Annotated in this window: 110 protein-coding genes; 59 read left to right on the top strand and 51 right to left on the bottom strand. The window is 71.7% G+C overall.

The genetic code is table 11. From position 1 onward, the window contains the following. Positions 1-58 precede the first annotated feature (58 nt). From ACFWV3_RS21985 to ACFWV3_RS21975, 3 genes are read right to left on the bottom strand one after another with little or no spacing between them, the layout of a single operon-like run. The gene (locus ACFWV3_RS21985) at positions 59-322 is read right to left on the bottom strand and encodes a hypothetical protein (RefSeq protein ID WP_330855763.1); all 264 of its coding nucleotides are present in this window, start codon (positions 320-322) and stop codon (positions 59-61) included. Positions 323-379: 57 nt separating this feature from the next. Further along, positions 380-832, bottom strand: a complete 453-nt coding sequence (locus ACFWV3_RS21980; protein WP_382413274.1) for a DUF6640 family protein — start codon at positions 830-832, stop codon at positions 380-382. A 32-nt stretch (positions 833-864) separates the two neighbouring features. Further along, positions 865-1110: a hypothetical protein gene (locus ACFWV3_RS21975; RefSeq protein WP_382413273.1), complete on the bottom strand. Its 246-nt coding sequence runs from the start codon at positions 1108-1110 to the stop codon at positions 865-867. Between the two features lie 152 nt (positions 1111-1262). On the opposite strand from ACFWV3_RS21975, the gene ACFWV3_RS21970 reads away from it, so the two are divergent. The 5 genes from ACFWV3_RS21970 to ACFWV3_RS21950 all read left to right on the top strand — a co-directional run bounded on the left by ACFWV3_RS21970 (position 1263) and on the right by ACFWV3_RS21950 (position 5005). Then, on the top strand, positions 1263-1829 hold the full coding sequence (locus tag ACFWV3_RS21970) for a TetR family transcriptional regulator (RefSeq protein ID WP_382413272.1): 567 nt from the start codon (positions 1263-1265) through the stop codon (positions 1827-1829). A 90-nt stretch (positions 1830-1919) separates the two neighbouring features. Further along, the gene (locus ACFWV3_RS21965) at positions 1920-2210 is read left to right on the top strand and encodes a DUF3040 domain-containing protein (protein WP_382413271.1); all 291 of its coding nucleotides are present in this window, start codon (positions 1920-1922) and stop codon (positions 2208-2210) included. A gap of 177 nt (positions 2211-2387) precedes the next feature. Further along, positions 2388-3182: an ABC transporter permease gene (locus tag ACFWV3_RS21960; RefSeq protein WP_382413270.1), complete on the top strand. Its 795-nt coding sequence runs from the start codon at positions 2388-2390 to the stop codon at positions 3180-3182. 16 nt (positions 3183-3198) lie between these two features. After that, positions 3199-4218 (top strand): glycine betaine ABC transporter substrate-binding protein, encoded by a 1020-nt coding sequence (locus ACFWV3_RS21955; RefSeq protein WP_382413269.1) that lies wholly within the window; start codon positions 3199-3201, stop codon positions 4216-4218. After that, positions 4211-5005: an ABC transporter ATP-binding protein gene (locus ACFWV3_RS21950; protein WP_382413268.1), complete on the top strand. Its 795-nt coding sequence runs from the start codon at positions 4211-4213 to the stop codon at positions 5003-5005. Before ACFWV3_RS21955 ends, ACFWV3_RS21950 begins: the two co-directional genes overlap by 8 nt. A gap of 25 nt (positions 5006-5030) precedes the next feature. On the opposite strand, the gene ACFWV3_RS21945 is transcribed toward ACFWV3_RS21950, so the two are convergent. Together ACFWV3_RS21945 and ACFWV3_RS21940 are read right to left on the bottom strand one after the other, a co-directional pair. After that, positions 5031-6383 (bottom strand): FAD-binding oxidoreductase, encoded by a 1353-nt coding sequence (locus ACFWV3_RS21945; protein ID WP_382413267.1) that lies wholly within the window; start codon positions 6381-6383, stop codon positions 5031-5033. After that, positions 6383-7066: an alpha/beta hydrolase gene (locus ACFWV3_RS21940; protein ID WP_382413266.1), complete on the bottom strand. Its 684-nt coding sequence runs from the start codon at positions 7064-7066 to the stop codon at positions 6383-6385. The genes ACFWV3_RS21945 and ACFWV3_RS21940 overlap by 1 nt, the downstream gene beginning before the upstream one ends. A 156-nt stretch (positions 7067-7222) precedes the next feature. On the opposite strand from ACFWV3_RS21940, the gene ACFWV3_RS21935 reads away from it, so the two are divergent. The 3 genes from ACFWV3_RS21935 to ACFWV3_RS21925 all read left to right on the top strand — a co-directional run bounded on the left by ACFWV3_RS21935 (position 7223) and on the right by ACFWV3_RS21925 (position 10552). Beyond that, complete coding sequence (locus tag ACFWV3_RS21935) at positions 7223-8095, top strand: LysR family transcriptional regulator (RefSeq protein WP_382413265.1); 873 nt, start codon at positions 7223-7225, stop codon at positions 8093-8095. A gap of 79 nt (positions 8096-8174) precedes the next feature. Further along, positions 8175-9395 (top strand): LLM class flavin-dependent oxidoreductase, encoded by a 1221-nt coding sequence (locus tag ACFWV3_RS21930; protein ID WP_382413264.1) that lies wholly within the window; start codon positions 8175-8177, stop codon positions 9393-9395. Continuing rightward, on the top strand, positions 9392-10552 hold the full coding sequence (locus ACFWV3_RS21925; RefSeq protein ID WP_382413263.1) for an acyl-CoA dehydrogenase family protein: 1161 nt from the start codon (positions 9392-9394) through the stop codon (positions 10550-10552). The genes ACFWV3_RS21930 and ACFWV3_RS21925 overlap by 4 nt, the downstream gene beginning before the upstream one ends. On the opposite strand, the gene ACFWV3_RS21920 is transcribed toward ACFWV3_RS21925, so the two are convergent. Beyond that, on the bottom strand, positions 10528-12756 hold the full coding sequence (locus tag ACFWV3_RS21920) for a molybdopterin-dependent oxidoreductase (protein ID WP_382413262.1): 2229 nt from the start codon (positions 12754-12756) through the stop codon (positions 10528-10530). The two genes, ACFWV3_RS21925 and ACFWV3_RS21920, sit on opposite strands and share 25 nt — an antisense overlap. A 110-nt stretch (positions 12757-12866) precedes the next feature. Here ACFWV3_RS21920 and ACFWV3_RS21915 point away from each other — a divergent pair, with 110 nt between their 5' ends. The 5 genes from ACFWV3_RS21915 to ACFWV3_RS21895 are packed head-to-tail and all read left to right on the top strand — an operon-like array spanning position 12867 to position 18889. Then, positions 12867-14492, top strand: a complete 1626-nt coding sequence (locus ACFWV3_RS21915) for an ABC transporter substrate-binding protein (protein WP_382413261.1) — start codon at positions 12867-12869, stop codon at positions 14490-14492. Then, entirely contained in the window at positions 14489-15451 is a 963-nt protein-coding gene (locus ACFWV3_RS21910) for an ABC transporter permease (RefSeq protein ID WP_382413260.1), read from the top strand. The genes ACFWV3_RS21915 and ACFWV3_RS21910 overlap by 4 nt, the downstream gene beginning before the upstream one ends. Beyond that, on the top strand, positions 15448-16263 hold the full coding sequence (locus tag ACFWV3_RS21905) for an ABC transporter permease (protein ID WP_382413259.1): 816 nt from the start codon (positions 15448-15450) through the stop codon (positions 16261-16263). Before ACFWV3_RS21910 ends, ACFWV3_RS21905 begins: the two co-directional genes overlap by 4 nt. Further along, positions 16242-17843 (top strand): dipeptide ABC transporter ATP-binding protein, encoded by a 1602-nt coding sequence (locus ACFWV3_RS21900; RefSeq protein WP_382413258.1) that lies wholly within the window; start codon positions 16242-16244, stop codon positions 17841-17843. Before ACFWV3_RS21905 ends, ACFWV3_RS21900 begins: the two co-directional genes overlap by 22 nt. Beyond that, complete coding sequence (locus tag ACFWV3_RS21895; protein ID WP_382413257.1) at positions 17840-18889, top strand: LLM class flavin-dependent oxidoreductase; 1050 nt, start codon at positions 17840-17842, stop codon at positions 18887-18889. The genes ACFWV3_RS21900 and ACFWV3_RS21895 overlap by 4 nt, the downstream gene beginning before the upstream one ends. Before the next feature lie 3 nt (positions 18890-18892). Here ACFWV3_RS21895 and ACFWV3_RS21890 read toward each other — a convergent pair whose 3' ends face one another. Both ACFWV3_RS21890 and ACFWV3_RS21885 read right to left on the bottom strand, forming a co-directional pair. Next, complete coding sequence (locus ACFWV3_RS21890; protein WP_382413256.1) at positions 18893-20683, bottom strand: rhodanese-like domain-containing protein; 1791 nt, start codon at positions 20681-20683, stop codon at positions 18893-18895. Between the two features lie 93 nt (positions 20684-20776). Beyond that, entirely contained in the window at positions 20777-21727 is a 951-nt protein-coding gene (locus ACFWV3_RS21885) for an NADP-dependent oxidoreductase (RefSeq protein WP_382413255.1), read from the bottom strand. 121 nt (positions 21728-21848) lie between these two features. Between ACFWV3_RS21885 and ACFWV3_RS21880 the strand changes: the two genes are divergently transcribed. Further along, a complete protein-coding gene (locus tag ACFWV3_RS21880; protein ID WP_382413254.1) occupies positions 21849-22454 on the top strand; it encodes a TetR/AcrR family transcriptional regulator in 606 nt (201 codons plus the stop codon). Positions 22455-22515: 61 nt separating this feature from the next. Here the strand turns inward: ACFWV3_RS21880 and ACFWV3_RS21875 are convergent, their stop codons facing one another. After that, the gene (locus tag ACFWV3_RS21875) at positions 22516-23211 is read right to left on the bottom strand and encodes an ankyrin repeat domain-containing protein (RefSeq protein ID WP_382413253.1); all 696 of its coding nucleotides are present in this window, start codon (positions 23209-23211) and stop codon (positions 22516-22518) included. Positions 23212-23331: 120 nt separating this feature from the next. Here ACFWV3_RS21875 and ACFWV3_RS21870 point away from each other — a divergent pair, with 120 nt between their 5' ends. The 8 genes from ACFWV3_RS21870 (at position 23332) to ACFWV3_RS21835 (ending at position 31693) form a co-directional block, all read left to right on the top strand. Further along, on the top strand, positions 23332-23850 hold the full coding sequence (locus ACFWV3_RS21870; protein ID WP_382413252.1) for an RICIN domain-containing protein: 519 nt from the start codon (positions 23332-23334) through the stop codon (positions 23848-23850). A 224-nt stretch (positions 23851-24074) separates the two neighbouring features. Then, a complete protein-coding gene (locus ACFWV3_RS21865; RefSeq protein ID WP_382413251.1) occupies positions 24075-24215 on the top strand; it encodes a hypothetical protein in 141 nt (46 codons plus the stop codon). Continuing rightward, positions 24212-24313 carry a K(+)-transporting ATPase subunit F gene (gene kdpF / locus ACFWV3_RS21860; RefSeq protein WP_382413250.1) on the top strand — a complete coding sequence of 34 codons (102 nt, stop codon included), beginning with the start codon at positions 24212-24214 and terminating at the stop codon, positions 24311-24313. Before ACFWV3_RS21865 ends, kdpF begins: the two co-directional genes overlap by 4 nt. Beyond that, complete coding sequence (gene kdpA, locus ACFWV3_RS21855) at positions 24313-25950, top strand: potassium-transporting ATPase subunit KdpA (RefSeq protein WP_382413249.1); 1638 nt, start codon at positions 24313-24315, stop codon at positions 25948-25950. Before kdpF ends, kdpA begins: the two co-directional genes overlap by 1 nt. After that, positions 25947-27938 (top strand): potassium-transporting ATPase subunit KdpB, encoded by a 1992-nt coding sequence (gene kdpB, locus ACFWV3_RS21850; protein ID WP_382413248.1) that lies wholly within the window; start codon positions 25947-25949, stop codon positions 27936-27938. The genes kdpA and kdpB overlap by 4 nt, the downstream gene beginning before the upstream one ends. Further along, positions 27938-28462 carry a potassium-transporting ATPase subunit C gene (locus ACFWV3_RS21845; RefSeq protein ID WP_382413247.1) on the top strand — a complete coding sequence of 175 codons (525 nt, stop codon included), beginning with the start codon at positions 27938-27940 and terminating at the stop codon, positions 28460-28462. Before kdpB ends, ACFWV3_RS21845 begins: the two co-directional genes overlap by 1 nt. Further along, complete coding sequence (locus tag ACFWV3_RS21840) at positions 28443-31013, top strand: DUF4118 domain-containing protein (RefSeq protein WP_382413246.1); 2571 nt, start codon at positions 28443-28445, stop codon at positions 31011-31013. The genes ACFWV3_RS21845 and ACFWV3_RS21840 overlap by 20 nt, the downstream gene beginning before the upstream one ends. Beyond that, entirely contained in the window at positions 31010-31693 is a 684-nt protein-coding gene (locus tag ACFWV3_RS21835) for a response regulator (RefSeq protein ID WP_382413245.1), read from the top strand. The genes ACFWV3_RS21840 and ACFWV3_RS21835 overlap by 4 nt, the downstream gene beginning before the upstream one ends. Positions 31694-31743: 50 nt before the next feature. Here ACFWV3_RS21835 and ACFWV3_RS21830 read toward each other — a convergent pair whose 3' ends face one another. From ACFWV3_RS21830 to ACFWV3_RS21815, 4 genes are all read right to left on the bottom strand, one after another. After that, positions 31744-31947, bottom strand: coding sequence for a cold-shock protein (locus ACFWV3_RS21830; protein WP_382413244.1), 204 nt, complete (start codon positions 31945-31947; stop codon positions 31744-31746). Beyond that, positions 31944-32231: a hypothetical protein gene (locus tag ACFWV3_RS21825; protein WP_382413243.1), complete on the bottom strand. Its 288-nt coding sequence runs from the start codon at positions 32229-32231 to the stop codon at positions 31944-31946. The genes ACFWV3_RS21830 and ACFWV3_RS21825 overlap by 4 nt, the downstream gene beginning before the upstream one ends. 218 nt (positions 32232-32449) lie before the next feature. After that, positions 32450-32626: a hypothetical protein gene (locus tag ACFWV3_RS21820; RefSeq protein WP_382413242.1), complete on the bottom strand. Its 177-nt coding sequence runs from the start codon at positions 32624-32626 to the stop codon at positions 32450-32452. Between the two features lie 113 nt (positions 32627-32739). Next, the gene (locus tag ACFWV3_RS21815; protein WP_382413241.1) at positions 32740-32967 is read right to left on the bottom strand and encodes a hypothetical protein; all 228 of its coding nucleotides are present in this window, start codon (positions 32965-32967) and stop codon (positions 32740-32742) included. A 208-nt stretch (positions 32968-33175) separates the two neighbouring features. Between ACFWV3_RS21815 and ACFWV3_RS21810 the strand changes: the two genes are divergently transcribed. After that, entirely contained in the window at positions 33176-34042 is an 867-nt protein-coding gene (locus ACFWV3_RS21810; RefSeq protein WP_382413240.1) for a transglutaminase family protein, read from the top strand. 25 nt (positions 34043-34067) lie between these two features. Here ACFWV3_RS21810 and ACFWV3_RS21805 read toward each other — a convergent pair whose 3' ends face one another. Further along, positions 34068-35105 carry a fatty acid desaturase family protein gene (locus ACFWV3_RS21805; protein ID WP_382413239.1) on the bottom strand — a complete coding sequence of 346 codons (1038 nt, stop codon included), beginning with the start codon at positions 35103-35105 and terminating at the stop codon, positions 34068-34070. Between the two features lie 296 nt (positions 35106-35401). Between ACFWV3_RS21805 and ACFWV3_RS21800 the strand changes: the two genes are divergently transcribed. Next, on the top strand, positions 35402-39892 hold the full coding sequence (locus ACFWV3_RS21800; RefSeq protein ID WP_382413238.1) for a DUF1524 domain-containing protein: 4491 nt from the start codon (positions 35402-35404) through the stop codon (positions 39890-39892). 45 nt (positions 39893-39937) lie between these two features. Here the strand turns inward: ACFWV3_RS21800 and ACFWV3_RS21795 are convergent, their stop codons facing one another. Further along, positions 39938-41650 carry a BTAD domain-containing putative transcriptional regulator gene (locus ACFWV3_RS21795; protein WP_382413237.1) on the bottom strand — a complete coding sequence of 571 codons (1713 nt, stop codon included), beginning with the start codon at positions 41648-41650 and terminating at the stop codon, positions 39938-39940. Between the two features lie 148 nt (positions 41651-41798). Here ACFWV3_RS21795 and ACFWV3_RS21790 point away from each other — a divergent pair, with 148 nt between their 5' ends. Together ACFWV3_RS21790 and ACFWV3_RS21785 are read left to right on the top strand one after the other, a co-directional pair. Then, positions 41799-42758: an ArsR/SmtB family transcription factor gene (locus tag ACFWV3_RS21790; RefSeq protein WP_382413236.1), complete on the top strand. Its 960-nt coding sequence runs from the start codon at positions 41799-41801 to the stop codon at positions 42756-42758. Positions 42759-42929: 171 nt separating this feature from the next. Continuing rightward, on the top strand, positions 42930-43409 hold the full coding sequence (locus ACFWV3_RS21785) for a hypothetical protein (RefSeq protein ID WP_382413235.1): 480 nt from the start codon (positions 42930-42932) through the stop codon (positions 43407-43409). 40 nt (positions 43410-43449) lie between these two features. Here the strand turns inward: ACFWV3_RS21785 and ACFWV3_RS21780 are convergent, their stop codons facing one another. From ACFWV3_RS21780 to ACFWV3_RS21740, 9 genes are all read right to left on the bottom strand, one after another. Continuing rightward, on the bottom strand, positions 43450-43623 hold the full coding sequence (locus tag ACFWV3_RS21780) for a hypothetical protein (RefSeq protein WP_382413234.1): 174 nt from the start codon (positions 43621-43623) through the stop codon (positions 43450-43452). Between the two features lie 30 nt (positions 43624-43653). Next, complete coding sequence (locus ACFWV3_RS21775) at positions 43654-45870, bottom strand: heavy metal translocating P-type ATPase (protein ID WP_382413233.1); 2217 nt, start codon at positions 45868-45870, stop codon at positions 43654-43656. 7 nt (positions 45871-45877) lie between these two features. Then, positions 45878-47764 carry a cytochrome c oxidase assembly protein gene (locus ACFWV3_RS21770; protein WP_382413232.1) on the bottom strand — a complete coding sequence of 629 codons (1887 nt, stop codon included), beginning with the start codon at positions 47762-47764 and terminating at the stop codon, positions 45878-45880. A gap of 82 nt (positions 47765-47846) precedes the next feature. After that, positions 47847-48887 (bottom strand): nuclear transport factor 2 family protein, encoded by a 1041-nt coding sequence (locus ACFWV3_RS21765; protein ID WP_382413231.1) that lies wholly within the window; start codon positions 48885-48887, stop codon positions 47847-47849. A 23-nt stretch (positions 48888-48910) separates the two neighbouring features. After that, positions 48911-49183 carry a hypothetical protein gene (locus ACFWV3_RS21760; RefSeq protein ID WP_382413230.1) on the bottom strand — a complete coding sequence of 91 codons (273 nt, stop codon included), beginning with the start codon at positions 49181-49183 and terminating at the stop codon, positions 48911-48913. Between the two features lie 104 nt (positions 49184-49287). After that, on the bottom strand, positions 49288-49956 hold the full coding sequence (locus ACFWV3_RS21755) for a DUF3159 domain-containing protein (RefSeq protein ID WP_382413229.1): 669 nt from the start codon (positions 49954-49956) through the stop codon (positions 49288-49290). Between the two features lie 61 nt (positions 49957-50017). Further along, the gene (locus tag ACFWV3_RS21750) at positions 50018-51358 is read right to left on the bottom strand and encodes a sensor histidine kinase (protein ID WP_382413228.1); all 1341 of its coding nucleotides are present in this window, start codon (positions 51356-51358) and stop codon (positions 50018-50020) included. 47 nt (positions 51359-51405) lie between these two features. Further along, positions 51406-52134, bottom strand: a complete 729-nt coding sequence (locus ACFWV3_RS21745) for a response regulator transcription factor (RefSeq protein WP_382413227.1) — start codon at positions 52132-52134, stop codon at positions 51406-51408. A gap of 77 nt (positions 52135-52211) precedes the next feature. Then, positions 52212-53435 carry an alpha/beta hydrolase family protein gene (locus ACFWV3_RS21740; RefSeq protein ID WP_382413226.1) on the bottom strand — a complete coding sequence of 408 codons (1224 nt, stop codon included), beginning with the start codon at positions 53433-53435 and terminating at the stop codon, positions 52212-52214. Positions 53436-53528: 93 nt separating this feature from the next. On the opposite strand from ACFWV3_RS21740, the gene ACFWV3_RS21735 reads away from it, so the two are divergent. The 4 genes from ACFWV3_RS21735 to ACFWV3_RS21720 all read left to right on the top strand — a co-directional run bounded on the left by ACFWV3_RS21735 (position 53529) and on the right by ACFWV3_RS21720 (position 57341). After that, positions 53529-54113, top strand: a complete 585-nt coding sequence (locus tag ACFWV3_RS21735) for a TetR/AcrR family transcriptional regulator (RefSeq protein WP_382413225.1) — start codon at positions 53529-53531, stop codon at positions 54111-54113. 131 nt (positions 54114-54244) lie between these two features. Next, a complete protein-coding gene (locus tag ACFWV3_RS21730) occupies positions 54245-55537 on the top strand; it encodes an alpha/beta fold hydrolase (RefSeq protein WP_382413224.1) in 1293 nt (430 codons plus the stop codon). A gap of 25 nt (positions 55538-55562) precedes the next feature. Beyond that, entirely contained in the window at positions 55563-56564 is a 1002-nt protein-coding gene (locus tag ACFWV3_RS21725) for a helix-turn-helix domain-containing protein (RefSeq protein WP_382413223.1), read from the top strand. 159 nt (positions 56565-56723) lie between these two features. Continuing rightward, positions 56724-57341, top strand: coding sequence for a TetR/AcrR family transcriptional regulator (locus tag ACFWV3_RS21720; RefSeq protein ID WP_382413222.1), 618 nt, complete (start codon positions 56724-56726; stop codon positions 57339-57341). Positions 57342-57351: 10 nt separating this feature from the next. Here ACFWV3_RS21720 and ACFWV3_RS21715 read toward each other — a convergent pair whose 3' ends face one another. Continuing rightward, positions 57352-59403: an ANTAR domain-containing protein gene (locus tag ACFWV3_RS21715; protein WP_382413221.1), complete on the bottom strand. Its 2052-nt coding sequence runs from the start codon at positions 59401-59403 to the stop codon at positions 57352-57354. A gap of 92 nt (positions 59404-59495) precedes the next feature. Continuing rightward, a complete protein-coding gene (locus ACFWV3_RS21710; protein ID WP_382413220.1) occupies positions 59496-61466 on the bottom strand; it encodes an ATP-binding protein in 1971 nt (656 codons plus the stop codon). A gap of 128 nt (positions 61467-61594) precedes the next feature. Between ACFWV3_RS21710 and ACFWV3_RS21705 the strand changes: the two genes are divergently transcribed. Continuing rightward, positions 61595-62476, top strand: coding sequence for a cyclase family protein (locus tag ACFWV3_RS21705; RefSeq protein WP_382413219.1), 882 nt, complete (start codon positions 61595-61597; stop codon positions 62474-62476). On the opposite strand, the gene ACFWV3_RS21700 is transcribed toward ACFWV3_RS21705, so the two are convergent. Further along, complete coding sequence (locus ACFWV3_RS21700) at positions 62395-63324, bottom strand: helix-turn-helix domain-containing protein (protein WP_382413218.1); 930 nt, start codon at positions 63322-63324, stop codon at positions 62395-62397. The genes ACFWV3_RS21705 and ACFWV3_RS21700 overlap by 82 nt on opposite strands. Before the next feature lie 181 nt (positions 63325-63505). On the opposite strand from ACFWV3_RS21700, the gene ACFWV3_RS21695 reads away from it, so the two are divergent. Further along, on the top strand, positions 63506-64468 hold the full coding sequence (locus ACFWV3_RS21695; protein ID WP_382413217.1) for an SMP-30/gluconolactonase/LRE family protein: 963 nt from the start codon (positions 63506-63508) through the stop codon (positions 64466-64468). Here ACFWV3_RS21695 and ACFWV3_RS21690 read toward each other — a convergent pair. Beyond that, entirely contained in the window at positions 64443-65129 is a 687-nt protein-coding gene (locus ACFWV3_RS21690; RefSeq protein ID WP_382413216.1) for a TetR family transcriptional regulator, read from the bottom strand. The genes ACFWV3_RS21695 and ACFWV3_RS21690 overlap by 26 nt on opposite strands. An 80-nt stretch (positions 65130-65209) precedes the next feature. On the opposite strand from ACFWV3_RS21690, the gene ACFWV3_RS21685 reads away from it, so the two are divergent. The 4 genes from ACFWV3_RS21685 to ACFWV3_RS21670 all read left to right on the top strand — a co-directional run bounded on the left by ACFWV3_RS21685 (position 65210) and on the right by ACFWV3_RS21670 (position 68991). Further along, positions 65210-65686 carry an SRPBCC domain-containing protein gene (locus ACFWV3_RS21685; RefSeq protein ID WP_382413215.1) on the top strand — a complete coding sequence of 159 codons (477 nt, stop codon included), beginning with the start codon at positions 65210-65212 and terminating at the stop codon, positions 65684-65686. A gap of 155 nt (positions 65687-65841) precedes the next feature. Beyond that, complete coding sequence (locus ACFWV3_RS21680; protein ID WP_382413214.1) at positions 65842-67935, top strand: putative bifunctional diguanylate cyclase/phosphodiesterase; 2094 nt, start codon at positions 65842-65844, stop codon at positions 67933-67935. 32 nt (positions 67936-67967) lie between these two features. Beyond that, a complete protein-coding gene (locus tag ACFWV3_RS21675) occupies positions 67968-68429 on the top strand; it encodes a hypothetical protein (protein WP_382413213.1) in 462 nt (153 codons plus the stop codon). Between the two features lie 130 nt (positions 68430-68559). Beyond that, positions 68560-68991: an SRPBCC family protein gene (locus ACFWV3_RS21670; RefSeq protein ID WP_382413212.1), complete on the top strand. Its 432-nt coding sequence runs from the start codon at positions 68560-68562 to the stop codon at positions 68989-68991. A 50-nt stretch (positions 68992-69041) separates the two neighbouring features. Here ACFWV3_RS21670 and ACFWV3_RS21665 read toward each other — a convergent pair whose 3' ends face one another. Beyond that, positions 69042-69821: an isocitrate lyase/phosphoenolpyruvate mutase family protein gene (locus tag ACFWV3_RS21665; protein WP_382413211.1), complete on the bottom strand. Its 780-nt coding sequence runs from the start codon at positions 69819-69821 to the stop codon at positions 69042-69044. A gap of 166 nt (positions 69822-69987) precedes the next feature. Between ACFWV3_RS21665 and ACFWV3_RS21660 the strand changes: the two genes are divergently transcribed. Continuing rightward, on the top strand, positions 69988-71307 hold the full coding sequence (locus ACFWV3_RS21660) for a sodium:proton exchanger (protein WP_382413210.1): 1320 nt from the start codon (positions 69988-69990) through the stop codon (positions 71305-71307). Between the two features lie 9 nt (positions 71308-71316). Here the strand turns inward: ACFWV3_RS21660 and ACFWV3_RS21655 are convergent, their stop codons facing one another. Beyond that, on the bottom strand, positions 71317-72498 hold the full coding sequence (locus ACFWV3_RS21655) for a fumarylacetoacetate hydrolase family protein (RefSeq protein WP_382413209.1): 1182 nt from the start codon (positions 72496-72498) through the stop codon (positions 71317-71319). Between the two features lie 136 nt (positions 72499-72634). Between ACFWV3_RS21655 and ACFWV3_RS21650 the strand changes: the two genes are divergently transcribed. The 4 genes from ACFWV3_RS21650 to ACFWV3_RS21635 all read left to right on the top strand — a co-directional run bounded on the left by ACFWV3_RS21650 (position 72635) and on the right by ACFWV3_RS21635 (position 77852). Further along, complete coding sequence (locus ACFWV3_RS21650; RefSeq protein WP_382413208.1) at positions 72635-72991, top strand: YciI family protein; 357 nt, start codon at positions 72635-72637, stop codon at positions 72989-72991. After that, on the top strand, positions 72988-74229 hold the full coding sequence (locus ACFWV3_RS21645) for an RNA polymerase sigma factor (protein WP_382413207.1): 1242 nt from the start codon (positions 72988-72990) through the stop codon (positions 74227-74229). The genes ACFWV3_RS21650 and ACFWV3_RS21645 overlap by 4 nt, the downstream gene beginning before the upstream one ends. A gap of 84 nt (positions 74230-74313) precedes the next feature. Then, positions 74314-76578 carry a glycoside hydrolase domain-containing protein gene (locus ACFWV3_RS21640; protein ID WP_382413206.1) on the top strand — a complete coding sequence of 755 codons (2265 nt, stop codon included), beginning with the start codon at positions 74314-74316 and terminating at the stop codon, positions 76576-76578. After that, entirely contained in the window at positions 76575-77852 is a 1278-nt protein-coding gene (locus ACFWV3_RS21635; protein ID WP_382413205.1) for a glycosyltransferase, read from the top strand. The genes ACFWV3_RS21640 and ACFWV3_RS21635 overlap by 4 nt, the downstream gene beginning before the upstream one ends. Before the next feature lie 63 nt (positions 77853-77915). Here ACFWV3_RS21635 and ACFWV3_RS21630 read toward each other — a convergent pair whose 3' ends face one another. The 5 genes from ACFWV3_RS21630 to ACFWV3_RS21610 form a co-directional block, all read right to left on the bottom strand. Beyond that, the gene (locus tag ACFWV3_RS21630) at positions 77916-78230 is read right to left on the bottom strand and encodes a winged helix-turn-helix domain-containing protein (protein WP_382413204.1); all 315 of its coding nucleotides are present in this window, start codon (positions 78228-78230) and stop codon (positions 77916-77918) included. Next, complete coding sequence (locus ACFWV3_RS21625) at positions 78217-78732, bottom strand: hypothetical protein (RefSeq protein WP_382413203.1); 516 nt, start codon at positions 78730-78732, stop codon at positions 78217-78219. The genes ACFWV3_RS21630 and ACFWV3_RS21625 overlap by 14 nt, the downstream gene beginning before the upstream one ends. After that, the gene (locus ACFWV3_RS21620) at positions 78729-79184 is read right to left on the bottom strand and encodes a hypothetical protein (protein WP_382413202.1); all 456 of its coding nucleotides are present in this window, start codon (positions 79182-79184) and stop codon (positions 78729-78731) included. Before ACFWV3_RS21620 ends, ACFWV3_RS21625 begins: the two co-directional genes overlap by 4 nt. An 86-nt stretch (positions 79185-79270) precedes the next feature. After that, positions 79271-80020: a glycoside hydrolase gene (locus tag ACFWV3_RS21615; RefSeq protein ID WP_382413201.1), complete on the bottom strand. Its 750-nt coding sequence runs from the start codon at positions 80018-80020 to the stop codon at positions 79271-79273. Between the two features lie 137 nt (positions 80021-80157). Next, positions 80158-80838, bottom strand: coding sequence for an alpha/beta fold hydrolase (locus ACFWV3_RS21610; RefSeq protein WP_382413200.1), 681 nt, complete (start codon positions 80836-80838; stop codon positions 80158-80160). 111 nt (positions 80839-80949) lie between these two features. On the opposite strand from ACFWV3_RS21610, the gene ACFWV3_RS21605 reads away from it, so the two are divergent. Genes ACFWV3_RS21605 through ACFWV3_RS21595 form a run of 3 tightly spaced genes read left to right on the top strand, consistent with a single transcriptional unit; the run spans position 80950 to position 83213 of the window. Next, the gene (locus tag ACFWV3_RS21605; protein WP_382413199.1) at positions 80950-81903 is read left to right on the top strand and encodes a helix-turn-helix transcriptional regulator; all 954 of its coding nucleotides are present in this window, start codon (positions 80950-80952) and stop codon (positions 81901-81903) included. A 12-nt stretch (positions 81904-81915) separates the two neighbouring features. Further along, entirely contained in the window at positions 81916-82401 is a 486-nt protein-coding gene (locus tag ACFWV3_RS21600) for a DUF6301 family protein (protein ID WP_382413198.1), read from the top strand. Further along, entirely contained in the window at positions 82398-83213 is an 816-nt protein-coding gene (locus tag ACFWV3_RS21595) for a hypothetical protein (protein WP_382413197.1), read from the top strand. The genes ACFWV3_RS21600 and ACFWV3_RS21595 overlap by 4 nt, the downstream gene beginning before the upstream one ends. A gap of 16 nt (positions 83214-83229) precedes the next feature. Here ACFWV3_RS21595 and ACFWV3_RS21590 read toward each other — a convergent pair whose 3' ends face one another. Then, on the bottom strand, positions 83230-83838 hold the full coding sequence (locus ACFWV3_RS21590) for a TetR/AcrR family transcriptional regulator (RefSeq protein ID WP_382413196.1): 609 nt from the start codon (positions 83836-83838) through the stop codon (positions 83230-83232). 109 nt (positions 83839-83947) lie between these two features. On the opposite strand from ACFWV3_RS21590, the gene ACFWV3_RS21585 reads away from it, so the two are divergent. Both ACFWV3_RS21585 and ACFWV3_RS21580 read left to right on the top strand, forming a co-directional pair. Then, on the top strand, positions 83948-84364 hold the full coding sequence (locus tag ACFWV3_RS21585; protein ID WP_382413195.1) for an ester cyclase: 417 nt from the start codon (positions 83948-83950) through the stop codon (positions 84362-84364). After that, the gene (locus tag ACFWV3_RS21580) at positions 84361-85047 is read left to right on the top strand and encodes an SDR family NAD(P)-dependent oxidoreductase (protein WP_382413194.1); all 687 of its coding nucleotides are present in this window, start codon (positions 84361-84363) and stop codon (positions 85045-85047) included. Before ACFWV3_RS21585 ends, ACFWV3_RS21580 begins: the two co-directional genes overlap by 4 nt. A gap of 40 nt (positions 85048-85087) precedes the next feature. On the opposite strand, the gene ACFWV3_RS21575 is transcribed toward ACFWV3_RS21580, so the two are convergent. After that, positions 85088-85498, bottom strand: a complete 411-nt coding sequence (locus tag ACFWV3_RS21575) for a Dabb family protein (RefSeq protein WP_382413193.1) — start codon at positions 85496-85498, stop codon at positions 85088-85090. Between the two features lie 133 nt (positions 85499-85631). On the opposite strand from ACFWV3_RS21575, the gene ACFWV3_RS21570 reads away from it, so the two are divergent. Beyond that, a complete protein-coding gene (locus tag ACFWV3_RS21570) occupies positions 85632-86414 on the top strand; it encodes a ThuA domain-containing protein (RefSeq protein WP_382413192.1) in 783 nt (260 codons plus the stop codon). Further along, positions 86384-87490: a Gfo/Idh/MocA family protein gene (locus ACFWV3_RS21565; protein WP_382413191.1), complete on the top strand. Its 1107-nt coding sequence runs from the start codon at positions 86384-86386 to the stop codon at positions 87488-87490. Before ACFWV3_RS21570 ends, ACFWV3_RS21565 begins: the two co-directional genes overlap by 31 nt. On the opposite strand, the gene ACFWV3_RS21560 is transcribed toward ACFWV3_RS21565, so the two are convergent. The 3 genes from ACFWV3_RS21560 to ACFWV3_RS21550 are packed head-to-tail and all read right to left on the bottom strand — an operon-like array spanning position 87480 to position 89808. Next, on the bottom strand, positions 87480-89036 hold the full coding sequence (locus tag ACFWV3_RS21560) for a hypothetical protein (protein WP_382413190.1): 1557 nt from the start codon (positions 89034-89036) through the stop codon (positions 87480-87482). The two genes, ACFWV3_RS21565 and ACFWV3_RS21560, sit on opposite strands and share 11 nt — an antisense overlap. After that, entirely contained in the window at positions 89033-89653 is a 621-nt protein-coding gene (locus ACFWV3_RS21555) for an RNA polymerase sigma factor (RefSeq protein ID WP_382413189.1), read from the bottom strand. Before ACFWV3_RS21555 ends, ACFWV3_RS21560 begins: the two co-directional genes overlap by 4 nt. Next, complete coding sequence (locus ACFWV3_RS21550; RefSeq protein ID WP_382413188.1) at positions 89650-89808, bottom strand: hypothetical protein; 159 nt, start codon at positions 89806-89808, stop codon at positions 89650-89652. The genes ACFWV3_RS21555 and ACFWV3_RS21550 overlap by 4 nt, the downstream gene beginning before the upstream one ends. A 370-nt stretch (positions 89809-90178) precedes the next feature. Here ACFWV3_RS21550 and ACFWV3_RS21545 point away from each other — a divergent pair, with 370 nt between their 5' ends. From ACFWV3_RS21545 to ACFWV3_RS21535, 3 genes are all read left to right on the top strand, one after another. Next, a complete protein-coding gene (locus ACFWV3_RS21545; protein WP_382413187.1) occupies positions 90179-92341 on the top strand; it encodes an ATP-binding protein in 2163 nt (720 codons plus the stop codon). Positions 92342-92544: 203 nt separating this feature from the next. Next, the gene (locus tag ACFWV3_RS21540) at positions 92545-93768 is read left to right on the top strand and encodes an FAD-dependent monooxygenase (protein WP_382413186.1); all 1224 of its coding nucleotides are present in this window, start codon (positions 92545-92547) and stop codon (positions 93766-93768) included. A gap of 11 nt (positions 93769-93779) precedes the next feature. Then, positions 93780-94175 carry an ester cyclase gene (locus ACFWV3_RS21535; protein WP_382413185.1) on the top strand — a complete coding sequence of 132 codons (396 nt, stop codon included), beginning with the start codon at positions 93780-93782 and terminating at the stop codon, positions 94173-94175. Positions 94176-94215: 40 nt separating this feature from the next. Here ACFWV3_RS21535 and ACFWV3_RS21530 read toward each other — a convergent pair whose 3' ends face one another. From ACFWV3_RS21530 to ACFWV3_RS21515, 4 genes are read right to left on the bottom strand one after another with little or no spacing between them, the layout of a single operon-like run. Beyond that, positions 94216-94533, bottom strand: a complete 318-nt coding sequence (locus tag ACFWV3_RS21530) for a DUF4387 domain-containing protein (protein ID WP_382413184.1) — start codon at positions 94531-94533, stop codon at positions 94216-94218. After that, positions 94526-95929, bottom strand: a complete 1404-nt coding sequence (locus tag ACFWV3_RS21525; protein WP_382413183.1) for an acyclic terpene utilization AtuA family protein — start codon at positions 95927-95929, stop codon at positions 94526-94528. Before ACFWV3_RS21525 ends, ACFWV3_RS21530 begins: the two co-directional genes overlap by 8 nt. Further along, positions 95929-96906 carry a phosphoglycerate dehydrogenase gene (locus ACFWV3_RS21520; protein ID WP_382413182.1) on the bottom strand — a complete coding sequence of 326 codons (978 nt, stop codon included), beginning with the start codon at positions 96904-96906 and terminating at the stop codon, positions 95929-95931. Before ACFWV3_RS21520 ends, ACFWV3_RS21525 begins: the two co-directional genes overlap by 1 nt. Beyond that, positions 96903-98192: an MFS transporter gene (locus tag ACFWV3_RS21515; RefSeq protein WP_382413181.1), complete on the bottom strand. Its 1290-nt coding sequence runs from the start codon at positions 98190-98192 to the stop codon at positions 96903-96905. The genes ACFWV3_RS21520 and ACFWV3_RS21515 overlap by 4 nt, the downstream gene beginning before the upstream one ends. 242 nt (positions 98193-98434) lie before the next feature. Between ACFWV3_RS21515 and ACFWV3_RS21510 the strand changes: the two genes are divergently transcribed. Next, positions 98435-99346 (top strand): LysR family transcriptional regulator, encoded by a 912-nt coding sequence (locus ACFWV3_RS21510; RefSeq protein ID WP_382413180.1) that lies wholly within the window; start codon positions 98435-98437, stop codon positions 99344-99346. Between the two features lie 12 nt (positions 99347-99358). Here the strand turns inward: ACFWV3_RS21510 and ACFWV3_RS21505 are convergent, their stop codons facing one another. Next, positions 99359-100660, bottom strand: coding sequence for an NADH:flavin oxidoreductase/NADH oxidase family protein (locus ACFWV3_RS21505; RefSeq protein WP_382413179.1), 1302 nt, complete (start codon positions 100658-100660; stop codon positions 99359-99361). A gap of 78 nt (positions 100661-100738) precedes the next feature. On the opposite strand from ACFWV3_RS21505, the gene ACFWV3_RS21500 reads away from it, so the two are divergent. After that, on the top strand, positions 100739-101308 hold the full coding sequence (locus ACFWV3_RS21500) for a TetR/AcrR family transcriptional regulator (RefSeq protein WP_382413178.1): 570 nt from the start codon (positions 100739-100741) through the stop codon (positions 101306-101308). Between the two features lie 6 nt (positions 101309-101314). Here the strand turns inward: ACFWV3_RS21500 and ACFWV3_RS21495 are convergent, their stop codons facing one another. Genes ACFWV3_RS21495 through ACFWV3_RS21480 form a run of 4 tightly spaced genes read right to left on the bottom strand, consistent with a single transcriptional unit; the run spans position 101315 to position 104529 of the window. Further along, positions 101315-101956: a LysE family translocator gene (locus ACFWV3_RS21495; RefSeq protein WP_382413177.1), complete on the bottom strand. Its 642-nt coding sequence runs from the start codon at positions 101954-101956 to the stop codon at positions 101315-101317. Positions 101957-101966: 10 nt separating this feature from the next. Then, the gene (locus tag ACFWV3_RS21490; protein ID WP_382413176.1) at positions 101967-103061 is read right to left on the bottom strand and encodes a tartrate dehydrogenase; all 1095 of its coding nucleotides are present in this window, start codon (positions 103059-103061) and stop codon (positions 101967-101969) included. A 57-nt stretch (positions 103062-103118) separates the two neighbouring features. Beyond that, positions 103119-104000, bottom strand: a complete 882-nt coding sequence (locus ACFWV3_RS21485; RefSeq protein WP_382413175.1) for a LysR family transcriptional regulator — start codon at positions 103998-104000, stop codon at positions 103119-103121. 4 nt (positions 104001-104004) lie between these two features. After that, a complete protein-coding gene (locus ACFWV3_RS21480; RefSeq protein ID WP_382413174.1) occupies positions 104005-104529 on the bottom strand; it encodes a MarR family winged helix-turn-helix transcriptional regulator in 525 nt (174 codons plus the stop codon). Positions 104530-104605: 76 nt separating this feature from the next. Between ACFWV3_RS21480 and ACFWV3_RS21475 the strand changes: the two genes are divergently transcribed. Beyond that, the gene (locus ACFWV3_RS21475) at positions 104606-105676 is read left to right on the top strand and encodes an amidohydrolase family protein (RefSeq protein WP_382413173.1); all 1071 of its coding nucleotides are present in this window, start codon (positions 104606-104608) and stop codon (positions 105674-105676) included. A 68-nt stretch (positions 105677-105744) separates the two neighbouring features. Further along, a complete protein-coding gene (locus ACFWV3_RS21470; protein ID WP_382413172.1) occupies positions 105745-106605 on the top strand; it encodes a hypothetical protein in 861 nt (286 codons plus the stop codon). A 4-nt stretch (positions 106606-106609) separates the two neighbouring features. Here ACFWV3_RS21470 and ACFWV3_RS21465 read toward each other — a convergent pair whose 3' ends face one another. After that, entirely contained in the window at positions 106610-107968 is a 1359-nt protein-coding gene (locus ACFWV3_RS21465) for a hypothetical protein (RefSeq protein ID WP_382413171.1), read from the bottom strand. Positions 107969-108141: 173 nt separating this feature from the next. Here ACFWV3_RS21465 and ACFWV3_RS21460 point away from each other — a divergent pair, with 173 nt between their 5' ends. From ACFWV3_RS21460 to ACFWV3_RS21450, 3 genes are read left to right on the top strand one after another with little or no spacing between them, the layout of a single operon-like run. Next, positions 108142-109143, top strand: coding sequence for a polyprenyl synthetase family protein (locus ACFWV3_RS21460; RefSeq protein ID WP_382413170.1), 1002 nt, complete (start codon positions 108142-108144; stop codon positions 109141-109143). A 39-nt stretch (positions 109144-109182) separates the two neighbouring features. Continuing rightward, entirely contained in the window at positions 109183-110529 is a 1347-nt protein-coding gene (locus ACFWV3_RS21455) for a cytochrome P450 (protein ID WP_382413169.1), read from the top strand. Then, positions 110526-111527, top strand: a complete 1002-nt coding sequence (locus tag ACFWV3_RS21450) for a terpene synthase family protein (RefSeq protein ID WP_382413168.1) — start codon at positions 110526-110528, stop codon at positions 111525-111527. Before ACFWV3_RS21455 ends, ACFWV3_RS21450 begins: the two co-directional genes overlap by 4 nt. On the opposite strand, the gene ACFWV3_RS21445 is transcribed toward ACFWV3_RS21450, so the two are convergent. Continuing rightward, positions 111500-111949 (bottom strand): MarR family winged helix-turn-helix transcriptional regulator, encoded by a 450-nt coding sequence (locus tag ACFWV3_RS21445; RefSeq protein ID WP_382413167.1) that lies wholly within the window; start codon positions 111947-111949, stop codon positions 111500-111502. The genes ACFWV3_RS21450 and ACFWV3_RS21445 overlap by 28 nt on opposite strands. A 139-nt stretch (positions 111950-112088) precedes the next feature. On the opposite strand from ACFWV3_RS21445, the gene ACFWV3_RS21440 reads away from it, so the two are divergent. After that, positions 112089-113066, top strand: a complete 978-nt coding sequence (locus ACFWV3_RS21440) for an amidohydrolase family protein (RefSeq protein ID WP_382413166.1) — start codon at positions 112089-112091, stop codon at positions 113064-113066. Positions 113067-113315 lie beyond the last annotated feature (249 nt).

Genomic DNA, 113315 nt, shown 5'->3' with positions numbered 1-113315 from the left:
GCGAACGAACGGGCCCGGCCACCTGTGCGGTGGCCGGGCCCGTTCGTTCGGTTCGTGGTTACCGCACGCTGGTGCGGTTGCGGCCGGCGATGGCCTCCGCCGTGCCGATGAGCAGCACGGAGGCGATCACGGCGATGATGAAGCCCAGCACGTTGAGCTCGAAGATGTCTCCGGTGCCGAGCAGGTTCGCGATGGTGCCGCCGATGACGGAGCCGACCAGCCCCAGCAGCAGCGTCGCCACGATGCCGAGGTTCTGCTTGCCGGGCTTGATCAGTCGGGCGAGCGCGCCGATGATCAGTCCGGCGACGATGAACCCGATCACGTCAGCCTCCTGATGTCGTGTGTCTTCCTCCGGCTGACTACCCGACCGGTTCACGGTTCAACCATTCCGCTCCCGTATCGCCGGAGCTGGTCCCGCGGCCGCCAGCCGGCGGCGTTCGAGCAGGTACCCGATCAGGACGGCGGCGAGGCTCGGCAGGGTGAACCAGAGCTGCAGCCAGCTGTCCTCCCGGGGCGGGTCGGCGCTCGCGGTTCCCGGGTAGAGCCCGGCGGAGAGCTGGGTGATCCCGTACAGGGCGGCGGTGACCGCCCCGACGGCCAGCGTCGCGTGCGACCGTTCCGGTCTCCACAGGTAGAAGAGCGAGACCAGGCCCAGGGCGACGCCCATGCTCATGGTCTGCGCGTTGTGGAACTTCGCGTGCGGGGGCCACGCCGGGTTGAAGATGTGCGTGGCGTTCCAGTCCGCGACGTACGAGCCGATCAGGGTTCCGAGCGCGGGGATCGAGATGAGCGCCCGGCCCACGGGAAAACTCTCCACACTGGTTCTCGGCATTTCTGCTCTCCGTTGCGAGATGGGCCCAGGGCCTAGTTCTCGGGCGCGGTCGGGTAGACGTCGGCGTCGAAGAAGCGGGCGAAGGGCAGCGTCCCCAACGTCGCGAGGACCTGCTCCTCGTCGGTGGCGATCACCTCGACGAACGTCGTCCTCCTGGCGGGGGAGACGTAGTGCGCGCCGACCTTCCCCGCCGACTGCAGGGCTTCGAGCTGCTGCCGTTCCGCGCCTCGCAGGGCGGCGAACTCGGTGAGGTCCACGTCGTCGCGGAGGGTTCCCACGACGATGAAGGTCGAGGACGGAGTGGCTTCGGAACCAACTGACATGGCACGTCCGATCTGAGTGATGTCATCGAGTGACATCAACGTACCACGCGATGTCACTCGATGACATCAATGTGGGGATCCGCTCGGAGCGGCACTAAGCTCGGGGCATGGGACGATGGGAGCCTGGGGCGAGCGGGCGACTGCGCGAGGCCGCCTTGGCCCTGTACCTCGAACGCGGCTTCGAGCAGACCATGGTGGCCGACATCGCCGAGCGGGCGGGTGTCACCGCCCGCACCTTCTTCCGCCACTTCGCCGACAAGCGCGAGGTGCTGTTCGAAGCCTCGGCCGACCTGGAGAAGAGCGCACTGGCCGCGCTCGCGGACGCACCGGCCCCGGCGTCGGCGATGGACCTCGTCTCCGCCGCGCTCGACGCCGCGGCCGAGGTCGTCGGCACCGACCGCGAGCTCGCCAGGAAGCGGCACGCGGTGATCATGGCCAACACCGACCTCCGCGAGCGCGAGCTGATCAAGCTCGCCCACCTGTCCGCGGCGCTCGCCGACGGGCTGCGGCTGCGGGGGATCGACGACACCGAGGCGAGCCTGGCCGCCGAGACGGGCATCGCGGTCTACCGGGTCGCGTTCGAGCGGTGGGCGGACGACACCGGCGGCCTCGACCTGAGCGAGGCGATCCGCATGTCGCTCGCCACGCTGCGCACGCTGACCGCGTCCGCCTGAGACGCCGGTCGCCGGAATTGGGTGTTCCTCTCCACTGACCGCACGGGGCATCCGGGGTGATACTGGAGCCGAGACGGTGAGAGGGCGGAGATGGAACTGCCGGACCGCGAACAGCGGGAGCTCGAGGAGATAGAGCGGCATCTCGCGGAGGACGACCCGAAGCTGGCCGCGCGGCTCAACCGCGCCGCGCCGCGGGTCCTCCTGCCGCGACGGATCCTGGTCGTGCTCGGGATGGTCGCCCTGCACGTGGTCGGCCTGGTCGCGGTGGTGGCCGGGGTGACGGTGTCCTCGCTGGTGCTCGTGGTGCTCGGCATGCTCGTGATCGCGGGCGTGTTCGCGTGGTTCACGCTCCGGGCCTGGCGCGCACGCCACCGGGAGTGAGCCCCGCGGGCGCGGCCCGCGAGAGTTGAGTCCACTGTGGACTATCGGCGCCGCGTGGATCCCCGTCGTGGAGCCCTTTAGCGGTTCGCCGCGCCTTCGCGCAAGGGGCATCGTCGCCGCGGACCACGATGCGGAACGCTCCTGACCGCAGGCGGACGCGCCAGTACATTCACCGGCGTGCCCAAGATCGCGGCTTCCCGGTGGCTGGTGGTGCGGCTGAGCGCCGTCGGCGTGCTGTTCCTGGTGTGGCAGCTGGTCGCGCTGGCCGGGATCTGGCCGGCCGCCGTGCTGCCGAGCCCCGGTCAGGTCTGGCAGCAGCTGCTGTCCACTTCGGACTTCACGAACGGCCAGGGCGGCTACGCCGGTTCGACGCTGGCCGAACGGCTCGGCGTCAGCCTGCGGCGGGTCGGCTACGGGTGCTTCTACGGCGTGCTGCTGGGCCTGGTGCTCGGTCTGGCGATGGGACTGGTCCCGGTGGTCAGGGCGGTCACCGAACCCGCCGTGGCGTTCCTGCGCGCCCTGCCGCCGCTGGCCTACCTGAGCCTGCTCGTGATCTGGTTCGGCATCGACGAGGAACCCAAGGTCTACCTGCTGATGATCGCCGCGTTCCCGCCGGTGGCGGTGGCCGCCGCGGCCGCGGTGACCGGGGTCAACCGGCAGTACGTCGAAGCGGCGCAGGCGTTGGGGGCGACCGCGTTCGACGTGATCCGCGCGGTCGTCCTCCCCGCGTCCGGGCCGGAGATCCTCACCGGGATCCGGCTCGCCGTCGGCATCGCCTACAGCTCCGTCGTGGCCGCGGAGACCGTGAACGGCGCGGACGGGATCGGCGGCATGGTGCTGAACGCCCAGCGCTTCAACCAGACCGCCGTGGTCGTCCTCGGCCTGTTCGTCATCGGCATCACCGGCCTGGTCATCGACTCGCTGATCGTGGCCGCCCAACGCGCGTTGTCCCCGTGGCGCGGACGCGCCTGAGACCGAGGAGTCCCCGATGCCGATCTCACGCAGGAGCGTGCTCGCCCTGCTCGCCGCCGCACCCGTGCTCGCGTCGTGCGGTGTGGGCGGCTCGTCGCCCTCCGGCGGGAAGAAGGTGCGGGTCGCGTTCCAGAACTTCGCGGACAGCACGCTGCTGGTGAAGGACCGGAAGACGCTGGAGAAGGCGTTGCCGGACCACGAGATCACCTGGACCGCGTTCGACTCCGGTGCGAGCATCAACACCGCGTTCCTGGGCGGCGCGATCGACCTCGCGGTCATCGGCAGCAGCCCGGCCGCCGCCGGTCTGTGCCCGCCGCTGAACATCCCGTACCAGGTGATCGAGCTGCTGAACGTCATCGGCGACAGCGAGGCGCTCGTCGTGCGCAAGGCCAGCGGGATCACGAAGATCTCGGAGCTGGCCGGCCGCAAGGTCGCCGCGCCGTTCAGCTCGACGGCCCACTTCAGCCTGCTCGCCGCGCTGGAGCTGGCCGGTGTCGACGCGGCCTCGGTCACGATCGTCGACCTCGAACCGCAGAACATCCAGGCAGCCTGGCAGCGCGGCGACATCGACGGCGCCTACGTCTGGACGCCGGTGCTGAGCGTTCTGCAACAGGACGGGGTGACCCTCACCGACAGCGCGAAGCTCGCCGCCGCCGGCAAGCCGACCCTCACGTTCACCGTGGCGCGCAAGGAGTTCGTCGAAGCCAACCCGGACGTGGTCGACCAGTGGCTGGCCGCGACGAACGAGGCGATCAAGCTCATCAAGACCGACCCGGCGGCGGTCGCGGCCGCGGTCAGCAGGCAGATCGGCATCGGCGAGGCCGACGCGGTGTCCCAGCTGAAGCAGAACATCTACCTCGACCACGACGAGCAGCGCGGTCCCGACTACTTCGGCTCCGCGCAGACGCCGGGGCAGCTCGCGAACCGCCTGCGCGACACGGCGGAGTTCCTGCGCGCGCAGAAGAAGGTCGACCAGGTACCGGACCTGGCGACCTTCCAGGCGGCGCTGCGGGCACCGGGGGCCGGTCGTGGCTGACGTCGCCGAGCTCCGCGGTGTCGCCCACGCCTACCCGGCGAAGACGGGGCCGGTGCCGGCGCTCGGCCCGCTGGACCTGGTGATCGCACCGGGCGAGTTCCTGGTCGTCGTCGGCCCGTCCGGATCGGGCAAGAGCACGCTGCTGCGCATGCTCGCCGGGTTCGAACGTCCGTCCACGGGGGACGTGACGCTGCTCGGCCACCCGCCGGTGCCCGGCCGCGAGGTCGGGGTGGTGTTCCAGCAACCCCGGCTGTTCCCGTGGAGCACCGTCGGCGGCAACATCGCCACGGCGCTGAAGTGGGCGAAGGTGCCGAAACCCGAGCGACCGGCGCGGGCGGCGGAGCTGCTGTCGCTGGTCGGCCTCGACGGGCTCGGCCCGAGACGCACCTGGGAGATCTCCGGCGGCCAGCAGCAACGCGTCGCCATCGCCCGCGCACTGGCCGCGCGTCCCCGGCTGTTGCTGATGGACGAGCCGTTCGCCGCGCTGGACGCCCTGACCAGGGAACGGTTGCAGGAGGACGTGCGGTCGCTCGCCGCGGACGGCAGGTCGGTCGTGTTCGTGACGCACAGCGTCGACGAGGCGGTCTTCCTCGGCAGCCGCGTCATCGTGCTCACCGACCGGCCAGGCCGGATCGCCCTGAGCCTCGCCGTCGACCTGCCCCGGCACGGGGTGTCGGCCGACGAGCTGCGCGGCTCGCCGCGGTTCGCGGCCCTGCGCGGCGAGGTGGGCGCCGCGGTGCGGGCGACCCTGACCTCCCGGCCGGACGAGCTCGCGGAGAGGTCGTGACGCCCGGCACACGCCGGTGGGACGGTCAGAACCCCTTGCCGGGGTTGAGGATTCCGCGCGGGTCCAGCGCGGACTTGAGCGTGGCGTGGACGTCCAGCACGTCCGCGCCGACCTCGCGGGCCAGCCAGTCCCGCTTGAACAGGCCGACGCCGTGCTCGCCGGTGACCGTGCCGCCGAGGTCGAGTGCGAGGGCGAAGATGTCGTCGCCCGCCTCGCGCACAGCATCCGGCAGCCGCTGAGCGGACCTGTCGTAAGCGATGATCGGGTGCAGGTTGCCGTCGCCGGCGTGGGCGAACGAGTAGATGTCCACCCCACGCGTCCGCGCGATGCGTTCGACGCCCTGGAAGGCCTCGGCCAGCCGGGAGCGGGGGACGCAGATGTCCTCGATCAGGGCGCGGCTGAACCGTTCGATCGACGGCAGCGCCATGCGCCGGGCGAAGAGCAACTGCTCGGAGGTCGCGGCGTCGGAGGCGGTCGAGGTCCAGGTCGCTTCCTTGCCGAGGACGTCGGCGATCGCGGCGATCTCCGCTTCGGCGGCGGCCCCGTCGGCCTGGGCGATCACGAGCGCCTTGCCGCGCGCGGCGTAGTCCGTGCCCTGGGCGCGGTCGATCACGTTCACCGTGGCGCTGTCGAGGAGTTCCAGCACGCTCGGCTCGCGCCGCGTTCGTGCGAGCGCGCTGCACGCGGCTGCCGCGTCGAGAACGCTCTCGTACGCGGCCACGGCGGTGAAGGTCTGCGCGGGCAACGGACGCAGGCGGACGGTCGCGCCCACCACGACCCCGAGGGTTCCTTCCGACCCGACGAACAGGGCGGTCAGGTCGAGGCCCGCCACGCCCTTGACGGTCCGGCGGCCCGTGCTGATCAGCCTGCCGTCCGCGAGCACGACGTCGAGACCCAGCACGGCTTCCCCGGTGACGCCGTACTTCACGCAGCGCATCCCGCCCGCGTTCGTCGCGATGTTGCCGCCGATGGTGGAGATCGCCGCGCTGGCGGGGTCCGGGGCGTAGCGCAGCCCGTGCTCCGCGGCGGCGCGGTCCAGGTCGGCGGTGAGCACACCGGGCTCGACGACCGCGATCTCGTCGACCGGGTCGATCCCGGTGATCCGGTCGAGCCCGCCGAGGTCCAGCACGACGGTGCCGCTCCCGGCCACGGCGCCACCGGCCAGCCCGGTGCCCGCTCCCCGCGGCACGACCGGGACGCGGTGTTCGTGCGCCAGCCGCAACGTCCGCCGCACGTCGTCCACAGTGGACGCACGCACGACCGCGGATGGCAGCCCCCGCGGCGTGGTGCCCGACCGGTCGGTGGCCACTGCGGCGACGTCGCCAGGTGCGGTCGAGACCCCGGCGACGGAGGCGGCGAGCTCGTCGAGGAACGCCATCACACCACGATGTCCGGCAGGTCGCCGCCGAGCTTCAGGCTCTCCAGGAACAGCACGACGGTCGCGGCGACCGACCGGTGCGACACGTCGTTGAGCACGTCGTGGTGCCCGCCGACCACGGTCCGCAGGCGTGCCGAGGAGAACGGCGCGAACGCGGCGGCCGGCGGGGTGACGGCGTCGTGGTCGCCGTGCAGGACCAGCGTCGGCACCGGCGGCTGCTCGACGACCCAGCCCGCGGGGACGGGCTCGGCGAGCGCGCCGCGGGTGAAGTCCTCGTCCTCGGCCAGCACGCGCTGGTGCGTGGGGCAGGCGGACCGCGCGTCCAGCTCGTCCTGCCACTGCGCGACCGGCGCGCTGTCCGGCAGCGCGAGCCCGGCCAGCACGACGCCGTCCGCGAGCGAGCCGAGCCTGGCGGCGACCGTCGCACCGGTGTCGGACCCCGCCAGCACCCTCGGGGCGGGCAGGTCGGCGTCGCCGAGCAGGGCCTCGACCTGCTTGCGGGTGGTCACGAGGTCGCCGGGGTCGGTCTCGACGACGCGCACCCGGTAGGCGTCGGCGGCGAGCCTGCGCCCGAAGCGCTGGTAGGTGCGCGCGGTCTCGCCGCGGCCGGTGAGCAGGATGACGGTGCCGCGCGCCGCGAGACCGGGAGGCTCGTCCCAAGCGCCGATGCTGGTGGTGGTCACCGGACCACCATGGCCGGGCGCCGGGCGGCGGGTCCAAGAGCGTTTCTCGATGACTACCCATGCGGACTCGTGATGAATTTGCAAGCCCCGAGCCGGTAACTTCTCACATGCCGGTCGGGGATCTCGGTTCGCGCCCGAGTCGGCTCTAATCGACCCATGACGAATTCGCTCGACCTCGAACACCTGCGGACGCTGATCGCGATCGCCGAGTGCGGCGGGTTCAGCAAGGCCGCCGCGGTCAGGCACATCAGCCAGCCCGCGCTGAGCCAGCACGTCAGGCAGCTCGAACGCGGCCTCAAGCGCAAGCTGTTCGAGCGCGACGGCCGGAACATGCGCTTCACCCACGAGGGAGAACGCGTGCTGGCCGAGGCCCGCGCGATCATCGAGGTCCACGACGCGTCGCTGCGCAGGCTGGAGGCCGAACGCGACAGGACGATCGTGGTCGGCTCGACCGAGCACAGCGCGGAGCAGATCCTGCCGGAGATGATCAGGGCGTTGCAGGCCGCGTTCCCCGGCTGTGCCACGAGGTTCGAGATCGGCAGGTCCACCCAGCTCACCGACGCGGTGACCAAGGGCACGGTCGACTTCGCGTTCGTGCTCGACCCCAGCGGCCAGGGCGCCGGTCACCTCGTCGGCACGCTACCGCTGGTCTGGTACGCGCCACGGGGCTGGACGCCGGAACCGTCGTGCCGGCTCGTCGCCTTCGAGGAGCCGTGCGGCCTGCGGGAACGCGCGCTGTCGGTGCTCGCCGCGGAAGGCCACCGGGTCGAGGTCGTCGGCCAGTCCACGACGCTGGAGGGCGTGCTCGCGGGCGTGCGGGCGGGCCTGGGCGTCGCCTTGCTGCCCAGCGCCGGCGGCCGCCCGTCCGGCCTGACCGTCCACACCGGACTCCCCGACGCGGGGACCACCCACCTGCGCATGGTCGCCCGGCGCGGCCTGTCCGCCGACGTGGAGCGGACCGCGTTGACGGCGGGCACGGACTTCTTCGCCCAGCGCCCGCACCTGCAGCTCGTGCCGAAGGGGGCGTGAGCCGATAAGGCACGGCTATCGGTTCCGTTCGCGGACTTGTCTTGGACACCCCGTCCGACCGGCCCATACGGTCGAGAACGTGACCAGTGCCCCCGTCTTCGACGCGAAGATCCCCCCGACGGCCTCGCCGAAGGTCGAGTTCATCAGCCTGTCGCACCTCAACCCGTCGACCGAGCTGAACCCGATCCCGGCGCGCGGCATCGACCTGGAGTACTTCCGCACGTACGTCCGCTCGCTCGAGGAGGGCGGGTACGACTACACGTTGCTGCCCTACGGCGCCGCGAGCGCGGACTCGTTCGTGGTGGCGTCGGCGGTCGGCCAGCTCACCGAGCGGATCAGGCCGATCGTCGCGCTGCGGCCCAACACGACGTTCCCGCTGGTGGGCGCGCAGAAGCTCGCCACCCTGGACCAGCTGACCGAGGGCCGCGCGGTCGTCCACCTGATCTCCGGCGGCAGCGACGCGGAACAGGCCCGCCAAGGCGACTACCTGCCCAAGGACCGCCGCTACGCGCGCACCTCGGAGTACATCGACCTGCTGCGCAGGGCCTGGACCGAGCCCGCGCCGTTCAGCCACGACGGCGAGTTCTACAAGTTCGACGACTTCGGTCCCGGCTTCGCCCCGTACGACTCGCCGATCCCGATCTCCATCGGCGGCCAGTCCGACGAAGCCTTCCAGGTGGGCGGCGAGAAGGCCGACATCTTCAGCTTCTGGGGCGAGCCGCTCGACGACCTGCGCGCCGAGATCGAGCGGGTGCACGCGATCGCCCGAGCCGCCGGCCGCACCACGGTGCCGCGCATCTGGGTGACGTTCCGGCCGATCATCGCCAAGACCGACGAGCTGGCGTGGAAGAAGGCCCACGAGTACGTCGGCAGGATCGCCGACACGTTCGGCAAGGCCGCCTACGGCAAGCAGCGCTTCATCACGGCGGGCTCACCGCAGAACGTCGGCTCGCAGCGGGCGTTGTCGTTCGCGGAGAAGAGCGAGCTCTACGACCGTGCACTGTGGACTCGCACGGCCGCCGTCACGAACGCGGCCGGTGCGTCGACGGCACTGGTCGGCTCCCCGGAGACCGTCGCCGCCGCGATCCTGGACTACGTCGACCGGGGCGCGGACCTGGTGAGCATCCGGGGTTACGACACGCTCGCCGACGCCGTCGACTACGGCAAGCACGTGCTTCCCCTGGTGCGGCAGGAGCTCGCGCACCGCGAGGCCACCGGCACCCGCGGCACGCTGCAGGCCGAGCACCTCGGCGGGTACGGCGAGGAGTACCGCCGGCACGCGGTGGCGGGCCGGGCATGACGAGCACCGCCTACGACCTCCCCGCGCCCACGACGGACCTGGCCGCCGTCACCGCCGAGCTGGCCGAGACGGCGGCGGAGTACGACCGGAGCGGCGCGATCCCGGTGCGGGGCCTGGAGGTCGCGCACCGGGCCGGCCTGCTCACGGCCACGGTCGGCACGCGGTTCGGCGGGCAGGGAGCGGGTCCCCGCGAGACCGCGCGCATCCTCACCGCGCTGGGCGAGGGCGACCCGTCGGTGGCGTTGATCGTGGCGAACACGCTGATGGCGCACGCGGCCCAGGCAACGCACTCCCACTGGCCGCAGGCCTTCTACGACGACGTCCTGCGGCGCTCCGTCACGGGTCCCGCGCCCGTCAACGCCATCAGGGCCGAACCCGAGCTCGGTGCCCCGGCCCGCGGCGGCCTGCCCAGGACCACCATCAGCCGGTCCGGCGAGGGCTGGGTGCTGAACGGCCACAAGGCCTACGCCACGGGCGCCTCCGCGCTGGCCTACCACCAGGTCTGGGTCGTCACCGACGATCCGGAGCCGCGCGTCGGGCACGTGCTCGTCCCCGGCGACCTGCCCGGCATCACGTGGGTCGACACCTGGGACCACCTGGGCCTGCGCGCCTCCAACACCCACGACGTGATCTACGACGGGGTCGAGCTGCCGCTGGACGCGTTCGTCGAGATCCCGCGCGGTGCCGACGGCGTCTACCGCGACCCGGCGGCGGTCGCCGGGCCCGGCAGCTTCGGCCACCCCGCCCTGTACATCGGTGTGGCACGGGCGGCGCGGACCGCGTTCACCGAGTTCACCCGGTCCCGCGTGCCGGCCGCGCTGGGCAGGCCGATCGCGACCACCGAACGGATCCAGGCCGTGGCGGGGGAGATCGACCTGCAGATCGCGCAGGCGGAAACGCTGCTGCACGGCGCTTTGCTGCGGATCGAGGCGGGCGACGAGACGGTGCACCCGCAGCTGTCCGTGCTCAAGGTCGCCATCGCTCGGTCCGTGGTCGCGGCCGTGCAGACGGCGGTGGCGGCGCTGGGCAACCCGGCGTTGTCCCGGCGCAACTCCCTTGAACGGCACCTGCGCGACGTCCTGTGCGTGCGGGTCCACCCGCCGCAGGAGGACGCCGCGCTCATCGCGGCCGGTCAGCGCGTGCTCGGCGGGTCGTAGGCCCGCACCGGCGGCACCGGGCCGTCGTATCGCGTGACGGCGACCAGCACGTGCGCGCCGCTGGTCGCCTGGGTGAGCGGTGAGGTGGCGACGTCCCTGGTGAGCACGTTGACGTTGCCGTTGACGCAGTCCGCGATCTCCGGGGCGCTGGGGTCGAACCAGGCCCCGGTGTGCATCTGCGCGACGCCGGGCAGCAGGGCGTCGGTCACGAGCACGCCCGCCAGCACAGTCCCTTGCGCACTGCGGACGAGCGCGACGTCCCCGGTGGACAGCCCGCGGGCCGCCGCGTCGGCCGGGTGCAGCCGCACGGGCTCCCGTCCGGCGATCTTGGTCGACTGGCTCGCGTCGCCCATGTCCAGCTGGCTGTGCAGCCGGTGCGTGGGCTGGTTGCACAGCAGGTGCAGGTCGAACTCGGCGGCCTGGGGCGATCCCCACCACTGCGTGGGCTCGACCCACCGGGCGTGCCCGGCCACCGCGGAGTCGAGCTCGATCCGGCCGCTGGGGGTGCCAAGGGGGAAGGTCTCCGGTGCGGCGCGGAAGGCGGTGAACACCGGGTCGTCGTAGGGCTCCTGGGCCAGGTCGACGCCGCCATCGCGCCAGAACTCGGCGAACGGCGGCGCGGGCGGTGATCCCGGGCTGCTCCGCCACTCCTCGTAGATCCGCTCCAGCCACTGCCGGGAGTCGAGCCCCTCGGCGAAGTCCGCGCCCAGCCGCTTCGCGAGCTCGGTGTAGATCGCGAGCTCCTCCCGCGCCTCTCCGTGCGGCGCCACGACCCGCGGCATCGCCCTGAGCCTGCTGTCCCCCGCGCCGGCGGCGACGTCCTCGCGTTCCAGGGTGGTCGCCACGGGCAGGACGACGTCGGCGTGCCGGGCGGTCGCCGTCCAGTGGGTCTCGTGCACGACGAACGTGTCCAACCGGGACAGTGCGGTGCGCAGTCGCTTCAGGTCCTGGTGGTGGTGGAACGGGTTGCCGCCCGCCCAGTAGGCCAGCTTCACCTCGGGGAACCGCAGCCGTCCACCGTCGTAGGGGATCTCCTGCCCCGGCCGCAGCAACAGGTCGCTGATCCGGGCGCACGGGATGAAGTCCGGCACGGGGTTCACCAGCTGCGGGAACGTCGGCAGCCGCGGCCCGGCGACCCCGACGCCGTAGTCGCCCATCGACCCGAAGCCGTGCGCGAAACCCCCGCCGGGCAGGCCGATCTGCCCGAGGAACGCCGCCAGCGCGAGCGCCGCGGACACCGGCTGTTCGCCGTTCTCCCCGCGTTGCACCGCGTAGACGACGTTGATCAGCGTGCGGCCGGCGGCCATCCGGTGGGCGAGCGCGCGAATGGTCGCCGCCGGTGTCCTGCTGATCTCCGCGGCCCACTCGGGAGTCTTCGCCACGCCGTCGGCATCACCGAGGACGTACCGGCGCACCCGGTCGGCCCCGGTGGTGTAGCGGGCCAGGAACTCGTCGTCCGCGAGCCCGTCGACGACCAGCACGTGGATCAGCGCGAGCAGGACCGCGGTGTCCGTCGCGGGCATCACCGGAACCCACTCGGCACCGTCGAACGCGTCGTCCCGTTGCGCGGACAGCGAGACGACCTCCGTGGTGCGGCCGACCGCCCGCAGACTCGCGGAACCGCTGTGCCGCGCGTGCCCGCCCGGCACGACCCACGTGTTCGACCGGCGCACCCCGCCGAAGGTGACCAGCAGGTCGGTGTGCTCGGCGATGTCGGCCCACGACAGGGGCCGGTACCGCAGCTCCAGGGCGGCCTGCGCGCCGACGAGGTGGGGGAGCAGCACCGCGCTCGCACCCCGGCTGTAGTCGTTGACCGAGCGCGTGTAGCCGCCGGTGGTGTTGAGGAACCGGTGCAGCTGGCTCTGCGCGTGGTGCAGCCTCCCCGCGCTGCCCCAGCCGTACGAGCCGCCGAAGATCGCCTGGTTGCCGAACCGCGACCGCACCCGGTCGAGCTCACCGGACACCAGGTCGAGCGCGTGGTCCCAGCCGACCTCGACGAACTCGCCGTCCCGCGGCCCGGGACCGGGGCCGTTCTCCAGCCAGCCCCGCCGCACGCTCGGCCGCGCGACTCGCGAGGGGTGCCGGTTCCCGCCCACGACGTTGCCGATGGCCGGTGCGGCGTCGGGCTCCTCGGGCGTCGCGGACACGACCTCGCCACCGGCCACCTCGACGCGATACGTTCCCCAGTGCGCGCTCGTCTCCACACCGACGACGGTAACCGCAATCGAGCGGTGTCAGAGATAAGTCTCCGTGATGGGAAACGATCCCCTTTTCGTCTTGGACCCGTTGACGTGCGCGCTTTTACCTTTTTCGCATGAAACCCACCCGCGCGTTCCGGACCACCGTCGGCCTTGTCACAGTGCTGGCCCTCACCGCGTGTGGTGCCGGTGCCACCGCGGGAGGTGGTGCGGCGAAACAGGGTGGCGGCATCACGTTCCTGATCGACTCGCTCGGCGACACGTGGATCCCCAACAACAGCGCCATCTCCAGCTTCCAGGGCCACATCTGGGGGCACGTCACCGACAAGCTCGTCTACGTCGACGAGAACGGCAAGGTCAGCCCGTGGATCGCGGAGAAGTGGGAGCAGAACCCCACCGCGACCGAGTTCACCCTGCACCTCAGGACCGGTGTGACGTTCTCCGACAAGACCCCGCTCGACGCCGCCGCCGTCGTGGCGAACCTCGACATCTGGTCCAAGGGCGACCCGGCCCGCGGCATCAACCCGATCGGCCTGTTCCCCAAGACCTACGACCACGCCGAGGCCGTGGACGCGCAGACCGTGAAGGTGTTCTTCAAGGCGCCGACGCTCGGGTTCATCCCCACCCTGGGCTACCACGGCTCGATCCTGATCTCCCCGAAGACCATCGCGCTGCCCGCCGCGCAGCAGGCCGACCTGTCGAACGACATCGGCAGCGGCCCGTTCGTCGTGCAGTCGTGGAAGGAGGGCGACAACGTCGTACTGAAGAAGCGCGATGACTACAACTGGGCGCCCGCCGCGCTGGGCAAGCAGGGACCGGCGACGCTCGACACGATCACCTACAAGCTGGTGGCGGAACCGTCCGTGCGCACCTCCGCCGTCCAGTCCGGGCAGGCCGACGTCGCCTACAACCCGTCGCCGCAGGAGCTGAAGTCCTTCAAGGACCAGGGTTTCACCACCGCGACGCCGCGCTACCTCGGCTTCGTCAACGGCTACGCGGTCAACACCAAGGTCGCCCCGTTCGACGACGTCAGGGTGCGCCAGGCGTTCCAGCACGGCATCGACCGCGCCGAGATCATCTCCACCGTCTACACCGAGGACTGGCTGCCCGCGAAGTCGTTGTTCCAGAGCAACGTCCCGGGAGCGACGGACCGCAGCGCGGACTTCGCGTTCGACGCGGCCAAGTCGGCCGAGCTGCTCGACGAGGCGGGCTGGGTGAAGGGCGCCGACGGCGTGCGCGCCAAGGACGGCAGGCAGCTCGCGCTGACGCTCTACTCGAACCCCTACCTGGCCGCGTCCAAGTCGATCGACGAACTGGTCGCGCAGCAGCTCGGCAAGCTCGGCTTCAAGGTGGGCATCCAGTCGTTCGACGTCGTCACCTACGGCGAGCGCATCAAGCTCAACAGCCCGACCGTGCCGGCCTACGAGATCACCCGCAGCTTCATCGACGCGGGCACCGTCGCGGGCGTGCTGACCGACGCGAACAAGGGCGAGAACTGGTTCGGCCTCGGCCAGAGCGACCAGAAGCTCGTCGAGCTGGCGACCGGGGTGGCACGGGCGGAGAGCGTCGAAGCGCGCGCCAAGGTGCTCGACGAGCTGCAGGGGTACGTGTTGCAGCAGGGCTACTACGTGCCGCTGACCCAGATCGTGCAGCGGATCTACCTGCAGTCGCCGAAGCTCACCGGCGTCACGTACAACGGCATCGCGTACGCCAACTACTACACCGCCTCGCTCACGTCATGAACCGCGGCTACGGCATCTACGCCCTCCGCCGCGTCCTCCAGTCCGCCGTCGTGGTCCTGCTGGCGTACGTGTTCACGTTCATCGTGATCAGCGTGCTGCCCGGCGACCCGGTGACGAACACGCTGCGCAACCCGCAGAACGGGTTCACCGAGGAGGAGATCACCCGGATCGTCTCGTACTACGGCCTGGACCGCCCAGTGTACGTGCAGCTGTGGGAGTCGTTGTCCCGCTTCGTGACCGGCGACCTCGGCATCTCGCTGCGGTCGGGGCTGCCGGTCTCGCGGCTGGTCGGCGAGGTGCTCCCGTCGACGGTCGTGCTGGCCCTGTCGGCGCTGGCGGTGGCGGTGCTGCTCGCGTTCGCGGTGGCGTTCGGCACCCGGTACCTGCCGGCGCGCCACGGGCAGGGCCTGCTGCGGGCGTTCCCGTCGCTGTTCCTGTCCGTGCCCAACTACGTGATCGGGCTGGTGCTGATCAACGTGTTCGCGTTCCAGCTCGGGCTGTTCCGGGTGATCGACGCCGAGACCGCGCTGCCGACGTTCTTCGCGGCGGTGGCGCTGGGCATCCCGGTGTCCGCGCGGATCGCGGAGGTGCTGATCACGAACCTCGACCACGAGGCGGCGCAGGAGTACGCGTCGGTCGCCCGGTCGCGGGGGCTGGGGCAGACCCGGTTGTTCTTCCGGCACCTGCTCAAGCCGTCGTCGCTGCCGGTCGTCACGGTGGTCGCGCTGGCCGTCGGCGAGCTGCTCGGCGGTGCGGTGATCACCGAGAGGGTCTTCGGCCGCACCGGCATCGGCAGTCTCGTCGAGCGGTCGGTGACCACGCAGGACCTGCCGGTGCTGCAGGCCGTCGTGGCGCTGGCCGCCGTCGTGTTCGTCGGCGTGAACCTGCTGGCGGACCTGGTCTACCCGTTGCTCGACCCGCGTGTCCGCATCCGTGACGAGAAGGCGGTGGCGTCATGACGCTCACCCTCGCCAGACCCGCGACCAGGGTTCCGCTGACCGTCGCGGTGTCGTTCGGCGTGGTCGGGATCGTGCTGCTGTGGTCGGTGGTGCCGGGGCTGTTCGCCGGCCAGAACCCGGCCGCGGGCGTGCCCGCGGACAAGTTCCGGCCACCGGGGTTCGCGCACTGGTTCGGCACCGACCACCTCGGCCGCGACCTGTTCGCGAGGGTGGTGCACGGCACCGCGTCGTCGGTCAGCAGCGCGTTGGTGGCCGTGGGCATCGCCGTCGTCGTCGGCGGGCTGATCGGGCTGGTGGCGGGGTTCGCCGGCGGCGCGACCGACACCGCACTGGCCCGGCTGGTCGACGTGCTGCTCGCGATCCCGGAGTTCCTGCTCGCGGTGATCGTCGTGAGCGCGCTCGGGTTCCAGACGACGAACGCCGCCATCGCCACCGGTGTCTCCGCGGTCGGCGTCTTCGCCAGGGTGATGCGGTCGGAGGTGATCAAGACCCGGCGCGCGGTGTTCGTCGAGGCCGCCTATCTGCAGGGCGGTGCGCGGGTGCACGTCCTCGTGCGGCACGTGCTGCCGAACGCCTCGCGGTCGTTGCTGTCGCTGGCGGTGCTGCAGTTCGGCTACTCGATCCTGATCATCGCCAGCCTCGCGTTCCTCGGCTACGGCGACCCGCCGCCCGCCTCCGACTGGGGCCTGCTGATCTCGGTGGGCAAGGACTACCCGCTGTCCCCGTGGCTGGTCTACGCGCCGGCCCTCGTCATGATCACGACCGTCCTCTCCGTGAACAGGATCAGCCGATGGCTGCGCAGAACCGACTGACCCTCCGCGTGGACGACCTCACCGTCGCCTATGGACACGACGAGGTCGTCTCGCACGTGAGCTTCGAGGTGCGGAGAGGGGAGAGCCTCGCCCTCATCGGCGAGTCCGGATCCGGGAAGTCGACGATCGCGCGGACGGTGCTGCGGCTGCTGCCCCGCACCGGCCGGGCCGCCGGTGTCGTCGAGTTCGACGGCCGCGACGTGCTCTCGTTGCCGGAGCGGCAGTTCCGGTCGTTGCGCGGGCGTTCCATCGGGTTCGTGCCGCAGGACCCCGGCCACGCGCTCAACCCGGTGCGCACCATCGGTTCCCAGGCGCGGGAGGCGGCCGCGCTGCTCGGGCCTGCGTCGAAGGCCGAGCGCACCGCCCTGGTTCTGGACACCTTCGCCCAGGTCGGGCTGGACGACCCGCGCCGGGTCCACGACTCGTACCCGCACCAGCTGTCCGGCGGCATGCTCCAGCGGGTGCTGATCGGCCTGACGGTGCTGCCGCGGCCCGCCCTGATCGTGGCCGACGAACCGACGTCGGCGCTGGACGTCACCATCCAGAAGCGCATCCTCGACCTGCTCTCGGAACTGCGCCGGGAGCTGGACATCAGCCTGCTGCTGATCACCCACGACCTCGCCGTCGCCGCCGAGCGGGCCGACTCGCTCGTCGTGCTGAAGGACGGTGTGGTCCAGGAAGCCGGGGACACCGCCACGGTGTTCGCGGCGCCGTCCTCGGCGTACGCCCGTCAGCTGCACTCGGACGTCCCGGCGCTCAACCCCGACCGCTACCAGCACCTGCGCACCCTCCCGGCCGCCGGTGAGCCCAAGATCCAGGTCAGCGGCGTCACCAAGTCGTTCGTCGTCGAGGGCGTCCGGCTGACCGCGGTCGACGACGTGTCGTTCTCGGTCGGCGCGGGGGAGACGCACGCGCTGGTCGGGGAGTCCGGCTCCGGCAAGACGACCACCATCCGGCTGCTGCTGGGGCTGGAGGTGCCGGACAGCGGCAGCATCACGGTCGCGGGCGAGGAGGTGACCGGCCGGTCGCACGGCGATCTCCGCGTGGTCCGGCGCCATCTGCAACTGGTGTACCAGAACCCGTTCACGTCGCTCGATCCCACGTGGACGGTCGGCAGGCTGGTCGGCGAGTCGCTCGACCGCTACCGGATCGGCACGCGGCAGGAGCGCGCCGGACGGGTGAGCGAGGCGCTCGACGCCGTCGGGCTGAGCGCGGACCTGGTGTCCCGCAAGCCGTCCGCGTTGTCGGGCGGGCAACGGCAACGGGTCGCGATCGCGCGGTCGCTCGTGCTGCGGCCCGATGTGATCGTGCTGGACGAGCCGACGTCGGCGCTGGACGTCACCGTGCAGGCGGGGATCGTCGAGGTGCTGCTGTCGCTGCAGGCCGAGCTGGGGCTGACGTACGTGTTCGTGTCGCACGACCTGGCGCTCGTGCGGCAGCTCGCGCACTCAGTCTCGGTGATGCACCGCGGCCGGATCGTGGAGAGCGGTCCCGTGAAGACCGTCTTCGACTCGCCGCGCGAGGCCTACACCCGCGCGCTGGTCGACTCGGTTCCCGCTGGTGTGAGAGGACTTCGATGACGCTGGCCCGGCTCGGCTTCAACACCCGCGTGTCGTTCGGCGACGACCACGGCCCGCAACGCGGCCTGCGCGACGGGATCGCGCTGTTCGTGGCCGCCGAGAAGCTGGGCTACCAGTCCGGCTGGGTCTACCAGCGGCACTTCGACCACTACCTGTCGTCGCCGCTGCCGTTCCTCGCCGCGGCCGGGCAGCACACCCACCGCATCCGGCTCGGCACCGCCGTGCTGCCGATGCGCTACCAGGACCCGATCCTGCTGGCGGAGGCCGCGGGCACGGCCGACCTGCTCGTCGGGGGCCGGCTGGAGCTCGCGGTCGCCACGGGTGCGAACGCCGCGTTCGACGCCGTTTTCGGTGCGGTGGCCACCGATGCCCGCACCGAGGCCCAACGCCGTCAGGAGCGCTTCCTCGCGGCGGTCGGCGGCGAGACGCTGCACGTCGTGGACGGGCCGGGACAGGGTGCCCCGCCCGGCACGGAGCTGAAGGTGACGCCGCACAGCCCCGGCCTGCTGTCGCGGGTCCGGCAGGGCGCGGCGAGCCTCGGGTCGGCGGTGCGGGCGGCGGAGCTCGGCATCGGGCTGATCACCGGGACCGTGCTGCACGACCTGGCCGAGGGCGAGACGTTCGGCGAGTACCAGGCCCGGATCATCGCGGCCTACCGCTCGGCGTGGCGGGCGAAGCACGGCACGACACCGCCTCCGGTGGCCGTCGCCGCGTCGATCCTGCCCGGTCCGACGGCGGAGCTGCGCGAGAGGTACGCCGCGTACGACCTGCAGAGGCGCACCGAGGGCATAGCGGCGTCCCGTCCGCGGGGAGCGCTCACCCCGGTGGTCACCGCCGACCTGCCGTCCGGGGTGCGGATCAGTCCCGTCTTCCACGGCCCACCCGACGAGGTCACCGCGGCCGTGCTCGCCGATCCGGGACTGCGGGCGGCGGACGAGGTCGTGCTGTTCCTGCCGCCCGCGTTCGGCCTCGCGGAGAACGTCCGGCTGCTCACCGACCTGGCCACGACCGTGGCGCCCGAGCTGGGCTGGACGCCGACGGCCTGACGGTCACCCGCCGGTCTCGACCGGCCGCTCCGGGTCCGACGACCACGCCGACCACGAACCGGGGTACAGCGCGGCGTCGACACCGGCGACGGCGAGCGCGGCGATCTCGTGCGCCGCCGTCACCCCGGACCCGCAGTACACGCCGACGTCCGAGCCGGGCAGGTCCGCGAACCGCGCCCGCAGCTCGTCGGTGGGCAGGAAGACGCCGTCACGCAGGTTGCCGGCGGTGGGGGCGGAGCGGGCACCGGGGATGTGCCCGGCGCGCGGGTCGACCGGCTCCACCTCGCCGCGGTACCGCTCGGCGGCGCGGGCGTCCAGCAGCACGCCCTTGTCCGCCAGCGCGGCGGCCTCGTCGGCCGTGAGCGTCGGCAGGTGGCCGGCGGACAGCTCGACGTCACCCGGCTCCGCCGTCTCGTCCCCTGTGGACAGAGCGAAGCCCAGCTCCCGCCACGACTTCAGCGCGCCGTCGAGGATGCGCACGTCCGTCACCCCTGCCCAGCGCAGCAGCCACCAGGCCCGTGCCGCCGCCGTGCCGCCGTTGTCGTCGTACACCACGACCGGGCGGCTCGCGGTGACTCCCCACCGGCGGGCGGCCGCCTGGAGGTCGGCGACGCCGGGCAGCGGATGCCGGCCCGCGGTGCCGCCGGGAGGAGCGGCGAGCTCGGTGTCGAGGTCCACGTAGACCGCGCCGGGCACGTGGCCCGCCCGGTAGTGGTCGTGCCCGGCCGGATCGCCCAGCGCCCAGCGGACGTCGAGCACCAGCGGTGCCCTGCCGCCGGCCAGGAGGTCGCGCAGCTCGGCCGGCTCGACGAGCACGGCCCGGCGCCGCAGGTCCGGCACGGTCGCCAGCAGGTCGGCGTCGTCGAGCCCGCCCGGGCCCACGCCGTCCGCGACCGCCCGCTGCACGCGTTCGGCCAGTGCCGCGTTGTACGGCGCGTCCCGGCCGGAAAGCCTGGCCTGCAACACGATCTCGCCGTTGAGGTAGTCGGTCTCCGGCGCACCGCCGCGGTGCAGGCTCTGCCAGGTCGACCCGCCCTGCCTGCCGTGGCCGGGGATCTCGTGGATCACCACCGCGTCGGTGACCCCGCTCGGCGTGAGACCGCGGACCCCGAGCACCAGTTCGGCCTCCTGCTTGGTGATCCGGGCGGCGGCGTCGCGCAGGTCGCTCGGCGGGTAGAGCGCGCCGAGCGCGTTGGCGGTGTTGGAGATGAGCTTGGCGGCCTTCCACGGGCGGACGTCGTCGACGACCTCGACGTGGAACCGCGCCGCGGTCAGGTCCTCGGCGATCCCGGCCAGCCGCGGGTCGTGCCCGCTGGGGTGGACGCCGAGCCAGAACGCGCCGACGGCCGGCAACGCCGGCGACACGACCTCGCCGGGGGACAGGTGGCTCGTGGGCACCCAGACCACCGCTCCGATGACCGTCGCGAACCGCCGCAGCGCGACCCGTTCGTTCTCGAGACCGTTCTGCAGCACCACGACGGGCAGCGCGGACGCCGCCGTGCGCTCGCCCACCGGCCGCCACGCCCACGCCCGGACCACCTCCTCGGTGTCCTGCGACTTGGTGGCGAGCACCAGGACGTCGTCCGCCCGCAGGTCCACCTCGTCGGGGCCGCCCGCCACCGGCACGTCGAGCACCTCGGTCCCGCGCGGGGTGACGTAGCGCAGGCCGTGTTCGCGCAACGCCTCCAGGTTCGCGCCGCGGGCGACCAGGACCACCTCGGTGCCCACCTGGTGCAGCTCGGCGGCGACCGTGGCACCGACCGCGCCACCTCCGATGATCACGTACCTGGTCATGACGCTCCCGTGTGGACAGACGGCGTTCCGGTCCTGCGGGAGAAGCCTCGTTCGAGCACGGCGGGAAGGCAAGGCGGACCAGATCGTGGGACCCTAGAGCCTGATCACGATCTTGCCGTGCACGTGCCGCGCCGCCTGGACCTCGACCGCCTCGCGGATCCGCTCGACCGGGAACGTCGCCGAGATCGGCACCCGGAGCCGGCCCGCCGCGACCAGCCGGGCGATCTCCTCGAGGGCGCCGGGAGCGGCATCGGCGCCGTTGGCCGGCGTGATCCCGTCGACCTGCGCGGCGATGGTCGTGATGCGCTCGTCCGGAACGCCGAGCTCCCGTGCTGCGCGCACGGTGTCCGTGTTGTGCAGATCCATCGCCGCCGTGACGCCGTCGGGAGCCAGGGCGCGAACCCGGTCGGCGAGTCCCTCGCCGTAGGTCACCGGCTCGACTCCCAAGGCGCGCAACGCCTCCGCGGAGGAGGCCGAGCCGGTGCCGATCACGCGGGCGCCCGCGAGCAGGGCGAGCTGGACCGCGAACACGCCGACCCCGCCTCCCGCGCCGCCGACGAGCACCGTGTCGCCCGGTCCTGGCCCGACCACGGCCAGCGCGGCCGCCGCCGTCGAGCCCGCGATCGTGAGGACGGCGGCGAGGTCGTCGTCGAGGCCGTCGGGGGTGTGCTGCACGGTGCCGTCCACCGTGATGGGGCCCGCCTCACCCACCACGACGTGGTCGGCGACCGCGCGGGAGACGGCGCCGCCGAACACCCGGTCGCCGGTCGCGAACCTCGTGACGCCGTCGCCGACCTGGTCGACCACGCCGGCGTAGTCGGTCCCGAACCCGCACGGCAGGCTCAGGCCGAAGCGCGCGGCGGTCTGAGCGTCCGAGGTCATGAACCAGTCCATCGGGTTCAGCCCGGCCGCCGTGACGCGCACGCGCACCTGGCCGGGACCGGCCTGCGGAACGGGGACGTCGTTGAGCCGCAACGCCTCCGGGCCGCCGAAGGACTCGAGCTGGACGGCCCTGCTGCTCGCGGCGGCGTGCGCTTCTCGCATCGTGACGCTCTCCTCCTCCAGGGCGTGAAGCCAAAGCGGATCACGCTCCGTTTAGCTCACGGTAACATAAGCGGAGCGCGATCCGCTTTGGTCGGCTCGGCAACCGGGAGGGGTGGTTCGGGTGGCTGCGGCAGACCCGCGCAGGCCGCGCTCGGACGCGACCCGCAACCGCCGGCAGCTGCTCGACGTGGCGACCAGGATGTTCGCCTCGGGGCAGGCCGGCGCCGAACCGTCGATGCGGGCGATCGCCCAGGAGGCCGGGGTCGGCATCGCGACCCTCTACCGGCACTTCCCGACCCGCGAGTCGCTGGTGGACGCGGTCTACCGGGACCAGGTCTCGCGGCTCACCGGCGGCGCCCGTCAGCTGCTGGCCGACCTCGGCCCGCCCGCCGCGCTGCGCCGCTGGATGGACCTGTTCGGGGAGTGGATCGCGACCAAGAACGGCATGCTGGACACGCTGCTCGCGATGATCGAGTCGTGCGAGGCGGACCACGCCGAGACGAGGACCGTGCTGCTCGAGGCCGTCGACGGCATCCTCGAAGCCGGTCGCGCGAGCGGGGAGCTCCGGGACGACGTGCCCGCGGGAGACGTCGCCGCGGCGCTCATCGGCATCTTCACCGTGGCCGGCTCGCCCGAGCAGCAGGCGATGGCGGGCCGGCTGCTGGACCTGCTGATGGACGGACTCCGCGCACCTCGGGAACGGGCGGTCGAGCACGACCGGCGGTAGGTGGGAGAGGGCCGCGTCCGTCTCGTCCGGTGACAGGGTGCCGAGCGGGTGCGGAACCGGCTCACCGGACGGCTGACACGGCGCCCTGTTCGAGCAACCACCGCGCGAGGTCGGTCGCCCCACTGCGTCGGGCCGCGTCGAGCGGCGTGAGCGGTTCCCACGGCGGCAGCCAGTTGACGTCGGCTCCCCGGGAGAGCAGGTAGTCGGCGCACGACCGCCGGCCGCCGTGGCAGGCGCCCCAGAACGCCTCGTTGGCCTCTTCGCTCGTGGCGCCGGGGAAGTGGGTCCGCACGCGGTCGAGCAGGCCGAGCGTCGCGGCGTCCGCGAGGGTGGTGCGGGCGCCGCGCTCGACGAGCCTGCGGGCGGTGTCCCATTGCGCGAAGGCCCTGGCGTCGGTCAACGGCGTGCCACCCGCGATGACGGCGCCGTCGGCGTCGATGTCGGCACCGGCGTCGAGCAACGCGTCCAGCGCCTCGACGTCGTTGCTGCTGGCCGCCCAGTGCAGCGGGGTCTCGGTGTGGGCGCCTTCGAACCGCGCGTTCACGTCGGCGCCCGCTTCGACGAGAGCCGCGATGGTCGCGCCGGCGTTCGGGAAGTGGCCGGGCCAGTCGGTGGCGATGTGCAGGGGCGTGCGGCCGTCGACCCGCGCGTGCGCGAGCTCGGGGTGGTCGCTCAGCAGCCGGCGGAGCGTGCCGGTGGCGCCGGTGCAGATGGCGGTGATCAGCGCTGTGGTGTGTGCGTCGGTGGTCGGCGGCATCGCTTCTCCCGAGGTGGCGGACAGCGACCCTACGAGCGCCGGTGGTGCCTTGTCGACGCACAGTCGACGGACTGTCGACGCGGCTTGCCATCGTGGGCGCTGACCAAGGGGAGGAACCTGATGAGAACTCGGATCGTCACGACAGCGCTCGCCTCGACCGCTGCCATCGCGGGACTGCTCGGCACCGCCACGCCGGCCTCCGCGGACGACCACTTCGACGTGACCGTCCGGAGCACGGTCAGCGGCAAGTGCCTGGCACCGCAGGGGGAGTCGTTCGAGGACGGCGTGCCCATCGTCCAGACGACCTGCAACGGCAGTCCCTTCCAGCGCTGGGACTTCCTCGACAAGGGCGACCACGTCGTCCAGATGCGCAACGCCGTCACGTTGAAGTGCATGGACGCCTTCGGGCTCAACAACGACGGCGTGCCGGTGCTGCAGTGGCCCTGCGCGGGCACCAGCAACCAGCGGTTCCAGGCGAGCCGCAACCTGCCCGACTTCGTGACCCTCAGGTCGCGGGTCGCCAGGACGTCGACGCACTGCCTCGACGTGCCCGGCGGGCAGACCACCGAGGGGCTCGCGCTGCAGATCTGGTCGTGCAACGGCACCGCCGCGCAGGCCTACGGGGTGTTCCCCGTCTGATCCGGACGGCTCCGGCCGCGGCGACCCGCGAGGTCGTCGCGGCCGGAGCCGTGTCCGCGTCTCCCCGCCCACCGGCACGACCACGCACCCCGCCACCTGTGACATCGCGTGACCTTCCGCGCCCCCTCTCGGGTGAGACCTGGATCGCTCCCCGTAAAGATCCCGTCAAGGAAGCCGCCACCGGCGTCAAGGTGGTGTCAGACAGCGCTGACCTGCGTGTTTCCGTGATGCACGCTGTCGCCCGTCAGGGTCACGTCGTTGTAGTCGGAAGGGAGCGCGCCATGGCCGACCTGGCCTACGCGTTGCTGCTGATCGTGAGCTTCCTCGTGCTGGGGCTCACCGTGCGGGGACTGGAGAAGCTGTGAACGGCACCGGTCTGATCGCGAACGTCGTCGCGGGCGTCTTGGCACTCGCGCTGATCGTCTACCTGTTCATCGCACTCGTCCGGCCGGAGAAGTTCTGATGTCACCCCTCGTGGCCGGCCTCGCGCAGGTCGGCATCCTCGTCGCGGCGCTGGCGGTCGCCTACCAACCGCTCGGCGACTACATGGCACGGGTGTTCCGCGTCCAGGAAGCCGGGAAGCAGAAGCACTCCAAGGTCGAGCTGGCGATCTACCGGTTCGCCCGCATCGACCCCGACGCCGAGCAGAAGTGGAGCACCTACGCGTACGGCGTGCTCGGCTTCTCGCTGGTCGGGATCGTGTTCCTCTACGTGGTCCAGCGCGTCCAGTCCGCGCTGCCGTTCGGCTTCGACCGCGGCAACGTGCCGGAGGGCATGGCGTTCAACACGGCCATCAGCTTCGTCACCAACACGAACTGGCAATCGTACGTGCCGGAAGCCGTGATGGGCCACACGGTCCAGATGATCGGCCTGACCGTGCAGAACTTCGTGTCCGCCGCCGTCGGCCTCGCCGTCGCGGTCGCGCTGGTCCGCGGGTTCGTGCGGCAGCAGACCGACCGGCTGGGCAACTTCTGGGTCGACCTCACCCGCGGCACGCTCCGCGTCCTGCTGCCGCTGGCGTTCGTCTTCGCGATCGTGCTGATCGCGCTGGGCGTCACGATGAGCCTCAAGTCCGGTGTGGACGTCGACGGGCAGGTGGTGGCGAACGCGCCGGTCGCCAGCCAGGAGGTCATCAAAGAGCTCGGCACCAACGGGGGCGGTGTCCTCAACGCCAACTCGGCGCACCCGTTCGAGAACCCGAACGAGTGGTCGAACCTGCTGGAGATCTTCCTGCTGCTGGTGGTCCCGGTCGCGCTCACCCGCACGTTCGGGCAGCTGGTCGGCCAGAAGAAGCAGGGGTACGTGCTGCTCGGCGTCATGGCCACCATCTGGGCCGCCATGCTCGCGGTCATCTGGGGTGCGGAGGCGAGCGGCCTGAGGCCGTTGGAGGGCAAGGAGCTCCGCTTCGGCGTGGCCGGCAGCGCGCTCTTCGCCAACTCGACGACGGGCACGTCGACGGGCGCGGTCAACTCGTGGCACGACAGCTTCACCGGTCTCGGTGGTGGCGGCACGCTGCTGAACATGCTGTTCGGCGAGATGACGCCGGGCGGTGTCGGCACCGGGCTCTACAGCATCCTGGTGATGGCGATCATCGCGATGTTCCTGGCCGGTCTGATGGTCGGCCGCACCCCCGAGTACCTCGGGAAGAAGCTGGGGCGCAAGGAGGTCACGGCCGCCGCTGTCTCGATCCTCGCGATGCCGACCGTGCTGCTGGTCGGCGCCGGCATCGCCGCGATCCTGCCGAGCACGCAGGGAGTCCTGAACAACTCGGGCGAGCACGGGCTGTCGGAGATCCTCTACGCATACGCGTCGGCCTCCAACAACAACGGCTCCGCCTTCGGTGGCATCACGGTCACCAGCGACTGGTTCCAGTCGTCGCTCGGCCTGTGCATGCTGTTCGGCCGGTTCGTCCCGATCATCGCGGTGCTCGCCCTCGCCGGATCGCTGGCGGCGCAGAAGAAGGTCCCGGTCACCGCGGGCACGCTGCCCACCACCGGCCCGCTCTTCGCCGGGCTGCTGACGGCCAGCATCGTGCTGGTCGCCGCGCTCACCTTCGTTCCCGCACTCGCTCTCGGTCCCATCGCGGAGGCACTGCTGTGACCAGCACACTTCAGAAGCCCGCCGCGGCGCCGGCGAAAGCGGCCGCCAAGCCCGGTCTCGCGGCCGCGCTGCCCGAGGCGTTCAAGAAGCTCCACCCGCGCCACCAGCTGCGCAGCCCGGTCATGTTCGTCGTCTGGGCGGGGTCGCTGCTCGTCACCGCCTTCGCGGTCACCGAGCCCAGCGTGTTCACCATCGCGGTCGCGGCGTGGCTGTGGTTCACCGTGCTGTTCGCGAACCTCGCCGAGGCCGTCGCGGAGGGTCGCGGCAAGGCGCAGGCGGACTCGTTGCGCCAGACCAAGAAGGACGCCGTCGCACGGCTCGTCAACGGCGACGTGGTGCCCGGTACCGACCTCAAGGTCGGGGACCTGGTCGTCGTCGAGGCGGGCGAGGTGATCCCCGGCGACGGAGACGTGGTCGAGGGGATCGCGACCGTGGACGAGTCGGCCATCACCGGCGAGTCGGCGCCCGTCATCCGCGAGTCCGGCGGCGACCGGTGCGCGGTCACGGGTGGCACCACGGTGCTGTCCGACCGGATCGTCGTGCGGATCACGACGAAGCCCGGCGAGTCCTTCGTGGACCGGATGATCGCACTCGTCGAGGGCGCCGAGCGGCAGAAGACGCCGAACGAGATCGCGCTGACGATCCTGCTGTCGACGTTGACGATCATCTTCCTGCTGGCCGTGGTGGCGTTGCAGCCGTTCGCGATCTACTCGGGTGGCGAGCAGTCGGTGGTCGTGCTGACCGCGTTGCTGGTCTGCCTGATCCCGACGACCATCGGCGCACTGCTGTCCGCGATCGGCATCGCGGGCATGGACCGGCTGGTGCAGCGCAACGTGCTCGCGACGTCGGGCAAGGCCGTGGAGGCCGCGGGCGACATCGACGTGTTGCTGCTCGACAAGACCGGCACGATCACCTGGGGGAACCGGCGTGCGACCGAGTTCATCCCGCTCGGCCCGGCCTCGGAGGAGGAGCTCGTCGCGGCCGCCCGCCTCGCGAGCCTCGCCGACGACACCCCCGAGGGCCGCAGCATCCTCGAGCTCGCGGGCGGCGGACCCGCGACCGAGCACGAGAAGACCGGCGAGTTCGTGCCGTTCACGGCACAGACCCGCATGTCGGGAATCGACCTCGGCGACCGGGTGATCCGCAAGGGCGCCGCGTCGGCGTTCGAGCTGACCGGCACGGCCCGCGAGGTCGTGGACGAGATCAGCTCGCAGGGTGGCACGCCTCTGGTGGTGGCCGAGAACGACCGGGTGCTCGGCGTCATCCGGCTGAGCGACGTCGTCAAGCCCGGCATGAAGGACCGGTTCGCCGAGCTGCGCGCCATGGGCATCCGCACGGTCATGGTCACCGGCGACAACCCGTTGACCGCCAAGGCCATCGCCGCCGAGGCCGGGGTGGACGACTTCCTCGCCGAGGCCAAGCCCGAGGACAAGATGGCCCTGATCCGCAAGGAACAGGAGGGCGGCCGCCTGGTCGCGATGACCGGTGACGGCACGAACGACGCACCGGCGCTGGCGCAGTCCGACGTCGGCGTCGCGATGAACACCGGCACGTCGGCCGCGAAGGAGGCCGGCAACATGGTCGACCTCGACTCGGACCCGACGAAGCTCATCGAGATCGTGGAGATCGGCAAGCAGCTGCTGATCACCCGCGGCGCGCTGACGACGTTCTCCGTGGCGAACGACCTGGCGAAGTACTTCGCGATCCTGCCGGCCATGTTCGCGGCGATCTACCCGGCGCTCGACAAGCTCAACATCATGCGCCTGGCCACGCCGCAGTCCGCGATCCTGTCGGCGGTGATCTTCAACGCGCTGGTCATCGTCGCCCTGATCCCGCTGGCGTTGCGGGGTGTCCGCTACCGGCCGTCCAGCGCCTCGGCGCTGCTGCGGCGCAACCTGCTGATCTACGGACTGGGCGGCGTCGTCACGCCGTTCGCCGGGATCTGGCTGATCGACCTGCTCGTACGACTCGTCCCCGGGATCGGCTGATGAACAACTTCCTGAAGCAGTCATGGGCGGGACTCCGCATCCTGCTGGCACTGACCGTGATCCTCGGCGTCGCCTACCCGGCCGCGGTGTGGGGCGTGTCCCGCGTTCCCGGCCTGCACGCCAACGCCGAGGCCGTCGACACGACGCTCGTGGCCGTGGCGCGGGAGGGCGACAAGTACTTCGTGCCGCGCCCGTCCGCGGCGACGCTGCCCGCGTCCGGCGGCTCGAACAAGAGCGAGATCAACGAGGACTACACCAAGGTCGTCGACGAACGCCGCACCGCTGTCGCCCAGCGCGAAGGCGTCTCCGAGGACCAGGTGCCGCAGGACGCCGTGACCGCGTCGGCGTCGGGTCTGGACCCGGACATCAGCCCGGCCTACGCGGAGATCCAGATCCCGCGCGTGGCCAGGGCTTCCGGCCTGCCGGTGGAGAAGGTGAGGGACCTGGTGGCGGCCGCGACCGGCGGCACGTTCACCACGACCGTCAACGTCACGGCGCTCAACCGTGCCATCGACGCGGCCTGACCGTCGCCGCGGCGAGCTGAGGATCCACCTCGGTGCGGCTCCCGGTGTCGGCAAGACCTTCGCCGTGCTCGGCGAGGCACACCGGCGCCGGGAGCGCGGCACCGACGTGGTCGTGGGCCTCGTCGAGACGCACGGCCGGGAGAAGACCCAGGACCTGGTGAACGGCCTGGAGGTCGTGCCCCGCAGGGAGTTCCGGCATCGGGGCGTCGAGTTCTCCGAGATGGACGTCGACGCGCTGCTGGCCCGCGCTCCCGAGGTCGCGGTCGTCGACGAGCTCGCGCACACCAACGTGCCGGGCTCGCGCAACGAGAAGCGCTGGCAGGACGTGGAAGAACTGCTCGACGCGGGCATCGACGTCCTGTCCACGGTCAACGTCCAGCACCTGGAGTCGCTCAACGACGTCGTCCAGCGCATCACCGGCGTGCAGCAGCGCGAGACCGTGCCCGACGAGGTGGTGCGGCGCGCCGACCAGCTCGAGCTCGTCGACATCACCCCGGAGGCGCTGCGGCGACGGCTGGCGCACGGCAACGTCTACGCCGCGCACAAGATCGATGCCGCGCTGGGCAACTACTTCCGCGTCGGCAACCTCACCGCGTTGCGCGAGCTGGCGCTGCTGTGGGTGGCCGACCAGGTCGACGTCGCCCTGCAGCGGTACCGCAGCGAACAGCGGATCACCGACACGTGGGAGACCCGCGAACGGGTCGTCGTCTCGGTCACCGGTGGCCCGGAGAGCGAGACGCTGATCCGCCGCGCCCGGCGTATCGCGTTGCGGGCCGGTGCCGAACTGCTCGTGGTCCACGTGATGCGCGGTGACGGGCTCACGGGCGCGACCCCGGAGCTGATCGCGAAGTGCCGCAAGATCGCGGAGGATCTGGGAGCGACTTTCCACCAGGTGGTCGGCGATGACGTGCCGACGGCGCTGCTGGAGTTCGCCCGCGGGGTCAACGCCACCCAGCTCGTGCTCGGCACGTCACGACGTTCGAGGCTCGCGCGCGCGTTCGACGAGGGCATCGGCGCGTCGGTGGTGCAGGAGTCCGGTGCCATCGACGTCCACATGGTCACGCACGACGAGTCCCACCGCGGCCTGCGCTGGAAGATCGGCCGCAACGCGCTGAGCCGGTCCCGTCAGCTCGCGGGGTGGCTCGCGTCGGTGCTGCTCCCCGGCGCGGCCGCGGTGCTGGGCCTGTTCTGGCGGGACGACATCACCTACTCCACCGACCTGGTCGGGTTCCTGCTGGCCACCTGCGCGGTCGCGCTGGTCGGCGGGCTGGGACCGGCGCTGGTGAGCGCGTTCCTCGGAGCCGGTCTGCTGAACTACTTCTTCACCGAGCCCTACTACAGCCTCGCGGTGAACTCGCCGGAGAACGTGATCACGCTGGCCGCCATGGTGATCGTGGCCATGACCGTCGCCCTGGTGGTCGACCGCGCGGCCCGGCTGGGCGAGCAGGGCGCCCGCGCTCGCACCGAGGCCGCCCTGCTCGCCTCCTACTCCCGCACCGTGCTGACGAGCCCGTACCCGCTCGCACGGCTGCTGGAGAAGATCCGGGAGAACTTCGGCCTGGAGTCCGTGGCGCTGCTGGAGAGACGCTCGACCGAGTGGGAACGGGTCGCCTGCGTCGGCGCGCGCCCGTGCGACGAGCCGGACGAGGCCGACGCGGACATCGCCGTCACCAGCGACATCCACCTCGCGTTGAGGGGCAGGACGCTGCCCGCGAGCGACCAGCGCGTGCTGGAAGCGGCCGCCGGCCAGGCGCTGATGGCGTTGCGGCAGCAGCGGATGGCCGACGAGACCCGTGACGCGCAGCGCAAGGTCGAGACGACCGAGCTGCGGACCGCACTGCTCTCCGGCGTGGGACACGACCTGCGGACTCCGCTCACGTCGATCAAAGCCGCGATCGGCAGCCTGCGCGACCGCGAGCTGCGACTGTCCGAAGAGGACATCGCGGAGCTGATGGAGACGGTGGAGGAGTCCGCCGACCGCCTCACCGGCCTGGTGGACAACCTGCTCGACTCCTCCCGCCTCGCCACGGGTTCGGTCGCACCGGTCATGCGGCCGGTCGGCTACTACGAGGTCGTCGCCAGGGCCCTGTCGGCCGTCGACGAACGGCGCGCGGTCACCGTCGACGTCGACGAGGACCTCCCGCCGGTGAACGCGGACATCGGCCTGCTGGAACGGGTCGTGGCCAACGTGGTCGACAACGCGCTGCGCCACGGCCGCCTCTGCCCGCGCCGCGAGGTCGACGTGGACGGCGACGGCCGGATCTCCCAGGACGAGCCGGAGGTCGCCGTTCGCGCCAGCACCCACGGCGAGCACGTCGAGCTGCGCGTCGTCGACCACGGCCCCGGCCTGCACAAGAAGGCGCTGGCCGGCGTCTTCACCCCGTTCCAGCGGCTCGGCGACCGCGACGCCACTCCCGGCGTCGGCCTGGGCCTGAGCGTGGCCAAGGGCTTCACCGACGCGATGGGCGGGGAGATCACCGCGGAGGACACCCCCGGCGGCGGCCTGACCGTCGTCATCTCGTTGCCGGTGTACGAGGAGAACCGCGAATGACCTCCGTGCTGGTCGTCGACGACGAACCGCAGATCGTCCGCGCACTGAGGATCAACCTCAGCGCCCGCGGCTACGACGTCATGACCGCGTACGACGGCAGAAGCGCGCTGAGCATCGCGGTGGAGGCGCGGCCCGACGTCGTCGTGCTCGACCTCGGGCTGCCCGACGTCGACGGCGTGGACGTCATCGCAGGCCTGCGCGGCTGGTCCTCGATGCCGATCATCGTGCTCTCGGCCCGCACGGACTCCGCGGCCAAGGTGGAGGCCCTGGACGCGGGAGCCGACGACTACGTGACCAAGCCGTTCGGCATGGACGAGCTGCTGGCCCGGCTGCGCGCCGCGGTCCGCAGGAAGGCCGCCGCCGTGCACGTCCCCGACGAGCCGCTCGTGCGGACGTCCACCTTCACCGTCGACTTCACGGTCAAGCGCGTGCACCGCGGCGACCGCGAGGTGCACCTGACGCCGACCGAGTGGGGCATCCTGGAGATCATGGCCCGCAACCCCGACCGGCTGGTGACGCAGAAGCAGCTGCTGCAGGAGGTGTGGGGACCCAAGCACCTCAACGAGACCCAGTACCTGCGGGTGTACATGGCACAGCTGCGGCGCAAGCTGGAGCGGAACCCGTCGCAGCCGAAGCACCTGATCACCGAACCCGGTATGGGTTACCGCTTCCAGCCGTGAGCCGAAGTTCGCGTGGAGAGCGCCCGAAGTTCCGCTCACCGTGCCTGTCGTCAGAGCACCCGCACGGACACGGCCTGCGGGCCCTTGGTGCCCTGCCCGATCCGGAACTCCACCGGCTGGTTGTCGGGGATGCCCTGATGGGCGTACTCCTGGATCTCGGAGTGGTGCACGAAGACGTCGGGTCCGCCGCCCTCGGGGGCGATGAAGCCGAACCCCTTGGTGCCGTTGAACCACTTGACGGTTCCCAGGGTCATCGACGAGCTCCTTCGGTCGACCGGAACACGCCGAGCGCCTCCGGGAGTGTCGCGTGCGGGGTGTGCGTCCGAGGTGCGGACGGCGGCCGGTCGGACGGCGCGAGGCCCGAGAGGCCCAGCATCGTGAGCAGGTCCAGGCAGTCCGCGGGGTCGCGCGCGTGCTCCGCGACTCTGCGTGCCGCCTGACGTTGCTGGAGGACCTCGGCTTTCTCCGCGGCGACCCGGGCTTCCGCGAAGCTGACGGCGGCTCCCTCGAGCGCGCCGTGCGGTGCGGGCGGCGTCATGCGTCCGCCAGTCCGCGGTGAGGAACGGTGGTGGTGAAAGGAGAAGGGGAGTTCGGGCGATCCGGCGGCAAGCCGGTGCTCCTGTCCCCGGCCGGAGGGAGAAGCCCGGACCGGATCGGATCGGGGACCGCGGCGGCTGGATGCCGGCAACTGGAACCCCAACGGGTCCGACCCTACCTCACGGGGCGTGGTCCGGGCCCCGCGCACAGGGACCGTGTTCAGCTGGTGTGTGGTTCGTGGCGCCGGCCGGTCGACGCGTGAGCGCGCTGAGCCGGTACCGGCTCCAGGAAGAGGTTCGACCAGGACGGCTGGTGCGGGTCGGGCGAACCGCCCGCCGCGCGGTGGTCGTGGATCTCGGGATGGCTGAACAGCTCGTCCGGGGAATGCGAGGGCACTGATGAGTTTCCGTTCAGGAAGAAGAAACGACGTGCCTGCCGGACTGGCGGCACTGCGCGTGGGACGTGCGGAACGCGTCCGTCCCCGCATCGAGGCTACGCCCGCCTGCGGCTCAGCGGTTCGACGAGGGGAACTGCCCGCCCGCGCGGCCGAGCGCGAGGAGGTCGGTGTACTGGTCCTGCCACGAACGCTCGGTGGCCAGCAGGTCGGCGAGGCGCTGGACCCAGTCCTCGTCCACCGGCCCGCCGGCGGCGGCCAGGTGGCGTCCCGTCTCGTCGCGTGCTTTGAACCACTCGGACAACGTCGGTTGCAGGGCGGGTCCGCCTTGGGCGTCGGTCATCGGGCCACGGTACTGCGCCGCGGGTGGCCGGCGGCTACAGTGGGAGGAAGGGTCGGCCATCGGCCCGTTCACCTCGCTTCGTCACCTCCGCGGTCTGACTGCCGTGGCTCCGCGGCGATCTGAAGACGACGGAGCCCGCCCGGCGGTGCCCCACTTCCGCGAGGAGTCGAATGACCGCGTCGGCGAACCAGGTTCCCGAGCGGGTGTCGTGAGCTCACGACACCACGACGGTGTGCCGCGGCTGACCTGGAACACCCGGCTGCTGCACGTCGGTTGTGCGTTCACCTACCGCGCCGAGGTGCCGACGCCGACGGTGTTCCTGGTGCGAGCGCTCCGCACCGCCGACATCCGGGTGAGCCGGGAGAACCTCGAGATCACGCCGGACGTCCAGATGCGGCACCATCTCGACGTGTGCGGAAACCGCCGCTCGCGCGTGGTGCTGCCGGCCGGTCTGTCCACAGTGCACTACGGCGCGTGGGTCGACGTGCCGGACCGGACGGAGGACGTGGACGAGACCGCGGTGGAGACGCTGCCCGACGATCTTCCGGACGACGTGCTGCCGTACACGCTTCCCAGCAGGTACTGCGTGTCCGACGTGCTGGGGGACGAGGCGTGGTCGCGGTTCGGCGCTCATCCGCCGGGCTACGGCAGGGTGGCGGAGATCTGCCGGCAGGTCCACGAGTCGCTGCGGTTCGGCTACGGCACCTCGACCGCGCTGTCGACCGCGGCCGACGTCAACGCGACGGGGTTCGGTGTGTGCCGGGACTTCGCGCATCTGGCGATCTCGTTCTGCCGCGCCCTCAACATCCCGGCCCGGTACGTGTTCGGCTACCTGCCGGACCTGGACGTGCGCCCGGGAGACGCCCCGATGGACTTCGCGGCCTGGATGGAGGTCTGGCTGGGGGATCGCTGGTGGACCTTCGACCCGCGGAACAACGAGCCCCGCAAGGGGCGTGTCGTCATCGGCCGGGGTCGCGACGCCGCCGACGTCGCGATGGTGACCACGTTCGGCGGTCCGGTGCTGGAGTCGATGGTGGTCCAGGCCGAGGAGGACTTCGCACCGCCGCGGCGGTGAAGGCGCTCGCGCATCCGGCGCGGGATCAGGCCGCGTCGCGCAGGGGAGCGCCGGCGTCGTGCAGGTGGCGCAGGACCTCCGCGTAGGAGTGGCGCAAGGTGGTCTTGCTGTAGGGAATTCCCCGGCGTGCGCAGAAGTCCTCGACGACGGGTTGCGCGCGGCGCAGGTTCGGGCGGGGCATGTGCGGGTAGAGGTGGTGCTCGATCTGGTGGTTCAGGCCGCCGAGCAGTGCGTCGACCCAGCGCCCACCGGTGACGTTGCGCGAGGTCAGCACCTGTTTGTGCAGGTGGTCGAGGCGCTGCTCGCCGCTGATGATCGGCATTCCCTTGTGGTTGGGCGCGAACGAGCACCCGAGGTACACCCCCATCAGGCCCTGGTGCACGGCGACGAAGACGACGGCTTTTCCCGGTGACAGCAAGAGGAAGGCGGCGGCGAGGTAGGCAGCCAGCGGCAGGACCTGGAGTGCGGCCTCGCGCCACGGGTTGCGCAGTTCCCTGCGGCACAGGGCGACCATGCCGGAGATCCGGAGGACGCACGCCTCGGTCAGCAGCAGCGGGAAGAAGAGGAAGGCCTGGTGTTTGGTGATCCAGGCGTTCACCCCGTGCTTGCGCGCGGCCTGGGCGCGGCTGAACGCGAGGGCGTGGATCTCGATGTCCGGGTCGTGGTCCGCGTGGTTGGGGTTGGCGTGGTGGCGGTTGTGCTTCGCGACCCACCACTGGTAGCTGACGCCGGTCAGGCTGCCGTGCAGGTGCCCGACCACGTCGTTGGTGCGGTGGCTCCGGAAGATCTGCCGATGTCCGGCGTCGTGGCCGATGAACGCCAGCTGCGTCGACGCCAGTGCCAGCGCCACCGCCGTGACCACCTGCCACCACGAGTCGCCCAGCAGGACGAACGCCACCGCGATCGCACCGAGCAGCAGGCCGTTGACCACCATCCGGACCAGGTAGTAGCCGCGCCGCCGGTTCAGCAGCCCGGCCGCCTTGAGCTCCGCGGTGAGCCGGGAGAAGTCGCTCCCCCGTGGACGGTCGGGCAGGCCGGTGGGGACATCGGGTGCTGCGGACATGTGTGCTCCGGACCGTGTGGGTGCGGCGGCTCCCAGGAGATCTCCTCGAGAGGTGGTGCTGTTCCCGCCCCGTGCTCGACCCCGGCGGGGTGAGGCTCGTCCTGCCTCGGACTTCCGGGGAACCCGCGCCGATGTCGTTCCGGGCTCGTCGCTGCTCGCCGTCTCCCCCACGGTACGCGCTCGTGCCCGAGCCGCAGATCGGGCCGAGCCGGGTGAACATTCCTTGAACCGGACCTGAAGCACGCTGTCCCAGCATTCCCTCCGAAGGACCCGCGATCCTGAGGACGGAGACCCGCGTGCTGAAGAAGCGCACCACGGCGCTCGCGCTGTGCGTCGCGATGGCCGGCTCCCTGCTGAGCGCATTCCAGGCGTCGGCCGCCGCACCACCGCAACCGCCGTCCGCGACGGAGGTCGCGCCGGACAAGTCCACTGTGGACCCGAAGAGGCGCGACGCCGTGCTGGCGCCGGGCTGGAACACCTCCCAGGACCTCGCCTGGACCACGAGCGGGGACTCCACCGGCCTGCACCTGCTCGTCGCCGAGGCCGCCACCGGCTACACCTGGCGGACGGCGGCCACTCTGGGCGAGTCGTGGGTCGAGACCGACCAGTGGATCGGCAACGCCTGCGTGACCGGCTCCGGCAAGCGCGCCGTGGTCGTCTACGCGCCCCGGAACTTCACCAACCGCGCCCACCTGTTCGACCGGGGCGCCTTCGCCGCCGTGGTGGACCTGACCGACGGGCACGTCACCAAACTCGGCACCACGGTGTCGCTGGCCTACTACAACCCCGGCTGCGGCACGGGCGAGACCGCGGTGCTCACCCAGTCCGGCGTCGTGGACTTCGGCCTCACCAGGCTGAACACCGTCGACACGACCACCGGCGCGATCGTGCGCACCCAGGAGCTCAAGGGCGAGGTGACCTCGGCGATCCCCCACGGGGACGGGATCGCCGCCGCATGGGGCTCCCGTGTCGTCGGAATCGACGCGGCGGGCAAGACCCGCGACCTGACGACCACGGGCGGCGTGCCGTTCCGGTTGCGCGCGGACGCCGAGGGCGGCGTGGTGTTCATGGACCGCGACGGCGACGACGGCCGGGTGCGCCGGGTCGCGGGGGGCCAGGTCGCGGAGCTCGCCCGCGGCGACTGGGCCGCGGTGCGGGTCACCGGCGGCGCCGGCGGCACGGTGTTCGTCACCGGCAAGCCCGGGAGGGTGGGGGCGTTGCCCGCCTCCGTGCGCAGGCTCGACGTCGAGGCCGACGCCGAGGTGTCCACCCTGGGCGGGATCGGGTTCGGTCACCGCGCTGCCCGCCCCGGTGACCGCCTGAACCCCGAGGAGGGCGTCCGGCTGGCCGCGCGCGTTCCCGCCACGGGTCAGGACGTCGAGTTCCGCGTTCAGCCCGCCGCCCGGCAGAGCGCCGACGTGGCCCAGGGCCTGGCCGACTCACCCGCCGTGACCGCGCGACGGAGCGCCCGCGCCGGTCAGGCCGCAGACCCGTCCAGCGACCCGGTAGACCAGGACCGCCGCTGTTCGATCCAGCGCAACGACGTGAACCTCCAGGTGTACCAACCGCACTGGAGCCAGGTCGAATGGGCGGCGGAGCTGGCCGTGCAGAACAAGCTCACCCTCACCCGGCCCGCCGGCTGGAAGAGCTCGGGCATGACCTCGTCGTGGTCGCCGCAGGTGATGTTCAAGCCCTACGACCTCGCCGGCGGCGGCCGGGTGCCCGCGCAGATCCTGCTCGGCGTGCTGGCTCAGGAGTCGAACCTCTGGCAGGCGTCGCCGCTGGTCGTCGAGGGCGTGACCGGCAACCCGCTGATCGGCAGCTACTACGGCGCCGAGGACGGCTGGACGATCGACTGGGCGAAGGCCGACTGCGGGTACGGCGTCGCGCAGGTCACCGACGGCATGCGCAAGGCGGGCACGCCCGGTGCCGGGACCACCCTGCCCGCGGACCAGCAGCTGGCGGTCGCGGTCGACTACGCCACCAACATCGCCGCCGGCGTGCGCATCCTGCAGGACAAGTGGAACCAGACGAGGTCCATGGGCATCAGCCTCAACGGCGGCGACCCCTCGAAGATCGAGAACTGGTTCGCCGCGCTGTGGGCCTACAACAGCGGCATCAACCCGCAGGGCAGCACCGGCAACACCACCGGCTGCACGCCCGGCCCCACGTGCACCGACTCCGCGGGCAACTGGGGACTGGGCTGGTCGAACAACCCCGCCAGGACGGACTACCCGCCGGACCGGCCGCCGTTCCTGGACCACAACAGCTACGAGGACGCCAAGAACCCGCAGTGGTGGCCCTACCCGGAGAAGGTCATCGGCTGGGCGGCGTACCCCATCGTCAAGTACACCGGCGGCGACGGCTACGAGGCCGGCTACAAGCAGGCGTGGTGGACGACCGAGGAGCTGCGCACCGGTGCCAAGCCGCCGCTGAGCACCTTCTGCGTGCTCAGCGCCACCACCGGCAACCGCTGCAACCCGAACAACCTCCAGACCAGCGCCGAGCCGTGCACCACCTCGGACTTCCACTGCTGGTGGCACAGCGCCGCGCAGTGGAAGAGCTGCTCCGGCTCCAACTCGCCGTGCGGGAACGCCGCCGACTCGATCGCCGCTCCTGGCACGCCGGAACCGCCGGACGCCGACGTTCCCGGCGCCTACCCCGACGAGTCCCGCCCGCGCCGCTCACCCAACTGCACCACGGCCGGGCTGCCCTCGAACGCGCTCATCGTCGACGACTCCCCGACAGCGCCGCTGTTGCGCGCGGGCTGTCAGCGGCCCTGGAGCAACTCGGGGAGCTTCGCGCTGGCCTTCCCCGCGCACACCGACGGCCTCTACCACTCCAAAGTGGACTTCCACCAGCTCGGCGGTGGGTTTGGCGGGCACTTCTGGTTCACGAGGACCCGCACGTCCGGTTCGGTCAGCCGCAACCAGTTCGTCAGCGGGACCTGGACGCTGGGACGCACCCTGAACCAGTGGGCGCGGGTCATGGTGCACATGCCGGACCACCAGGCGCACAGCCAGCAGGCCAAGTACACGATCAACCTCGGGAACGGCCAGGCGCGCACGAGGGTGGTCCTGCAGAAGACCCGGTCCAACAAGTGGGTGTCGCTCGGCGCCTTCCCGTTCGGCGGCACGCCGTCGGTGGTGCTGAGCTCCATCACCGGCGACGGCGACGGAAGCCAGGCGCTGGCCTTCGACGCGGTCGCCTTCCAGCCGCTGAGCGGGAAGCCCGCCGAGCAGATGGTGGTGATGGGCGACTCCTACACCTCCGGCGAGGGCGCCTCCACCAACGCGCTCACCGACTACTACCAGGAGACCGACGACGCGGGCTACACCGGTCCGGCCTACCGCAACGCCTGCCACCGTTCGGTGCACTCCTGGTCGAGGCAGGTGAAGCTGCCGGGGCGGACGCAGTCGGTCGGTCAGCAGGCCGACTCGTGGGACCAGACCCTGGACTACCACTCCACGGCCTGTTCCGGCGCCCGCACCGACAACGTGCTGCCGTTCACGGTGGCCAACGCCTGGGGCCGTGCGGGGACCGGCAGCTACCGCGAGCTGTCCCAGCTGGACCGCGGGTTCGTCGACGCCGACACCACCACGGTGGCGGTGGGCATCGGCGGCAACGACGGCCACTTCACCGACGTGCTGCGCAAGTGCAGCTACGAGTCGCCGCACCCGTTGGACGACTGCCGCTTCATGCAGATGGCGGGCGAGGACTGGGTCGGCGGCGGGGCTCCGGTCGCGATCACCCTGGAGGCGGCGGTCAGGCAGGTGATCAGGGACCGCGTCAAGCCGTCGGTGGACATCCTGCTGCGGCAGATCAGGATCGCCGGTCCGAACGCGCGGATCGTCGTGATGGGCTACCCGAGGCTGTTCCCGCCGGGCGGGCCGCGTGACGTCGGCTGCACGGTGTTCCCGGGGTTGAGCTCCTTCGACATGACCTTCATGAACGAGATGGCCGACCTGCTCAACGACGCCCTGCACGAGCTCGTGGCGATCATGGCGCACTCGGACCGGCGCGTCCTGTTCTCCGACCCGCGCGACGAGTTCGAGCTGGAGAACGCCTGCACGCACAACCCGGACCACCAGACCATCCACCAGGTGGTGCTGGACAAGACGCTGGGTGAGGACCCGGCCGCGACGGTGTCGGCGCAGTCGTTCCACCCGAAGATCTCCGGCGCCCGCAACTACGCCGACGCCTACGAGAACACCCTGCGCACGACCGTGGCCGGCGCGAGGATGCCCGTGCCGCCGAGCAAGGAGGTCGCTCTCGCGGTGCTGGACGACGTGAGGACCTACCCGCCGGGCAAGGCGACCGGGTACTCGCGCGCGGAGTTCCCGCACTGGCGCATGGTGGTCGACGCCTGTGACGCGCGGCAGCTGTCGCTGCGCCGCGACTCCACCTCGGTCAGCCCGGCGGGCTCGTGCCCGGTGCAGTCGGGGGAGTGGACCAGCGTCTACGACGGGGAGGTGGTGCGCGACCCGTCGGCGATGGCCATCGACCACATGGTGCCGCTCGCGAACGCGTGGAGGTCCGGAGCCGACAGCTGGACGACCGAGCGCAGGACGGTGTTCGCCAACGACATCGAGCACTCGCAGCTGCTGGCGGTGTCCGGCACCAGCAACTCCGGCAAGGGGGACAAGGCGCCGGACGTGTGGCTGCCCAGGTCGGCCTATCTGTGCGAGTACGCGCGGGCCTGGACCTACACGAAGAGCATCTACCACCTGAACGTGACCGGCTCGGAGTACCAGGCCCTCGCGGAGATCCTGAACACCTACTGCTGACGCGCCGAGCGGAGGGGGCGGTCCGGCCACCCCCTCCGCCGCCCGTCACGAGGCCGCGTGCCGGCGCACCAGGTCGTGGAAGGAGTAGCCGTCCACACCGCCGGCGACCAGCAGGTGCAGGTCCACCAGCTCCTCCAGCAGCCGGTGCGCCCGCCGGGGCGGCACGTCCAGCAGCGCGGCGGCTTCGGCCGTGCCGAACCGGGCGGGCGCGCACCGGGCCAGCAGCGAGAGCGCACAGCGCGCGTGGACGTCCAGAACAGCGAGGGAGGAGTCGAAAGCGTGCAGCAGCCGCAGTTCCGCCACCACGTGCGCGGGGTCGGACAGCAGGGCCGCCAGGTCCTCGACCGTCCACAGGGGACGATTGCGCAGGCGGTCGGCCGCGGTGCGCAGGGCCAGTGGGAGGCCGCCGCACAACGCCGTGACCTCACCGACGGGGGAGGTCACGGGCAGACCGGCGGCGGCCCGGAACACCTCGTCGGACGCCTCGGGGCACAGCGGTTCCAGCGACAGCGGCACGGCGTGCCCGCCCGCGGTCAGGCGCTGCCTGCCGGTGAGGATCACCGCGCACCCCGGCCCGCCCGGCAGCAGCGGGACCACCTGCGCGTCGCTGGAGGCGTTGTCCAGCACCAGGAGCACCCGTCGTCCTGCCACCAGGCTCCGCCACCGCGCGGCGGCGCGGTCGAGGTCGCCGGGCACGTCCACGCCGAACGAGCCCAGCAGGTGCCGCAAGGCTTCCAGCGGTGCCACCGGCGTCCTGCCGGAGGTGAAGCCGTGCAGGTCGAGGTACAGCTGTCCGTCGGGGAAGCGCGGGCTCAGGTGGTGCGCGGCGCACACCGCGAGCGCCGTCTTGCCGACACCGGCCATTCCGTCGACCGCGCGGACCACCAGTTCGCCGCGCGCCGCGGACACGGTGCGCACCAACGCCTCCACCTCCGCGTCGCGGCCGACCAGACGGGTGTGGCCGGCCGGCAGCTGCGCGGGCACCGTGCCGGACACCGCGACGGCGGCGTCCGGCGGTTGCCCGGTCTCGCCGCGCAGGATCGCCAGGTGCACCCGCTCGACGCCGCCGGAGACGTCCAGCCCGTGCTCGCTGGCGAGCGAGGCCCGTGCCCGCCGGTAGACCTGCAACGCCTCGGGCGTCCGTCCGGCCCGGTGCAGTGCGAACATCAGGTGCTCCAGCAGGCGTGGCCGGTGCGGATGCGCTCGGTGCAGGTCCAGCAGTTCGTCCACGGCGGTGGGCAGGCCCAGTCGCCCGCGCGCTTCCAGCCGGTCCTCCACGGCACCCAGCCGCGCTTCCTCCAGGCCGCGGGAGAGCCCGTCCCGCACCCCGCTGGTCGCGATGCCCGCCAGCGCGGGTCCGCGCCACAGGGCCAGCGCCTCGTCCAGCGCGACCATCCGCCGCACGTCGTCAGCGGTGGCGCGGGCCTGCCGCAGCAGTGCCCGGAAGCGGTGCGCGTCCACCCGCAGCGGGTCGCACCGCAGCGCGTACCCGTCGCCCTCGCTGACCAGCCGCACCTCCTCGTCCGCGGCGTGCCTGGTCAGCGCCGACCGCAGGCCGCTGACGATCCCGTGCACCATGCGCCTCGCCGAGCGCGGCGGGCCGTCGCGCCACACCACGTCGACGATGCGGTCGGTGGCCACCGCGGAGTTCGCCTCCAGTGCCAGCAGCGCCAGCACGAACCGGTGCCTGCGCACACCGACGTCCACCTCGGCTCCGCCGGATCTGGCTCCCACCGTGCCGAGCAACACGATCTCCACCCGCAACACCCCCAGTGCTCCAGTGCCGAACGCGGCGGCTCAGCATGGACACGGGGTGCGACCGCCGGGAAGGATGTTTGCACTGACGTGGAAACATCCTGCTGGGGGGCACATGGCGTCGTTGCGCATCCACTTCACCATGCGAGACATGGGAAAGACGCGCCTCGCCGACGAGAACGACCCGTTGTGGGAGGTCGTGCACAGCGCCTTCCGGCTCAACTTCCCCGACCCCGACCCCGCGTTCGGGCCGTGGAAGCGGTCGCTGCTCGCGACCGCCGCGACCGACGTGCGCGCGGGCACGGCGCTGCTGTCGGTGCTGGCGCCCGAGGGCCCGTACTTCCCGGACTTCCTGACCCCGCCCGAGGCCGCCCGCGGCCTGGAGGAGGGGCTGGAGGCGATCCTGTCCACCCCGCGCGCCAGGCTGCGCGCGGAACTGTCCCGCCTGGCGCAGACCTCGCCGGTGCCGTCCCGGTTCCAGGCGCTGGCCGAGGGCAAGCCGGCCGTCCTGCGCGGGGTGACCGCCGTGCTGCGGGCGTTCCACCACGCGGTGGTCTCCCCGCACGACGGCGCGATCCGGTCCGCCGTGGCCGCCGATCGCGCCCGCCGGTCCCGCGTGCTGGCCGAGCAGGGGGTGGAGGGCCTGTTCGCGACGCTGCCGTGGGCGCGCTGGGTGCCGCCGGTGCTGGAGGTCGAGTACGGGGTCGACCGGGACCTGCACCTGGACGGGCGGGGACTGCTGCTGGTGCCGTCGTTCTTCTGCCAGCGACTGCCGCTCTCGCTGGCCGACCCCGCCATGCCGCCGGCGCTGATCCACCCGATCGACACCGCGCTGCGCTGGCAGAGCATGGCCGCGGATCGCCCCGGTGGTCTCGACGCGCTGATGGGCCCGACGCGGGCAGCCGTGCTCGTCGCGGTGGGGGAGCGCGCGGGCGCGACGACCACGCAACTGGCCAAACGGCTCTCCGCGTCCCTGGCCTCGACCAGCCGCCACACCGCCGTGCTGCGCGCGGCGGGGCTGATCACGACCCACCGCGACGGGCCCGCGATGCTGCACACGTTGACACCGCTGGGAATCGCACTGCTGGAGACCCGCGGCTCAGCCCGGTAGCCCGCCAGGAGCCCGGGCACGCCCGGCCGAGCGGGGCCGTGCCTTCTTCACCCAGGTCACCCGTGCCCGGTCCGTCCGACCGGCCGCGGGCGGTTGTGCCATGCCCGAAATCGTTGAGCGGGACCAGGATCCCGCCGTCCAAAGGGGAGTGCAGTGCGCAGTGGAACGAGTGTGAGGACCGCGATCACGAGGGTGCTGCTCGTGGTCGTCATGGCGGTGGCGGGGATCGTCGTCGGCGGCCAGGGCGCTGCCCAGGCCGCGTGCAACGGCTCTGGCTGTGCGGGCCTCGACCCGCAGGCGCAGGGATGCTCGGCCAGCGCGTCCAACCTGACCGGCACGGGCTGGGAAACGGCGAGCACGGAAGTCGTCCGCTACGTCTCGTGGGTGCGCACCAGCAGTACCTGCAACGCACGCTGGACGCGGGTCGAGTTCACGGCCAATCCGTGTTGCTTCACGTTCGAGATCGCCGTCGAGACCCAGCGCCTCCTCAACAGCAACTGGGTCGCGTTGGACTTCCGGACCGCGACCGTCGGGGCGGGCGTGCTGGGAGCCAACTGGACGGACATGGTCGAGAACCGCTCGGACGACAGGGTCCGGTCTTGCGTCCGGCTCGTCAACACCGCCTGGCGCTGCGGGAACTGGGCCGCCTGATCGAGGCGATCGGAGCCGGCGGCGGCAGATCCGCGCCGGCTCATCGCATCCGCACGAGTCCCGGCACGACGGCGGGCAGACCCGCCCGGCTCGTCGCGTGCGCCTCGTGGTGGTGCGGGGCGGCGCGCATCGCCACCAGCATCGCGAACATGCCCGCAGACACTGTGGTGTGCGCGACCACGTCCGCCCCTGCCAGGGCGAGGTTCTCGATCATCCGCTCACGACCTCCGGGCTCGGTGTCCGCCTACAGGTCGGTGGCGGGCGACCTCCGGTTCCCGAGCGCGGTGCGCAGGCGCAGGCTGTTCGCGACGACCAGCACGGACGACAGCGACATGGCGGCGCCCGCGATGAGCGGGTTGAGCAGGCCCAGCGCCGCCAGGGGGAGTGCGGCGGCGTTGTAGCCGAACGCCCACACGAGGTTGCTCTTGATGGTGGCGAGCGTGCGGCCGGCGAGCAGGACCGTGTCGGGGATGGCGCCGAGGTCGTCGCGGACCAGGATGACGTCCGCGGCCTGGGCGGCGATGTCGCTGCCGTGCGCGACGGCCATGCCCAGGTCCGCGGCAGCGAGGGCGGGGCCGTCGTTGATGCCGTCGCCGACCATGGCGACACGACGTCCCTGTGCGCGCAGCCGTTCCACGGCGGCGACCTTGTCCGCCGGACGGACGTTCGCGATCACGTCGCCGACACCGATTTCCGCGGCGACTGCCCGGGCCGCCGCCTCGTGGTCGCCGGTGAGCAGCACGGTGTGCAGGCCGAGGGAATGCAGACGGACGATCGCCTCACGTGCCGACGGTCGCACGGTGTCGCGCACGGCGATGCCACCGACCACGGCACCGTCCCAGGCGACCAGTACTCCGGTCGCCGGGCCCAGGCCGGACAGCCAGACCGTGGCCGCCGCAGGGACCGCGATGTCCAGTCGCGCCATGAGCTCGGCGGATCCGACGACGATCGGGACGCCCTCGACCTCACCGCGTGCTCCCGCGCCGACCAACGCCTCGAACCCGGTCACCGCCGGCACGTCGTCGCACGCGGCGGCGATCGCGACGCCGATCGGGTGCTCGGACGCCGCCTCGACCGCGCCCGCCAGCCGCAGGACGTCCACGTCGCCCGAGAAGGAGGCCGTGCCGTCGACCCGCATGCGGCCGGTGGTGACGGTGCCGGTCTTGTCGAGCACGACGGTGTCGACGGTGCGGGTGGCCTCCAGCACCTGCGGTCCCTTGACCAGGATGCCGAGCTGCGCCGCCCGTGCGACGCCGACCATCAGGGCCGTCGGCGTGGCGAGCCCGAGGGCGCACGGGCACGCGATGATCAGCACGGCGACCGCGGCGGTGAACGCCTCACGGGTGGGGTGTCCGGTGACGAGCCACCCGGCGAGCGTCAGGGCGGAGAGCACGAGCACGACGGGCACGAAGACGGCGCACACCCGGTCGACCAGGCTTTGCACCGCGGCCTTGCGCTCGGCCGCCTGCTCGGCGAGCGCCCGCATCTGCGCCAGCTGCGTGTTCGCCCCGACGGCGGTCGCCCGCACGACCAGCCTTCCGGTGCCGTTGACGGTGCCACCGGTGACGGCGTCCCCGGGACCGGCCTCGACCGGGACCGGCTCGCCGGTCATCGACGCGGTGTCGACCGCGGAGTACCCGGCGGTCACGACGCCGTCGGCGGCAAGTGCCTCACCGGGCCGCACGACCAGCAGGTCACCGACGCGCACCCTGGCGGCGGGCACCGTCGTCTCGACGCCGTCACGCAGCACCCTGGCATCCTTCGCGGCGATGCCCGCGAGCGCGCTGAGCAGGCCCGCCGCCGAGCGCCGGGACCGCAGCTCGAAGTAGCGCCCGGCGAGCAGGAACGTCGTGACGCCCGCGGCGACGTCGAGGTAGACGGCGTCCGCGCCCTCCGCGGTCACCCCGAAGCCGAGCCAGTAGCCGGGGCCCGACGACCCGGCCACGAGCGACCACAAGGCCCAGCCGAACGACGCGAGCACCCCCAGCGAGACCAGGGTGTCCATGCTCGACGCGCCGTGCCGCAGGTTGCGCAGCGCCGCGCGGTGGAACGGCCAGGCCGAGTACGTGACGACCGGCAGGGCGAGCAGCAGGCACAGCACCTCCCAGCCGGCGAAGCGCAGCGCGGGCACGAGCGCGAGGCTGATCGACAGGTTGCCGAGCGGGATCGCGAGGACGGCCGCGACCACCAGCCGGCGGCGCAACGCGGTGACGGCGTCCCGCGTCTGCTCGCGGTCGGGCCCGGAGAGCGCGGCGTCGTAGCCAGCGTCGCGGACGACCTGGACGGCGTCGTCGGTGTGCATGCCTTGGGGGAGATGGACAATCGCGCGTTCGGTCGCGTAGTTGACGGTGGCGCGCACGCCGTCGACCTTGTTGAGCTTGCGTTCGATCCGCGTGGCGCAGGCAGCGCACGTCATCCCGGACACCGACAGCTCGACGGCGCTCTCCGTGGCGGTGGTCATGACTGTTTCAGTTCTTCCTTCCGGATAGCTCCGCGAGCATCGCGTTGTAGGCGGCGAGCCGGTCGTCGTGCCCGGTGTCGGTCGCGCGGTCGAACCGCACCGCCTCCCGCCGGTCCGCCCGCGCCCACTGGTGCAGCAGCGCGAGGACGACGACGAGCACGGGGATCTCCCCGGTGGCCCAGGCGATGCCGCCGCCGAGGCGCTGGTCGGTGAGGAGGTCGGGCAGCCACGAGAGACGGAGGGTGCGGTAGAAGTTCTCCGCGATCACGGTCTGCATGTTCATCAGGATCACGCCGAAGAACGCGTGGAACGGCATGACCGCGAACAACAACCCGAGCCGGGCGAGGTGCGGCAACGGGCGAGGCGCGCGGTCGACCCCGGTGACGAGCCAGAAGAACACGTACCCGCTGACCAGGAAGTGGACGTTCATCAGCTGGTGCGCCCAGTGGAACCGCATCGCCGCACCGAACAGGCCGGAGAAGTACAGGACGTAGTACGACCCGACGAACACCGTCGCCGCCAGAGCGGGATGCGCCACCAGCCGCGCGGCACGGCAGTGCAGCAACGCCGTCACCCACTGCCGCGGCCCCACCGGCAGCACCCGCAGCGCCAAGGTGATCGGTCCGCCCAGCACGAGCAGCACGGGTGCCAGCATGGTGAGGGACATGTGCGCCACCATGTGCGTGCTGAACATGGCGGAGGCGTACCTGCCGATGCCGGACGACGTCACCACGAGCACCACCGCGCACCCGAGCAGCCACGCGGCGGTCCGGCCGATCGGCCACGAGTCACCGCGCCGGCGCAGCACGCGCACCCCGACGACGTAGGCCACCGCCAGCACGACGGCACCCAGTCCCAGCACGAGGTCGAACCGCCAGCCCAGCAGGAGCTCCGCGGCGGACGGCGGGTCCGGCAGGTCGAAGCCGAGCACGGTCTCCTGCGGTGAGGGCGCGCCGAGCGACCACGCCGGGGGGACGAGGTGGGTCAGCCCGGTCGACGCTCCGACTGCCAGTCCTACGGCCGCCAGCTCCACGCCGAGCGGCCACCGCCTGCCCAGGAAAGCCCGCAGCAGCAAGACCGCCGCACACGCCACCAGCTTGAGCAGCAACAGAACGAGGTAGCCGCTCCACGACATCGCCGATCCGACGAGCACCACTCCGGCCACCGATCCACTGAGGACCAGCACCACCACACACCACGTCGTGAGGCGGTAGTACCTCGTCAGCACGACGTCGTCCGCGCCCGACCGCCGGAGATGACCCCGCAGTGCGACCAGCGCGCCGATCCACACCGCCGCCGCCGGAACGTGCCAGACCATCGCGTTGGTGGCGACGTCGTGCCACGCGCCGTTGCCCACGTGACCGGCGATGACCGGCGCGAGCACCCCGGCCAGCGCCGGGACGAGCAGCAACGCCGAGGTCGTCCACGTCAGGGTCGCCCGTGCACCCGCGGCCACCAGCGCGGCGGCCACGGCGGAGCAGATCCACGCTTTCGGCTCCTCGGTGGCCGCGACCAGCCCGCCCAGGTGCTCGACCGCGACGGCGACGGGCTGCCCGGACGCGTCGGCGGCCGACAGCACGACCGCCGCGACGGCGGAGCCCGCCCAGACCGTCGCCGCACCAGCGCCGAGCCGGACCGCCGCGTAGGCGTGCGCGGTCAGCTGCGCCCGCTTCGGCGGTGCCGGTACGACGAACACCCCGAACGCGAGGGCTCCGACGGCGACGGTGGCGGCGGCGTTCGCCACCGTGCGCACGAGGCCGAACGCGAGCGACACGAGCCTGCCCGGGTCACTGTCGCCCAGGACGGCGTACACGTCACCCGCCCACACCACCACGGCCACGACGCACGAGATCGAGATGACCGACGCGACCGCGACGGCCCTGTCCACCCTCATGTGCAGGCTGTCGGCCAGAAGCCCGGCCCGGTTCCCGGAAATCCGGACGAACGCCGAAGGTGTGACGCAGAAGACCCCCGGATCAGTGCGACGCGCCGAAGAACGGATCGTCCACGAGGTACACCCATCGCCCGTCCGCCCGCCGTCGCAGCACTTCCGTCGTCACCACGACCTGGTCCGAGCCGGCCGACCTGATCGTCGCCTTGTGCGTCACCAAAGCCTGGTCCGCGCTGACGTGGCTGCTCAGCAGTTCCAAGTCGACGGTCGTCCCGCTGCCGACCAGGTCGGCGAACGCCGCGCGGATCTCGTCTCTGCCGCGCGCGACCGAGCCGGGCGAGGGAACGAAGATCGCGTTCGGGTCGTACAACGCGGTCAGGCCGTCCACGTCACCCCTCGCGAGCCGCCGGCTGAACTCGGCTGCCAGCTCCTCGGGGCTCACCGCCCCTTCGCGGGAGGTCTCGCTGACCGGCCGGTCACCCCAGGGCGCCCCGGCGAGGACGTCGAACCACGACGAGCTCGTCCCGAGCGGCACGTGCAGGTTCAGCAGGTGGCCGGGGTAGGTCAGCGGGCCCGCCTTGGCGGGGTTCGCCCTCGCCTGCTCGATGATCAGGTCCGGCAGGGCGTACCCGAGGTCGTGCCGCGGGTAGAGCTCGTGCACGACGTCGACGAGATCGGCCGGGAGCCGGTCGAGGCCCACCCCGGCGACGTCCGTCGAGGCGCCCAGCTGGGTGATCGCCACCTCGGGCTGCTTGCGGTTCGCGATCCCGATCGACGTGTGCAGCGCCACGGCGTCCCACAGGACGGGCAGCTTGTCCTCGGCCAGACCGGCGGCACGGGCGAAGGCGACGGCCTCGTCGGCACCGTGCACCTCGAACCTGTCGGGGTTCTCCTCCGCGCCCGCCGCGAGGCCGAGGTCGTGCAGGACGTTGCAGAGGAACAGCAGCTCGTCGTCGTAGTCACGACCGGCCAGGAGCCCGTCGCGAGCCGCGAGCTCCCGGCCGAAGAGGAAGCCGCGCACGCAGTGGCCGACCACGAACTCCGGCAGTCTCGACTCGGTCAGCCGCAGCGCCGCGGTGGCGATGTCGCTGTCCGGCAACGACGTGAACGCGGGTGTCGTCGACATCCGGTCGTCCGTCCTTTCTCGACTCAGCTCGGGACACCGGGGGTGCGCGGCGCCGGGAGGGCGCGCGCGGCCAGGAGTCCGCCGATGCCGGGGACGAGCGCCCGCAGCCAGACCTGCTTGCGGCCGTTCGCGGCCAGCACCGCGGTGATGAACGCGCCCGTGTAGGCCATGCCGTGGGTGGGGCCGAGGATGCCGCTGATCGTCGGGTGGTGGATCGTGACGATGTTGAGCAGCATGAGGAGCAGGGTGGCGAGCTCGGCGGTGCCGATGACGTGCAGTGCCTGGCGTGTGTTCATGGCCTTGCTTTCGTGGTCGAGTGCGTTGCCGTTATGTTCCTGATCTTTCGTGCCGGCGACCATTGGCAATCCGGACACAAACCAACGGGATCTCGCCATGATTCTCAGTCCACTGTGGACGCCGCGCAGTCGTGGGCGCCCAGTGAGCGGCGGTAGACCCGCCACGCTCCGAAGAGGCCGAGGGTGAAGAGGAACGGCCCGGCCAGCTCGGCCAGACCGAGGGCGACGGCCTGGCCGGACAGGTAGAGCGGCAGCCCGGCGGCCATCAGCGTCACCGGGGAGACGAGCAGGACGAGGCTTCCCCTGGCGTACGCACGCCGGCGCACCCGGCACCGCCGCCACGCCGTCCCCTCGCCGGTGAACACCCCCGCGACGAGCCCCAGCAACGGCCACCCGGCGGCCAGCAGCGCGAGGTTGACGGTCACGACCGCGCCGTGGACCACCAGGCCGGGCAGGAAGAAGTCGGCCGCCTCACCGCTGCGCACCGCCAGCAGACCCCCGAGACCGACCACGGCGACCGCGGCCAGCGCACGCCACAGCGACTCGCGCCGGACCAGGTGGTGCACGCACACCGCGATCCCGGCGGCGACCGCCAACGACAGCGCCACGGCGAGCCGGTGCGTGACCGCGAAGGTCGCCGTGAAGGTGAAGATGGGCGCGATCTCGAACACCGCGCCTTTCACACGATGCCGTGCGTCCGGCTCGCTCCTGGTCGTGGCCGGTGCCGCCGCGCGCATGGGTGCTCCCGTGGTCGTCGTGATGGTGTCGATCACGAGCAAACCCGGCGGGGCTGACCACGACCGGACGTGAACCTGACCGTGTGCTGACCGTTCGTCAGGCGAGCGAGGGGAGGCGGATCGTGACGGTCGTGCCGCGGCCGGGCACCGAGTCGAGGGTGACGGTTCCGGCGTGGGCCTCGACGATGGCCGCCACGATGCTCAGGCCGAGCCCGGACCCGCCGTCGCGGGGCTGCCTGCCGGGTTCGCCCCGGTAGAACCGCTCGAACACGCGAGCCGCCGACTCGGGTGACATCCCGGGTCCGGAGTCGGACACCACGGCCAGCACGGTGTCCTCACCACCCCTGCGGACCTCTACCTCGACCACCGCGTCGTCCGGTGTGTGCTGCACCGCGTTCGCGAGCAGGTTCCGGACGGCTCGCACCAGCCCGTCCTCGTCACCCTCGACGAAGAGGCGCTCCGGGACGTTTACCTCGAACAGCCGTCCTGGGTGCAGGGCCCGCACGTCCTCCGCAGCGTCCCGCACGAGAGCGGAGAGATCGACCACGGTCGGCGTGGCCGCGTGCTCCTGGTCGAGCCGGGCCAGCAGGAGCAGGTCCTCCACCATCCGGTGCATCCGCGCGGCTTCGGCCTCGACGCGCCGCATCCCCCGCTCCACGGCGGCCGGGTCCGTGGCGAGGCCGTGCGTGTGCAGCTGCGCCCAGCCCTGGATCAGGGTCAGCGGCGTGCGCAGCTCGTGCGACGCGTCGGCGACGAACCGGCGCAGCTTCTCCTCGGACCGGCGCCGCGCGTCGAAGGCCCGGTTGAGCGCCGCTCCGAGCTCGGCGATCTCCTCGTCGCGGGCGTCGGTCTCCAGGCTCTGCCCGGTGTCGCCGGACGCGATCGCGTTGGCTCTCGCGGCGATGTCGCGCAGGGGAAGAAGCCCGACGCGCAGCGCCTTCCTGCTGAACAACGCCACGCCGAGCAGTGCCACCACGACGACCAGGCCCTCGAAGCCGAGCACCCGGAAGATCACCGCTCTGGACGGCGCGAGGCTCTGGGCGAGGACGGCACGGGAACCGCTGCCAGCCAAGCTGAGGGACACGGCCCGGTAGCGGCCTCCACTCTCGGCCCGGACCGTCGTCGGTGCCGAACCGAACCCCGCGGGCAGCGGCCGGGGCAGGTCCGGCGGGGGCAGGACGCGATCTTCGAGGTCCCGCGCCGCGGTCTGGGAGACCGTCGTTCCGCGTTCGTCGACCACCCGGACGAACAGCGTGCCGCTCGCGGTGGAGGAGGTGCGGACGGTGTCGAGCACCGACGTCGCGGTGGCGCCCCGGTCCTCCAGCGCCTGCCGGACCCGCGTGAGCTGGGCGTCCGCACCGGCCTGGAAGTACAGCGGCAACGCCACCGCGGTCGCGCCGCTGACGACGGCCATGCCCAGCGCCGCCAGCAGGACCACCGCGACGGTCAGGCGCGTCCGCAGCGACCGGTGCCAGGCCGCGCGTCTCAGGGCCGTTCTCCGTCGGCGTCGCCGCGCAGGCAGTACCCGAACCCGCGCACCGTGTGGATCAGCCGCGCGTCGCCCTGCGCGTCCACTTTGGACCGCAGACGGGACACCAGCTTCTCCACGACACCGTCGGCGAACCGGTGCTGCCACACGTGATCCATGATCTGCGCCTTCGAGACCACCCGGCCGGCGTTGAGCACGAGGTAGCGCAGCAACGCGTACTCGGTGGGGGACAGCGCGGCGAGCCGCCCGGCGCGCCGCACCTGCTTGGCGCGTTCGTCGATCGCCAGGTCGGCGTGCCGGAGCACCTGGTCCGCCGCGCCGGCCGACCCGGTTCGCCGCAGCAGGACGTGCACCCGCGCGAGCAGCTCCGGCACGCTGAACGGTTTGGTGAGGTAGTCCTCCGCCCCGGAGGTGAGGCCGGTGACCCGGTCCGCCACCGCGTCCCTGGCGGTCAGGAACAGCACGGGAACCCGCGAACCCCTGGACAGGAGCTCGCGGCAGACGGTGAAGCCGTCGATGTCCGGCAGCACCACGTCCAGGATCACCACGTCGGGCGCCGAGGTGGCGTGGGCCCGGATCGCCTGGGCGCCCGCCGTCGCCGTCACGACCTCGTAGCCCGCCAGGGTCAGCGTCGTCTGCACCAGCTCGACCACTCCGGGATCGTCGTCGACGACGAGCACGGTCTGCCCGTCGCCGCGCGGCAACTCCAGGGCTTCCGAGCGCACGTGGCAGTCCTTTCCTCGCGACCCTTTCCTTGCTACGCCGTCGAGGTCCAAGGTAGCCACGCGCGCAGCGGTCCGGGTCAGCGGGCCGGGTCGGCGAAGGTGTCGTCCAGCCAGTCGTAGACGCGGGCGTACGCCAGGCGCTGGGCCCCGGTGTGGCAGTGCGCGGCGGCACCCAGCTCGTCGGTGAACTCGATCAGCGTCTTGGGACAGGTGAGGTGTTCGTAGAGCCGTTCGGGCTGGCCGTGGAAGAAGCCGTCGTCCTCGGCGGAGCAGACCAGGGTGGGGCAGGTGATCTTCTCGGCGATGCCGTCGCGCAGGTGGTAGTCGAGGTAGCTCGCGGCGAACGCCCGCGGACTGGTGGCGCCCATGACGTACATGCCGTGGCTCACGGCCCACCGCACCATGGGGTTCGTGGCCATGGCCGACTCCAGGGCCGCGTCGACCTCGGGCGCGTGGTCGGCCCGGAGCTGTCGTTCGGCCTCGGCCCGGTCCAGGGAGAGGGTGCCGGTGGTGATGTCGCCCAGGTCGTACACGCCGTCGATCGCGATGCAGGCGGCGATCCGGTCGTCGAAGGCGGCGGCCCGCGGCGCGAGCACGCCGCCCATGCTGTTGCCCAGCAGCGCGATCCTGGCCGGGTCCACTTCGGACAGACCCAGTGCGTGGTCCAGGACCGGCCCGACCACGTTCTCCCAGTCCGGCCGGAACGTCAGGCCGTGGTGGTGCCGGGTGCCGGGCTGGCCGGGACCGTCGAACGACAGCACCGTGTAGCCGCGTTCGGCCGCCGCCGCGGCACCGCTGAAGTGCATCTCCTCGGCGGTGCCGTCGAACCCGTTGAACATCACCACCGTCGGGCGCGCGACACCGGGACCTCCCGGCCGGTACAGGTAGCCGGGCAGGACGGTGCCCTCGTAGGGGATCTCGACGGGTTCGACGGCGGGGGTGAACAGCGCGGCGGCCTCGCGGAAGCAGGCCACCGAGGCGTCGTACGCGTGCGTGATGCGCGGGTCGGACGGGTTGCCGTGCAAGAAGAACTCGGCCGAGCGGTAGTAGTTCGACGCACGCAGGAAGGCGTCGCGAGCGCTCACGCGGTGCCCACGGGCGAGTGCGTCCCGTCCCAGTGCCGCGACCCGGTCGGCGGTGGCGAGCCACTCGTCGTGCCAGCTGTCGTAGTCGCCGGCGGTGATCCGTTCGCTGGTGACCGCGACCTCGCCGAAGTCCGAGCCGCCGTAGGCGCTGTGCCCGAACGCCCGCAGCGTCTCGAACCAGAACTGGGTGTCGTCGGGGAAGAAGAGAGGCTTCACGTGCGCTCCTAAAGCAGTTGCGGACTGCGTTTAGCTGAACCGTAGGGCGGCCGGCGTGCCAAACGCAAGTGTGAGCTGCGTTAAGATGGGCTCGTGGAGGAGCGAGAGAAGGTCCGGCGCCCCGGCGGCCGCAGCGCCCGTCTTCGTGCCGCGGTGCACCAGGCCGTCACCGACCTGGTCGCCGAACGCGGGTACGGGGGCTTCACCGTCAGCGAGGTCGCCGCGCGCGCGGGCGTGGCCGACACGAGCATCTACCGCCGCTGGGGCAACGTCGAAGCCCTGACCATCGACGTCGCGTTGCACTGGCTGACCACCGAGTCGCCCGTGCCCGACACCGGAACCCTGGCCGGCGACCTGCGCGCCTACGCGGGCAAGGTGGTGCAGGACGTCACCGGCCCGAACGGCCTCGCGGTGCTGCGGCTGGTGGTCGCGTTGTCCGCGGCGGGCAGCAGTGGCGAGCAGGCCAAGGAGACCTTCCTGGCCGAACGCTCCCGCCAGATGCGGGTGATGCTCGACCGCGCGCGGGATCGCGGTGAGCCGTCGCTCGAGGTCGCGGACGTGCTCGACCACGTGCTGGCGCCGATCTACGTCCGGGTCCTGTTCGGCGCGGAGCCGTTCCCGTCCGGCTACGCCGACGCGCTGGTCGACCGGTTGCTGCGCGCGGTGGGCGGGCCGTAGCGGGTGTGCGCGCACGGGACAGGAACTGTGCGCTCGCCCGACACCGGGGCCGGGCGATCGTTCCTAGGTTCGATCATGAGACGCCGGCCGCACCGCGACCGGCGCCATGACTCGAAAGGTGTGTGCGGGACATGCGACTCATCCCCCTGTCCGGTCACGAGCTGGACGACGCGCGGCACGACGGTCTGACCGCTGCCGAACGGGACAACGTCGACCTGGTGCTGCGCGCCTACGACGCCATCACGTCGGGCGTCGAGGAAGATCTCTCCCCGTTCTACTCCGCCGGCTACCGCGACCACGCGAGCAGCGTCAGCCCAGGGGACCTGGAGGGTTTCCGCGCCTTCCTGAAGGGCTTCCGGGAGTCGTTCCCCGACACCGAGATCGCCCTGGACCGCGTGCTCGCGGATCGCGAGTACGTGTTCCTGCAAGGACGCGGACGGCAACGGCCGGACGACGAGTGGAGCCACACCATGGAGGTCTTCCGGGTCGAGGCGGGCCGCGTCGCCGAGCACTGGGAGGTGCTGGAGCTCGCCGGGCAGGAGCCGGGTGAACGCCCCCTCGACGGGAGCTCCATCGGCGTGCTGACCGCGGACGGCGTCCGGCTCGACGTGCACGTCCGCGGCGGGGGACCGGGCGCGCGGGTCTTGTTCCTGCACGGTGTCGTGTCGAGCCGGCGGACCTACGACTGGCTCCCGGCCGACGTGGTCGAGGGCCACGAGGTCGTCACCTACGACTTCCGCGGGCACGGCAGGTCCGGGCACCTGGAAGGCACGTACGACCTTCAGCACTACTACGACGACACGGTCAGGGTGATCGAGGAGATCGGCGCGCCCGTCGTCCTCGTCGGCTTCTCGCTCGGGGGAGTGGTGGGCTGGCTGCTCGCGCAGCGGCGTCCCGACCTCGTCCGCGCGGCGCTGCTGGAGGACCCGCCCCTGTTCTTCGAGGAGATCCACGTGCCCGGCGGCCCCATCCCGGAGCTCCTGCGCCGCACCCTCGAACAGGAGAGGGGCTGGGCGGCGCGGAGGCCGAGCGTGGACGACGCCGTGGCCGAGTTCGGCCGCACCCCGCTCGGGCAGGGCCTGGTCTGGAGCGATCTGTACCACCCGGACAACGTGCGGGTGCTCACCGAGGGCACGCTCGCACGCGACTGCGGGGTGGTGGAGGCCGCGATCGACTCCACCATGGTCGCGGCCACCGACCGCGAGGCACCACCGCGCGTCCCGGTCACGATCATCGGCGGGGACGCCGAGTCCGGCGCGGTGTTCGGAACCGCGCACGCCGAGCAGCTGCGGCAGCTCCACCCCGGGGTCGAGTGCCACAATGTCGAGGGGGCGCCCCACGCCGTGCACGCGTCGTTCGCGGGACGTGAAGCCTATGTCGACGTGTTGCGCTCGTTCCTCGACAGGTACGCCCGCGGCCGGTGACGCGGCGGGTTCGGTGAGGAGTCCGATGACCGGGATCTCGGCGGGCCTGCGCGGCCACGTGCGGATGTCGATCGCCCGCGGCACGGGCCGGGTCGCCAAGGCGGACGCCGGCCCCGCCGAGTGGGAGGAGGTGATCGGGGAGACGCTCGTCGACCTCGAGCTCCTGCGGCAGGGCGCCGGACGGTTCTCCGGCACCATGACGACCCGCGGCGCGGTGGACGTCCTGCTGTCCGACATCGCCGCCAGCCCGTCGCGGGGCACGACCGGCCGCGACGCCGCCGACGTTCCGGCGGAGTACATCTTCTGCCACCAGATCAGCGGGGAAGGCGTCATCGACCAGGACGGACGGTCCGTCACGCTCGCGCCGGGCGGACTCGCCGTCTACGCCGCGCACCGGACGGCGTCCGTCGTGTTCGGGGAGGGGTTCAGGGCCGTGTCGCTGCACGTTCCCGGCCACCTGCTCGACCTCCCCGCCGGAACCGTGGACGACCTGACGGTGCGCGACCTCACCCGGCCTGCCTGCGGCCCGGTCGTCGCGCTGGGGGAGTACCTGAGGTGGATGAACGGCGCGATCGACGAGGCCAGGCCCGCTTCACGCGGCCGGATGATGCTCACCGCGGTGGACCTGGTCGGCTCCGTGACGCGCTCGTGGTTCGACGACCGGGGCCTCACGTCGGCCCGCACGATGTCGCCGCGCCGCGTCGAGATGCTCGACTACGTCGAACGGCACCTCGACGCCCCCGCACTCGGACCCGTGGCCGTGGCGAACGCGCACCACGTGTCGGTCCGGTACGTGCACGCGTTGTTCCAGGACAGCGGCGAGACCATCGGCGCCTACATCCGCAGGCGACGGCTCACGAACTGCGCCCGCGACCTCGCCGACGCCGCGCTGACCCACCTCTCGGTCGCCGCCGTGGGACAGCGCTGGGGGTTCGAGAGCCCGTCGCACTTCAGCGAGCTGTTCCGCCGGGTCTACGGGGAACCGCCGTCGCACTACCGCCGGCGGCACACCGGGGTCAGCTCCTGATCTCCCTGCGGGCAAGGGGAAAGTGCTTCGTTCGGCTCAGGCCGGCGGGGCGCCGTGTGGGACGCCGCAGCCGCGGTCGGCCATGGCGGTCGCGGCCGTGGATGAGCACGTCGGCGGGAAAATGGATTGTGCAACCCACTCTGGGGTAGGGTGTCGATCGTGAGCGAGCCGACCAGGACACGCCGCCTGACCCCGAAGGGGCGGGCCACCCGTGACCGGATCATCGACGCCGCGACGGGACTCATCGCCGTGCGCGGGGTGGCGGGCACGGGCATCGAGGACGTCCGCGCCGCGGCCGGTGTGAGCGGATCCCAGCTGTACCACTACTTCGACAGCAGGCAGGCGCTGATCCGCGCCGTCATCACCCGGCAGGCCGACTCGGCGGTGGAGAGCCCGCGGATCACCGCGCTGGACGGCTTCGAGGCGTTGCAGGCGTGGGCCGACGCCGCGGTCGAGCACCAGCGGGCGACCGGCGACCAGGGCGAGTGCAGCCTCGGCACGCTGGCGGGTGAGCTCGCCGCCGACGAGGAGTCGCGCGAGGACCTCGCCACCGGGTTCCTGCGCTGGCGCGACCTCCTGCTCAACGGGCTTCGCGTCATGCGCGACCGGCAGGAGCTGCGCGCCGACGCCGACCTCGACGCACTGGCGTTCGCGCTCCTCGCGGCACTGCAGGGCGGCGTGCTGATGTCCCGCACCCTCCGCACCGCCGAGCCGCTCGAAGCGGCGATGAACGCGGCGATGGCCTACGTGCGTTCGTACGCGACGGATCGCGGCTGACGGGAAGCGGCTACTCGTCGAGCTCGCTGTGGCGTGCCGTGACGGTGCGGGCTATCTCGATCAGCTTCGTGTTGAGGTGCTGCGACGTCCTGCGCAGCACGTCGAAGGCCTCGTCGGCGCTGATGCCCTTCTGGTGCATCAGGATTCCCTTGGCCTGACCGATGACGTCCCTGCTCTCGATCGCCCGGCGCAGCTCGCCCTGCCGCCGTTCGTCCAGCTCGGCCAGGCGCGCGTGGGCGAGGGCGAGGGAGCCGTGCGTGGCCAGCAGCACCACCATCTGGGAGTCCGAAGTGGACAGCCCGTCGGTGCGGTCCGAGTAGACGGTCAGCGCGCCCTCGTTGTCGTGCAGGGCCGTGCAGAGGAGCGCGCGTTGGCCCTGTGCGGCCGCGGCCGCCGCGAACTCCGGCCAGCGCGGTTCCGCGGTCAGGTCGTCGCTGAAGGCCTGCGCCGGCCCACCGGAGCCGGTGACGTCGAGGCAAGGCCCTTTCCCGGTGGCCTCCTGGACCTGGTCGAGCCCGGCGGCGCCGGTCGATGCCGTCGTGGTGAGTCCGCCGTCTGGCGCGCGCAGGGTGACGGTCACCAGTTCGGCGCCGGGGATGACCTCACGGGCGGTGTGGACGAGGTGCGCCAGCGCGTCCTCGGCCGTCGCCGCGCCCAGCAACGCGCCGGTGAGCGCCCCGAACTGGCCGAGCACCGCGTCGGTGAGCTGGTCCACCGCGGGACGACGTGTGCGCCGGGCGGGTTCGTCGTCGTGGAGGGTCTGCTCGGGCGTCACGCCGTAGGTGGCGCGGTAGTGCGAGGCGAACGCGGCGGGCCGGAGGTAGCCCCAGCGCTTCGCGATCCGGTCGATCGCGGTGTCGTCGGTGCCGGACACGCGCAGCTCGGCACGGGCGCTGTCGAGCCGCACGCGCCGCAGGTGCGCCATCGGGGTCGTGCCGAGGTGGTGCCGGAACGCCTGCTCCACGGCCCGCGGTGACACCCGAGCGGCGGCGGCGACGTCGGCGAGCGCGATGGGGCGGTCGGCGTTGGCCTCGATGAACGCGACCGCGCGCCGCAGCACGCCGAGGTGCAGGTCGCGACCGGCGAGGTCGGGCGCGCGCCCGGACGCGGTGGTGGGGAAGGCGTTCAGCACCGCGGTGGCGAGGTACTGCGTCGCGGTGGCGACGATCAGCTCGTTGTCGCCGATCCCGGCGACGGCGAGCACGTCGTCCCGCAGGTGCGCGATCGCGCGGCGGACGTGCTCGGCGCTGGACGCGTCGACGGGGTGGTGGTTGAGCAGCCTCACCGGTTCTCCCGCGACCTGCTCCAGCAGAGCGGGGTCGAACATCGTGATGTCGTAGCGGGCTCGGCAGATGCGGCCGGAGTAGCCGCGGTCCGGCGGGGAGAAGGAGAACAGCTGACCGGCGCCGAACGACTCGGCCTCCCGCCAGCCGTCCACGCGGTGCCCCTCGACCGTCCCGTCGTGGATGTCGCACAGGCAGATCTGGCCCAGCGGCTGCACGTCGTAGCTCATCTCGAACGCCATGTCGAGCCGGTCGACGCTGACGAAGTCCGTCGCGGCCCTGGTGATGTGCGCGCCGGAGGCACCGGTGGTGCTGCCGATCCGCATCGGGGCGTAGGAGGCGCTGAGGAACTCCTCGGTGACCTCCAGGTCGGTGCTGTCGAACGCCAGCACGTTCACCGCAGACCCGAACCCCGCGTCCGTCGTGGACGCCGAGCCCGCCCCGTCCGCGACCGCCTTGCCGAACGTCTTGTGCCGCGAGATGGAGTGCCGCGGGTCGAAGAGGTCCAGCACCGCGTCCGCCGCGTGGCTCGACGACCCCATGAGCAACGAACACGCACCGCCGTGCCGCACGACCGCCCCGGCGAACTCCATGACGGCCCGCGCCACCGCCACGGCCAGCAGGGTGATCTGCCGCAGGTCGAGCACGACGTGAGCGGGCGCGGGCGGGGCCGCGGCGTGCAGCGCCTCGGCGAGGGAGAGCGAGTCGTACCGCACGTCGGGAACCGCGAGCACGAGCACCGTGCCGATCCGTTGTGCGCTGATCTCCACGTGCCGCATCCGCCCGTTCCCCTCAGTGCGTGCGCTCTCCTCACCACCGCTGGGTTCTCAACGAGTGCCCCAGCATGCTGCACACGAGGGCCGTTGTCGACTTAGGAGCGCACCGGCGCGCCGCTCCGGCCGGCCCCGTTCGTCTCGCGCTCCCACAGCAGTTCGGTCAGCTGTGCGACCGCTTTGTCCCGGTGTCGCCGGTAGGTGTTGAACGACAGGTGCAACGACTCCGCGACCCGCTCCTGCACCCCGACCGGCCGCAGGAACGTGCGGTCGATCAGCACGCCGAGGTCCGGCTTCAGCAGGGCGGCGGCGTCGTCGAGCAGGTCCCGCAAGGACTCGGCGGGTGCGCGCCCGTGCCGCCTGACCATTCGCGACCGCAGCAGCGGGTGGGACCGGAGCAGCTCCGGCGAGTGCAGGACGCGCAGGGCCGACCGGACGGCCTCGGCGAACTCGGGCCGGGACAGCGTCGCCGTGCCGGGGAGCGGATGGCCCAACTGCTTGGCGTGCAACAGATCCGTGTACTCCTCGACGCCGGTCCGGCACCAGTCGTGCGCGAACACCGGGTACGTCGACCCGTCGACGGTGTAGCCGCCCGCGGCCAGGAAACCGAGGGACTCCATGGCCGGTGCCCACAGCTCGCCGTCGTCGAACGCGCCCACGAGGCTCCACGCCGTGTCGTCGTCGATCAGGATGATGTCCAGCATCTGCCACGCGACGAACAGCGTCAGCGACGGGGACGGGCGCTGGCCGTGGTCGCGGTCGAGGAAGAAGCGCCACGCGCGCACCCGGTCACCGGCGCGCGGCGGGCCGTGCCGCGCGGTGTGGTCCCACATCGCGTCCACGCCGGGGTCGGCACCGAGGTCGGCCTCGGTCAGGTCCAGGCACGCGCCGTAGCCGCGCGGGTCGCCCGACTCGGTGCGGAAGACGCGGAAGGCCTCCGGCCGGCGCTCCAGCCAGTGCGCCACCAGGTCGGCCTGGCGGGATCCCCGCCACCGGGCGGTCATGGCGATGATCGCCGGGCGGTCGGTGTCGCGCAGCCCGTCGGCGTGGGTCCGCATCGGCGGTGGCAGCGACGCCAGGGCGGTGAACCGGGACCGGGCGCCGTTCAACACGACCGTCATGACCATCAGGTCCAGCCGCTCCCGTTCGGTCGGCGTCGCCCTGACCTGGTCGTGGAACACGGCCAGCTTCCTGCGGTAGAGGTCGGCGTGCCGGCCGGGGTCGCGCCAGCGCAGGTCGGCCACGATCGCGTCGCGGACCACGTCGTGCGGGTACAGGCCGTACGGGGACTCGTCGACGAACACCTGCGCCCGCAGCCAGGCGAACAGCTCCCCGGTGTCGTCGCCGGCCATCGACCGCAGCAGGTCCTCCGTCGTGACGAGCACCAGCGCGCACACCTCCAGCGCCGTGCGATGGCGGGGGCTCGGCACCTCGCCGACCAGCTGCGCCAGCAACGCACCCGCCCCGCCGGGCAGGTCCGCCAGGGTGCGCGGCGCGAGTCCGCGGCGCACGGCGTCCACCGCCATCGACAGGGTGAGGGGGTGACCGCTGCTGATCTTCAGCAGCCGCTCGTGCGCCTCCTCCGGCACCTCCTGGGCGCGCAGGTAGGCACGGCCCTCGTCCGGTGACAGGTTGCCGAGCGGGACGACCGTCATCACCGTCCGCCAGGCCGGGTCCGCCCGCCACCGCGGTCCAGGGCCGCGGCGTCCGGCGATCACCACCAGGCACGACTCCGGCAGCGACGGCAGGTACCGCTCGCGGACCCAGTCGTCGATCGGCTCCAGCAGCTCGTAGGTGTCGAGGAAGAGGATCGAGGGCCCCTCGGGCACGGGCAGCGCGCCGCGGCCCAGCGTCAGGTGGCGGGCGTCGACCCGGACCGGCTCGACCCCCTTCTCCGCGGCCACGTCGGCGAAGACGTCGAGCAACGCGCTCTTGCCCACCCCGCCCGGCCCGTGCACGAACACCACACCGGGGCCGCCCAGCGCGTCCCGGAAGGCGGCGACCTCGTCGTCACGACCGGTGAAGGACCGCCGCCGCAGCTCCCGCAGGGTGTGTCCGAGTGAGGGCATGCACCCGACAGTAACCAAGCCGGTGCCAGTTGAGATGGGCACCGGATGGGCAGCGGCTGGGCTGCCGGTCCGCGGCGCGGGCGGTGACGATCTTGGTGCAGTCGTCCCGAGTGTCGAAGGAAGCCATCATGGACCAGAGCCCTGCCGAGTTCCCGACCAACTGGGGACGTTGGGGGGATGCCGACCAGCTCGGCACCGTCAACCTGATCACCGCGCAGGCCCGCGCCCGCGGTGCCGCGCAGGTGCGCACGGGGGTGTCGGTGTCGCTGGCCCGCAAGACCCCGACGGCGCCGCTGATGGGCGGGCCGGCGGCCGCCCTGCAGGCGGACACCACGGGCGTGCAGACGATCATGTCGTTCACCGGCGCGCCGCCGATGGCGATGGCCGAGCTGATGCTCGTCACGACGCACCACCCCGAGGTCACGCACCTGGACGCGGTGTCGCACATGGTCGCCGACGGGCAGGTGTACCCCGGGATCGCCCAGGCCGAGAGCTCCGGGCCCGCCGGGGTGAAGCACGGCGCCGCGGACGTGTTCGCCGGTGGGATCGTGACCCGCGGTGTGCTGCTGGACCTGGCACCGGGCGGCAAGCTGGCCGACGGGCACGCGGTCACGGCCGGCGATCTGGACGACGCGGCAGCACGGGCGGGCGTCGTGGTGGAGTCCGGTGACGCCCTGGTGGTGCGGGCGGGCTGGGACCGGGTTCCCGACCACGGACGGGCGTTGCCGGGGATGACCTCGGGTGCGGTCCGGTGGATGCACGACCACGGGATCTCTATCTACGCCGGAGACATCGGCGACGCGTCCCCGCCGGTGAAGGACGACGTACCGGGCGCCCTGCACCGGTTGGGGCTACTGCGTCTCGGCCTGGTGCTGGTGGACGGCGCCCAGTGCGAGGAACTGGTCTCGGTCTGCGCGGAGCAGGGCCGTCACACGTTCCTGTTCGTGGCCGCGGTTCCCCGCATCCTCGGCACCACCGGGCTGCCGGTGAACCCGCTCGCCGTGTTCTGACCCAGAGCCGTCAGCCGGTCCTCGTCGGCCGAGCCGGGCTCGGCCGTGCAGACGCACAGGTGCCGGGTCTCGGCGGCGGAGACCGGCAGGTCGAGCGCGTGGTAGCGCAGGGTCAGCCGCCCGGCCTCCGGGTGCCGGAATACCTTCGTCCCCTGGACGTGCAGGAGCACGTTGTGCGTGTGCCACCGCGCCCGGAAGCCGGCGCTGGCGGTGGTCAGCTCCTCGACGAGCTCACGGGTCCGCACGTCGTGCGGGTTGCGGCCCGCCTCGGTGCGCACGACCGCCACGAGCACGTCCGCCGTCTCGTCCCAGTCGCCGTAGAAGTCGCGGGCGCCGGGATCGAGGAAGTGGTAGCGCACGAGGTTCGCCCGCCCGCTCTCGATAGTGGTGGCGCTGGTGAACAGCGGAGCGTAGAGGGCGCGGGAGAGCGCGTTGGTGGCCAGCACGTCCTGGTGTTCGTCGGTGAGCATCGCCGCGGACAGCGTCATGCTGTCGAGCAACCACTGGACGGTCGGCGGCAGCTCGCGCGCTCGCGCCCGGACGCGGCGGCCAGGACGTGCGGCGTCGGCCAGGTCGACGAGGTAGATCCGTTCCTCGTCGTCGAGCCGCAGCACCCGCGCGACGGCGTCGAGCACCTCCCGCGAGACCCCGCCGATGTGCCCCTTCTCCAGGCGGGTGTACCAGTCGACGCTGACCCCCGCGAGCAGCGCGACCTCCTCCCGTCGCAGCCCCTGCACGCGGCGCCGTCCCGAGACGGGCAGCCCGGCCTCGTCCGGGCTGATCCTGGCGCGCCTGCTGATCAGGAACTCGCGCACGTCCGCACGGTTCCCGGACAGGTGGTCGCTCACGTCGCCCAGTCTAGGGAGGCCGCCCGGTCGCAAGGGGGGTCGAGGTTCTCCCCCCGATGAACCGGCCCTGCCGCTCCTCGGGCCCGGGCACTTGCATGGAGGTCGTTCGACGGCCGACCGCGAGAACCTCGAGGTCCCCGTCCGCCCCTGATGAACTTTCCGACGATCCTGGAGCACCACCGTGTTCACTGCTCGTGCCCGCCGCCTGCTGAGCGGCGGCCTCCTCGCCGTGCTGGTCACGTCCGCGTCCGGCCTGCCTGCCGACGCCCACGACGGCCGGCGCGTCAGTCGCTACGTGGTGCCGGGGGACCAGGCGTACCCGGAAGGCATCGCCCGTGAGCCCGGCAGTCCCTACTTCTACGTCGGCGGGACGACCGACGGCACGATCTGGCGGGGCCGGATCGACCAGCCGCGCCTTCAGGTCTTCCTGCCCGGCGGGCAGCACGGCCGCACCACCGCGGTCGGCATGAAGATCGCCCACGGCCGCCTGGTGGTCGCGGGCGGCGCCACCGGCAAGGTCTTCGTCTACGCCACCCGGACCGGCGAGCTGCTGCACGTCTTCGACTCCGGCGCGCGGGACGGTCTCGTCAACGACGTCGCCATCGCGCCGAACGGGGACGCCTACGTCACGGACTCGTTCCGCCCGGTCCTCTACCGGATCACCGCGGCTCAGCTGGCGAGCCGAGAGGTCGACCAGCCACTCCGGACGGCGGTGGACTTCACCGGCACCGCGGTGAAGTACGACGACGGCTTCAACGGCAACGGTCTCGTCGTGACGCCGGACGGCCGCTACGTGCTGATGGCGGACACCAACTCCCAGGCGTTCTACCGCATCAGCACCAGAACCGGCGCCGTCGTCCCGGTCGACCTGGGCGGAGTCACCGACATCGGCTCCGACGGGCTGCTGTTGCGCGCCGGGAAGCTCTACAGCGTCACCAGTCTCTTCCACCCGGAAGGGGAGATCAGCGTCCTGGAGCTCAGCGACGACTACGCGCGGGCCGCGGTGCAGCGCCGGATCAACGGCCGGGGCATGGACGTCCCGTCGACGGCGGCGTTCGACGGCGACGACCTGCTGGTGGTCAACTTCCAGTTCCAGGTCACCGAGCCGCACCTGCCGTTCACGGTCGTGCGGGTGCGGATCTGAACGTGGCCAGCCCGTCCTCGACCAGCCGCGCGGCGCGGCGGACCTCCTGGGCCACGGCGTCGACGGCCTCCGGCAGGGGGCGACCGGGTCGCAGGTGGGCCCGCAGGGCGCGGAACTGGACCCGCCACAGGCCGAGCAGGGCGGTCGCGACGATCTGGGGTTCGGGGTCGTCCGGCCGCAGCCCGGTCCGGGCGGCGAGCGCCTCGGCGGCGACGTCGGTGAACCGGTCGGTGGCGTCGTTGCGGTAGGCCCGCAGCGCCGGGGTGCTCCTGATCAGGTCGCCGAACCGCTGGTACCGCTCGAGCGCGCGGTCCTGGTCGGGCTCGGCACCGAGCGCCGCGGCCAGTCCGCGGAGCTCGTGGTCGAGGATCGTCAGCATCGCGGCGACCGGCGGGAGGTCCGGGGCCGACAGGTGCGCGCGCACGGCGCCGGCCGTCTCCTCGAGCCGGTCCAGGAGCAGCGCTTCCTTGCTGGGGAAGTAGTTGAAGACGGTCTTCTCGGACACCCCGCACGCCTCACCGACGTCGGCCACCCGGACGGCGTCGAACCCGCGCTCGAGGAACATCCGCGTGGCGGTGTCGGCCAGCTGCCGCCGCATCGCGAGCTTCTTGCGCTCGCGCAGCCCCTCGGCCACCGGCGGGCCGGTTCCCGTTGTCCCCACTCGACCACCCTACTTCAGCCGTACGAAAACTGCTGCTACTGTAATTTTACAGCGACAGAAGTTTTATGGAAGGAGGCGTCGTGTCCGAGATCCGCATCGTGCGCGACTACCCGTACTCACCCGTGCAGGTGTGGCGGGCCATGACCGACCCGGACCTGATCCCGTACTGGACCTCGACCGGCAAGGGTGCGCGGGCCGTCGGGTTCCGGCCCGTCGTGGGAAACCGCTTTCAGTTCGTCGCCAGGCCGATGCCCGGCTGGCGGGGGATCGTCGACTGCGAGGTGCTGGAGGTGCGTGAGCGGGAGTTGTTGCGCTACACCTGGGTCGGTGCGCGGGGTGAGGTGCCCAGTGAGGTCCGCTACCAGCTCGAACCGATGGCCGGGGGAACCCGCTTCACCTACCACCACACGGGTTTCGCCGGTGTCGGCGGGTTCTTCATGGCCAAGGTGCTCGGCTCGGTCAGGACCAAGATGCTCACCGTCGGACTGCCCGCGCTGCTCGCCGAACTGGACGAGAACGGCGCGCTGCGACCGGGCACGACGCCGCAACCCCGGTGAGGTCCTCGCCCCGCACCCGAACGGCGGTTGTACGGCGGCTCCTGCTCGCCACATAGTGCATCTTTCGTCGAGCTTGACCGCCGACTCATCTCGAACACGTGGGGGCATCAGGCGTGGCACGGTCGCACCGTTCCAGCGCAACGGCAACGGGGCTGGTGAACGGGCCGGAAAGCCGTGACCCCCTGCGCGCGGTCCGCCTGCTCACCACCGTGTTCGCGTTGCTGGGCGGTGCGGCGCTGACCGGCAACCTGCTGTTCGCCGCGAACGGTGCGGTCCGGTTCGTCCTCGCCGCAGCGGTCCTGCTGCTGGTCGGCTCGTGGTGGGTGCGGCCCCGGCACGACAGCTGGCCGGTCGCGGTCGCCGAAGGCGTTGTCACGGCAGGAGCGGCGGTGCTGCTCCCCGTCGCGCAGCCGGTGCTCGCGTTCCTGTTCGGCACGACCACCAGGCGCGCGCTGCACGGCGGTCCCTGGCGGTACCCGCTGAAGTCGCTCCCGAGCCTGGCCGGCTACCTGGCGGGGCTGGGCGTCGTGCTGTCGCGCGCCGAGCGGGTCGACGGCGACGTGCTGATGGCCGAGGTCATGCCCTTGCTGGGGCTGGTGATCGGGACGTTCGCGCTGCACGAGACCGTGCGCGCCGTGAAGGCGAAGGAGACCGCCCGCCGCACCGTCGCGGCGCTGCTGCAGGCGACCCCGGTCGGGCTCGCTCTGCTCGACGAAACGGGAGCGCCCCGGCTGCACAACCTCCGGGCCCGTGAGATGTTCGGCTGGGACGAGCCTCTCGACGGGACGAGCACCGTGCCGTGCCCGCACGGCGACCCGATCACCCGGTGCCGCCACGGCTGCACGTCCGTGGACGGCCCCGTCGAGGTGGAACCGCGCGACGGCCTGGTGCTGTCCCTGCACACCGGCCCGGTCGAGCAGGAGGACGGTCCCGACCACGCGGTCGTCGCCGCCGTGGACGTGAGCAGGCGCCGGCTGTGGGAAGAAGCGTTGCGCGACAGGGCGGAGCGCGACGAGCTGACCGGACTCGCCAGCCGCGCGCACTTCCTGCACCTCGTCCGGGAGGCACTGGACACCGGCCCGACGGCCGGGCTGCTCGTCGTGGACCTGGACAGGTTCAAGGACGTCAACGACGCCGACGGCCACGAGGCGGGCGACCACTACCTCCAGGCCGTGGCGGCCCGTCTGCGGTCCGCACTGACCGTCGACGCGATCGCCGGTCGGCTCGGCGGCGACGAGTTCGCCGTGCTGGCACCGGGTTTCGACGTCCGCGACACCGTGCGGCTGGCGAAGTCCGTGCTGCGCAAGCTGAACGACGCCCCGGAACCGTTCGGCACGAGCATCGGCGCCGCCGTCGCCGAGGCCGGTGCGGGCGTCGCCGACCTGCTCCGCGACGCCGACACGGCGATGTACGTGGCGAAGCGGGAGGGCGGCAACCGGTTCCGCCTGTTCCAGCGCGAGATGGGGGAGCAGGCCCTCGCCCGGCAACGGGACAAGGCCGACCTGCGCACCGCGATCGAGGACGGCCAGCTCGTCGTCCACTACCAGCCGATCGTCGACCTCGCGACGGGCGTGGCCACGAGCGCGGAGGCGTTGGTGCGCTGGGAACGCCCCGGCGCCGGCCTGCTGGGCCCCGACGCGTTCATCGGCCTGGCCGAGGAGACCGGCCTCATCGTGCCGCTGGGCGAGAAGGTGCTCGAAGCCGCGTGCCACCAAGCCGTCCGCTGGCACTCCGAAGGGCGCGCGCTGGGCGTGACAGTGAACGTCTCCACCCGCGAGCTGTCGACCGCCGGCTTCCTGCCGCGGCTGGAACGCGTGCTCGCCAGAACGGGCCTGGAGCCGGGCAGGCTGACCGTCGAGGTGACCGAGAGCGTCTGGGCCGACGAGCCCGCGATGCGCAGCCTGGTGGCCGTGCGCGACGCGGGCGTGCGGGTCGCGCTGGACGACTTCGGCACCGGCTACTCGTCACTCAGCTACCTGCAGCGCTACCCGTTCGACATCGTGAAGATCGACCGCACCTTCACCGGCGCCCTCGGCCACAACGGCCGCACCGAGGGCGTGATCCGCTGCATCATCGCCCTGGCCGACGTCCTCGGCGCGCGCACCGTCGCCGAGGGGATCGAGACCCCGGCCCAGGCGGACTGGCTGCGGGAGGCCGGTTGCGCGTACGCGCAGGGCTACCTGTTCGGCAAGCCGGTCGACGCGGACGGCTGGGACGCGCGGTCGTACGCCACGTTTCCCCGCCGCTGAGCCGTGTTCCCGTCCAACCAGGAGAACCACCGATGATCACCGACCCGACCCTGACCCGCATCGGCGAAGGCGTCGAGCTGCACCACCACCGCGGTCAGCGCGACGCGGCCCGCGACCTCTTCGCCCAGATCTGGGACGACATCAACGGCGAGCAGGGCGACCCGCTGCACGTGTGCGTCCTCGCCCACTCGATGGCCGACGTGCAGGACGACGTGCGCGAGGAGCTGGTCTGGGACCTGCGCGCACTGGCCGCCGCCGACCTGGTGACCGACGAGCGGGCTGGCCAGGCCGGCGTGCCGCTGTCGGTGGCCGGCCTGTACCCGTCACTGCACCTCAACGTGGCCGACTGCTACCACAAGCTGGGCGAGCTCGACCGCGCCCACGAGCACCTGCAGCGGGCCAGGGACACGATCGGTGCGCTGGGCGACGACGACTACGGGCGGCTCATCAGGGGCGGCCTGGAACAGTTGGAGCAGCGGCTGAACGCCGGGTGACTCGCCGCACCGCACCGCGAAGGGGTCCACTGTGGACTGGGCGGCCGGGTGGCACGTGTGGACGGTCACCACAGGTGTCGCCGGAGCCCGAACGGGTATTCGGTGCTGTACCCGTGGAAAGGACCCGCCGATGACCACCGTGTCCCGCACGTTCACCGTCGCCGCCTCGCCGGAGGTCGTGGTGCCCTACCTGGCCGACTTCGGCAACGCCGAGCAGTGGGATCCCGGCACCGAGCGCTGCGTCCGCGAGGACAGCGGGCCGGTCCGGGTCGGGTCGAGCTGGCACAACACCTCGAAGATCGCGGGCATCACCACCGAGCTGACCTACACCCTCGAACAGCTCGCCGGCGACCGGATCGTGCTGGTGGGCCGCAACGACACCGCCACCTCGACGGAGACCATCGAGGTCACGCCGGACGGCACCGGGTCGAGCATCACCTACACCAACGACCTCGAGCTCAAGGGCGCGGCGAAGCTCGCGGCGCCGCTGGGCAAGGTGGTGTTCGAGAAGCTCGGCAACGACACCGAGAAGCAGCTGACCGAGGTGCTCGACAGGCTCTGACGCGACGCCCGGCCGGCGTGACCGTGTGATGCCGGCCGGGCCGCGAGAAGTCAGTTCAGCTTGCGCGTGTCCTCGGGCAGTCCGCCGCCCGCGTAGACGTCCTCGGCGAGCTTGGCCAGGGCGGTGAGGGCGACGTTCTGGCTCCACGGGCCGTAGGACACCCGCGAGACGCCGAGCTTCTGGGCCGTGGCCAGGGGGATGGAGCCGGGGATGCCGATCAGGTTGACCTTGCGCTCACCCAGCGCCTCGACCAGCCGCTCGACCTGGGCGACGTCGAGCCTGCCCGGCACGAAGACGTTCGAGGCGCCGGCGTCGAGGTAGGCGCGGCCGCGGGTGATCGCGTCCGCCAGCACGTCCTCGGGGTCGCGGTCGCCCGCCTTGACGAACGCGTCGGTGCGGGCGTTCAGCACGAAGTCGACGCCGGCGGCCTGCGCGGCGGCCACGGCGGCCTCGACGGCGCGCACCGACTCGTCGAGCGGCTTCATCTGGTCCTCGAGGTTGGCGCCCGCCGCACCGGCGTCGATGGCCCTCGCGATGGTGCCGCCCGGATCGCCGTAGCCGCCCTCCAGGTCGGCGGTGACCGGCAGGTCGCCTGCCACCCGCACGATGAGCGCCACCTCGGCGATCATCTCGTCGCGGGGGATCTTCTCGCCGTCCGGGTAGCCGCGGGAGGCCGCGATGCCGTGGCTCGGCGTGGCGAGCGCCCGCGTGCCGGGCGTCTCGGCGACCACCTTCGCGGTGATCGCGTCCCACACGTTCACGACGAGCAACAACTCCGGCGCCGCGTGCAGTGCCTGGAGACGTGCCGCCTTGTCTGCCGTGGAGGTCATGTCGGCCTTTCGGTTGCCGGTCCACCCGTTCGGTGATGATCGAACTCCTGTCCGCACGCGACCGCAACCGAGCGGTTCCGGCGGCTGTCACCCCGCCGGGGCGGTAGGGACGACGGGTTTCGGGGTACTGCGGTGGGGTCGTCCCCGACGTGGAGGTGCTTCCCCCTTGCCCGTCACTCGGCGCGGTGTGCCCGCCCGGCTGCTGTTCGCGGCCGGGGCGGCGCTTCCCGGCACGTACCTGGGAGCCGCGGACTACCTGGGGCTGCCGCACCCCGACGTCGCCCCGCCCCTGGCCGCGGCCGTGTTCGGCATCGCGATCGTCGGCGCGGCGTTCGTGCTGGCCTGGGCGGCCGAGGCGGCGCAGGTCGACGTCAGCGCGGGTCTCGCCATCGCCGTGCTCGCGCTGGTGGCGGTGCTGCCGGAGTACGCGGTCGACCTGGTGTTCACGTTCCAGGCCGGTCAGGAGTTCGCGCAGCAGGGGAGCTGCGTGCCGCCGCCGGGCGAACCGGACCCGTGCTCGCTCGCCCTGGCGAACATGACCGGCGCCAACCGGGTGCTGGTCGGGTTCGGCTGGCCGCTCGTCGTGCTGGTGGGCGCTCTCGCCGTGCGCAGGGCTCACCGCGAGAGCCGGTCGACCCACAGCGGGCGGATCGAGCTCGCCCCGGTGATGTCGGTCGAGGTCGTGTTCCTCGGCCTGGCGACCCTGTACTCGTTGAGCCTGCCGCTGCGGACCTCGCTGACGATCGTCGACGCGGTGGTGTTCCTGGCGATCTTCGGCGCCTACGTGTGGCGGCTGTCCAAGGCGCCGGTGGAGGAGCCGAAGCTGCTCGGGGTGTCGGAGTGGGTGGGCCGCCGCGAGCGCAGGCCGCGGCGGTGGTGGGTGGTCGGGATGTTCGCGTTCGCCGGCCTGGTCATCCTCGCGACGGCGGAGCACTTCGCGCAGAACCTCGTCGACACCGGCAAGAGCCTGGGCGTCGACGAGTTCCTGCTCGTCCAGTGGGTGGCGCCGCTCGCGAGCGAGTCGCCGGAGCTGATCGTGGCCTGCCTCTACGCCGCGCGGCTGATGGCCTCGGACTCGCTGGGCACCCTGTTGTCCAGCAAGGTCAACCAGTGGACGCTGCTGGTCGGCACGATCCCGGTGGTGTTCGCCATCTCCAGCGGCAGCGTCCACGGCCTGCCGCTGGACGGGCACCAGCGCCTGGAACTGCTGATCACCGCGGCCCAGTCGCTGTTCGCGGTGAGCATCCTGGCCGACCTCGGGATCACCACGGCGGGCGCGGCGACCTTGTTCACGTTGTTCGCGGCCCAGTTCGTCGCGAGCGTGACGCTGCCCGACGACACCAACCGCGTCGTGATCCTCGCCTTGTCCGGTCTGTACGTGGTCATGGCGATCGCCCAGCTCGCCCGCCGCTGGAAGATCGGTGTACGCACCGCACGCGACGGCGTGGCGACCCCGTTCAGCGAGCTCGCCGACCGGCCGTCGTGACGAACCCGGTCAGGGCCGCGGACCCAGCAGACCGCGCGCGGCGAGGTTCTCCATCAGCGCGGTGATGCCGAACGTCCAGTCTTCCGCGTCCTCGGCCGTGTTCACGACGTTCGTCAACGCGCCCAGCCGCGGCGACGAGATGCGCACGACGTCCCCGACCTTGTGGGTGAACCCCTCGCCGGGCTGGTCCCGGTCCTCGGTCGGGGCGAACATCGTGCCCGTGAACAGCACGAAGCCGTCGGGGTAGCGGTGGTGCGCGCCGAAGGCGTGGGACACCAGGTCCTCCAGCTCCCGGCTGATCTCGGAGACCGGGTTCACGCCGTGCAGCTCGAACCCGTCGGGGCCGGTGATGTCGAGGGCGATCTCGGTGGCCTTGGCGTCGGCCAGGGTGAAGGTGTCGTCGAACAGCCGCAGGAACGGCCCGATGGCGCAGGAGGCGTTGTTGTCCTTCGCCTCGGTCAGCAGGAGCGCGCTGCGGCCCTCGAAGTCGCGCAGGTTGACGTCGTTGCCGAGCGTCGCGCCGATCGGGGTGCCGCGCGAGTCCACCACGAGGACCAGCTCGGGTTCGGGGTTGTTCCAGGCCGAGCGGGCGAGCACGCCGATGTCGGCTCCCGGCCCCACCGCCGAGAGCACCGGCGCCTTGGTGAAGATCTCCGGGTCCGGGCCGATGCCGACCTCCAGGTACTGCGACCACAGGCCCTCCGCCTGCAGCACCCGCTTCACCTCCGCAGCCTCCGCGGACCCCGGCCGCAGGTGGGAGATGTGGCCCTGGACGATCGCGCCCACCTTCCGCCGCACCTCCTCGGCCCGCGCGGGATCGCCGTCGGCCCGCTCCTCGATGACCCGCTCGAGCATGCTGCGGACGAACGTCACGCCGGCGGCCTTGAGCACCTGCAGGTCGACCGGCGCGAGCAACCGCGGAACGGTGCCGCTCGGGGTCGTCGTGGCGGCCACCACCTCCGCGAGCGGCCACGACGTGCCGCCGGGGTGGTTCTTGACGATCTCCACGGCGTCCGGCCGTTCGAGCAGCGCCGTCACCGTCGGCGCCACCCGCGACAGGTCGACGACCTCGTCGCCGCGGACCGCGACCACGGACGGGCCGCCCGCGGCCGGGTCGAAGACCCTTGCGACGAGGGTGGCGTCCGCGGCGTCACGGGGGAGGACGTCGGCAGCGTTGAGTGAGAACCCCAAGGGAAAGCCTTCCTGCTCGCACCGCAGAACCAGCTCGAGAAGTCGTGGGCGGTGGTTGTCGATCCGCCGCCCGCCCGACACGTCGTTAGGGTAGAGGCCACCCACCGAGGGGGCCCACACCCGAGGGGTTGCAGACATGGCCAAGTACATGATCCTCATCTACGGCGACGCCGAGCAGTGGGACGCGATGACCGACGAGCAGTGGAAGGCGCACCACGCCGGCCACGCGGCGTTCGTGGCGAAGGCGGGCACTCGCGTCCTCGACGGTCGGCAGCTCGAGTCGGCTCCCGTGGCCACGTCGCTGCGCGCGGACGCGGACGGCCGGGTCCACACCACCGACGGTCCGTTCCTGGAGACCAAGGAGGGGCTCGGCGGCTACTACCTGCTCCAGGCCGGCGACCTGGACGAGGTGCTGGAGCTGGCCGGGCTGCTGCCGGAGCTGAACTACACGCACAGCGGCCTGGAGATCCGCCCCGTGGTCGAACGCGCGTGACCGGCACGGGGGACGCGGTCGCCGCGGCGGTGGCCGAGGCCTACCGCCGCGACTGGACCAGGGTGCTCGGCACCACCGCGCAGCTCACCAGGGATCTCGACCTGGCAGAGGAATGCGCCCAGGACGCGTACGCGCAGGCCCTGGACACGTGGGCCGCGACGGGCATCCCGGACCGGCCGGGCGCCTGGCTGACGACCACCGCCCGCAACCGCGCCCTCGACGTCCTGCGCCGGGACTCGGTGTTCCGGCGCAGGATGCCGTTGCTGGTCGCGGACGAGACGGTGCCGGGACCCGAGGACGTGGTGAACGACGACCGGCTCCGGCTGATCTTCACCTGCACCCACCCCGCGCTGTCGCCGGAGGCCAGGGTGGCGTTGACGCTGCGCCTGGTCTGCGGGCTGTCCACGCCGGAGGTCGCCAGGGCGTTCCTGGTGCCCCCGGCGACGATGGCGGCCCGCGTCACCCGTGCCAAGAAGAAGATCACCGCGGCCCGCATCCCCTACCGGGTGCCGGGCCCGGACCAGCTCGGGGAACGGGTCGGCGCGGTCCTGGAGGTCGTGCACCTCATCTTCACCACCGGGCACACCGCTCCGTTCGGCGCCGGCCTGGTGCGCCGCGACCTGACGGACAGCGCCGTCCGGCTGGCCCGCCTGCTGCACCTGCTCATGCCGGCCAACGCGGAGACCGGCGCCCTGCTCGCGCTGCTGTTGCTCACCGCGGCACGTCAGGACACCCGGACGGACGCCGACGGGCGCCTGTTGCTGCTGTCCGAACAGGACCGTTCGCGCTGGGACCGGCGGCTCGTCGCCGAGGGCAAGGCGTTGCTGACCGAGGCCCTGCGGCGGTGGCCACCGACCCGGTACGCCCTCCAGGCCGCGATCGCCGCCCTGCACGCGGAGGCGCCGAGCTGGGCCGAGACCGACTGGGAGGAGATCGTCGACCTCTACGACGTGCTGGTGCGGCTGTGGCCGTCGCCCGTCGTCGAGCTCAACCGCGCCGTCGCGATCGGATTGCGCGACGGGCCACCGGCCGGTCTGGACGCGCTGGCGCCGTTGCTGGCCGACCCGGCCCTGGCGACCTACGGCTACCTCAGTGCCGCCCGCGCGGACTTCCTGCGGCAGCTGGAGAACTGGCCGCAGGCCGCCACGGCCTACGAGGAGGCGCTCGCCCTCACCGACAACGAGGCCGAACGCGCGTTCCTCGCGGAGCGGCTGTCCGAGGTCACGCGGAACCTGTGAACCGGGGTCACGGCGGGTGCGCCGATCGCACCCGCCGGTTCGCCCGTCCTGCCGTCACTTGTTCATGTCGTTGAAACCAACGCGGTGCCCGCCGTCACCTACTGTCGCGTCATATTCGACGACATTGATCCATTCATCGGAACGGCTGCCACCTCCTTGCCCGCGGCGCAAGGGCTGGCGGCCTCGTGGTGGTGGCCGAAAGCGCAGGTCGGCAACACCCACCCCGGCGCGACGTCCCCGCTGGGCATGGTGTCCGCCTGCGCGTACTCCGGCGCCTACCCGACCGGGTACGGCCTCTACAAGAAGAACACCGAGGGCCAGCCGGAGGAGCTGTTCGACCGGCTGCAGGCCTCCGGGTTCACCCACTTCCAGCAGTCCGGCACCGGGGCGATCCGCAAGTACTACAACTACGTGCGGGTGACCCCGATGGTGCAGCCGCTGGACGTCCTCGGCGAGGCCTGGCCGCTGCACGACGAGACCGCCCAGGCCGGGTACTACGCGGCCACCCTCGACTCCGGCATCCGCTGCGAGGTCACCGTCGGCGCCAAGGTCGCCGTGCACCGGTACGTCTTCCCGGAGCACCGCAGCGCGCGCGTCGTCGTCGACCTGTCCTGCGGCGGCCTCGCCATCGACCTCGGCCGCACGGTGCCGCTGCGCGCGCACGTGGAAAGCCTCGGCAACGGTCGCGCCCAGGGCACGGTCGTCGTCGAGGGCGTGCCGCTGTCGGTGTACATCAGGGTCGACAGCCCCGGCTGGCGGCAGATGCTGTGGCACGACCGCCGGCTGATCGAGGGTGGCACGCGGCTCGACTTCGACCGCATCCGGCAGACCACGTTGCGCCCGTTCGGGATGCTCTACATGGGCCCCACCACCGCGGGACAGGCCGTCGAGATCCAGATCGGGTTCTCGCTGCGCGGCTGCGACCAGGCCAGGGAGAACCTGTACCGCGAGTGCGGGGACAGGACGGCCTCGTTCGACGTCGTCCGGGCGCAGACCGAGGACCGGTGGCGCGACCACGTGGGCCGGGTCGAGGTCGAGGGCGGGTCGCCCGCGAGGCGGCAGGTCTTCGCGACCGCCCTGTACCACTCGCTGATCAAGCCGTGCTTCGCGGACGACGAGAGCCCGTTCTGGCCGTCGTCCGGGCCGTTCGTGTTCGACATCTGCACGATGTGGGACATCTACAAGACCCAGCTGCCGCTGCTCATGGCGCTCTTCCCCGACCGGGCGGTCGACCTCCTGGAGTCGCTGATCCGGGTCTGCGAGGAGGAGGGCAACTTCCCGATCGGCTACCGGATGGCCCGCGGCGCCGACAGGTTCTTCCGGCAGGCGAGCGCGCTCGTCCACACCGCGCTGGCCGACGTGCACGCGCTCGGCCTCGGCGACCTGGACTGGACCTGGGCGCTCGTGCACATGTACGACGACCTGCGCCGGATGTACGGCGAGGACTTCTACGAGCACGGCGTCGTGCACCCGATCTCGCACACGCTCGACCTCGCCTACGCCGCCCACTGCACCGCCGGCGTCGCCAGGAGCCTGAACGACGTCCAGCTCGCCGACGACCTCGACGCGCGCAGCCGCCTGTGGTCCAACGCGTTCGACCCCGCCACCGGCCTGCTCCTCGACTCGTCGTTCTACGAGGGCGGCAAGTGGAACTACTCGTTCCGGCTGCTGCACGACATGGCCGCGAGGATCGCCATGGTCGGCGGGAACGAGGCGTTCGTGAGCATGCTCGACGCGTTCTTCGGCTTCGGCGCCCGGCGGGTGGTGCAACCCGGCAAGCGGCCCGACCCGGCGGAGATGGCGGCCGGCTACCTGCTGAACCGGTTCGAGGGCCTGAACAACGAGCCGGACATGGAAGCGCCGTGGTCCTACCACTACGCGGCCAGGCCGGACCGCACCGCCGAGATCGTGCACGCGGCGCTGACCTGGCAGTTCGGCACCGGACGCGGCGGCCTGCCGGGCAACGACGACTCGGGCGGCCTGAGCTCGTGGTACGTCTGGGCCTCGCTGGGGCTGTTCCCGGTCGCCGGGCAGAACCTGTTCCTGGTCAACGCTCCCGCGTTCAGCCACGCCACCCTGCACCTCGGGGACCGCGACTTCGTCATCGAGACGCGGGGCCACCGCGAGACGTCCATCAGCTCCGACGGGCTGGAAGAAGACCCGCCGCCGCAGTACGTGCAGTCCGCCCGGCTCAACGGCAGACCGCTGGACGCGGCGCACCTGCGCGCGTCCGACGTCCACGCCGGCGGCCGGCTGCTGCTCGAACTGGGGCCGCAGCCCTCGGAATGGGGACGCAAGATCCTGCCACCGTCGGTGTCCGACCCGCTCGGAAAGGGGGCTCGCACATGAGCAGGCCGAACCGCCGTCTCGTCATCGTGGTCAGGGCCGACCCGGTCATCTGCGGTCACTCCGGAGAAGCCCGCAACCTGGCCGAGGTCGCGCTCACCCGCGGCTTCGACGACGTCCGGCTGCTGACGTGGCCGATTCCCGTGCTGCAGGCCGCGGGCCTGCCGCTCAAGCCGCTGGACGGGATCCTGCCCTACAGCGAGGGCATCACTGTGGAACGGCCGGAGCCGGTCGGCGACTACCGGGTGCCCGACGGCCGGTACGTGGCCGGGCTGACGGGACGCCTGGTCGAGCTGCTCGCCGAGAAGGTCCCGACCACGTGCGTGTCGATGTACCTCGCTCCGCACGACGCCGTGGTGCGCGACGCCGTGGACGCCGCCCGTGCGGCCGGGTACGCGCCCGACGTCCACACCATCGCGAAGGCGGTCGGCTCGGACGTCACCAACGTGATCCGCTCGTGCCTGCGCGAGGGCCGGTTCGGGGCCGCCGTGGTCCTGTTCACCCGGTTCCTCGCCAACGACGAGGTGATCGCGGTGTCGGAGTACACCAAGCAGGAGATCATCGCCTGCGCGGAGGCCGTCGACGCGCACTGCGGCACCCGGTTCGCCCGCCAGTGCGCGCGCCGGATCTCGGTCAGCTACCCGCCGGTCGACACCGCGGCCTACCTCGACCTCGACCCGGCGCTCGTGGACGCGGCCCTGAAGCGCCGCGGCCTGGACCGCGACGGGTACGTGCTGTTCCTGTCCAGGGTGACCCGCGCCAAGGGCATCTACGACCTGGTGGACGCGTTCGCCCGCTGCCGCGCGCGGGCGGGGGTGAAGCTCGTGATCGCCGGCAACGGTCCCGAGCTGGAGCACCTCCGTGCGCTCACCCGGCACGACGACCGGGTCCTCTTCCTCACCGACGTGGAGGACGAGGAGAAGCCGCTGCTGATGAACGGCTGCGCCGCGTACGCGCTGCCGACCAAGCCCGAACCGGAGTTCGTCGAGACCTTCGGCATCGCGCTGACCGAGAAGATGCTCGCGGGCGGCGGACCGGTGATCACGACCACCACCGGCGGCGTCGGTGAGGCGGTGGGCGGGACGGCCGTCGTCGTCGAGGCGGGCGACGCCGGCCAGATCGCCGCCGCGATCGACCGGGTGGTGCTCGACATGTCGGTGGAGGAACGGGAGGTCATGGCGGACCGGGCCCGCGAGTACGCCCTGTCCTTCGACCGGGTGCGGGTGTTCGACGACCTCTTCGCCACGTCCGACCCGGCAATCGCCCTGACGGGATGAGCCCTGACCGGATGAGCGCTGACCGGATGAGCGCTGACCGGACGAGCCCCGGCGGGGTGCGGGTCAGCCGAGGGAGCGTTCTGCCCCGTGGGCGCGGGCTTTCTCCGCGATCGCCTGCAGGGCCGAGATGTGTCCGCTCAGCGCAGCCCGGCCGGAGCCGGTGAGGTTGAGCCAGGTCCGCGGCCGCTTGTTGACGTAGCCCTTGCGGACCTCGACGTAGTCGCTCTTCGTCAGCGTCGTGACCTGTTTGGACAGTGCGGAGTCGGAGAGCCCCACCGAGTCCCGGACGAACCCGAACTCGGCCCACTCCGCCGCGGTCAGCAGCGAGACGATGGCCAGCCTCGTCGGGTCCAGCAGGAGCTGGTCAAGCTCGGCCACCGCTCACCTCGTCCTGCCTGCCCTTGTTTTGCCTGCCCTCGTTCTGCCTGCGCAGCAACCACAACTGGAAGCGCGGACCGAGGAACATGACGTAGAGCCCGGCCAGCGCACCATAGTAGATGCCGCCGTGCGGCACGTGCAGCAACGCGATCAGCAGCGCGCCGACGATCCCGATAGCGAGCACGGGCACCATGCGCAGCAGCCGCCACCCGAGGCCGACGGACAGGCTGCGGTTCGAGACCCCGACGGAACGGCCGAGGAGGGTGCCGCCGGACCGCGTGCGCAGGGCGAACGACAGCCCGAGGCAGACGAGCAGGAACGGCCAGAGGAGCCAGTCCCGCACGGCGGGGACGAGGTCGATCGCCGCGCAGTAGGCGAACAGGGCCAGCCCGCTGCCGATCCACAGCCACCGCGACCCGGCAGCCGACCGGATCACCTGTTCCTTGCCCTGGCGCACCGTGCGCAGTGCGGCCGCGGCCTCTTCCGGCGTGGGTACGGTCATCGTGAGCGCGCCTCCGTCTTGTCCTCGGTCCTGTTGAGGGTGCGCAAGATCAGCCACTGGTCAAACCACGCGCCCACCGAGGTGAGGACCAAGAGCACGAGACCCATCACGAGGTGCGCGTAGCTGTGCAGGGCCGTCGACTCGTCGAGGACCTTGGTCAGCAGCAGCTGGAGCCCCAGCCGGACGGCGGACAGCAGCACGGCGAGCAGCCGGGCCTGCTTCGAGCGCCACACCGCGCGGATGAACTCCCGGCGGCGCGAGAGCACCGTGAACCAGAGGGCGATGTGCGCCACGGCGAGCACCAGGGGCAGGGCCGCGACGACCGGGTGGGTGGAGCCGAACTGCTGGCTGATGTCGTAGCTCGCGACGAGTGCCCCGGCGAGCCCGAAGTACCAGACGGGCAGGCCCTCGACCTGCGGAGTCTGCGTTGGTCCGACGTGGGTGGTGGCCATCTCATCCTCCTTGGGAAAGTACTTGCCTGAGTAGAAAGTAACTCACACTTTCCACTCAGGCAAGTGACCCTCGGGGGCTGGACGGCTCAGCCGCTCACGGACGCCGAGAAGTTGTCGACCGCCAGACCGGCGCCGCCGTTCCACGGTTCGAACCCGGCCTGGACGCTGGTCAGGTACCACGAGTTGGTGATCGCGCCGCGGGCCCGCACGTCGTTGACGAAGTCGAGGACGTTGAACGACCACGAGCTGATCGCCGACGGCGCGAGGTAGGAGATGACGTTGTTGGAGCCGTTGCTGCCCCGCCACACCTGCCACGTGCGCCCGCCGACGGTGGCGTTGCCGACCGCGCTGCCGATCGGCTGGATCGAGCCCTGGCGGGTGAACCAGATCATGATCTCCATCTGGTTCACGCCGTTGGTCTTGGCCGTGGGGTCGAGCCAGATGTCGTACGAGGCGTTGTAGGTGCCGCCCGCGTACCGGTAGTTGATCGACGACGTGGCGCTGCGGATCCGGCTGACCTGCATCGGCAGGGTGGAGCCGGGGGAGCAGTTGCCGTAGTGGCAGCCGAGGAACACCGACGGGTACGACACCGGCGCGCCGTTGGTCGGGGACGAGCCCTGCTGGGTGGTGATCTGGAAGCCGGACGACGTGGCGTTGATGCACTGCTGCGCCGACGTGCCCCACCGGTTGTTCTGGACCACGTAGCGGCCCTGGATGGTGGTGGAGCCGTACTGGTCGCAGATGGTCACGTCGGCCTGGGCCGTGCCCGCGGTCGCGAGGAAGGTGCTCGCGACCAGCAGGCCGGCGGCAGCGGCGGCACGGATGGTCCTTCGCATGGAGACTCCTATGACAGGGATCTGGGAGCGCTCCCAACGTACCGAGATGCCGGCGGTGGGGCAGGTCGCGAGGCGCGAAACCGTCGAATCCGCTTCGAATCGACTCCGTCCTCCGTGGACTGCTCCACAGTGGACGATCAGTGCGCGGCGGCCGCGATGAGCCGGGCGAGCTCGGCCGGCCTGGTGTGCATGGGCCAGTGACCGGAGTCGATGTCGACGAACTCCAGGTGCTCCGCCTTCGCGAGCTCGGGCACGTCGCCCGCGTCGATCCACCCCTTGGCCTGGTCGGGGGTGAACTCGGGGCAGACCACGACGACCGGGACCCCGAAGCGCCGTTCGTCGGTCAGCCGCACGATGCCGGTGGCCACGCCCTCGGGAACGGGGATCGCGGCGGCGGCGAACGCGCGCCGGGCGTCCTCGTCGAGGTCGGCCGAGTCCGGGCCCTCGAACGGCGTCCAGCCGGGGAACGGCATGACGCCGTCCTCGATCTCGAAGAAGTCGGCGTAGGCCCTCCCGTCGGAGGTGGGGAAACCGCCGATGAGGACGACCGCGGAGACCACGTCCGGCCGGGCGTCCGCGGCCAGCCAAGCCAGCGAGCAGGCGGCGGAGTGCCCGGCCACGACGGCCTTGCCGGAGGCCGCGTCCACCGCGGCGAGCACGGTCGCCACCTGGTCGTCGAGCGTGGCGGAGGAAGATCCGTCGCCCTGGCCGGGCAGGGTCAGCGGCACGGGGCGGTGGCCGAGCGACCGGAGCTCGGCCGCGACCTCGTCCCAGGCGGATCCGTCGAGCCACAGGCCGGCGATGAGCAGGATGTCCACGATCAGGTTTCTCCTCGTCCGCGCGGCACGGTCGCCGCGATGGCGTCACGCTAGAGCCAGTTCCGGACGATCTGCTTCCGGATCAGAAGAAGATCGCCTAGCGTGCCAGGGGTGGCGAGCGACATCAGTCCCACCGCCAGGGCACTGCGCACCCTGGAGATCCTCCAGGCTCGTCCCGGCACGACCGCCGACGAGCTCGCCGCGCGGCTGGGCGTCACGGACCGCGCCGCCCGCCGCTACGTCGCGATCCTGCGCGAGGCGGGCATCCAGGTGGAGTCGAGCCGGGGCCCGCACGGCGGGTACCGGCTGCGGCGCGGCACCCGGCTGCCCCCGATCGTGTTCACCCAGGCCGAGGGACTGGGCCTCGTCATGGCGGTGCTCGACGGACGGCCCGCCGCCAGCGGGACCGAGGACCCGGTCGGCACGGCGCTCGGCAAGGTCGTCCAGGCGCTGCCCGAGAACGTCGGCCGGCAGGCCGCCGCGTTGCACGAGCACGCCAGGGCCGCACCGGACCGGCACTCGGCCCGCCCCGATCCCGCCATCACCAGCGCGCTCGTCACCGCCGTCGCGGCCAGGCGCCGCGTGTCGATCGCCTACCGGAGCGAGTCCGGCAGCGCGTGGAAGTCCGAAGTGGACCCGTGGGCGGTCGTGGTCCGCCACGGGCGCTGGTACCTGCTGTGCCACTCGCACCGGTCGGACGCCGTCCGCACGTACCGGATCGACCGGGTCCGCACGGTCGGCCAGACCCCGCACGAGTTCGAGCCGCCCCACGACCTCGACCCGGTCGCGGCGCTCGAACGGCACCTGGGCACCGGCTGGCCGTACCCCACCCGCGTCGTCTTCGACGCCCCGCTCGACGAGGTGGCGCCCTGGGTCCGGCCTCCCATGGGACGCCTGGAACCGGAAGGCGACGGGTGCGTTCTCGTCGGCAGCACCAACAACCCGGCGATGTACGCGCAGGAGTGGCTGGCGGCCATGCCTTTCGCCTTCCGCGTCGAGGGCGGCGAGGAGCTGCGCGCCGCCGTCGCGGCGGTCGCGGCGCGCTTCGCGGCGGCGTTGGCATGAGACGATCACGAGGTGAGCTGGAAGGCGATGACGCCCGCCGAGGCGTGTGACCTCATGGAGTTCTGGGAGTCCGAGCCGTGGCCGCTCACGCGTGATCAGGCGCAGCAGCGGGCCGTCGAGTGGTTCGGGTGGACGGTCGAGGTCGAGAAAGGCGTCTCGTACCTCATGAACACGGTGTCCGGGTTCACCGTCGCGGACGTGTCGACCATCGGCTCCCGGGGCGACCTGTCGTACATCAGGCTCGACGTCGCGGACACGATCCGCGAGGTCTCGGTGGAGTCGAGGCGGTTCCTCGGCGACGCCTTCGCACTGATGGTGCGCGAGGCCGAGACGCGCTGGGGCACGCCGTCGATGCGCGACTTCGCGGGCACGTCGTCCGCGACCTGGGACACGGCGTCCGGTGCGCGGATCTCGTTCAACCACGCGCTGAAGAGCCTCAGCGCGAGGTTCGAGACCCCTCAGGGCGTCGAGCTCGACCGGAGGGCCGGACGCCGGTGAAGGACGACCTGCGCGCGACCGGGCGGTTCGTCCGGTACCACGACGTCGAGTACCGGCTGGGGCACCAGGCGGGGAAGTGGTGGATCTCGTCGGACCACGCGGTCGACGAGTCGTTCACCCCGAAGGGGCGCCGCCACTTCGTGCGGCCGATCACGCACACCGACGTGCTCGACTGCTACGACGTGGCGAACCCCGGCACCTACCGCGGCCTGTCCGTCGAGGTCAGCGGGAACACCACGGGCGGCTACTGGCTGACCGCGCGCGACCGGGAGGCGTTCACCGAGGGGTTCGAGCGGACCGACCACCGCAGCCCGTGGCAGAAGCTGGTCGCGTCCGACGACCCGGAGCTGCGGTTCACGACCACGGTCACCCCGGTCCCGATGCCGTGGAAGATCGCCCACGACTGGAACCGGTTCACCGAACGCCTCTCGGACGCGTTCCGCGACGTGACCGACGGCGTCTTCCTCATCGTCCACGCGAAGGCGGACCCGAGGCGGTACGTCCAGTTCGCCGGCGCGCCCGACCGGCTCTACGCGGAGGCACCGGGGACGGAGGTCGTGCCGGACGCGGACGAGTTCCAGCTCCGCAGGTTCGACTGGACCGCACCGGAGGTCACGCAACCGAACTGGACGCACGAGCTGCGGCGACCCGCGCTCACCGCCGAGTTCCTGCTGCTGGCGGAGTACTGCACCGCGGCGTTGCGCGGCGCCTACGGACTCATCAGCCCGGACGAGCTGACCTACCGCGCGTGGGTTCAGCCGATGGGCTCGGAGGCGACCGCGGTGGAGTTCGCCGTGCTGGGGCTCGGCTGAACCGTCCCGCGTCTGGTCAGGCGACGGGCCAGGTGCGCAACGCGGCGTCGGCCAGCTTGCGGAGGTCGCCGGCGCTGACCCCACCGGCCGCCTGCACGGCGATGCCTGCCTGCAGGGTGTGCACGTAGCGGGCGAGCAGCTCCGGGTCCGTGCCCTGGGGGAGGTCGCCCTCGTCGACGGCCCGCCGGAACCGTTCGTGGATGCGGGTGTGCCCGCTGTTGCGCCAGTCGTCGAGGAGCGTCCGGATCTCGCGACCCGCCTCACCCGTGGCCAGTGCTCCTTGCACGCCAAGGCATCCGCGCGGCCGGTCCGGCCCGGTGGTGGTGCTGATGGAGCCGGCCAGCAGTGCCCTGGCGACGTCGAGGGCGGTGGGCGCGGCGAGGGCCGCGACGACGTACGCGCTGGGGCCGTCGTCGTAGCGCTGCAGTGCTTGGCGGAACAGCTGTTCCTTGTTGCCGAAGGTCGCGTACATGCTGGCTGTCGAGATGCCCATCGCCCCGGTCAGGGTCGCCAGGCTCGCGCCCTCGTAGCCGTGCTCCCAGAAGACCAGCATGGCGCGGTCGAGTGCCTCGTCCGCGTCGAACTCCCGCGGCCGGCCGGTCGCACGGCGTCGTGTCTTCTCCACCACGTCAGCCTACGCCTTTTGAATCGATCGATGCAGAACGTGCTACGGTCCAATTCTGCATCGATCGTTTCAAAAATCGGCCGACCGGCGCGCGAAGAAGGGGCACGAGATGTCCGACGAGGAGCTGCGCGGGTTCTACCTGCGCTATCTCGGTGAGCTCAACGCCCACCGGTTCGACCGGATGGAGGGGTTCATCGCCGACCGCACCACCTTGAACGGCGAGCCGGCCACCCGCGACGACCTGCTCGCCGTGCAGCGGGCCGATGTCGACGCGGTGCCGGACCTGCACTGGGAGCTCCAGGAGCTGCTCTTCGACGGCGACCGGCTGGCCGCCCGCCTGGTCAACACGGGCACCCCCGTCCGGGACTGGCTCGGCGTGCCGGCCTCCGGAGCCGCGTTCGAGATCACCGAGTACGCGATCTACCAGATCCGCGACGGGCGGTTCGTGCACATGACCGCCCTGCACGACGCCGGCGAGCTCCGCCGGCAGCTGACCACCACATCCACCGAGGGGACCGAGTCATGACCACCACCTTGATCACCGGGGCCAACAAGGGCATCGGTTTCGCGACGGCCCGCCAGCTCCTGGCACTGGGGCACACCGTCTACATCGGAGCGCGCGACGCCGAACGGGGTGAGAAGGCCGCCGCGGATCTCGGCGCGCGCTTCGTGCAGCTCGACGTCACCGACGACACCTCGGTCGCCGGTGCGCTGGCGACGATCGACGCCGAGGAGGGACAGCTCGACGTCCTGGTCAACAACGCGGGCGTGCTCGCCGACGACGCACTCGACGGTCCTGCCGCCCTGCGCGCGTTCGACGTCAACGCGGTCGGGATCGTGCGGGTCACGGAGGCCGCGCTGCCCCTGCTCCGCAGGTCCTCGAACCCGGTCGTGGTGAACGTCTCGAGCAGCCTGGGGTCGTTCGGGGTCGTGACCAACCCCGACCGCCCGGAGCACGCCATGCCGCTCGCGCTCTACTCGGCGTCCAAGGCGGCGGCGACCATGCTCACCGTCCAGTACGCCAAAGCCCACGAGGGCATCAAGTTCAACGCGCTGGAACCCGGCACGACGGCCACGGACATGACCGCGGCGTTCGGCATCGGACGACCGGTGGAGGAGAGCGCCGCCGTGGTCGTGCGCCTGGCGACCATCGGGGTGGACGGCCCGACCGGGACCCTGCAGGACGAGAACGGCCTTTTGCCCTGGTAAAACGGAGGTCCGCCGGGACGCAGGTGTGATCCGCACGGGATCAGTCGTGCGCCACCGCGCTGCTGCCCACGTGGGCGGGCAGTGCCTCCACGAGCTTCACGAGCTCGGGATCGGCGGCGTAGTGGCGCATCTGCAGGTCGGAGATCTTCGCGCCGAGCCCGGGGTCGAGGTCGTCGCTGATGTCGAAGGTCTCGAACTTCTCCATCAGCGGCAGGCCGCTGCGCTGGGTCCGCTGGTGCGCCGGGTGCGCGAGGTACTCGGCGTACCCGGCCAGGTCCTCGAAGGCGAAGATGGCGCTCCAGTCGTACTCGCCGCCGTGCTCGCGGCCGACCGTGAACCACTTCACCGACGGGATCGCCGTGCCCTGCTCGCGCAGCACCTCCAGGGCGCTGTCGACCTGGCCGGCGTCGACGCCCTCTTTCACCTTCATGCGGTTGCCGTGGTAGATCATCGTCACTCCTTCGTCGATCAAGTACCTCCATCGTGCTGGGGCGCGGGATGCGGTCGCATCAGCAGTGACTGCCTAGATGTCGGCCCCCTGGCCTAGGTACGTGCGAACGGGCCCGTTCTTGACCATCGGCGGCGTGGGCGGCAGTGTGCAGTCCGGAGTGCCGATCAAGCCGGTCGGTGACCGGGCGGTTCCCCAGGGGGTGGGCGTGGCACGGCCGAAGGCGCTGGTGGTCCGCGGTGGGTGGGAAGGCCACCGGCCGGTCGAGGCCACCGAGTTGTTCATCCCGTTCCTGGAGCAGAACGACTACGAGGTGCGGGTCGAGGAGTCGACCGAGGTGTACGCCGACGCCGCCGAGATGGCGCGGACGGACCTGGTCGTGCAGTGCGTGACGATGTCGGAGATCACCGCAGAGGAGCTGGCCGGGCTGCGCGCGGCGGTCGAGGCCGGCACCGGCTTCACCGGCTGGCACGGCGGCATCGCGGACTCGTTCCGCGCGTCGTCGGACTACCTGCACCTGGTGGGCGGCCAGTTCGTCACGCATCCGGGCAAGGAGCCGTGCGAGCGCCAGGGCGGGCAGGAGGACAACTACCTGCCGTACACCGTGACCATCACCGAGCTCGGCAGGGAGCACCCGATCACCGCGGGCGTCGAGGACTTCGAGCTCACCACCGAGCAGTACTGGGTGTTGCACGACGACCTGGTCGACGTGCTGGCCACCACGACCCACCCGACCCGGCCGTGGCACCCGTGGCACCGGCCCGTAACCTGCCCGGCGATCTGGACCCGCCGGTGGGGCGCCGGGAAGATCGTCGTGACGACGCCGGGGCACAGCCTGGACGTGCTGGCGCATCCCGCTGTCCGAGCCGTCATCACGAGGGGGATGTCGTGGGCGACCCGCACCGCGTCGGAATCGTAGGCCTGGGCTTCATCTCCGGCGCGTACCTGGAGACGCTGCGCGACCAGCCCGCGGTGCGCGTCACCGCGGTCGCCGACCTCGACCCCGCCCGCGCGGCCGCCGTCGCGGCCGAGCTCCCGGACGCCGAGGCGGTCAGCGTCGAGCGACTGCTCGGCGGAGCGGACGTCGACACGGTCCTCAACCTCACGATCCCCGCGGCCCACGCCGAGATCACCCTCCGCGCGATCGACGCCGGCAAGAACGTCTTCGTCGAGAAACCGCTCGCCGTCACGTTCCCCGACGGCCGGGCCGTCATCGACCGCGCCGCCGCGGCCGGTGTCCAGATCGGCTGCGCACCGGACACCGTTCTCGGCACGGGCACGCAGACCGCGCGGGCGGCGATCGACGGCGGCCTCATCGGACGCCCGATCTCCGCGACGGCCGTGATGGTCACGCCGGGACACGAGCGCTGGCACCCCAACCCCGACTTCTACTACACCGCGGGCGGAGGTCCGCTGCTGGACATGGGGCCGTACTACATCTCCGCGCTGATCCACCTGCTCGGCCCGGTGCGCGCGGTGGTCGGCGCGGCCAGCCGCCTGCGCACCGACCGCGTCATCGGTTCCGGTCCGCGAGAAGGCCGGCGAATCCCGGTCGAGGTCGACACCCACGTCTCCGGCGTGCTCGAACACGCCAACGGCGCGCTTTCGACCATCACGACCAGCTTCGACGGCGTGGCCACCACCGCCGCGCCGATCGAGGTGCACGGCGAGTCCGGCACGCTCTCCGTCCCGGACCCGAACCACTTCGACGGCGAGTCCCGCCTGTTCCCGCTCGACGGCACCGCATGGCAACCACTTCCCACCAGCGCGGGCTACACGGGCGCAGGGCGGGGGAGCGGCCTCCTCGACTTGGTCACCGCGGACGAGCATCGGACCCCGCGCGCCGGCGGTGAGCTCGCGCTGCACGTCCTGGAGACGATGACCGCCGTGCTCCGTTCGGCCGGGGAAGGCCGGCGCATCGAGCTGACGACTGCGGTGGAGCGGCCGTCGCCGGTGCCGCTCACACCAGTGGACGAGTGGTTCCTCAGCCGTTGAGGTCTGTGAGGCAGTGAACCTCCCCGTGGTCCGTCTTCCGCACACGTTCGGCAGATTCAGCAGTAGGCGCAGGTTCGACGAACCTGGCCAGGTCGAGTGGATCGATGCCCGGCACGCGAACCCACGCGTCGTGCCGGAACTTCCGGCTCGACACAGGAAGCGGAGCGAAGTCTCCGCGCCGTGCCACTCCTGTGTGGTCTTCGCTGAACGCGGTCTCCAGAGCTTCGGAGGAGACGATCAGCGCGGTGCTCGTGGCGTCCTCCTCGCCTTCCTCACGGCAACGTTCCAGCAGGTCCTTGAACTCCGATGCGTCCAGCAGCCGAGCGTGGGTCATGCGCGCCCTGGGGAAGTCCACATCGTCACCGACCTGGCCGAGGTGTACGGCCACGCGCAACCTCACCTCCGGCTTGCACCAGCGGTTGTGGTCGATCGTCAGCCGGTCGAGGAGCACCGCGGCGTCGAGGGCGGCGCCGAGCCGGCCGCTCGACAGCACCATCAACGCGCTGTCACCCAGCGACTCGGTGGAGAGAACGTCGTCCGGCTCGATCCCGCTCTGCGTCAGCGCGGCGCCGACCAGCTTCGAGATCGTGTCGGGGATGGCGCGCATCTGGTGTCCGGGAAGCTTGGCCGAGTTGATGACATCGACACCGAACAACACGCATTGCTGTGGAATGGCGGCAGTGACCTGTTGTGAGGTCTTGGGCACCGGCGCCACGCTCCTGAGCTTCTCTGCGGTCGTGGTCGTGCGCGCTTGACCGTGAGAGTCCCGTTTTCCGGCGTCGGCCCGCACGTCGACCGCCGAGTGCGCGGTCCACAAGTTCAGGTGGATCGGCACAGGGAAGAAAGCCACCGCACTGAACCACCCCGCATGACGGAGTGCGCTGTGCTGAGGCTGGTCGAGATGCGGCTCGTCCGAGCGGCGCCGCCGGTCCAGCCATCCTCGCAACGACATCCGCGTAGGCCGGACAAGATCGGTGACGGTCGCCGGCTCGATCTCGAAGGGCAGGTAGGCGTGTGCGTCGACGAAGTCGGGAGTCCACAACTTCGCTGAAGGAGTGGTGACCGTCGCGGCTTCGGCGTGAGCTTTGGCCACTATGGTCTCGGCGCGTTGCCTGGCCGCGACCAGTACCTGCTCGGCGTGCTGGTTCGCACGACGAACGATGTCCGCGACATCGAGGAGCTGCTCGACGGCATCCTCGCGCTCACCAGCCACATCCGCGCCGGCATCGGCGAGATCGGTGCCTTCCGCGGTCCGGACGAGTTCGGGATCATTCATCGCGTCCGTGAGCACAGCGACGGTGGCCAGCCGTGCACGTGCATCCAGTGCGTCATGCGTCGCCGCGATCTCGTACCAGCCTCGGGCGATGTCCAACTCGCCACGGGACAAGTACTCCTCACCGAGCGTCATCGCCGCCAGGCCGACAGCGTGCGCGTCCAGACGTGCCTGGCGAGCGATGCGCTCCTCCTGGCTGCGTGAGGAGGCCCGTGCCCTGATCGCCGCGAGGTCCGGCCCGACGACCGCGGTGCCGGGGTTGATGCCCTTCATCGTGGAATCTCCCATGCCTGGTGGGCAGACGAGCCGGACTGCGGTGCGGGCCCCGCCGCGTCGCCGCGGAGGCTGGCAGCGTGGCGCCGCAGAGCCGTCAGCGCCTTGCGCAGCCGAACTTGCAGTGCTCGCACGCCGATCCCGAGCTCAGCGGAAGCCTGCTGCTGAGTGGCACCGTCGATGTAGACGGCGACGATCGCGGCCCGTTGCCCCTCCTCGAGCGTGCCGAGCAGAGCACGTACATGGCGCTTGTCGTCGATGTCGGACAACAGGGCCAGGATCTCGTGTTCGGGATCGCGGTTCTGGTCCAGGTGGTCGAGCAGCACCTCGTCGTCGGCCGCCACGGGACTGGTGCGGCGGCGGCCCTGCTTGCGCCGGTGGTCGGCGATGTCGCGTTTGACGGACTGCTTGAGGATCGCGACGGCCCGCTCACGTGGCACCTCGCCGCGCTCTTCCCACAACTGGAACAGGTCCGCCGCGGCTTCCTGCAAGAGCTCCTCGGCCACTTCGGCTTCGGTGGGCAGACGCCGATGCGTGTATGACTCGATCTCGGGCCAGACCGCGCTCAGCAGCGCGGTGAGCCGATCCTCGCTGTCGGTGTTCCGAGGCAGGTTCACGCGTCCGAGTCCTCCTTCGAACTGCCGATCGCCGGAGGACTGGGCAGGACCGTCATGGTCCAGTGGACTCCGTCGCCCTCGACCACGGCGACCTCACCTGTCGCACCGGACCGTGCGAACGCCTTGGCGACGTCGGCGATGGTCTTGCCACGCATTCGGGTCCTTCTGGTCCGAGAACGACGATCCACGATCGTCTCGACGAGTCCGGTGACGCCGGTATGCCGGACCAACGCCCACTCGAACCCGCTCTCGTCCGCGCCGCGGCCGACCACGGTGGTCTCCTTCCTGCTGACCTGTACCGGCGAAGCCGCCGATATGTGACAACTCGCTCCAGCGCCCCTCGACACGAAACGGTGCCGAGTCGAGCGAGGGAGCCCGTGTGCGTGGAGAACGACCGCATCGGGTGATGGGCGGCTCGGTGCGAGCTGTGTCGCGGGTTGGGCCAAGCGAGTGGTTGTACTTCGGGCACGTGGAGACCGGCTCGTACTGTTTGGCTCCACGTGGTGCAAGAAGAGGTGGCGGCGGTTGACGACCAGCGGCGAAGGCGTCGGTGACGAGCCGGGGACGAGGGAACCCCAAGCCGGTGACGACCTGCGGAACACGGTGTCGGACTCCGTCGTCTCGGGCACCGTGCTCCAGGTGGGTGCCATCGCGGTTCACCACCACCCTGTGGAGCCGAGGCCGGTCCCGCGACAGTTGCCGGCCGCCCCAGCCGGCTTCGTCGGTCGTCAGGAGGCCCTTGCCGGACTGGGCACCGCCATGGACGAGGCGTCGTCCACCGGTGCCGTGTTCGCACTGTCGGGAGCAGGCGGTATCGGCAAGACGTGGCTGGCGTTGCACTGGTCCCACGAGCATCGGCACCGCTTTCCCGACGGGCAGTTGTTCGTCGACCTCAGAGGGTTCTCGCCCAACGGGGAACCGATGGACCCCGCGATCGCGATGCGCGGCTTCCTCGACGCCCTCGGTGTCGAACCCGCGCGCATCCCCGTGGACCTCCACGCCCAGGCCGCTCTGTACCGCAGCCTTCTCGCCGGCAGGCGGATCTTGGTGGTCCTGGACAACGCCGCATCCGCCGAGCAGGTCGTGCCACTTCTGCCCGGCGACCCGGGCTGTGCCGCGCTGGTGACGAGCAGACGACGACTGGGCGGTTTGGTCGCGGCGCACTCAGCCAGTCCGGTTCACCTCGACGTTCTCGACGAGGCGGAATCCCGCACGGTGTTCGCCGCCGCGCTGGGCGAGGAGCGGATGGCCGCCGAACCAGACGCGGTGAACACCATGCTGGCCGTGTGCGCCGGGTTTCCGCTCGCCTTGGCGGTGGTCGCCGCACGCGCGCGAATGAGCCCCCGGCGCGCGTTGGTGATCTTCGCGGGCGAACTTCGCGAGGCAGCCACCCGCTTCGACGCTCTCGACGGCGGAGAACCCGCCGCCAGTCTGGGCGCCGTCCTGTCGTGGTCCTTGCGCCATCTCAGCGCGGATCAGCGCAGCCTTTACGCCCTGCTGGGCAGTGCGCCTGGTCCCGGCACCGCCCTGCCTGCGGTCGCTGCCCTCACCGGGTTGTCGTCGGTACTCGCACGCAGGACCTTGGCGGCTCTCGAAGAGGCGTCGCTGGTGGAGATCCGCTCCGATGGCCGGTACGGGATGCACGACCTGCTCCGTGACCATGCGGCCACCATCGCGGAAGAACTTCCCCACGGTGTCCTCGAGGCCGCCTTGACGAGGGTGACCGACTTCTACCTGCACACCGCACTCGCCGCTGATCGGCTCGTGGACGCTCACAAGCCGGTTCTGCCCCTTGAACCCCCTGCGGCCGGCGTCCGTCCATCCACCTTCACCGGCGATGTCGCCGCGTTGGAGTGGCTGACGGCCGAGCACGCCACCCTGATCGCCGCGCAACGCGCTGCTTCGACACTTGGCCGCCATGACGTCGTCTGGCACATGGCGTGGGCGCTGCACAGTTTCCACCTTCAACGACGACACGTGCGAGGCGCGCTCGCAACGTGGCAGGCAGCGCTGGAAGCCGCGGCACACCTGCCCGATGCCGCCATCCTCAGTCGTACGCATCGGCTCCTCGGCAACGCCTACTCCTTGGCCGGACGGCACGAAGAGGTCACCGCGCACCTTCACCAGGCGCTCGAGATCGCTGTGAACGACCACGACGTCGTCGAGCAAACGCACACGCATCGGTCTCTGGCGTTCGCCTGGGCCAGGCGGGGAGACAACCAGCAGGCGCTGGAACACGCCCAACGCGCGCTCGAGCTGGGACGGACCCTCAACCGGCCCGAGTGGGAGGCCGAGGCGCTCAACACGGCAGGGTGGTACGCCGCGTGCGCCGGCGACTTCGAGACGGCTCGCGACCACTGCCGTGCCGCACTCGCGTTGCACCGCGAGCACCGCAACCGCGATGGCGAGGCAGCGACGTTGGACAGCCTTGCGTTCATCGCCCACCGCACAGGCGAGTACGAGCTGGCCCTTCAGAACTACAACGAGGCCATCGGCCTGTACCGCGCGCACGCCCACGTTCATCAGTTGGCGACGACGCTCGAGACCATCGGTCATGTGCACGTCGACCTCGGACAGCGCGAACAAGCTCGCGTCGTTTGGGAGGAAGCTCTGCGTTTGTTCAACGAACAGGAACGCGGCACCGACGCAGATTCTCTCGAACGACGACTTCGTGACTGGCCCGGTTGATGTGGCCTGTGAGACGGCGGCTGGCGGAGTGGTCGCGGAAGGGGTAGAACGAAGGGGAATCCCGGACGTGGCAGGGTGTCGTCCGTCCACTGTGCTCGGAGAGCGGTACGACGGGAACCGTGGCGGGTTGCGCTCTTCGCCATCAGCATTCCGGTAGATGATGCGCATCACGCGTTCGGTGGCACAACCGAAAGGAATCGGGAATGCGTGTCGCGGTGGTCGGTGCCGGGGTAGGAGGTCTGACCTTGGCGCTGGCGCTGCACCGCCGGGGCGTCGAGGTCAGCGTGCACGACCGGACCACCGGCACCGCCGCGGCGGGAGACGGACTGGGTCTGGCGGGCAACGGGATGCGGGTGCTCGACTCCCTCGGTGTCGGGCCGGCGCTCAGACGGCTCGGCGCGCGAATCCCGTCGATGCAGCTCCGGGATGCCGGAGGGCGTCGCCTGGCGGAGTACGACCTGGGGCGGTCCGGGGTGCTGGGCGTCCGTCGGGCGGATCTCGTCTCCGTGCTCAGCGGGGCACTTCCCGCGGGATCCGTGCACCACGGTCACGACTGCGTGGCTGTCGAAGGCGACGACCACCGAGCCGGCGCTGTGTTCGCCGATGGTTCCAGCGTCGAAGCGGACGTCGTGATCGGGTCCGACGGTCTGCGTTCCGTTGTGCGCCGCCAACTCGGTGTTCCTGCGCGGCTCCGCGTCTCCTCCCGCGTCGCACTGCGGGGGTTCGCCTCGGTCGAAGGCCTCGGCCCGGAGCTGACGCGCACCCAGACCGCGTGGCTGGGCGGCGACCGGCACCTCCTGGCCTACCCGGTCGGCGGAGACTCGCTCGTCGTCGCCGGTTTCGTCCCGGCGTCCGGCGAAGAACCGGGTGCCAGGACGTCCGATGCGCTCGCACGGGACCTGCGCGGGGCGTTCGAAGGCTGGAGCGACGAGGCGACCGCGGTGGTCCGCAGGGTCGAGCGGGTCAGCCTGTACTCGCTGTCCGACCGCGACCCGATCGAGGGCTGGTCCCAGGGGCGGGTGGTGCTGCTCGGCGATGCCGCGCACCCGATGCTCCCGCACACCGGGCAGGGCGCCAACCAGGCGTTGGAGGACGCGGCGGTGCTCGCCGTGCTCCTCGGCTCCTGTCGGTCGAACGACCTGGACGACATCGCGGAAACCCTGTCGGTGTACGAGAAAAGCCGTGGGGCTCGCACCCAGCGGGTCCAGCTGCAGGCCCGGCGGAACGACGCGTTGTTCGCGGGAGGGATGACGGGGTCGGAACAGCCGCCGGAGCTCGGCTGGCTCTACGACTACGACGCCTTCGCCGTCGCCGAAAGTGCGGTGGTGGGTCCTCGAAACCCGTTGCGGGTCAACAAGAACGCCGATGAACACGGGCGCGCCGCCGGGCTGTCGCACCGACGCGGTCCACGACGGCCGTTCGCGTAGGGTCGGACGGCATGGGCGACGACTCGATCGAAGCGCGGTACCGCGGCTACCTCGACTGCCTGAACGAGCGGAGGTTCGACGACCTCGGGCGGTTCGTGCACGATCCCGTGGTCCACAACGACCGGCGGCTGGGCCTGGCCGAGTTCCAGGACCTGCTGCGCCAGGACGCCGCCGAGATCCCGGATCTGCGCTACGAGATCGGCCTGCTGGTCATCGCGGGGGACGACGTGGCGTGCCGGATCGAGTTCGACTGCACGCCGCGGTCCTTCCGGGGAATGCCGCCCGCCGAGGAGAAGATCTCGTTCGCCGAGCACGTCTTCTACTGCTACCGGGAAGGCAGGATCGAGCGCGTCTGGTCCCTCGTCGACCTGGACGCGATCCGCGCTCAGCTGAGCCGGAACCGATGAGCCGTCGTGCCTTCCCGGCACGACGGCCCATCCGTCCGGCTCACCGCACCGGCACCTCCATGCGTGCCAACGGGACGTGGTGCTGTCCGGCGTGCATGTCGCGGTCGCGCAGCGAGCCCTGGCTGACCGGGCGCGGGTAGGAGATCTTCACGACGTTGAGCGACGGCACCCGGAAGATCTGCACGGTGCCGGCGTCGATGCCGTAGAGCTCGCCCACGACGCGCTCGTTGAGGAACGACTCGTCCGCGGCGACCGCGTAGCCCGCGGCGTCGCGCAGGAACAGCTCCATGGTGACCCAGAAGGGGCCGGCGTTCTTGGACCGCACCTCGAGAGCGAGGTCGGCGAGGGTGTCAGGCACGGGCGGGCACTCCCGTCTCGGTGCGGAACAGGGCGGTGGGCGTCGTGTCGACGGAGTGGTTGAGCACGAACTCGTAGGCGGGTCCGCGTTCGATCTCCGCCGGGGAGAAGGGGAACGCCAGGCTGGGCAGGTAGTCCATGTCGTGGGCAGGCAGGTGCAGCATCAACGGGTTGGCCACCTTGGCGACCGCCGTGGCCGTCGCCTGGTCCGCGGCGTTCACCACGAGCATCACCCCGACTTCCTTGGGCGGCGCGGAGTCCGGCTCCAGCTCGTCGAGCACCGCGTTGTGCCCGTAGAGACGCACGTCGAAGTCGTACTCGGAGGGGTCGAGCTCCAGCGTCTGCCGGACGCGGCTGACGATCATCTCGCGGAGGAAGCCCGCCCAGGAGTCGATCTGGCCGAGGAGGAGCGGGTCGCGGATCGCGCTGAACGACACGGTCTCGTACCCCGAGATCCGGGCGCCCTCCAGCTTGATCGTGTACTGGTCGGCGACGTGGAACCGCGAGCCCTCGACCCGCACGACGCGGTCGTCGACCGCGGTGTAGACGGCGTCGCGCACGTCGAGCGTGCCGTCGGGTTCGCGCATCTCGAACGGGTTGACCGTCTCGTAGAGCATGTGCGCCGCCACCGAGATCGGGGTGCACGCGGCGTCCGGGCTCAGCGGCTCGATCGTGAACCCCGTGGCGTCGACGGACGCGAGCACGCCGCCCAGCCGCGGGTTCGTCGTGCACAGGCCGCCGCACTCGACGATCTTCGCGGCGTGCCACGACGGACCGGCGGGCATGCCCTTCATCAGCGGGTAGGCCGCCGCGAGCGCGGTGTCGGTGGCGCGCCCGGTGAGCACGACCTGGGCGCCGGCCCGCAGCGCCTCGACGATCGGCTCGTGGCCCATGACGCCGACGACGTGGGTGCAGCTCTCGAGCGTCTCCTGGTCGAGCTCCCGCGCCGGGGCGAGCTGGTTCACGCGTCCGGCGGCGAGGTCGTCCTTGAGCTGCGCCGCGTCCTGCTCGCTGTAGATGCGCGCGACGCGCAGGTCGATGCCCTCCTCGGTCATCACCTCCGCGGCGATCGCGGCGACCCAGTCGACGCCGCGGTCGGTGCCGCTGGTGCCGCAGGAGCCCACGATCAGCGGGATGTGCGCCGTGGCGGCGGCCCTGAGCAGCAGGCGGAGGTCGCGCCTGACCGCCTGCGCCGTGGACTTCGAGCTCGCGGACCCGAGGTAGTGGGGCCCGCTGTCGGTCGACCCGCCGTCCACGCTGATGACGTCGGCGCCGAGCTCGAGCCCGCGTTCGATCGTGCTCTCGGGGAAGCCGCTGCCCAGCATTCCGGTGGGAGCGAGCACCCGGACCGCGTCCGCCGGCCGGTTGTCCATCGTGGTCTCTCCAGGTGTGGTCATCAGGGGTGCGCCGATCGGTCGGCGGTGGGCTGGGGGTTCACGCGGTGCCGCGCCTTGCCTTCGAGAGCGGCGACCAGTTCCACCGCTCCCTCCATCCCGGCGGCGGCACGGGCCTGCGCGGTCTGCCCGGCGAGGTGCGAGTAGACGACGATCCCGTCCACGCCGCGCAGCGGGCTGTCCGCGGGCAACGGTTCCTGCGCGACGACGTCGAGGTGCGCGCCCGCGATCACGCCGTCGCGCACGGCGGCCACGAGCGCGGCCTCGTCGACGACGCCGCCGCGCGCGGTGTTCACGAGCACCGCAGTGCTCCGCATCTGCCGGAGCTCCGCCTCACCGATGAGCCCACGGGTTCGCGGCGTCAGCGCGGTGTGCAGCGAGACGTAGTCGGAGCGCGTGAGGAGCTCGGGAAGGTCGACGAACTCGACGCGGGGGTCAAGACGTTGGTCTGGTGGCACACCGGTCACGCACACCACGTTCATGCCGAACGCGGCCGCGAGCGGCACGACCGCCCGTGCCGCGGCGCCGTAGCCGACCAGGCCGAGGGTCGCGCCGCGCAGCTCGTAGCCGTCGGCGCGCGGCCAGGTCCCGGCGGCGACCCCGGTCGCGGTCTGCACCAGCCGCCGGGCGGCGGCGAGCAGCAGGCCGAACGTGTACTCGGCGACGGCGTTCGCGTTGATGCCGGGCAGGTTGCTGACGGAGATGCCCAGGCGGGTCGCCGCCTCGACGTCGACCGAGTCGTACCCGACGCCGGTGCGCACGACGACGCGCAGGTCGGTGGCCTTGGCGAGGACGTCGGCGGTCATCGGCTCGTTGCCGATCAGGGCCGCCGTGATCCCGCCGAGAGCCTCGACGAGCTCGTCGGGCTGCCGCGGGCCGGTGGGCGGCCGGTGCACGGTGTCCAGCCCGGCGCCGCGGAGGTACCGGTCCACCTCGTCACCGGGACGCAGGTAGTCGGTGGTCACCAGGACACGGGTCACAGCGCACCAGCCGTTCCGTTGCGGCGCTGCAGCACGTGCACGCGCCCGACGACGAGGATCGCGACCGCGGCGACGACCGCGGTGTTCACCATGAGGAAGGGCCAGCCCGTCACGTCGACCATGGCGCCGACGAGCGCCGGTCCGACGAACGCGCCGCCCGCCCAGCCCACCGTGTAGAGCCCGGTGTACGTGCCGAGCACGCGGGTCGACGGCGCGAGGTTCCACAGCACCACGACCGCGTTGATCAGGAAGCTCGACGCGCCGACCGCGGCCAGTGCGAGTGCGGTGTAGGCACCGGCCGGTGCCTGCCACGCGGTGCCGATGACCATCGCGACCACGAACAGCGTCATCCCGCCGAGCATGACCCGCAGGCGCCCGAAGCGTTCCGCCAGCAGGGCCACCGGGAAGGCGGCGAGCAGGAAGGCGACGCCGCTGGGGAGGGTCAGCCCGCCGGCCGTGCCGCGGGACATCTCGAGCACCTCCTGACCGAACGGCGTGATGAGCGCCCGCAGCGCGGCCCACGCGCTGCCGAAGAACAGGATCCCGACCATGAAGAGCAGCCGGCTGCGGTCTCGGTCGCGCAGGATGTCGGCGACGATGTCGCGCACCCGGACGGTGGCGGTGTCGTCGTCGTTGCGCGCGCCGTCCTCCTCGAGGGCCGTCCGGTAGGCGGGGGAGTGGCTGTCGCGGACCCGGAAGCCGACCACCGCGATGGAGGCGAGCATCAGGACCGACGGGATCGCGAAGGCGAGCGTCGGGTGGTCGTCCACGAGCAGGGTGCTGATCAGCGCGGAGACGATGACCGTCATTCCGGCGGCGAACTTGACCGCCGCGTTGGCGCGGCTGCGGCGTTCCGGTCCGATGAAGTCGGGCAGGAGCGATTCGGCCACCGGCTTGAAGGAGTTACACACCACCGCGTAGGCGAGCATGACGCCCAGCAGGAATGGCAGCGAATGCGCGCTGAGGGGGATCAGCAGGAACAGCAGTGCCGCCACCGGCATTCCGGCGACGAGGAACGGAATTCTTCTTCCCCACGCCGTCCGGGTGTTGTCGGAACGGTTGCCCATCCACGGCTGGATGAAGATTCCCAGGAGGTTGTCCGCCCCCATCAGGAGCCCGACGACGGCGACGCTCGAGATGTGCTCGCGCAACAGCGGCGGCACCTGGGCGTCGAAGAAGTTCCAGGTGACCTCCTGTGCGAAGACCACGAGCGCCACGTAGAAGGTGATGCGCCGGAACTTCGGTGGTTCCGTCTTCTCCGCCCGCGCGGAGCCGACCACGGCCATGGGGTCGCCTTTCGCTGTCCACGGTTTCACCGTGCTGATTGGCATGCTGTCCAGTTCACTCGGAGAATGAATGTGTTCCGGCGTCTCAGGTGACGCCTCGCCGAATTGGGGGCCGTCGACTCCGGCCGCTCGGCGCACGTCTCCACTGTGGACGGGGCCCACGCCCGTCACAAGGCCGCGGCGGACAACGTAGCCTTTCGCGAGCGGAAAGGGTGCGGCGTCAGCAGAGCGGGCGGGAACAGATGAACGACATCATCGACGATCTCCGGTTCTTCCAGGTGATCGCGGCGAGCGAGACGCTCACCGCGGCGTCGCGCGAGCTCGGCAGCTCCCTGCCGGCGGTCAGCAAGCGCCTCAGCGCCCTGGAGGCACGGCTCAACGTCCGCCTGGTGCAGCGGGGAGCCCGGCGGCTCGTGCTGACGTCGGAGGGCGAGCTGTACTCGGCCCGCCTCGGCACGATCCTCGACCAGATCCGCGAGCTGGAGGACGAGGTCAGCGACAGCTCCGACGCCCTGCGCGGGTCCGTCGTCGTGCACGCCACCCTGGGCCTGGGCCGCACGCACGTCGCCCCGCTGCTGAGCGAGTTCGGCGGCGACCACCCGGAGCTGCACCTGCAGCTGAGCACCTCGGACCTCCCGCTCCGCCCGCACCGCCGGGAGTTCGACCTGGCCGTGCACGTGGGCGTGCCCGCCGACTCGACGCTGCGGATGCGCCGCCTCGCCAGGAACCGCCGCATCCCGTGCGCCGCCCCCTCCTACCTCGCGCGGCGCGGCACCCCCGCGACGGTGGCCGACCTGGCCGACCACGACTGCATCGTGCTGCGCGAGAACGAGGGCGACTTCGACGTCTGGCGGTTCGGCGACGACAACGCGACGCACCAGCTGCGCGTCCGCGGTGGACTGTCCACGAACGACGGTGACGTGGTCACGCTGTGGGCGTTGGAGGGCCGTGGCGTGGTGATGCGCTCGGAGTGGCAGGTGCGGCCCCACCTGGAGAGCGGCGAGCTGGTCCGCGTCCTGCCCGACGTGCCGACTCCGGCCGCGGACATCTACGCGCTGTTCACCGACGACCGCCACGTGCCGCGCAGGGTGAGCAGGCTGGTCGAGCACCTGGCGCGGCGGCTGCCAGGGCGGCTGGGACGCAGGGCGCGGTAGCGGGTGGGACCGTCAGCCCGGGGTGTTCGCACTGCCGGGTGACGCGTGCCCGCCGGCGCCCCGCTTCCCGCTCGCTGCCATCTGGTCTTCCCTGCCTGAGAACCACGCGCGGTACCGGCGGAGCGCGCCGCGGCGGCGCAGACGTTCCCGCACCAGCGCCAGGAGCGGTCGCGGTGCCGGCGCGCCCTTCCCGCCGCCCAGCCGGGACAGGTGGCACCGCACGGCCGCCTGGGTCGCGGCCGCGGCGAGCGCCTTGTCCCGCAGCCGCACGGGCGTGAGCCCGGCGTCGGCCTCGTCGCCGCGCAGCCAGTGACGCGGCAGGTCCGGGTCGACGGCGAGCGCGGTCGCCATGCCGACCACGGCGGCGCCGCGGGCCAGTGCGTCGTGGGCGACCGGGCGGCGGCGGATGCCTCCGGTGATCATGATCGGCAGCGCGGCGCCGTCCAGGATCGAGGCGGCCGCGTCGAGGAAGTAGGCCTCCCTGGCGAGGGTGCTGCCGTCCGCGGTGCTGCCGTTGGTGGCCAGGCTCTCCAGGGAGCCGCCGGAGAGCTCGACCAGGTCGACGGCGGACTCGGCGAGCATCGACACGACCCGTGCCGCGTCCTCGGCGTCGAAGCCGCCGCGCTGGAAGTCCGCGGTGTTCAGCTTCACCGCGACGGCGAACCCGCTGCCCACCTCGCGCCGGATGGCGGCGACGACGTCGAGCAGCAGGCGGGCGCGGTTGCGCAGGTCCCCGCCCCACTCGTCGGTGCGCCTGTTCGTGAGCGGTGACAGGAACTGGCTGATCAGGTACCCGTGCGCGGCGTGGACCTGCACGCCGTCGAACCCCGCGGACTCCGCCATCCGCGCGGTGGCCGCGAACCGCCGCACGGTCTCCGCGACGTCCGCGGCGGTCATCGGCTCCGGCCGCCGGTAGAGCCGGGAGTACCGGCCGAGGCTGACGGCGACGTCGGACGCCGACCGGACCGCGCCGGGCATGTCGGCGGACATGACGCGGCCGGGGTGGTTGATCTGCATCCACACCTGGCCGCCACCGGACCGCGCCGCGCGGGCCCACCGGCGGAACGGCTCCAGCGGCGTGTCCTCCTCCAGGACGACGTCGGAGGGGTCGGCCAGCGACCTGTGGTCCACCATCACGTGCCCGGTGATCAGCAGCCCCGCGCCGCCCGCGGCCCACCGCCGGTACAGCACCTCCAGACCTGGTCCCGGCAGCTGCCCGTCGGCAGCGAGGAACTCCTCCATCGCCGCCTTCGCGATCCGGTTGGGCAGCAGCCCTCCGCTCGCCAGTTCCAGGGGTGTGCCGAGCTCGGTCACGGTGGCGCCTCGCAATGTTGACGTCGTACATATTGTGGACGTCGTCAACATAGCTCAGGTGATGTGTACACTGTCAAGATGAGTCGCGTCGGCTACCACCACGGCGATCTGCGGGCGAGCCTGCTGGCCTCCGCGCTGGAACTGGTGGAGGCATCGGGCACCGAACAGCTGTCGTTGCGCGCCGTGGCGCGCAAGGCCGGTGTGTCACCGAACGCGCCCTACAACCACTACGCGGACAAGGCCGCACTGCTCGCCGCGCTCGCCGTGCACAGCCTGGAGCAGGTGAAGGAAAGCATGATCGCCGCGGCGACCACGGCCGCGCACGGCGACGAGATCGTCGCCATCACGGTGGCCGCGGTCCGGTACGCCCTGGCCCATCCGGGGCTGTACCGGCTGACCGTGGCCCACATGTGCGGTGACGACCCGCAGGTCCGTGCCGCGGAGGAGGCGGTGCGGGCGGTGGTGGCGGGCAGCGTGGCCATCACCACCGGGGGTGCCGCGGCGGACGCGCTCTGCGCCGGGGTCTGGGCGCTCGCGCAGGGGCTCACCCTGCTGCTGGTGGACGGGTCGGTGAAGCCGGCGCCGCACCAGACCGTCGACGACTTCGTGCGGGCAACCGTCCAGGCCACGCTCACCGCCGGCCGGTAGGGCGGGTCAACGCTCGACGGCGAGCTTCCCGGCCAGGCCGATCATGGCGACGCCACCACCCGCCTTGAGGTACTGCAGGCGCCGCGGCCGCCGGCGGAACCAGGTGCGCAGCGACCCGGCGGCGACCACCCAGACGGTCTCGATGAGGGCCTGCGCGACCGCGCCGAGGACACCGATGACGAGCATCTGCAGAGCCGGGTGGCCGAGGTCGTGGTCCACGAACTGGGGCAGGATCGCCATCAGCGAGACGATGCTCTTCGGGTTGGCGACGCCGACGGCGAACCCCTGGCGTGCCGCCGCGATCCCCGTGAACGACGCCCCGGTCGCCGACTCGGCCGGTGGCTCGGGTTCGGCGTGGCGCGCTCCCCGCAGCGACTGCACGCCGAGCCAGAGCAGGTAGGCCGCTCCCGCGATCTTCACCACGAGGAAGAGCTGCGCCGATGCCGCGATCACGGCGCCGAGGCCGACCAGCACCAGGCCCAGCAGCACCAGCCCGCCGACGGCGTTGCCGAGCACGATCCACATGGCCGGCCGTCTGCCGCGCGTCACGGCGCGACTGGTCTCCAGCAGGACCGAGGGACCGGGGATCGCCGACAGCAGCGCCGACAGGAGCAGGAAGCCGGCGGCCAGGCTCGGGTTGACGGGCACACCGGCCAGGCTAACCGGTGGCGCCCGGAGCCGCGTAGGTCAGCAGAGCGCCCAGCGACAGCTGTTCCAGCACCTCCGCGGTGAACGCGTCCGTCGTGGCCGTGCCGCCGAGATCGGGCGTCCGGACCGGGGTCTTCGCCAGGACGTCCGCGATCGCCCGTTCGACCTCGGCGGCCGCTTCCGCGTGGCCGAGGTGGTCGAGCATCAGCGCGGCGGTCCAGATCGCGCCGAGCGGGTTCGCGACGCCCCGGCCCGCGATGTCGGGCGCGGAGCCGTGGACGGGTTCGAACATCGACGGGAAGTCGCGCTCGGGGTTGATGTTCGCGGACGGCGCGATGCCGATGCTGCCCGCGACGGCGGCGGTGAGGTCGCTCAGGATGTCGCCGAAGAGGTTGGAGCCGACGATGACGTCGAAGCGCGCCGGGTCCAGAACCACCTTGGCGCACAACGCGTCGATGTGCTCGGCTCGCCATCGGACGTCCGGATGGGACGACGCGGTCTCGGCGACGACCTCGTCCCAGAACGGCATCGTGTGCACGATTCCGTTGGACTTGGTCGCGGACGTGACGTGCTTGCGCCGCCCGGCCGCGAGCGTGAACGCGTACTCGGCGATGCGCGACACCCCGGTCCGCGTGAAGACCGACTCCTGCACGGCCATCTCCTCGGGGAAACCCCGCCCGAACCGGCCGCCGACCTCGCTGTACTCGCCCTCGACGTTCTCCCGGACGACGACCAGGTCCATCGCGGCCGCACCGCGCACCGGGCTGTCGACGCCCTCGAACACCTTGACCGGGCGCAGGTTCACGTACTGCCGGAACGTGCGCCGGATCGGGATCAGCAGGCCCCACAGCGAGACGTGGTCGGGCACCGACGGGTCGCCGACCGCGCCGAGCAGGACCGCGTCGTGGTGGCGGATCCGGTCGAGGCCGTCGGCGGGCATCATCGCGCCGAGCTCGGTGTAGCGGGCACAGGACCAGTCGAACTCGTCGTAGACGAACGCGATGCCGTGCCGGCGGCCGACGGCGTCGAGGACACGGCACGCGGCGGGCGTGACCTCCTGCCCGATGCCGTCTCCCGGGATGAGCGCGATGCGATGCGTGACCATGCGTGCGATCACACCACCCGGTGCGCGACCACGTCCAAGACGTGGATCCGACCAGGGTTAGAGGCTGAGGCTATGAGCGACGTCCAGGAACGCCGCGGCCGCCGGGGTGAGCGGTCCCGGGTCGCTGACCAGCGCGAGGTGCAGGTGCCGGGCGGGTTCGACGGCCAGCACGAGGGCGCCGGCCTGACGGGCGAGCGGCGCCCAGGACTCGGCGAGGACGGCCATCCCGACGCCGCCCAGCACGAGCGGCAGGATCGCCTCCCGCTGCTCGGTCTCCACGACCTCGGTCAGGTCCACGCCCGCCGCCCGGATCTCGTCGACGACGCGCCGCATGCCGGTGCCGGGCTGGCCGACGATCAGCCGCTGCCCGGCGAGGTCCTCGTCGCGCACGACGGTGCCCGGCACGAACGGCCCGTCCGCGGGACAGACCAGCACGAACCGCTGCCGGCCGATCCGGTGGACCCCCACCCGCGCGTCGGTCAGCGGCGCGTTCGTGCCGAGCAGGCCCAGCTCCGTCCGTCCACTCCGGACCTGGTCGACGACGTCGTCCGCCGTCGAGGCCGCGCGCACCGAGATGGACAGACCGGGATGCTTCTCGGTGACCGCCTTGATGATCCGGGCCAGCGGCTCGACGGACTGCGACGGCATCACGGCGATCTCGACCCTGCCGGCTCGCAGACCGCCCACCTCCTCGACGCTCGCGCGGGCGGCGGCGAGGACCCGCACGGCCTGCCTGGCGGGGCCGATCAGGGCCCTGCCCGCGTCGGTCAGCACGAGCCTGCGGCCCACCCGGCGGAACAGGTTGATCCCGAGCTCGCGTTCGAGCGCCCGGATGGCCTGCGACAACGACGGCTGCGCCACGTGCAGGACGGCCGCGGCCTTGTTCACGCTGCCGTGGTCCACGACGGCGAGGAAGTAGCGCAACTGCCGGACGTCCATCCGGCTAGTCACCGCCCGCTGACTCGGCCCGCGCGGCCGGTCGGCCGACCACGAGGCCGCTCCTGGCGCCGTCGACCGCGCCGAGCACGGAGGCCAGCTGCCGCAGGGTGCCCTCCAGCGTGTCCGCCGGCACCACGGCGAGGGTGCGGTGCAGTGCGGTGGTCGCGGCCTTCGTCGCGGCCCGGGCGGTGGTGAGGCCGCTCGCCGTGAGCTCGACGTTGTGGCTGCGCCGGTCCGCCGGGTCGGGGACGCGGGACACGAGTCCCCGTGCCTCGAGCCGGCGCAGGACGTTGCTCAGCCCGCCGGTCGTCAGCAGCAGGTGGTTCGCCAGCTCCTTCGGCCGCCGCTGGTGGGGGGCGCCGACCGAGAGCAACGTCGCCAGCACGTCGAGCTCGGCGGGTGTCAGGCCCTGCTCCGCCAGCGCCGGGGCGATGGTCTGCTCGAGGACGCTCTGCAGCCGCACGACGTGCTGGGAGAAGGCCAGCGTGAGGTGCGCGTCGGGGGAGCCGTCCGACCGGTCGTGGGCCACGGCCGCACTCTACACGGCCTGAGCTTTCGTGATAGCTTTCAAAAAAGCTTTCAAGAAATCTAGATGAGGAGATGGCGTGGCGACGGTGACCGCGATCGACGACGTCCGCGTGTTCACGGGGGACGGGCTCTCCGAACCCCGGCGCGTCTGCCTGAAAGGCGAGCGGATCACCGCCGAGGAGCCTCCGGACGTGGTCGTCGACGGCGCGGGCAAGGTGCTGCTGCCGGGGCTCGTCGACGCGCACGTGCACACCGTGCGCGGCCGGGCGGACCTGCTGGACCTGGCCAGGTGGGGAGTGACGACCGGGCTGGACATGGGCACGTGGCCGAGCTCGTTCGTGGCCGAGATGCGCCGGCAGACGGGGGGCGCGCAGATCTTCACCGCGACGACACCGGCCGCGGGTGCCGGTGGAGGCCACGCCAAGATGCCCGGCTTCCCCGCCGAGGGCGTCATCACGACCCCGGACGAGGGGCGTGCCTTCGTGGAACGCCGTGTGGCGGAGGGTGCCGACTTCATCAAGATCATCACCGAGGCCGCCCCGCCGGAGGGCATGGACCAGGCGACGGTGAACGCGATCGTCGCGGCGGCGCACGGCCACGGGCTCCTGGTCGTGGCCCACTCGGTCACGACCGGCGCCTTCCGCGTCGCGGTCGAGGCAGGCGTGGACGTCAGCACCCACGCGCCGCTGGACGCGGTCCTGGACGACGACACAGTGCGGCGCATGCACGAACTTGGGGTCGTGAGCTCACCGACGCTGGTGATGATGCGCGGTGTCGCCGAGCTGCGCGCGGCGGCGGGGCTCCGGTACGAGCACGCCCGCGACACCGTCGCGAAGCTGCGCGAGGCAGGCGTCCGGCTCCTGGTCGGCACGGACGCGAACGCCTCGGCGGTGGGACCGTTCGCGCCGAAGCACGGCGAGTCCATGCACGACGAGCTCGCCCTCCTGGTCGAGGCCGGGCTGACCCCCGTGGAGGCGCTGCGCGGCGCTACCAGCCTCGCCGCGCTGACGTTCGGCCTCGACGACCGGGGCGTCGTCGAGCCGGGCAAGCGCGCCGACCTGCTCCTCGTCGACGGCGACCCGACCGGGGACATCACCGCGGCCAGGGCCGTCGCGGGCGTCTGGATCGCGGGGGAGCGCGTCCGCTGAGCACGTCCTGGGGCGCTCTCACCGGGGATGTCGCAAGCGCCGGGGACACCGGCTGACACAATGGACGAATGGCTCTGGGTTACCTCCTCGCCGTGCTGGCGACCCTGGCATCGGGCAGTGGTTCGATCCTGGAGGCCATAGGTGTCCGGCGGGCGGGCGCGTACGGCGGACGATCTCTCGATCTCATCGCCCTGCGGCGTCAGTGGCTGTACTTCCTCGGCCTCGGCGTGGACATGCTGGGGTTCGCCTTCGCGGCCGCCGCGCTGCACCGGCTGCCGCTGTTCCTCGTCCAGTCGATGCTCGCGTTCAGCGTCGGTGTGACCGCCGCGATCAGCGCGTTCATGGGCGCGCACCTGCGTGCGTCCGGGTGGGGCGCGCTGGCCGTCGGGGCGGTCGGCCTGGTCCTGCTGGGCGTGTCCGCGGAGCCCGGTCCCGCCCAGGCCCTGCCGCCCCAGTGGCGCTGGCTCCTCGTGGGCATGGCGGTCCCGGTGCTGGCGATCGCCGCCTACGCCCGGCGCCACCATCAGGTCTGGGCGACGGTGGCGCTGGCGTTCGGCGCCGGTGTCGCCTATAGCGTCGTCGGCATCGCCGCGCGCACGCTCGACTTCCCGGACACCGTCTGGCGGATCGTCCTGGACCCGGCGGCGTGGGCGATCGTCCTCAACGGGTTCGCCGCGGCGGTCGTGTTCGCGATGGCGCTGCAGAAGGGCGGCCCGACCGGGGTCACCGCCGTCATGTTCACCACCAACACGGCGCTCTCGTCGTTCGTCGGGCTGGTCTACCTGGACGACCGCGTCCGCGACGGGTTCATGACCGCCGCGACCATCGGGTTCGTCCTGGCCATCGCCGGAGCCATCGCGGTCGCCCACTACTCGGCCGACACCCGGCCGAAGGAGCGGAAGAAGGCGGAGGCCGGCCTGCGGGCGTGAGTCGTCAGGCCGCGCCGAGCAGGCGTTCCCGCAAGGCGGGGAGACGGCTGTCGGAATGGCCGGCGGTCTCCCCGGCCAGTTCGGTGTAGCGCCTGCGCACGCGGGCCGACGACAGCCCCGCGCCGATGCGCAAAGCCTCCTCGGCACTGTCGCACGCGCCGTCGAGCTCACCGGCGGCGAGCTGGACGCGCGCCAGTCCGACGTGGTCGAACACCCGCGAGCGGATCCGGGGTTCGGCGCGGCCCTGCGACGCCTCGGTCAGGAACTCGATGGCGAGCGGCGCGTGGGTCAGGCGCCCGGTGTTGTGCACCAGGTGCAGCAGGACCTCACCGAGCGTGGAAGCCAGTTCGGCGTAGTCGAGGTAGCTCGCGTACGAGGGCACGTCCTGGTCGTCGCCGTCGGCGAAGATCTCGCGCGCGTGGTGCACGGAACGCAACGCCTCCCGTTCGGCACCCATGAGTGCGGCGAACCGCGCGTCCAGGGAGTGCAGTCCGGCCCGGAGCACCGGACTGGCGTTGCGGGCGCCGTAGAGCGCGAGGCCCAGGCAGTCGCTCGCACGGGCGGGATCGCCGACGTGGCCCCAGATCCGGGCCAGGCACTGCAACAGGTGCGCGGTGAGGCCGCGGTCGCCGGACTCGCGCGCGGACTGCACCCCGAGGGTGAGGTAGCGGATGGCGGCGGGGTAGTTGCCCGCGTCGTGCGCCGCCCAGCCCACCACGCCCGCGAGGTCCGCCAGTTCCGCGTGCAGCTGTCGTCCGACGTGTTCGCGGTAGGTGCCCTCGCGCAGCAGCCGGGCCGCGGTGGCGAGGTGCGCGGTGGCCGTGTTCAGCATGCTCGCGCCCCCGAACCTGTTCTCCAGCTCGCGGAACATCGCCGTGAAGGCCGCCATCCGCGCCACGTCGGCCGTGCCCAGCTCACCGGCACCGCTGCTCCTGGCCAGCTGCCGGGACGGCGCGTAGGCCCAGCTCTCCAGGGCGGGCAGCACCTTCGTCGCGTCCGCCTCCGAGGCCTTGTCGCAGGGCTGGCGGGTGAGGTCGGCCCTGGTGGCGTTCTGGATGCCGTCGATGATCTCCAGCGGCCCCCGGTAGCGGGTGTTGTCGGACGCGCCGCGCCCGAGGCCGAGGTCCTCCGGCGTCAGCGGGCGCCCGACGTGGCACGAGAGGACCTGGGCCAGCAGGCCGGGCACCGGGTCGCGCGGCCGTTCGCCGTCCAGCCACCGCCGCACCCGCGAGCCGTCGGGCCTGATCTGGTGGTGACCGGTCTCCACCGCCAGCGTCGTGACGGCTTTCGCCAGGGCGATCTTGCTGAGTCCGGAGCGGTCGAACCAGGTCCGCAATGCGGTCCCCGACGATTCCTCGAACATACCGGCCTTTCGACGGGCAGCACCTGTCCTCATCTCTACCACCCCCCGATCGTGCCTTGTGATCATGCAATGCGACTTTCGCGATTCGCTGTCGGTGCGCATGACTTCGCCGGGAAGTTCGCCGGGGTTTCGCTCCCTTTCTCCGCCATTGGGACCAAGGTCATCCTGACCCGGTGACCACTGTTCAGACGATTCGTGAACCGTTGCGGCAAGCGAGGGAGCTCGTCCTTTCCCCCTTGCGCGACCAGGTGGACGGCCTGCCTCCCGCCACGCGCCGTCTGGTGCGCCACCACTTCGGCTGGACAGGGGCCGGTACCGGTGCCGTCGGCAAGCTCCTGCGCCCGGCGCTGACGCTCGCCTGCGCCGAGGCGGTCGGTGGCACGGCACGGGAGGCGGTGCCCGCCGCGGTGGCGGTCGAGCTGGTCCACAACTTCTCGCTGATCCACGACGACCTCATCGACCAGGACGCCACCCGCAGGCACCGCCCGACCGTCTGGCACGAGCACGGCACCGCCGCCGCGGTGCTGGCGGGCAACGCGCTGCTCGCGCTGGGGATCGGGACGGTGGCCGGCTCCGGTCCGCCCGGCGGGCAGCCGGTGCTGGTCAGCGCCGTGCAGGAGATGATCGTCGGCCAGCTCGCGGACTCCTCGTTCGAACACCGCGCCGACGTCACCCGCGAGGAGTCGCTGCTGGCGGCCGAGGGGAAGACCGGCGCGTTGATGGGTGCCGCGTGCGCGCTCGGCGCGCTGTCCGGCGGCGGCGACACCACCCAGGCCGAGCACCTGCGGACGTTCGGGCGCCACCTGGGCATCGCGTTCCAGGCGGCGGACGACCTGCTGGGGATCTGGGGCGACCCGGCGCTGACCGGCAAGCCGGTGGGCGCGGACCTGGTGGTGCGCAAGAAGTCGCTGCCCGTGGTCGCCGCCCTCACCTCCGGCACCCCGGCCGGAGCCGAACTCGCCGCCCGCTACCACCGCGAGGACCCCTACACCGCCGAGGACGTCCGCCGCAGCACCCGGCTCGTGGTCGAAGCCGGTGGCCGCGCCTGGTGCGAGCGCCAGGCCGTCGAGCACCTCGCCCTGGCCGACCAGGCGCTCCAGGCCGTCGCCCCCGGCCAGGAGGCCGCCGGCAAGCTCGCCGGCCTGACCGCCCTGGTCGTCGGCCGGGACCACTGACCGAACAACGCCAGCACAGTCGAAGCGGAAGCGGAATTCATGCCGAAAAACATTCCTGACGCACCCGGCGCACTTCCATTCATCGGACACGCATTGCAACTCGCCCGGCATCGGACGGACTTTCTCATCTCGTTGGTGGAGCACGGCGACCTGGTTCGCATCAACATGGCGGGAATGCCCGCGTACCTGCCGACCACGCCCGAGCTCGTGCACGCGATCTTGGTCTCCGAACAGCAGCACTACGTGCGCGGCCGGCTGTCCGACAAGATGTCCGACGTGCTCGGGCGGGGGCTCGCGACCGTGTCCGGCCGGCCGCAACGCGAGGCGCGCCGGATGCTCCAGCCCGCGTTCCACCGCCAGAAGGTCCCGAGCTACGCGCCGATGATGGCCGCCGTCGCCGCGGGCGTGGCCGACTCGTGGCAACCCGGCACGCCGATCCGGATCGACGACGCGATGCACGTCCTCACCGCGCGCGTGGTCAACGGCATGCTGTTCGCCTCCGACCTCGGCGACGCGGCGGCCGACGCCATCCAGCAACGGCTGCCCGTCGTCATGCGCGGCGTGCTGACCAGGACGCTGGTCCCCGGCGCGTGGCAGCGCCTGCCGTTGCCGGCCAACAAGCGCTACCGCCGGTCCATCGACGAGATGGACCGGTCGATCGACGACGCCATCGCCGCGTACCGCGCGTCCGGGCAGGAGGTCGACGACATGCTGTCGATGATGCTCGCGCTGCGCGATGACGACGGCAACCCCATGTCCGACAGGTGGATCCACGACCAGGTGATCACCATGGCGGTCGGCGGCGTCGAGACGACCAGCGCCGCGCTGTCGTGGTCCCTGCACCACATCGGCACCAGGCCCGACCTGGAGGAGCGGATCTTCGCGGAGGTGGACGAGGTGCTGGGCGGCCGTCTGCCCGACGCCTCCGACCTGCCCGCGCTCGTGCACACCGGCAGGCTGGTCCTGGAGGTGCTGCGCCTGCACGCCGTGGCCGTCTACATGCGACGGACGCTGGCCCCCACCCGCCTGGGCGACTACGAGCTCCCCGCCGGCGCGGAGATCATCCTCAGCCCCTACGCCCTGCACCGCAACCGCCGCTGGTACCCCGACCCGCACCGGTTCGACCCGGACCGCTGGGGCACCGACGCGGCCAGGAACCTGCCCAAGGGGGCGTACTTCCCGTTCTCGGTCGGAGGCGGCAAGTGCATCGCCGACAACTTCGCCGTCCTGGAGATCACCCTGGCGCTGGCGGTGATCTGCGGCCGCTGGCGCCTGCGCCCGCAGTCGGACCGCGTGGTCAGGGAGATCACCACCGGAGCCACCAGGCCCGACCGCGTGATGATGATCGCCGAACGCAGGACACCCGCCCCGGTGAGCGCCCGGTGACCGGCCTCGTGATGCCGCACTTCCCGGCCCCGTTCCCCGAAGAACGCAACCCGCACCTCGACGAGGCCTCCGCGGCGATGTGGGACTGGGTGCGGGCAACAGGTCTGGCCCCCACCGCCGCGGCCGGCGAACGGCTGCGCAGGAGCGGCGCCGACCTGTCCGGCGCCTACATCTGGCCACGAGCCGGCTTGGACGAGCTCACCCTGGGCCTGAAGTGGCTGGCGTTGACGTTCCCGCTGGACGACTTCCTGGACGAGGGCGGCGCCCTGAGCGACGTCGAACGTCGAGCCGTCGCCGTCGAGGGCCTGGTCGACCTCCTGCACGGGCGCCCCTCACCCGTGCGAGGTGCGGCGGCGGAAGCCCTTGCCTCCCTGTGGGAAGAGACGGCTCTCGGCACGACGGAACAGTGGCGCTCGGCCTTCGTCCGCGACTTCAGCCTGTTCCTGCGGTCCTACGCGGACGACGCGAAGCTGACAGCGCAGGACCGTCTGCCCACTTTGGACGACTACCTGCCCAAGCGGATGTACTCCGTCGGCACGCCTTGGTTGTGGGACCTGGACGAGCTGCGTCTTCCGGCCGTTCTGCCGGAGCCGGTGCGCGACTGCCCGGTCCTGCACGAAGTGCGCACGGCCGGGTCGCTGCACATCGCCATGGTCAACGACGTGTTCTCGGCACCGCGCGAACGCCTGACCGACTATCCGCACAACGCTGTCTTCATCGTCCAACGTCAGTTCCGCTGCACGGTCCAGGCGGCTGTCGACCACGTGGCCGAGCTGGTGGCGGAGCAGGTGGGTGTCTTCGAGTCGGCGCGTGAGAGGTTGCTGGCGAAGTGGGAGGGGCAGGTTGATCTTGCGATCGTCGCGGACTACGCGTCCAACGTGGCTGCGGGAATGCGTGGTCAGCTGAGCTGGCACCAGGCCGTCGAACGGTACGAGGTCGACGACCTGGGTGCTGATGTGCCCACCCACGGCTATCCGGACGACCTCATCGTCGTCTGACCGGTCAGCCGCGCTTCGATCTTGCGCAGGGTCGCGATCGTGGCGTCGATCTCCCCGTCGTCGGTGACCGTCCCCTCGAGCAGGTGGCTCCACGTGGCCCGCAGCCGCTGCAGGTTCTCCTGCGCCTTCTCGGTGGGGTAGAGGCGAACGCGGCGCGCGTCGTGCTGGTCGACGTCGCGCCGCACCAGGCCGGCCGCTTCGAGTCCTCGCACCGCCCGGCTGAAGTTGCTGGAGATCAGCTGGGTCGCCTCCGCGGCCGCGCTCGCGGAGGTGCCCGGGTTGCGGTCGATGTAGCGCATCACGGCTCCCTGCAACGGGGTGCCGGACTCGACCTCGGCCTGCTTCGACGCCGCGATGTGCCTGCCCACCGCCAGCACCAGGTCGGCGAGCTCGAACAGCCTCGACGTCTGCTCCTCGTCCATCAGTCAGGGCCCTTCGTCGGCGGGTGCTGTCCCGTGAATGCTATCGGTTGACAGGTAATCGAGAGGCGGCGTAGTTTTGCTGTCATTCGATAGCTATCTTCCGAAGCCCTGCAGGGGCTGTGGCTCGAAGGACCCGACCGTGACACTTGTCGCCATCGAGGAGCACTGGATCCACCCGGCCCTCACGACCGCTCTCGGCGACCTGCCGCATCCGGACGAAAGCCTTGCGTTCAACGAGATGGGCGACCACTCGCAGCGGCTGGCCGACCTGGACGAGGGGCGTATCGCCACCATGGACGCCCAGGGCATCGACGTCTCCGTCCTCGCCCTGACTCCGCCCGGAACGCAGGCTCTACCGCCCGAGCAGGCCGTCAGCCACAGCCGCACCGCGAACGACATCGCCGCCGCGGCCGTCGACAGGCACCCGACGCGGTTCCGGGCGCTCTCGACGGTGCCGCTGTCCGCCCCGGAGCACGTCGTCGGCGAGCTCGTGCGCGCGAAGGGCCTCGGCCACGTCGGAACCATGGTCTACGGGCGCTCCGGCGACCGCTTCCTCGACGATCCCGCCTACGACGAGTTCTTCGCCGCGGCGGCGGAGCTGGGCCAGCCTGTCTTCCTCCACCCGCAGATCCCCTCGGACGCCGTGCGCGACGCCTCCTACCGCGGTTTCGGCGAGCTCACCGACCTGGCCCTGGCGACCTTCGGGTGGGGCTGGCACCTCGACGCGGCGACCGCGGCGCTCCGGCTGATCCTGCGCGGCACCTTCGACCGGCACCCCGCGCTCCAGGTCGTGCTCGGCCACTGGGGAGAGATGCTGCTGTTCTGGCTCGACCGGGCCGACAGCCTGTCGCGAGTCGGCGACCTGAAGCATCCCGTCTCGCACTACGTCCGGACGAACTTCCACATCACCGCGTCCGGCATGCTCAACCCGGCACTGCTCCGGCACGCCCTCTCGGTGACCACGGCCGACCGGTTGATCTTCTCCACCGACTACCCGTTCCAGCACCCGGGCCGGGACGAGATCGACACCTTCCTCGGCCACTTCGGCTCCGACGAGGACCGGCGGAAGTTCTCCTCCGCCAACGCGGCGGCGCTCTTCGGCCTCGAGATCGGCTAGGGGGTGTCCTGCGGATCTTCGGGCTCTGGTGGCGTGGGTTGTCCTGGTGGTCGCGTTGGGTGGGCGGGTTCCTGTTTCAGGCGCGGGGCTCTGCCCCGGACCCCGCCAACTGATCAAAGACCCCCAGCGCCCTCGGCGGGGTGATGGCACGCCTGTTCGGGTTGGGCGGCTTGCTGTTGTGTAGGTGGTGCGGTTCGGGTGGGGTGGGTCCCGTCCCAAGCCGGGCGAGTGCTGGGCACGGCTCGTGAC

Origin of the sequence: Lentzea sp. NPDC059081 (assembly GCF_042738015.1) — a bacterium.
In the GTDB taxonomy this organism is placed as follows: Bacteria; Actinomycetota; Actinomycetes; order Mycobacteriales; family Pseudonocardiaceae; genus Lentzea.
This window is presented reverse-complemented; position numbering and strand designations above follow the sequence as displayed.

What these genes read in the sequence shown, in the direction of transcription:
- ACFWV3_RS21980 (WP_382413274.1), bottom strand. Translation starts at nt 832, where the DNA reads ATGCCGAGAACCAGTGTGGAGAGTTTTCCCGTGGGCCGGGCGCTCATC.
- ACFWV3_RS21970 (WP_382413272.1), top strand. Translation starts at nt 1,263, where the DNA reads ATGGGACGATGGGAGCCTGGGGCGAGCGGGCGACTGCGCGAGGCCGCC.
- ACFWV3_RS21965 (WP_382413271.1), top strand. Translation starts at nt 1,920, where the DNA reads ATGGAACTGCCGGACCGCGAACAGCGGGAGCTCGAGGAGATAGAGCGG.
- ACFWV3_RS21955 (WP_382413269.1), top strand. Translation starts at nt 3,199, where the DNA reads ATGCCGATCTCACGCAGGAGCGTGCTCGCCCTGCTCGCCGCCGCACCC.
- ACFWV3_RS21945 (WP_382413267.1), bottom strand. Translation starts at nt 6,383, where the DNA reads ATGGCGTTCCTCGACGAGCTCGCCGCCTCCGTCGCCGGGGTCTCGACC.
- ACFWV3_RS21935 (WP_382413265.1), top strand. Translation starts at nt 7,223, where the DNA reads ATGACGAATTCGCTCGACCTCGAACACCTGCGGACGCTGATCGCGATC.
- ACFWV3_RS21925 (WP_382413263.1), top strand. Translation starts at nt 9,392, where the DNA reads ATGACGAGCACCGCCTACGACCTCCCCGCGCCCACGACGGACCTGGCC.
- ACFWV3_RS21915 (WP_382413261.1), top strand. Translation starts at nt 12,867, where the DNA reads ATGAAACCCACCCGCGCGTTCCGGACCACCGTCGGCCTTGTCACAGTG.
- ACFWV3_RS21910 (WP_382413260.1), top strand. Translation starts at nt 14,489, where the DNA reads ATGAACCGCGGCTACGGCATCTACGCCCTCCGCCGCGTCCTCCAGTCC.
- ACFWV3_RS21905 (WP_382413259.1), top strand. Translation starts at nt 15,448, where the DNA reads ATGACGCTCACCCTCGCCAGACCCGCGACCAGGGTTCCGCTGACCGTC.
- ACFWV3_RS21900 (WP_382413258.1), top strand. Translation starts at nt 16,242, where the DNA reads ATGGCTGCGCAGAACCGACTGACCCTCCGCGTGGACGACCTCACCGTC.
- ACFWV3_RS21895 (WP_382413257.1), top strand. Translation starts at nt 17,840, where the DNA reads ATGACGCTGGCCCGGCTCGGCTTCAACACCCGCGTGTCGTTCGGCGAC.
- ACFWV3_RS21890 (WP_382413256.1), bottom strand. Translation starts at nt 20,683, where the DNA reads ATGACCAGGTACGTGATCATCGGAGGTGGCGCGGTCGGTGCCACGGTC.
- ACFWV3_RS21885 (WP_382413255.1), bottom strand. Translation starts at nt 21,727, where the DNA reads ATGCGAGAAGCGCACGCCGCCGCGAGCAGCAGGGCCGTCCAGCTCGAG.
- ACFWV3_RS21875 (WP_382413253.1), bottom strand. Translation starts at nt 23,211, where the DNA reads ATGCCGCCGACCACCGACGCACACACCACAGCGCTGATCACCGCCATC.
- ACFWV3_RS21870 (WP_382413252.1), top strand. Translation starts at nt 23,332, where the DNA reads ATGAGAACTCGGATCGTCACGACAGCGCTCGCCTCGACCGCTGCCATC.
- kdpA (WP_382413249.1), top strand. Translation starts at nt 24,313, where the DNA reads ATGTCACCCCTCGTGGCCGGCCTCGCGCAGGTCGGCATCCTCGTCGCG.
- ACFWV3_RS21845 (WP_382413247.1), top strand. Translation starts at nt 27,938, where the DNA reads ATGAACAACTTCCTGAAGCAGTCATGGGCGGGACTCCGCATCCTGCTG.
- ACFWV3_RS21835 (WP_382413245.1), top strand. Translation starts at nt 31,010, where the DNA reads ATGACCTCCGTGCTGGTCGTCGACGACGAACCGCAGATCGTCCGCGCA.
- ACFWV3_RS21830 (WP_382413244.1), bottom strand. Translation starts at nt 31,947, where the DNA reads ATGACCCTGGGAACCGTCAAGTGGTTCAACGGCACCAAGGGGTTCGGC.
- ACFWV3_RS21825 (WP_382413243.1), bottom strand. Translation starts at nt 32,231, where the DNA reads ATGACGCCGCCCGCACCGCACGGCGCGCTCGAGGGAGCCGCCGTCAGC.
- ACFWV3_RS21815 (WP_382413241.1), bottom strand. Translation starts at nt 32,967, where the DNA reads ATGACCGACGCCCAAGGCGGACCCGCCCTGCAACCGACGTTGTCCGAG.
- ACFWV3_RS21805 (WP_382413239.1), bottom strand. Translation starts at nt 35,105, where the DNA reads ATGTCCGCAGCACCCGATGTCCCCACCGGCCTGCCCGACCGTCCACGG.
- ACFWV3_RS21790 (WP_382413236.1), top strand. Translation starts at nt 41,799, where the DNA reads ATGGGAAAGACGCGCCTCGCCGACGAGAACGACCCGTTGTGGGAGGTC.
- ACFWV3_RS21780 (WP_382413234.1), bottom strand. Translation starts at nt 43,623, where the DNA reads ATGATCGAGAACCTCGCCCTGGCAGGGGCGGACGTGGTCGCGCACACC.
- ACFWV3_RS21775 (WP_382413233.1), bottom strand. Translation starts at nt 45,870, where the DNA reads ATGACCACCGCCACGGAGAGCGCCGTCGAGCTGTCGGTGTCCGGGATG.
- ACFWV3_RS21770 (WP_382413232.1), bottom strand. Translation starts at nt 47,764, where the DNA reads ATGAGGGTGGACAGGGCCGTCGCGGTCGCGTCGGTCATCTCGATCTCG.
- ACFWV3_RS21765 (WP_382413231.1), bottom strand. Translation starts at nt 48,887, where the DNA reads ATGTCGACGACACCCGCGTTCACGTCGTTGCCGGACAGCGACATCGCC.
- ACFWV3_RS21760 (WP_382413230.1), bottom strand. Translation starts at nt 49,183, where the DNA reads ATGAACACACGCCAGGCACTGCACGTCATCGGCACCGCCGAGCTCGCC.
- ACFWV3_RS21730 (WP_382413224.1), top strand. Translation starts at nt 54,245, where the DNA reads ATGCGACTCATCCCCCTGTCCGGTCACGAGCTGGACGACGCGCGGCAC.
- ACFWV3_RS21725 (WP_382413223.1), top strand. Translation starts at nt 55,563, where the DNA reads ATGACCGGGATCTCGGCGGGCCTGCGCGGCCACGTGCGGATGTCGATC.
- ACFWV3_RS21715 (WP_382413221.1), bottom strand. Translation starts at nt 59,403, where the DNA reads ATGCGGCACGTGGAGATCAGCGCACAACGGATCGGCACGGTGCTCGTG.
- ACFWV3_RS21710 (WP_382413220.1), bottom strand. Translation starts at nt 61,466, where the DNA reads ATGCCCTCACTCGGACACACCCTGCGGGAGCTGCGGCGGCGGTCCTTC.
- ACFWV3_RS21705 (WP_382413219.1), top strand. Translation starts at nt 61,595, where the DNA reads ATGGACCAGAGCCCTGCCGAGTTCCCGACCAACTGGGGACGTTGGGGG.
- ACFWV3_RS21675 (WP_382413213.1), top strand. Translation starts at nt 67,968, where the DNA reads ATGATCACCGACCCGACCCTGACCCGCATCGGCGAAGGCGTCGAGCTG.
- ACFWV3_RS21670 (WP_382413212.1), top strand. Translation starts at nt 68,560, where the DNA reads ATGACCACCGTGTCCCGCACGTTCACCGTCGCCGCCTCGCCGGAGGTC.
- ACFWV3_RS21665 (WP_382413211.1), bottom strand. Translation starts at nt 69,821, where the DNA reads ATGACCTCCACGGCAGACAAGGCGGCACGTCTCCAGGCACTGCACGCG.
- ACFWV3_RS21650 (WP_382413208.1), top strand. Translation starts at nt 72,635, where the DNA reads ATGGCCAAGTACATGATCCTCATCTACGGCGACGCCGAGCAGTGGGAC.
- ACFWV3_RS21635 (WP_382413205.1), top strand. Translation starts at nt 76,575, where the DNA reads ATGAGCAGGCCGAACCGCCGTCTCGTCATCGTGGTCAGGGCCGACCCG.
- ACFWV3_RS21625 (WP_382413203.1), bottom strand. Translation starts at nt 78,732, where the DNA reads ATGACCGTACCCACGCCGGAAGAGGCCGCGGCCGCACTGCGCACGGTG.
- ACFWV3_RS21620 (WP_382413202.1), bottom strand. Translation starts at nt 79,184, where the DNA reads ATGGCCACCACCCACGTCGGACCAACGCAGACTCCGCAGGTCGAGGGC.
- ACFWV3_RS21615 (WP_382413201.1), bottom strand. Translation starts at nt 80,020, where the DNA reads ATGCGAAGGACCATCCGTGCCGCCGCTGCCGCCGGCCTGCTGGTCGCG.
- ACFWV3_RS21585 (WP_382413195.1), top strand. Translation starts at nt 83,948, where the DNA reads ATGTCCGACGAGGAGCTGCGCGGGTTCTACCTGCGCTATCTCGGTGAG.
- ACFWV3_RS21580 (WP_382413194.1), top strand. Translation starts at nt 84,361, where the DNA reads ATGACCACCACCTTGATCACCGGGGCCAACAAGGGCATCGGTTTCGCG.
- ACFWV3_RS21575 (WP_382413193.1), bottom strand. Translation starts at nt 85,498, where the DNA reads ATGATCTACCACGGCAACCGCATGAAGGTGAAAGAGGGCGTCGACGCC.
- ACFWV3_RS21560 (WP_382413190.1), bottom strand. Translation starts at nt 89,036, where the DNA reads ATGAAGGGCATCAACCCCGGCACCGCGGTCGTCGGGCCGGACCTCGCG.
- ACFWV3_RS21550 (WP_382413188.1), bottom strand. Translation starts at nt 89,808, where the DNA reads ATGCGTGGCAAGACCATCGCCGACGTCGCCAAGGCGTTCGCACGGTCC.
- ACFWV3_RS21540 (WP_382413186.1), top strand. Translation starts at nt 92,545, where the DNA reads ATGCGTGTCGCGGTGGTCGGTGCCGGGGTAGGAGGTCTGACCTTGGCG.
- ACFWV3_RS21535 (WP_382413185.1), top strand. Translation starts at nt 93,780, where the DNA reads ATGGGCGACGACTCGATCGAAGCGCGGTACCGCGGCTACCTCGACTGC.
- ACFWV3_RS21525 (WP_382413183.1), bottom strand. Translation starts at nt 95,929, where the DNA reads ATGACCACACCTGGAGAGACCACGATGGACAACCGGCCGGCGGACGCG.
- ACFWV3_RS21515 (WP_382413181.1), bottom strand. Translation starts at nt 98,192, where the DNA reads ATGGCCGTGGTCGGCTCCGCGCGGGCGGAGAAGACGGAACCACCGAAG.
- ACFWV3_RS21510 (WP_382413180.1), top strand. Translation starts at nt 98,435, where the DNA reads ATGAACGACATCATCGACGATCTCCGGTTCTTCCAGGTGATCGCGGCG.
- ACFWV3_RS21500 (WP_382413178.1), top strand. Translation starts at nt 100,739, where the DNA reads ATGAGTCGCGTCGGCTACCACCACGGCGATCTGCGGGCGAGCCTGCTG.
- ACFWV3_RS21490 (WP_382413176.1), bottom strand. Translation starts at nt 103,061, where the DNA reads ATGGTCACGCATCGCATCGCGCTCATCCCGGGAGACGGCATCGGGCAG.
- ACFWV3_RS21485 (WP_382413175.1), bottom strand. Translation starts at nt 104,000, where the DNA reads ATGGACGTCCGGCAGTTGCGCTACTTCCTCGCCGTCGTGGACCACGGC.
- ACFWV3_RS21470 (WP_382413172.1), top strand. Translation starts at nt 105,745, where the DNA reads ATGGCTCTGGGTTACCTCCTCGCCGTGCTGGCGACCCTGGCATCGGGC.
- ACFWV3_RS21465 (WP_382413171.1), bottom strand. Translation starts at nt 107,968, where the DNA reads ATGTTCGAGGAATCGTCGGGGACCGCATTGCGGACCTGGTTCGACCGC.
- ACFWV3_RS21455 (WP_382413169.1), top strand. Translation starts at nt 109,183, where the DNA reads ATGCCGAAAAACATTCCTGACGCACCCGGCGCACTTCCATTCATCGGA.
- ACFWV3_RS21445 (WP_382413167.1), bottom strand. Translation starts at nt 111,949, where the DNA reads ATGGACGAGGAGCAGACGTCGAGGCTGTTCGAGCTCGCCGACCTGGTG.